The 115343-nt window shown below is 53.8% G+C and carries 100 protein-coding genes, 1 pseudogene and 1 riboswitch (1 of these 102 running past the window's edge); of the genes and pseudogenes, 64 read left to right on the top strand and 37 right to left on the bottom strand.

What is annotated here, in order from left to right; genetic code table 11:
- The 3 genes from R3196_RS03145 to R3196_RS03135 all read left to right on the top strand — a co-directional run.
- Positions 1-263: the 3' portion of an organic hydroperoxide resistance protein gene (locus R3196_RS03145; protein ID WP_318935192.1), read on the top strand. 160 nt of this gene lie to the left of the window's left edge; the window shows 263 of its 423 coding nt (coding positions 161-423); its start codon lies off the left edge, out of view; the stop codon is at positions 261-263.
- 67 nt (positions 264-330) lie between these two features.
- Positions 331-1584: an APC family permease gene (locus tag R3196_RS03140; RefSeq protein WP_318935191.1), complete on the top strand. Its 1254-nt coding sequence runs from the start codon at positions 331-333 to the stop codon at positions 1582-1584.
- 24 nt (positions 1585-1608) lie between these two features.
- Entirely contained in the window at positions 1609-4284 is a 2676-nt protein-coding gene (locus R3196_RS03135; RefSeq protein WP_318935190.1) for an EAL domain-containing protein, read from the top strand.
- Positions 4285-4307: 23 nt separating this feature from the next.
- Here the strand turns inward: R3196_RS03135 and R3196_RS03130 are convergent, their stop codons facing one another.
- Positions 4308-6470, bottom strand: coding sequence for a TonB-dependent receptor family protein (locus R3196_RS03130; RefSeq protein WP_318935189.1), 2163 nt, complete (start codon positions 6468-6470; stop codon positions 4308-4310).
- 100 nt (positions 6471-6570) lie between these two features.
- The gene (locus R3196_RS03125; RefSeq protein ID WP_318935188.1) at positions 6571-7860 is read right to left on the bottom strand and encodes an anti-phage deoxyguanosine triphosphatase; all 1290 of its coding nucleotides are present in this window, start codon (positions 7858-7860) and stop codon (positions 6571-6573) included.
- A gap of 149 nt (positions 7861-8009) precedes the next feature.
- On the opposite strand from R3196_RS03125, the gene R3196_RS03120 reads away from it, so the two are divergent.
- Entirely contained in the window at positions 8010-9257 is a 1248-nt protein-coding gene (locus tag R3196_RS03120) for a permease (RefSeq protein WP_318935187.1), read from the top strand.
- 9 nt (positions 9258-9266) lie between these two features.
- On the opposite strand, the gene R3196_RS03115 is transcribed toward R3196_RS03120, so the two are convergent.
- From R3196_RS03115 to R3196_RS03100, 4 genes are all read right to left on the bottom strand, one after another.
- Positions 9267-9911, bottom strand: a complete 645-nt coding sequence (locus R3196_RS03115) for a class I SAM-dependent methyltransferase (RefSeq protein WP_318935186.1) — start codon at positions 9909-9911, stop codon at positions 9267-9269.
- Positions 9908-10837 carry a sensor domain-containing diguanylate cyclase gene (locus R3196_RS03110; RefSeq protein ID WP_318935207.1) on the bottom strand — a complete coding sequence of 310 codons (930 nt, stop codon included), beginning with the start codon at positions 10835-10837 and terminating at the stop codon, positions 9908-9910. Before R3196_RS03110 ends, R3196_RS03115 begins: the two co-directional genes overlap by 4 nt.
- Positions 10838-10858: 21 nt before the next feature.
- Positions 10859-11344: a YajQ family cyclic di-GMP-binding protein gene (locus tag R3196_RS03105; RefSeq protein WP_318935185.1), complete on the bottom strand. Its 486-nt coding sequence runs from the start codon at positions 11342-11344 to the stop codon at positions 10859-10861.
- A gap of 110 nt (positions 11345-11454) precedes the next feature.
- Positions 11455-12834: an amidohydrolase family protein gene (locus R3196_RS03100; protein WP_318935184.1), complete on the bottom strand. Its 1380-nt coding sequence runs from the start codon at positions 12832-12834 to the stop codon at positions 11455-11457.
- A 61-nt stretch (positions 12835-12895) separates the two neighbouring features.
- Here R3196_RS03100 and R3196_RS03095 point away from each other — a divergent pair, with 61 nt between their 5' ends.
- Positions 12896-13900 carry a hypothetical protein gene (locus R3196_RS03095; protein ID WP_318935183.1) on the top strand — a complete coding sequence of 335 codons (1005 nt, stop codon included), beginning with the start codon at positions 12896-12898 and terminating at the stop codon, positions 13898-13900.
- Here the strand turns inward: R3196_RS03095 and R3196_RS03090 are convergent.
- The 4 genes from R3196_RS03090 to R3196_RS03075 all read right to left on the bottom strand — a co-directional run bounded on the left by R3196_RS03090 (position 13891) and on the right by R3196_RS03075 (position 19181).
- On the bottom strand, positions 13891-15645 hold the full coding sequence (locus R3196_RS03090; protein WP_318935182.1) for an EAL domain-containing protein: 1755 nt from the start codon (positions 15643-15645) through the stop codon (positions 13891-13893). The two genes, R3196_RS03095 and R3196_RS03090, sit on opposite strands and share 10 nt — an antisense overlap.
- Positions 15646-15787: 142 nt before the next feature.
- The gene (locus R3196_RS03085; RefSeq protein WP_318935181.1) at positions 15788-16894 is read right to left on the bottom strand and encodes an NADH:flavin oxidoreductase; all 1107 of its coding nucleotides are present in this window, start codon (positions 16892-16894) and stop codon (positions 15788-15790) included.
- Positions 16895-16907: 13 nt separating this feature from the next.
- Positions 16908-18569 carry a M48 family metallopeptidase gene (locus tag R3196_RS03080; protein ID WP_318935180.1) on the bottom strand — a complete coding sequence of 554 codons (1662 nt, stop codon included), beginning with the start codon at positions 18567-18569 and terminating at the stop codon, positions 16908-16910.
- 18 nt (positions 18570-18587) lie between these two features.
- On the bottom strand, positions 18588-19181 hold the full coding sequence (locus R3196_RS03075) for a LemA family protein (protein ID WP_318935179.1): 594 nt from the start codon (positions 19179-19181) through the stop codon (positions 18588-18590).
- 92 nt (positions 19182-19273) lie between these two features.
- On the opposite strand from R3196_RS03075, the gene gmk reads away from it, so the two are divergent.
- The 4 genes from gmk to R3196_RS03055 are packed head-to-tail and all read left to right on the top strand — an operon-like array spanning position 19274 to position 22762.
- Positions 19274-19918 (top strand): guanylate kinase, encoded by a 645-nt coding sequence (gene gmk / locus R3196_RS03070; RefSeq protein ID WP_318935178.1) that lies wholly within the window; start codon positions 19274-19276, stop codon positions 19916-19918.
- 60 nt (positions 19919-19978) lie between these two features.
- Positions 19979-20251, top strand: coding sequence for a DNA-directed RNA polymerase subunit omega (gene rpoZ, locus R3196_RS03065; RefSeq protein WP_318935177.1), 273 nt, complete (start codon positions 19979-19981; stop codon positions 20249-20251).
- Positions 20252-20256: 5 nt separating this feature from the next.
- The gene (gene spoT, locus R3196_RS03060) at positions 20257-22368 is read left to right on the top strand and encodes a bifunctional GTP diphosphokinase/guanosine-3',5'-bis pyrophosphate 3'-pyrophosphohydrolase (protein WP_318935176.1); all 2112 of its coding nucleotides are present in this window, start codon (positions 20257-20259) and stop codon (positions 22366-22368) included.
- Between the two features lies 1 nt (position 22369).
- Entirely contained in the window at positions 22370-22762 is a 393-nt protein-coding gene (locus R3196_RS03055; RefSeq protein ID WP_318935175.1) for a RidA family protein, read from the top strand.
- A 15-nt stretch (positions 22763-22777) separates the two neighbouring features.
- On the opposite strand, the gene R3196_RS03050 is transcribed toward R3196_RS03055, so the two are convergent.
- Positions 22778-24103: a Na+/H+ antiporter NhaC family protein gene (locus tag R3196_RS03050; protein ID WP_318935174.1), complete on the bottom strand. Its 1326-nt coding sequence runs from the start codon at positions 24101-24103 to the stop codon at positions 22778-22780.
- A 149-nt stretch (positions 24104-24252) separates the two neighbouring features.
- On the opposite strand from R3196_RS03050, the gene R3196_RS03045 reads away from it, so the two are divergent.
- Positions 24253-25776, top strand: coding sequence for a bifunctional GNAT family N-acetyltransferase/carbon-nitrogen hydrolase family protein (locus tag R3196_RS03045; RefSeq protein ID WP_318935173.1), 1524 nt, complete (start codon positions 24253-24255; stop codon positions 25774-25776).
- Between the two features lie 27 nt (positions 25777-25803).
- Positions 25804-27450, top strand: coding sequence for a fatty acid--CoA ligase (locus R3196_RS03040; protein ID WP_318935172.1), 1647 nt, complete (start codon positions 25804-25806; stop codon positions 27448-27450).
- Here R3196_RS03040 and R3196_RS03035 read toward each other — a convergent pair.
- The 3 genes from R3196_RS03035 to R3196_RS03025 are packed head-to-tail and all read right to left on the bottom strand — an operon-like array spanning position 27445 to position 29969.
- Complete coding sequence (locus R3196_RS03035; RefSeq protein ID WP_318935171.1) at positions 27445-28737, bottom strand: amidohydrolase; 1293 nt, start codon at positions 28735-28737, stop codon at positions 27445-27447. The genes R3196_RS03040 and R3196_RS03035 overlap by 6 nt on opposite strands.
- Before the next feature lie 30 nt (positions 28738-28767).
- On the bottom strand, positions 28768-29256 hold the full coding sequence (locus R3196_RS03030) for a nuclear transport factor 2 family protein (RefSeq protein ID WP_318935170.1): 489 nt from the start codon (positions 29254-29256) through the stop codon (positions 28768-28770).
- Positions 29257-29315: 59 nt separating this feature from the next.
- Entirely contained in the window at positions 29316-29969 is a 654-nt protein-coding gene (locus R3196_RS03025; protein ID WP_318935169.1) for a TIGR01621 family pseudouridine synthase, read from the bottom strand.
- A 47-nt stretch (positions 29970-30016) separates the two neighbouring features.
- Here R3196_RS03025 and trmH point away from each other — a divergent pair, with 47 nt between their 5' ends.
- Genes trmH through hemB form a run of 12 tightly spaced genes read left to right on the top strand, consistent with a single transcriptional unit; the run spans position 30017 to position 41279 of the window.
- Positions 30017-30700, top strand: a complete 684-nt coding sequence (gene trmH / locus R3196_RS03020; RefSeq protein WP_318935168.1) for a tRNA (guanosine(18)-2'-O)-methyltransferase TrmH — start codon at positions 30017-30019, stop codon at positions 30698-30700.
- Positions 30697-32778, top strand: coding sequence for an ATP-dependent DNA helicase RecG (gene recG / locus R3196_RS03015; protein WP_413242896.1), 2082 nt, complete (start codon positions 30697-30699; stop codon positions 32776-32778). The genes trmH and recG overlap by 4 nt, the downstream gene beginning before the upstream one ends.
- A 53-nt stretch (positions 32779-32831) precedes the next feature.
- Positions 32832-33587, top strand: coding sequence for a bifunctional demethylmenaquinone methyltransferase/2-methoxy-6-polyprenyl-1,4-benzoquinol methylase UbiE (gene ubiE / locus R3196_RS03010; protein ID WP_318935167.1), 756 nt, complete (start codon positions 32832-32834; stop codon positions 33585-33587).
- The gene (locus tag R3196_RS03005; RefSeq protein WP_318935166.1) at positions 33587-34195 is read left to right on the top strand and encodes an SCP2 domain-containing protein; all 609 of its coding nucleotides are present in this window, start codon (positions 33587-33589) and stop codon (positions 34193-34195) included. The genes ubiE and R3196_RS03005 overlap by 1 nt, the downstream gene beginning before the upstream one ends.
- Positions 34195-35844: a ubiquinone biosynthesis regulatory protein kinase UbiB gene (gene ubiB, locus R3196_RS03000; RefSeq protein WP_318935205.1), complete on the top strand. Its 1650-nt coding sequence runs from the start codon at positions 34195-34197 to the stop codon at positions 35842-35844. Before R3196_RS03005 ends, ubiB begins: the two co-directional genes overlap by 1 nt.
- Before the next feature lie 13 nt (positions 35845-35857).
- Complete coding sequence (tatA, locus tag R3196_RS02995) at positions 35858-36049, top strand: twin-arginine translocase TatA/TatE family subunit (RefSeq protein ID WP_318935165.1); 192 nt, start codon at positions 35858-35860, stop codon at positions 36047-36049.
- A gap of 5 nt (positions 36050-36054) precedes the next feature.
- Complete coding sequence (tatB, locus tag R3196_RS02990) at positions 36055-36375, top strand: Sec-independent protein translocase protein TatB (RefSeq protein WP_318935164.1); 321 nt, start codon at positions 36055-36057, stop codon at positions 36373-36375.
- Positions 36368-37111 (top strand): twin-arginine translocase subunit TatC, encoded by a 744-nt coding sequence (gene tatC, locus R3196_RS02985; protein WP_318935163.1) that lies wholly within the window; start codon positions 36368-36370, stop codon positions 37109-37111. Before tatB ends, tatC begins: the two co-directional genes overlap by 8 nt.
- Positions 37112-37133: 22 nt before the next feature.
- Positions 37134-37673 carry a hypothetical protein gene (locus R3196_RS02980; RefSeq protein ID WP_318935162.1) on the top strand — a complete coding sequence of 180 codons (540 nt, stop codon included), beginning with the start codon at positions 37134-37136 and terminating at the stop codon, positions 37671-37673.
- Positions 37674-37683: 10 nt separating this feature from the next.
- A complete protein-coding gene (locus tag R3196_RS02975) occupies positions 37684-38481 on the top strand; it encodes a TatD family hydrolase (RefSeq protein ID WP_318935161.1) in 798 nt (265 codons plus the stop codon).
- A complete protein-coding gene (locus tag R3196_RS02970; protein WP_318935204.1) occupies positions 38478-40274 on the top strand; it encodes a diguanylate cyclase in 1797 nt (598 codons plus the stop codon). The genes R3196_RS02975 and R3196_RS02970 overlap by 4 nt, the downstream gene beginning before the upstream one ends.
- Positions 40275-41279, top strand: coding sequence for a porphobilinogen synthase (hemB, locus tag R3196_RS02965; protein ID WP_318935160.1), 1005 nt, complete (start codon positions 40275-40277; stop codon positions 41277-41279). It begins immediately after the preceding gene.
- On the opposite strand, the gene R3196_RS02960 is transcribed toward hemB, so the two are convergent.
- Together R3196_RS02960 and rhlB are read right to left on the bottom strand one after the other, a co-directional pair.
- Positions 41276-42211, bottom strand: a complete 936-nt coding sequence (locus R3196_RS02960) for a Ppx/GppA family phosphatase (RefSeq protein ID WP_318935159.1) — start codon at positions 42209-42211, stop codon at positions 41276-41278. The genes hemB and R3196_RS02960 overlap by 4 nt on opposite strands.
- Before the next feature lie 6 nt (positions 42212-42217).
- Positions 42218-43507 carry an ATP-dependent RNA helicase RhlB gene (gene rhlB / locus R3196_RS02955; RefSeq protein ID WP_318935158.1) on the bottom strand — a complete coding sequence of 430 codons (1290 nt, stop codon included), beginning with the start codon at positions 43505-43507 and terminating at the stop codon, positions 42218-42220.
- An 88-nt stretch (positions 43508-43595) separates the two neighbouring features.
- On the opposite strand from rhlB, the gene trxA reads away from it, so the two are divergent.
- The 3 genes from trxA to R3196_RS02940 all read left to right on the top strand — a co-directional run bounded on the left by trxA (position 43596) and on the right by R3196_RS02940 (position 46846).
- The gene (trxA, locus tag R3196_RS02950) at positions 43596-43922 is read left to right on the top strand and encodes a thioredoxin TrxA (RefSeq protein ID WP_318935157.1); all 327 of its coding nucleotides are present in this window, start codon (positions 43596-43598) and stop codon (positions 43920-43922) included.
- Positions 43923-44153: 231 nt separating this feature from the next.
- Positions 44154-45419 carry a transcription termination factor Rho gene (gene rho, locus R3196_RS02945; RefSeq protein WP_318935156.1) on the top strand — a complete coding sequence of 422 codons (1266 nt, stop codon included), beginning with the start codon at positions 44154-44156 and terminating at the stop codon, positions 45417-45419.
- On the top strand, positions 45419-46846 hold the full coding sequence (locus tag R3196_RS02940) for a serine hydrolase (RefSeq protein WP_318935155.1): 1428 nt from the start codon (positions 45419-45421) through the stop codon (positions 46844-46846). The genes rho and R3196_RS02940 overlap by 1 nt, the downstream gene beginning before the upstream one ends.
- Before the next feature lie 7 nt (positions 46847-46853).
- On the opposite strand, the gene R3196_RS02935 is transcribed toward R3196_RS02940, so the two are convergent.
- Positions 46854-47846: an endonuclease/exonuclease/phosphatase family protein gene (locus tag R3196_RS02935; RefSeq protein WP_318935154.1), complete on the bottom strand. Its 993-nt coding sequence runs from the start codon at positions 47844-47846 to the stop codon at positions 46854-46856.
- 121 nt (positions 47847-47967) lie between these two features.
- On the opposite strand from R3196_RS02935, the gene ubiD reads away from it, so the two are divergent.
- The 7 genes and pseudogenes from ubiD to R3196_RS02900 form a co-directional block, all read left to right on the top strand.
- Positions 47968-49452: a 4-hydroxy-3-polyprenylbenzoate decarboxylase gene (gene ubiD, locus R3196_RS02930; protein ID WP_318935153.1), complete on the top strand. Its 1485-nt coding sequence runs from the start codon at positions 47968-47970 to the stop codon at positions 49450-49452.
- 22 nt (positions 49453-49474) lie between these two features.
- Positions 49475-50173 carry an NAD(P)H-flavin reductase gene (gene fre / locus R3196_RS02925; protein WP_318935152.1) on the top strand — a complete coding sequence of 233 codons (699 nt, stop codon included), beginning with the start codon at positions 49475-49477 and terminating at the stop codon, positions 50171-50173.
- Between the two features lie 61 nt (positions 50174-50234).
- Positions 50235-50345: riboswitch (TPP riboswitch) on the top strand.
- Positions 50346-50403: 58 nt separating this feature from the next.
- Positions 50404-52524, top strand: coding sequence for a TonB-dependent receptor (locus R3196_RS02920; RefSeq protein ID WP_318935151.1), 2121 nt, complete (start codon positions 50404-50406; stop codon positions 52522-52524).
- Between the two features lie 39 nt (positions 52525-52563).
- The gene (gene pnuC / locus R3196_RS02915; RefSeq protein WP_318935150.1) at positions 52564-53154 is read left to right on the top strand and encodes a nicotinamide riboside transporter PnuC; all 591 of its coding nucleotides are present in this window, start codon (positions 52564-52566) and stop codon (positions 53152-53154) included.
- 28 nt (positions 53155-53182) lie between these two features.
- Positions 53183-53965, top strand: a complete 783-nt coding sequence (locus tag R3196_RS02910; protein ID WP_318935149.1) for a choline/ethanolamine kinase family protein — start codon at positions 53183-53185, stop codon at positions 53963-53965.
- A 17-nt stretch (positions 53966-53982) separates the two neighbouring features.
- Positions 53983-55314 (top strand): MFS transporter permease, encoded by a 1332-nt coding sequence (locus R3196_RS02905; RefSeq protein WP_318935148.1) that lies wholly within the window; start codon positions 53983-53985, stop codon positions 55312-55314.
- Between the two features lie 53 nt (positions 55315-55367).
- Positions 55368-55904 (top strand): annotated as a pseudogene (locus tag R3196_RS02900) (cation transporter); the annotation flags it as partial.
- Between the two features lie 29 nt (positions 55905-55933).
- Here the strand turns inward: R3196_RS02900 and R3196_RS02895 are convergent.
- A complete protein-coding gene (locus R3196_RS02895; RefSeq protein ID WP_318935147.1) occupies positions 55934-56137 on the bottom strand; it encodes a hypothetical protein in 204 nt (67 codons plus the stop codon).
- A 212-nt stretch (positions 56138-56349) separates the two neighbouring features.
- Between R3196_RS02895 and R3196_RS02890 the strand changes: the two genes are divergently transcribed.
- Positions 56350-57669, top strand: coding sequence for an APC family permease (locus R3196_RS02890; RefSeq protein ID WP_318935146.1), 1320 nt, complete (start codon positions 56350-56352; stop codon positions 57667-57669).
- Between the two features lie 63 nt (positions 57670-57732).
- Here the strand turns inward: R3196_RS02890 and R3196_RS02885 are convergent, their stop codons facing one another.
- From R3196_RS02885 to R3196_RS02875, 3 genes are all read right to left on the bottom strand, one after another.
- Positions 57733-57930: a DUF3185 family protein gene (locus R3196_RS02885; RefSeq protein ID WP_318935145.1), complete on the bottom strand. Its 198-nt coding sequence runs from the start codon at positions 57928-57930 to the stop codon at positions 57733-57735.
- Positions 57931-57999: 69 nt separating this feature from the next.
- Positions 58000-58476 (bottom strand): Dps family protein, encoded by a 477-nt coding sequence (locus R3196_RS02880; protein ID WP_318935144.1) that lies wholly within the window; start codon positions 58474-58476, stop codon positions 58000-58002.
- 82 nt (positions 58477-58558) lie between these two features.
- On the bottom strand, positions 58559-59488 hold the full coding sequence (locus R3196_RS02875) for a rhodanese-related sulfurtransferase (protein ID WP_318935143.1): 930 nt from the start codon (positions 59486-59488) through the stop codon (positions 58559-58561).
- Between the two features lie 165 nt (positions 59489-59653).
- Here R3196_RS02875 and recC point away from each other — a divergent pair, with 165 nt between their 5' ends.
- The 5 genes from recC (at position 59654) to R3196_RS02850 (ending at position 71799) form a co-directional block, all read left to right on the top strand.
- Positions 59654-63121: an exodeoxyribonuclease V subunit gamma gene (recC, locus tag R3196_RS02870; RefSeq protein WP_318935142.1), complete on the top strand. Its 3468-nt coding sequence runs from the start codon at positions 59654-59656 to the stop codon at positions 63119-63121.
- 10 nt (positions 63122-63131) lie between these two features.
- On the top strand, positions 63132-66815 hold the full coding sequence (gene recB, locus R3196_RS02865; protein ID WP_318935141.1) for an exodeoxyribonuclease V subunit beta: 3684 nt from the start codon (positions 63132-63134) through the stop codon (positions 66813-66815).
- A complete protein-coding gene (recD, locus tag R3196_RS02860) occupies positions 66815-68761 on the top strand; it encodes an exodeoxyribonuclease V subunit alpha (RefSeq protein WP_318935140.1) in 1947 nt (648 codons plus the stop codon). The genes recB and recD overlap by 1 nt, the downstream gene beginning before the upstream one ends.
- Positions 68758-69174, top strand: a complete 417-nt coding sequence (gene arfB / locus R3196_RS02855; RefSeq protein WP_318935139.1) for an alternative ribosome rescue aminoacyl-tRNA hydrolase ArfB — start codon at positions 68758-68760, stop codon at positions 69172-69174. The genes recD and arfB overlap by 4 nt, the downstream gene beginning before the upstream one ends.
- A 102-nt stretch (positions 69175-69276) precedes the next feature.
- On the top strand, positions 69277-71799 hold the full coding sequence (locus R3196_RS02850; RefSeq protein WP_318935138.1) for an acylase: 2523 nt from the start codon (positions 69277-69279) through the stop codon (positions 71797-71799).
- A gap of 7 nt (positions 71800-71806) precedes the next feature.
- On the opposite strand, the gene R3196_RS02845 is transcribed toward R3196_RS02850, so the two are convergent.
- A complete protein-coding gene (locus tag R3196_RS02845) occupies positions 71807-72703 on the bottom strand; it encodes a MaoC/PaaZ C-terminal domain-containing protein (RefSeq protein ID WP_318935137.1) in 897 nt (298 codons plus the stop codon).
- Between the two features lie 149 nt (positions 72704-72852).
- On the opposite strand from R3196_RS02845, the gene R3196_RS02840 reads away from it, so the two are divergent.
- Entirely contained in the window at positions 72853-73791 is a 939-nt protein-coding gene (locus tag R3196_RS02840) for a DUF3667 domain-containing protein (RefSeq protein ID WP_318935136.1), read from the top strand.
- Positions 73792-73801: 10 nt separating this feature from the next.
- Here the strand turns inward: R3196_RS02840 and R3196_RS02835 are convergent, their stop codons facing one another.
- Together R3196_RS02835 and R3196_RS02830 are read right to left on the bottom strand one after the other, a co-directional pair.
- Positions 73802-74113: a hypothetical protein gene (locus R3196_RS02835; RefSeq protein WP_318935135.1), complete on the bottom strand. Its 312-nt coding sequence runs from the start codon at positions 74111-74113 to the stop codon at positions 73802-73804.
- A 25-nt stretch (positions 74114-74138) separates the two neighbouring features.
- Positions 74139-74597: a methylated-DNA--[protein]-cysteine S-methyltransferase gene (locus tag R3196_RS02830; protein ID WP_318935134.1), complete on the bottom strand. Its 459-nt coding sequence runs from the start codon at positions 74595-74597 to the stop codon at positions 74139-74141.
- A gap of 133 nt (positions 74598-74730) precedes the next feature.
- Between R3196_RS02830 and R3196_RS02825 the strand changes: the two genes are divergently transcribed.
- Positions 74731-75948: an Nramp family divalent metal transporter gene (locus R3196_RS02825; protein ID WP_318935133.1), complete on the top strand. Its 1218-nt coding sequence runs from the start codon at positions 74731-74733 to the stop codon at positions 75946-75948.
- On the opposite strand, the gene R3196_RS02820 is transcribed toward R3196_RS02825, so the two are convergent.
- From R3196_RS02820 to R3196_RS02810, 3 genes are all read right to left on the bottom strand, one after another.
- On the bottom strand, positions 75945-76910 hold the full coding sequence (locus R3196_RS02820; protein ID WP_318935132.1) for a hypothetical protein: 966 nt from the start codon (positions 76908-76910) through the stop codon (positions 75945-75947). The two genes, R3196_RS02825 and R3196_RS02820, sit on opposite strands and share 4 nt — an antisense overlap.
- A gap of 67 nt (positions 76911-76977) precedes the next feature.
- Complete coding sequence (locus R3196_RS02815) at positions 76978-78657, bottom strand: NAD-dependent malic enzyme (protein ID WP_318935131.1); 1680 nt, start codon at positions 78655-78657, stop codon at positions 76978-76980.
- 105 nt (positions 78658-78762) lie between these two features.
- Entirely contained in the window at positions 78763-79494 is a 732-nt protein-coding gene (locus R3196_RS02810) for a 2OG-Fe(II) oxygenase (protein ID WP_318935130.1), read from the bottom strand.
- A gap of 139 nt (positions 79495-79633) precedes the next feature.
- On the opposite strand from R3196_RS02810, the gene R3196_RS02805 reads away from it, so the two are divergent.
- On the top strand, positions 79634-81301 hold the full coding sequence (locus tag R3196_RS02805; protein WP_318935129.1) for a serine hydrolase domain-containing protein: 1668 nt from the start codon (positions 79634-79636) through the stop codon (positions 81299-81301).
- Between the two features lie 14 nt (positions 81302-81315).
- Here R3196_RS02805 and R3196_RS02800 read toward each other — a convergent pair whose 3' ends face one another.
- Both R3196_RS02800 and R3196_RS02795 read right to left on the bottom strand, forming a co-directional pair.
- Positions 81316-82167 carry a universal stress protein gene (locus tag R3196_RS02800; RefSeq protein WP_318935128.1) on the bottom strand — a complete coding sequence of 284 codons (852 nt, stop codon included), beginning with the start codon at positions 82165-82167 and terminating at the stop codon, positions 81316-81318.
- Positions 82168-82190: 23 nt separating this feature from the next.
- Entirely contained in the window at positions 82191-83681 is a 1491-nt protein-coding gene (locus R3196_RS02795; protein WP_318935127.1) for a SulP family inorganic anion transporter, read from the bottom strand.
- Positions 83682-83999: 318 nt separating this feature from the next.
- Here R3196_RS02795 and gdhA point away from each other — a divergent pair, with 318 nt between their 5' ends.
- The 3 genes from gdhA (at position 84000) to R3196_RS02780 (ending at position 87908) form a co-directional block, all read left to right on the top strand.
- Positions 84000-85352, top strand: a complete 1353-nt coding sequence (gene gdhA / locus R3196_RS02790; protein ID WP_318935126.1) for an NADP-specific glutamate dehydrogenase — start codon at positions 84000-84002, stop codon at positions 85350-85352.
- Positions 85353-85419: 67 nt separating this feature from the next.
- Positions 85420-85566: a hypothetical protein gene (locus tag R3196_RS02785; RefSeq protein WP_156959154.1), complete on the top strand. Its 147-nt coding sequence runs from the start codon at positions 85420-85422 to the stop codon at positions 85564-85566.
- Positions 85567-85730: 164 nt separating this feature from the next.
- On the top strand, positions 85731-87908 hold the full coding sequence (locus R3196_RS02780; protein WP_318935125.1) for a S46 family peptidase: 2178 nt from the start codon (positions 85731-85733) through the stop codon (positions 87906-87908).
- Positions 87909-87939: 31 nt separating this feature from the next.
- On the opposite strand, the gene R3196_RS02775 is transcribed toward R3196_RS02780, so the two are convergent.
- Complete coding sequence (locus R3196_RS02775; RefSeq protein ID WP_318935124.1) at positions 87940-88305, bottom strand: DUF6768 family protein; 366 nt, start codon at positions 88303-88305, stop codon at positions 87940-87942.
- A 239-nt stretch (positions 88306-88544) separates the two neighbouring features.
- Between R3196_RS02775 and R3196_RS02770 the strand changes: the two genes are divergently transcribed.
- From R3196_RS02770 to R3196_RS02760, 3 genes are all read left to right on the top strand, one after another.
- The gene (locus R3196_RS02770; protein WP_318935123.1) at positions 88545-89102 is read left to right on the top strand and encodes a GNAT family N-acetyltransferase; all 558 of its coding nucleotides are present in this window, start codon (positions 88545-88547) and stop codon (positions 89100-89102) included.
- Positions 89102-89776: a DNA-3-methyladenine glycosylase I gene (locus R3196_RS02765; protein WP_318935122.1), complete on the top strand. Its 675-nt coding sequence runs from the start codon at positions 89102-89104 to the stop codon at positions 89774-89776. The genes R3196_RS02770 and R3196_RS02765 overlap by 1 nt, the downstream gene beginning before the upstream one ends.
- 212 nt (positions 89777-89988) lie before the next feature.
- Positions 89989-92118, top strand: a complete 2130-nt coding sequence (locus tag R3196_RS02760) for a putative bifunctional diguanylate cyclase/phosphodiesterase (protein WP_318935121.1) — start codon at positions 89989-89991, stop codon at positions 92116-92118.
- Positions 92119-92125: 7 nt separating this feature from the next.
- Here the strand turns inward: R3196_RS02760 and gorA are convergent, their stop codons facing one another.
- Positions 92126-93481: a glutathione-disulfide reductase gene (gorA, locus tag R3196_RS02755; protein WP_318935120.1), complete on the bottom strand. Its 1356-nt coding sequence runs from the start codon at positions 93479-93481 to the stop codon at positions 92126-92128.
- 136 nt (positions 93482-93617) lie between these two features.
- On the opposite strand from gorA, the gene R3196_RS02750 reads away from it, so the two are divergent.
- Positions 93618-94340, top strand: coding sequence for a SprT family zinc-dependent metalloprotease (locus R3196_RS02750; protein WP_318935119.1), 723 nt, complete (start codon positions 93618-93620; stop codon positions 94338-94340).
- On the opposite strand, the gene R3196_RS02745 is transcribed toward R3196_RS02750, so the two are convergent.
- Positions 94337-96631 (bottom strand): S9 family peptidase, encoded by a 2295-nt coding sequence (locus R3196_RS02745; protein ID WP_318935118.1) that lies wholly within the window; start codon positions 96629-96631, stop codon positions 94337-94339. The genes R3196_RS02750 and R3196_RS02745 overlap by 4 nt on opposite strands.
- Before the next feature lie 119 nt (positions 96632-96750).
- On the opposite strand from R3196_RS02745, the gene prlC reads away from it, so the two are divergent.
- Complete coding sequence (gene prlC, locus R3196_RS02740; protein WP_318935117.1) at positions 96751-98820, top strand: oligopeptidase A; 2070 nt, start codon at positions 96751-96753, stop codon at positions 98818-98820.
- Here the strand turns inward: prlC and R3196_RS02735 are convergent.
- Together R3196_RS02735 and R3196_RS02730 are read right to left on the bottom strand one after the other, a co-directional pair.
- A complete protein-coding gene (locus R3196_RS02735) occupies positions 98801-99010 on the bottom strand; it encodes a DUF2970 domain-containing protein (RefSeq protein WP_318935116.1) in 210 nt (69 codons plus the stop codon). The genes prlC and R3196_RS02735 overlap by 20 nt on opposite strands.
- 5 nt (positions 99011-99015) lie before the next feature.
- The gene (locus R3196_RS02730; protein ID WP_318935115.1) at positions 99016-99309 is read right to left on the bottom strand and encodes a hypothetical protein; all 294 of its coding nucleotides are present in this window, start codon (positions 99307-99309) and stop codon (positions 99016-99018) included.
- Between the two features lie 164 nt (positions 99310-99473).
- Between R3196_RS02730 and rpe the strand changes: the two genes are divergently transcribed.
- The 9 genes from rpe to R3196_RS02685 all read left to right on the top strand — a co-directional run bounded on the left by rpe (position 99474) and on the right by R3196_RS02685 (position 108877).
- On the top strand, positions 99474-100160 hold the full coding sequence (gene rpe / locus R3196_RS02725; RefSeq protein ID WP_318935114.1) for a ribulose-phosphate 3-epimerase: 687 nt from the start codon (positions 99474-99476) through the stop codon (positions 100158-100160).
- A 16-nt stretch (positions 100161-100176) separates the two neighbouring features.
- Positions 100177-101184 (top strand): tryptophan--tRNA ligase, encoded by a 1008-nt coding sequence (trpS, locus tag R3196_RS02720; protein ID WP_318935113.1) that lies wholly within the window; start codon positions 100177-100179, stop codon positions 101182-101184.
- 28 nt (positions 101185-101212) lie between these two features.
- Entirely contained in the window at positions 101213-103075 is a 1863-nt protein-coding gene (locus tag R3196_RS02715; protein ID WP_318935112.1) for an acetyl-CoA hydrolase/transferase C-terminal domain-containing protein, read from the top strand.
- A 13-nt stretch (positions 103076-103088) separates the two neighbouring features.
- On the top strand, positions 103089-103679 hold the full coding sequence (locus tag R3196_RS02710) for an aminodeoxychorismate/anthranilate synthase component II (protein WP_318935111.1): 591 nt from the start codon (positions 103089-103091) through the stop codon (positions 103677-103679).
- A 169-nt stretch (positions 103680-103848) separates the two neighbouring features.
- Complete coding sequence (locus R3196_RS02705; protein ID WP_318935110.1) at positions 103849-105087, top strand: aspartate aminotransferase family protein; 1239 nt, start codon at positions 103849-103851, stop codon at positions 105085-105087.
- A 17-nt stretch (positions 105088-105104) separates the two neighbouring features.
- Positions 105105-106133 (top strand): arginine N-succinyltransferase, encoded by a 1029-nt coding sequence (gene astA / locus R3196_RS02700; RefSeq protein ID WP_318935109.1) that lies wholly within the window; start codon positions 105105-105107, stop codon positions 106131-106133.
- On the top strand, positions 106130-107599 hold the full coding sequence (gene astD, locus R3196_RS02695) for a succinylglutamate-semialdehyde dehydrogenase (protein ID WP_318935108.1): 1470 nt from the start codon (positions 106130-106132) through the stop codon (positions 107597-107599). Before astA ends, astD begins: the two co-directional genes overlap by 4 nt.
- Positions 107600-107613: 14 nt before the next feature.
- The gene (locus tag R3196_RS02690; protein ID WP_318935203.1) at positions 107614-108015 is read left to right on the top strand and encodes an OsmC family protein; all 402 of its coding nucleotides are present in this window, start codon (positions 107614-107616) and stop codon (positions 108013-108015) included.
- A gap of 10 nt (positions 108016-108025) precedes the next feature.
- The gene (locus R3196_RS02685) at positions 108026-108877 is read left to right on the top strand and encodes a 23S rRNA (adenine(2030)-N(6))-methyltransferase RlmJ (RefSeq protein ID WP_318935107.1); all 852 of its coding nucleotides are present in this window, start codon (positions 108026-108028) and stop codon (positions 108875-108877) included.
- 3 nt (positions 108878-108880) lie between these two features.
- Here the strand turns inward: R3196_RS02685 and R3196_RS02680 are convergent, their stop codons facing one another.
- Positions 108881-109768: a phosphoribulokinase gene (locus R3196_RS02680; RefSeq protein WP_318935106.1), complete on the bottom strand. Its 888-nt coding sequence runs from the start codon at positions 109766-109768 to the stop codon at positions 108881-108883.
- A gap of 68 nt (positions 109769-109836) precedes the next feature.
- Positions 109837-110070 (bottom strand): SlyX family protein, encoded by a 234-nt coding sequence (locus R3196_RS02675; RefSeq protein WP_318935105.1) that lies wholly within the window; start codon positions 110068-110070, stop codon positions 109837-109839.
- Between the two features lie 86 nt (positions 110071-110156).
- Between R3196_RS02675 and R3196_RS02670 the strand changes: the two genes are divergently transcribed.
- On the top strand, positions 110157-110930 hold the full coding sequence (locus tag R3196_RS02670) for an FKBP-type peptidyl-prolyl cis-trans isomerase (RefSeq protein ID WP_318935104.1): 774 nt from the start codon (positions 110157-110159) through the stop codon (positions 110928-110930).
- Positions 110931-111001: 71 nt separating this feature from the next.
- Here R3196_RS02670 and rsd read toward each other — a convergent pair whose 3' ends face one another.
- Positions 111002-111496 (bottom strand): sigma D regulator, encoded by a 495-nt coding sequence (gene rsd / locus R3196_RS02665; RefSeq protein ID WP_318935103.1) that lies wholly within the window; start codon positions 111494-111496, stop codon positions 111002-111004.
- An 86-nt stretch (positions 111497-111582) separates the two neighbouring features.
- On the opposite strand from rsd, the gene nudC reads away from it, so the two are divergent.
- The 4 genes from nudC to R3196_RS02645 all read left to right on the top strand — a co-directional run.
- Complete coding sequence (gene nudC, locus R3196_RS02660) at positions 111583-112413, top strand: NAD(+) diphosphatase (RefSeq protein ID WP_318935102.1); 831 nt, start codon at positions 111583-111585, stop codon at positions 112411-112413.
- Between the two features lie 39 nt (positions 112414-112452).
- Positions 112453-113517 carry a uroporphyrinogen decarboxylase gene (gene hemE / locus R3196_RS02655; protein ID WP_318935101.1) on the top strand — a complete coding sequence of 355 codons (1065 nt, stop codon included), beginning with the start codon at positions 112453-112455 and terminating at the stop codon, positions 113515-113517.
- Between the two features lie 124 nt (positions 113518-113641).
- Positions 113642-114697 (top strand): efflux RND transporter periplasmic adaptor subunit, encoded by a 1056-nt coding sequence (locus R3196_RS02650; RefSeq protein ID WP_318935100.1) that lies wholly within the window; start codon positions 113642-113644, stop codon positions 114695-114697.
- A gap of 2 nt (positions 114698-114699) precedes the next feature.
- The coding region (locus tag R3196_RS02645) for an efflux RND transporter permease subunit (RefSeq protein WP_318935099.1) at positions 114700-115343 on the top strand (644 nt) is incomplete at its 3' end.

The following is a 115343-nucleotide window of genomic DNA, read 5'->3' as shown; positions in this document are numbered from 1 at the left end:
CAGCATGCTTTCTGGGCGCGATGAAGCATGTGGCCAAGGAAGAAAAGATTAAGATCCCTGGTGACGCCCGCGTCCAGGCGAAAGTCGGTATTGGCAAGCAAGATCCCGGTTTCGCGATTACGGCGACCCTGGATATTTATGTGCCGGGCATGGACGATGAAACGGCAGATAAGCTAGTCGAAAAAGCCGATAAGGTATGCCCTTATGCTACCGCTATTCGGGGCAATGTGGATGTTAAACTGAATATCCATACTGACAGTTAGGCGAACTGTCATCATCATGACGCTGCGAGCTGATACACTAAACTGAACCACTGGTTTATGGGTATGTATGAGTCAGCATCAGACATTCGTTCGCAGCACCTCATTACCCGGCGCCATATTACTTGGCCTGGGTTCTATTATCGGAACCGGCGCTTTTGTCAGCGTCGGTTTTGGCGTTGAATTAGCCGGAAACTGGATTATCTGGGCTATCCTGATCGCCGCATTTGTTGCCACCTGCAACGGGCTTTCCAGCGCCCAGTTGGCCGCCATTCATCCGGTGAGCGGCGGGACCTACGAATACGGCTATGAATTTCTCACTCACGATTTAGGCTTCACTGCGGGCTGGCTCTTTATTTTAGCGAAAAGCGCCTCGGCAGCCACTGCTGCTTTGGCGGTCGGCTTTGCTATTACCGGCTGGTTTGGCGGGCCGGGCTGGCTGGCGCAGCTGATTGGCGGCATGGTGTTGCTGCTTCTGACCTTACTGGTACTTGGTGGTTTGCGTCGCTCCAATCAGGCCAATGCGGTGCTGGTAGGGCTGGCGATTCTGGGTTTACTGGTTTTTATTGGCTACAGCTTCAGCACTCCGGCGCCAGGCCAGCTGCAGATGCCCATCCCACAGGGAGAGCCTGGTGGGCTGTTCGCGGCAGCAGCGCTGTTGTTTGTGGCTTATACCGGCTATGGCCGCATCGCGACCATCGGTGAGGAAGTGCAAAATCCGCGGCAGATCATACCGCGCGCTATTGTCGTTACCATGCTAGTTGTGACATTGCTGTATCTGGCGATTGGCTGGGCGTTGCTGCAGTACCCGGGCTTTGCCGGCAGTGAGGATTTTGTGCTGGCGAACCTTGTCGACGCAGCCCATCAGGCGGGGCTGACCCGTTGGGTGGTCACCCTGGCTGCACTGATTGCTATGTGCGGCGTGATTCTTAACTTGCTGTTAGGGGTGTCGAGGGTGATACTGGCTATGGCCCGCCGCAATGATCTGCCCAGAGGGCTGGCTCTGCTAAATCCGGAACGCACTTCAGCTCCTGCTGCTGTATGGCTGACCTTTGCGGTGATGGCGGCACTGGTTGCGATAGGTGATCTGCGCCTGGCCTGGTCGTTCAGCGCCTTTACTGTATTGATTTATTACTCTATAACTAATAGTGCAGCACTGCGGGTTTTACCGGGCCAACGCTTTATCCCTCGCTGGATTTCCGTTACGGGCCTGCTCAGTTGCCTCGGATTGGCCTTTTTCTTGGATTTGACCGTAGTGATTACAGGAGTTGCACTCATTCTTTTAGGGCTAATTTGGCACAGGAACCGCTATCGCCCGCATTAAGCTGGGGCATATATGCCGACAGAAATGTTCGACCTAATAGTTACCGACATTATTTTTGTTGCTCTGCTCGTCGCTGTTATTTTTGTGGGTATAAGTTGGTTTCGCAGTCACCGCGCCCGCCGGCGGTTAGAGCGCCTGCTTGATGCTAAATACAAAGCCCTTAGCACTATTGTCACTGGCCGATCGATGGATGATCAGCTAACTGAAATCTGTGCCCTGATTGAATCCCAGATTAAAGGTTCCTTTTGTACTATCATGCGGGTCGATCGCGAGCGTTGCGTACTCGATGCGGTCGCCGTCAGGAGCCTGCCAAAATCCTTCCAGGACGCCCTCCAGGGCTTCCCACTCAGCAAATGTGCCGGCGCCTGTGGGCCTGCAGCGGTAACCGGAGCACCCGTGATTGTGCCGGACATGAGAGCCGATGAGCGGTTTGATGATTATCAGGCGCTGGCGGCAGAGCACCGGCTGCGAGCCTGCTGGTCGTTTCCCTTCTTTGCCGCGAATACTGGTGAAGTGATAGGTACCTTTGCCGTTTACTTTCGCCGGAAGCGTTCGCCGACCGGGAATGAGCGTTTGTTGATTGAGCGTAGTCGCGATTTAGTCTCGCTGATGGTGGAACAGAATGCAGCGCGTGCCCGCCGCAAGCGCAGCGAACAACATCACCGGTCACTATTTACCTACAATCCGGACCCTGTGTATACCCTCAGTTTGGACGGCCATTTTCTTAGTATGAACGCCGCTGGCGGCATGCTAATTGGCCTTGATGAGGCCAGCCTGATTGGGCAGCACTATGAAATGGTGGTGTCTGAAGACGACCGTGAACTGACCCGGAAGCATTTTGAGGCAGCGAAGGCAGGCAAGCCCCAGTCTTATGAAATTACTATTATTACCGCTAGTGATGAGCAACGCCGGATCGAAGTAACCAACACCCCAATTTATATTGATGGCAAGGTCACTGGTGTGCACGGTATAGTTAAAGATGTCACCCAGCAGCGTGAGAATGAAAAACAGCTGAAGTTACTGGAACGGAGCGTTGAGGCCAGTGTCAATGGCGTCCTGATATGCGATGCCAGTAAGCCTTATTTCCCGATTATTTATGCAAATCCGGCTTTTACCGATATTACGGGCTTTACCGAAGAAGAAGTGCTCGGTAAACCCTGCAATATGATCCAGGGTGAAGAAACCGATCCGGACACCGTAGCAGAAATTCGCGAGGCCCTGGACAACCGGCGTGAAATCCGCACCGTGATTCGTAACTACCGTAAGGACGGCACGCCGTTCTGGAACGAATTAAGAATTTCGCCGGTAAGCGGAAGCAGCAATGAGGTAACCCATTTTGTTGGATTGCAGACGGATATCAGTGAGCGCGTAGAGCGGGAGAACGCACTGGCGTATCATGCCACCCATGACGTATTGACCGGGTTGCCGAATCGCACGGCGCTTGAGCAAGGGCTTGAAAAGGCCATGGCCGCAACCGATAACGAATTGGACTATCAGGTTTATGTCCTCTTTATCGATTTAGATGGCTTTAAGCCAATCAATGACAGCCTCGGCCACGGCTTAGGTGATGAAATTCTGGTCGAGACCGCCAACCGGCTGCGTGCTGCTTTACCCAAAGCCGAATTGTTAACCCGCTTCGGTGGCGATGAATTTGTTGCGGTGGTAAGCCATCTGGATCATCGGGAGAAGGTGTTGGGCTTGGTCGATCAGCTGCTTGAGCAGTTTCATAAACCCTTCGTTGTTGAGGATTTTGAAGTATCCCTGTCCGCAACCATGGGCATTGCCGACAGTGGCTTGCCATTTCACCGGCCGATGGAGTTAATTCAGCGCGCTGACGTAGCCATGTATGAGGCCAAGCACCGTGGTGGCGGTTCTTGTCAGTGGTTTTCACATGCTATGGATGAAGGCATGCAACAGCAGGTTGAGATGCGCGCTTATTTGCATGAGGCCATCAGCCTGGAGCAATTTGAACTGTTTTACCAGCCGATTATTAATCAGTCGCAAGAAGTGGTTGCAGTTGAAGCGCTGATTCGCTGGAATCACCCCGAGCGGGGCTTTATTTCACCAGCCGAATTTATCCCGCTGGCTGAGCGAAGCGGTCAGATTATTGCGATCAGTGAGTGGGTTCTGCGCCAGGCCTGTCAGGACCGGGCGCGACTGAATGAGCTTGGCATACCTACCATTTCTGTCAATTTTTCGCCGATCCAGTTTTATCGTGAAGACTTCATCGAAAAAATTACTGCGGCGGTAGCGGCGTATTCAATTGAGCCGGGGCAAATCGTGGTTGAGATCACCGAAAACGTGTTGATGCGCGATAGCGATCAGGTTCAACAGCAGCTCAGGCAACTGCAGGCGATCGGCTTTAGCATCGCAATAGATGACTTTGGTACCGGCTTTGCCAGTTTGAGTTATCTGGGTAGCTTGCCGGTCGATATCCTGAAAATTGACCGCAGTTTTGTGCAGCATATCGACAGCAATAAGCGCAATGCAGCGATAGCCCGGGGGGTGCTGGCCATGGCTTCAGAGCTGGGTATAAAAACCGTGGCGGAAGGGGTAGAAACCGCCGCTGAGTATGAGTATTTGCTTGAACATGATTGCAAGCTGATGCAGGGGTTCAGGTTTTGCCGGCCTCAGCCTATAAATAAACTGGCCGAGTGGATGAAGACGCAAAAAAAAGTGGCCCGTAAAGAGCCACTTTAATATGTTGTCCAGGGAGGCAGACCTTAGAAGTTGTATTCCAGCCCAACGGATACCGTTTGCGGTTTATTCGGCCGCGCACCTTGTGGTGAGCGAGAGATAATCACTTGCTCATCAAACAGGTTGTCGACTTTCAGAAATACCGTGGCTGCCGGAGTCAGTGGGTAGCGACTGATGAAATCAACGGTAAACAGTGATTCGGTTTCATCGAACGCGTTGTTGCTGCGATTACAGCCCACACTGACACAGGTTTCGCTCATAAATTTAGCGACGATGTGGTTATCCCAGCCGCTGTTGTGCTTAAGTCCCAGCTGCAGGCTGAATACCTGCTCAGGAATATCCGCCAACTCATCGCCATCCATTACACCGGTTACGCTGTTATCCGCGCTGATTTCGGCGCTAGACCAGGTGTAATTCAGGTGTGCCGGCAGAACAAAATCACCAAAGCTCCAGGCATTACCTAACTGCAGCTCCATACCCTGTACCAGGGCCTCGCCAGTGACGAAGTTTCCTGAAGTCGCGCCATTACTACATGGGTTACCTACCGAACAGCTTTCAGCCTGGTTGTTGAAGTCGCTACGGAAACCAATGACTTCTGCGAACAGGGCACCGGCCTGGTATCGGGCACCCAGTTCATAATTGGTACTGGTTTCGGGCTCGTCAGCCGCCGTAGCGCCGCCACCAAGCGGAGCGAAGCCGCGGTGTACACCACCTAACACCTGCCAGTGATCATCAAGCGTGTACGTAAAAGACGCGCCGGGTAATACTTCTGAGGTGCTGTTACTGCGCTGGCTGCCTAATACCGAACGGTCAACGGTACTGTACTGCTTGCGATAGCTGTCAACGTTTTCATAGCGCACTGCCAGGTTCACTAAGAGATCAGCTGTCGCCTGCCAGGTATCAGTGACCCATAATGAAACCGCATCGGCTCCTTCCAGGCGGTTATTGCCACCGGTGGGCTGAATAACATTCTGGAATACCAGGCTACCGTTCACCTGGTCATAAATTTCCACCGGCTGAAAGCGATCCATCTCGTCGCTATGATCACGGGCGCCAACTTGCAGCTGATGATCGCCAAGATCCACGCCAAGGTTGAGTTCGATACCATAGGATTCATAAGCACGGTTATTGTGTTTGTAATCCAGGCCCTGCGCGTCCTGCTGACCGTGTAAAATGGCTAGGGCGTTGGCATCACCGTTGTTGGCGGCGTTGATCAGCGAGCCGAAGCTGCCTTTGAACCAGTCGCGTTTGAATTCGTTACGGTAACCGATAGCGGTCAGGGTCATGGTGTCGGTTAAATCGACGTCATAGGTCAGAGTGAAACTATTATGCTGGTTATCCATCTGATCAATTTCGGTCAGGCCATAGCGACGGTTCGGGTTCTGGGCGAAGTCGGCATCGGTCAGGCCAGCGTAGGTTTCATTGGAAACCTGCTCAGAATACTGAAACTTGGCCAACAGGCTCTGGCGCTGGCCGGTCCAGCTTAGTTTCACCATGTAGTCTTCAATTTCGAAGCCGGAGTCACGGCTACTGCGGTCGATATCTTTAAAGCCATCGGTGCTGCGCTGAACGGTATCAAACAGGAAACCGAAATCGCCGTGACGGCCGCCGTAAAAAGCGTGGATGTCCTGGGTATTATATTCCCCGAATTTGGTGGTGACCTGGCCGCTATTCTCTTGTGGGATTGGGGTGGTGATCATATTGATCACGCCGCCCGTGGTCTGTGGGCCATAACGCAGTAAAGGCGCTCCCTTCAAAACTTCGAGGGTATGCAGGCGATAGGCTTCAGGGAAATAGTAAGCTGCTGGGTTCGAGTAAGGAGCCGGCGCGATCATGACGCCGTCTTCAAGCAACGTCACTTTGCTGCTACGGCCGCCGGCGGCAGCGCGGATGCCGATATTCGGGCGCAGGCCAAAGCCTTCTTCTTCACGCACGTAAACACCGGGTACAGTTTTCAGCAACTGATTGATGTCGGTGCTGTTTTCGATGGTGATCTGTTCTTCGTCAATAACGGCGCTGGAGCCGGCGACGGTGCGGGCATCGGCTTTACTACCGATGATCTGGATGATTTCCAACTGGCCGGCTTCGGTAGTCCGGTCGCGGTCTGGCTGGTCAGAAGTATCCTGCGCAACGGCAGAAGCGCTTAACAATGCCAGTGAAATGGCACTGGCTATAACAGAGCGGTTCATAACTTTCCCCGAAATGATTAGTGGATTATTGTTTGCGGGGAAGATTATAAATGAGAACTATTCCCATTATCAATACCAAATACGAGTTATTCTCATTTAGTTAAACCACGAACAGATTCCGGTACATCCGCTCGGCATAGTCGTCGGTCATACCGGCGATGTAGTCACACAGAATACGGTCGGCACCTTGCTGGCCTTCCTGCTCATAAGCTGTCCGCCAGCGGGCCCGGGTGTTCTGCGGTAAGAGTCGCAGCGGTTCGGTATGGAATGCAGTAAACAGATCGCCCAGCATAGTCTGGCTGCGGTACCGCAGCTGCTGAATTTCCGGCTGGTTAATCACGTGTTCAAACACGACGGCTTTAAGGCTATCGAGCAGGCGACGTTCGCTCTGCGGCAGGCAGGCATTGTAACGCACCAGCGGCTCACTGGCGTCGGGTAGAACCTGTTCAAACCGTACTTTGGTAACAAAGATATTGACCAGTGCGCCGATAGCGTTTTTACGCAGGTGGTGTTCGGTACCAAATAACTGGTCACCGAGTTTTTGCATCAGTTCAGCCAGCTCCGGATTCAGCTGTTCAAGCACCTTATCGAGGTGATTATGCCACTGGGTTTCATTCAGGGTTCCGGTAACGACAGCATCCTCGAGGTCATGCACGCCGTAAGCGATGTCGTCGGCCAGCTCCATCAGTGAGGCGTCCAGCGATTTGTGTAGCGAGCGCTGCCAGGGGCTGACGTCGAGTGTTTCAACTTGCTGAAAGCGGGCACGGTCCTCGTCGCTGAGCGGTTCCAGTACCCAGTCGAGCAGGTCCGCGTCGCAGGCGAACAGGGCTTTGGCAGGCTTCCAGCGGCCCAGGCTGCCGGGGCGATCAAAGTCGTCCGGCGCCGGCAATGGCGGCATCAGCACCGGGTACTTCAACAGGCCCAGCAAACTGCGGCGGGTGAGATCCATACCGTGCTCGGGGTGATAGGCTTCGAGCTTACCGACAATGCGGAAGGTCTGGCCGTTACCCTCAAAACCACCGGATTTGAGCATCTTAAAATTCAGCGCGGTTTCACCACCATGACCGAAAGGCGGGTGACCGATGTCATGGGCCAGGCACAGGGTTTCCATCAAATTGAGATCAGGCAACAGGGGTTGCATTTGCTCATCGCACACATGTTGCAGTTGATTAATCAGCGACGAGCCGATCTGCGCGGCTTCCAGTGAATGGGTCAGGCGGGTGCGGTAGAAGTCGTTTTCGCCCACGTTCATGATCTGGGTTTTTGACTGTAACCGGCGAAAAGCGGCTGAATGGAGGACCCGGGCACGATCCCGTTGCCAGGGCGTACGGCGGTCGCCGGGGCGATTCAGGGGGATTTCTGAGCGGCGGGCTTGCCAGTGCGCATTCATGGGCAGACATCCTTGCTAGGTTTGTTGCCTATAGTACGGGACGCTGCGCCCTGCTGACAACCTCCAGTTATTTGTAAAATAAGCAGTTATCTACCAGACTTAGTTTTTAATATCAGCAAACAGAACAACTTAGTGAAAAAGGAGTGCCTGTGGAATCCGTTGATCCGACCTTCTGGCAACTTTATGGTGAGGCCGCCAAAACGGCTTTGGGGTTTTTCTGGAAGGCTGGCTGGGCTTTTATTCTGGGTTATGCCATATCGGCTATGATTCAGGTATTCGTTCCTAAGCACCGGCTGGTGCGGCATATGGGTGAAGCCTCGCTGCGCAGCACGGCGCTGTCTACCGCTTTTGGTACTATTTCGTCGAGCTGTTCTTTCGCTGCTCTGGCAGCTGCGCGGTCCCTGTTTGTGAAGGGCGCGCATTTTATTCTTATTGTGGCCTTCATGTTCGCCTCCACCAATCTGGTGATTGAGCTGGGTATTCTTATCCTGATCTTTCTGGGCTGGCAGTATCTGGTGGCGGAGATCATCGGTGGGCTGATACTGATCACGATCAGTGCTGTGCTGATTAAATTCACTTATCCCAAGGGGTGGATCAAAAAAGCGCGTAAGAAGGCTGAGGGTGATGTTCCTGAAGAAGAAGACTTCTCGCCCCTCGAGCGCATGCGCAGCGCCAAGGGTTGGCGCATGGTCGGCAATCAGTTTGTGATGGAATGGCAGATGGTCTGGAAAGAAATCCTGATCGGCTTTACGGTGGCTGGTTTTATGAAGGTATTTGTACCCGATGCGTTCTGGAAAGCGCTATTCCTGCAGGGGTATAAAGACACCCTGCCAGAACTGCTGATTGTACTGCAGAACGCCATCGTGGGCCCCTTTGTGGCGGCGCTGACCTTTATCGGCTCTATGGGCAATATCCCGTTAGCAACAGTATTAGCCGGCTCTGGCGTGACGTTCGCGGGAGTCATGGCCTTTATCTATTCAGACCTCATGGTGCCGCCTCTGGTGCGGGTAAATGCCAAGTATTATGGCTGGCGGGTGGCTCTCTACATTGCCGGTATCATGCTGCTATCTATTGTGTGTACCGCACTGATCCTACACTTTGGCTTCGCGGCTTTTGATTTGATTCCTGAGGCGACCAAAAGCGCAGTGATGAATGAGCAGTTTGCCATTGATTATACGTTTTTCTTCAACATTGCCTTCGTAGCGTTGGCAGCGTACATGGTGTATTTGCACTGGCGTCATAAGCAGCACAGCGGCCATGGACATGATCATGACCATGGCGGTGATGGTGCCGGCTTTTCGTTTCAGGATTGGGTGGTGCTGATCTTTATTCTTGGTCTGGGGGGCGGCATTATCGCTTTTGCTACAACCGGTGGCGTGCCGCCTGGCGCGCAGTAAGTAGTGAGCCTAGCTGGTAAAGATTACGACATCATCGCTGATATAGTCGATGCGCAACTGATATTGGCGGGCAAGCCAGTGCAACGTGTCGCGATGGAAAATACTGATATGGGTTGGGTCGTTTTTATAGGACCAGCCGCCGAACCGGGCCGGGTCTTGCCAGCGCTTGGTCATGATCAGTAGCCGGCCGCCAGGCTTAAGGCAGCCGAGCAATTGTTCGATGGTGCTGCGCGGATCACTCAGATGCTCGACCACTTCAGTGGCGGTGATAAAGTCATAGGTTTTGCTCAGTAACTCGGGGTGCCGGGCATAGTAGTAATCGTAGTCGGCGCAGGCAAAACCTTTATCCCTAAGCATACCCGACAATGCAGGACCGGGGCCGGATCCAAAGTCCAGGCCCTGAGCGCCCTTCGGTAAACACCCGATTAAGGGGTTCAGTGCCTTGCCCAGAAAGCGCCGATAGCCAGGGTCTTCGGGATTATTCTCATGTAAGTCGTAAATGGCTTTTTCGGCGCTTTCGTCCAGATGTTGTGGTTTTGGCACCCACACCAGCTGGCAATTGAGGCATTGCCAGAACTCGCGCCCGGCCAACGGCGCCCTGGGTTGCCGGTAGAATAGTTCCGACTCAGTGCCCAGGCATAGCGGGCAGCTCACCGGGCCGGGCCCGGTTCATATCCGCCTAAACGGACGCAGTTGCGGCCTGAGGTTTTGGCTTTGTACATGGCCTGGTCGGCGACTTTCAACAAGATGCTGCTGACGATGCTGTGAGTGGGAAAAACCGCAACACCAATACTGGCAGATACATTAAGGGCTAAGCCATTGATGGCAAACGGTCGGGCCAGCTCAGCACGGATCCGCTCAGCAATTTTGAGCGCCACGGTTTCAGCCTGTTCCGGCGAATCCAGATCATTCAGTAGCACGATGAATTCATCGCCTCCGGCCCGACAAGCAATGTCCCCCTGCCGTAACGCCGATTTCAACCGGTCGGATACATCGACCAGTAGCAGGTCACCGGTATCATGGCCATGTTGATCATTGACCGCCTTAAACTTATCCAAATCGATGAAAAGTACCGCCAGCGAGCGGTTTTTGCGCGTGGCGCGGACCAGGTTATGTTCCAGCATTTCGTTGAAATGGCCGCGATTAGGTAAGCCGGTCAACATATCCGTATGGGCCATCAGTGCGAGCGCATTGAGCTGCTTGCGGCCCTCTGTGACGTCGTGGAGATAGCCAGCGCGAATCTGAGTACCATCAGCCAGTATTTTGCCGCGCTCATAGGCTTCCAGCCAGACCAGACTGCCATCGGGTTTCTTTATACGGAACTGAAAATGACGGGGCTCTTCGTTGGCGGCGGCCTCATCACCCTCTCTGAGCAGCAGGTACACATCCTCCGGGTGAATGAACTCCAGCATCGCGCTGGCGTCTGCTGCAACCTCGGTGAGGGATATACCAAACCACTCAGCCATAATCGGGCTCATAAACGGAAAGCTCATGTGCCCGTCTGGCTTTTTCTTAAACTGATAAATAGCGCCGGGTATATCTTTGATTAATTGCTGCCAGTCCACGGTTACAGCTACCACGTTCAAAAATTTTGTTAATAATTAATCACGAAAGTTTTCAAACTGCAATGGCTGCTCAACATCGGCTTGCTTTAAAATGGCAATAGCTTGCTGCAGATCATCTCTTTTCTTGCCTGTAACACGAACTTTATCGCCCTGAATTGAAGCTTGCACTTTGAGTTTCTGATCTTTGAGAATTTTCACAATCTTCTTCGCCACTGGCTGTTCGATGCCCTGCTTGAAAGTAATCGGCAGGCTATGGAGTTTACCGCTGTGAATGGGCTCATCAGGCATATCAGCAGCGGCCAGGTCGATATTCCGCTTGGCACAGTGGTTGTTAAAGATATCCTGTAACTGGCGCACCTGAAACTCCGACTCTGAGGTCAGGGTCACAGTCAGATCTTTTAACTCAATGCGGGCTTCAACGTTGCGAAAGTCAAAGCGGGTGGTGACTTCACGGTTGGCATTATCGACGGCGTTTTTCAGCTCCACTTTATCGACTTCAGAAGCGATATCGAAACTAGGCATAGGAAGGCTCTCATCACAGTTGTATGGATAGCTGTAAATGCTATCCCACAACGACAGAGGCCGCAACTGTTGGCGGTTGCGGCCTTTGTTTCAGGATGGCGCAGATGCGCTTAGCGTTTTAAAGCGGCTTCGTTGACAATGCCGTCTTGCTTGTAGATCACGCCGTCTTTCATCACCATGTCGACATCGCGGGTCAGGTTCATGTATTTCAGTACGTCACCACGGATAGCAATAATATCCGCGACTTTGCCTTCGGTAACCGAACCATAGCGATCCTGCACGCCCATCATCACCGCCGGCCAGTAGGTGGCTGCGCGAATGGTTTCCATTGGCTCAAAGCCAAGGTCATCAACCCATACCGCCATTTCATGCCAGGTGCTCTGGCAATGGAACTTCATCGGGATGCCTGAATCTGTGCCAATCAACAACACCACGCCCGATTCTTTCAGCTGCTCGATTTTGCGCTTCAGGGTCGGTTTGCGCAGGGGGACGAGCTGCGAATAACTCAGATGGCCGGGCTCTTCGATGGACTGCTCGATGTCGGCGATGGTGTCAGCCTCAAGGCCACGATGCCAGCACTTGTCGTCCAGATGCTCGGGGTTTTTGATGGTTTCTTCATAGCTCCACAAGCCTTCGACCGTAGGGGTCCAGAACAGCAAGCCATGGAAGATGCCGGTAGCGGTACGTTCTTTGAGTGCAGTCATGACATCCTCAGGGTATTCCGGCGCGGTGGTCAGGCCGGTGTGCTCAAAGTTATCCACACCCATTTCGACGCCAAGACGGATTTCATCTGGCTTATGCGCATGGGCAACAACTTTCATGCCACGCTTGTGTGCCTGGTCGATGATGGTCTGAGCGATTTCCCGCGGCAGGTCGTCCTGATCAATCAGCTTAACAATTTCCATGCCGGCGTCGGCCAGCATATTGACCTTGGTTATGGCATCGTCGACTGTTGGTACGGCCCAGCGGTAGTGACTTTGCCAGTCATCCACTTCATATTGCAGAAAGGGCCCTGAGGCATATAGGTTGGGCCCTGGAATGGCGCCGGTTTCGAGCCGTTCTTTGATGATACGGGTATCTTCTAAAGGCGCGCCCAGGTCGCGGACGCTGGTAACGCCGGCAAGCAGCAATTGCACCAGGCTGGCGGGCATAATTTCATCCACAAAACGGTCCTGATAAGTACTCTGCCAGTGGACATAATCGGAATGGCCGGTCAGCTGAATGTGGGCGTGATTTTCCCACAAGCCGGGCAATACATCGTGGCCTTCAGTAGAGACCACCCGGTAGCCGGGGGGAACAGGAAGGGAGTCGCGTTGGCCGACCTTCTGAATGATGCCATCATCAATCAGGATGACGCTGTCGCGTACCGGCAGCGCGGCGGTGCCGTCGATTAGGCGGCCGCCGACCAGGGCAATCTTCTCAGCCTGGACAGTACCGCTGGCGGAGGCCAGCAGTGCGCCAGTTATCAGAGCCGTGAGCAGTTTGTTCATTATTATTCCCGTTTTTTTGTTTATCATGTAACCAACTTAACCGCAGCTAAGGGGTAATGCAATGCGAACTACCGCAGAATACAAGCCATTGGAAGGTCCGCAATTTGCGATTCTGGTGGTGGGTGTGGGGCAGGTTGGTAGCTGCTGGCTCACTAAGTTCGCGCCCACCTTGCCACCCTACGCCAGCGTACACAGCACCCACAACTCCAGCCACCCCCTCACCACGGCTGAGATAAAAAAATTAAAGAATAGGGGGCTGACACCACTTGTGTTGGATCTGACTGCTTCGGAAGCAGTGAGCCGTTGCTATCCGGATTGGCTCTGCGCTGGCGCTGACATTATCAGCGCCAACAAATACGCAGGTGCTGCAGATACAGCTTTTTACAAAGAGGTTCAGGATGCGCTGCAGCAATGTCAGCGGCAGTGGCTGTATGCGGCCACCGTTGGCGCCGGTGTTCCCATTCCTCAGGTGGTGCGTGAATGCCGTGAAGCTGGCGATCCGGTGGTTCGGGTTGAGGGCAACTTTTCGGGGTCACTGACCTGGATTTTTCAGCAGTACCGGGCCGGCGATAAACTCTCAGACTGGCTGCGAAAAGCCAGCGATGCAGGTATTACTGAGCCCGATCCGAACATCGACCTGGGCGGTATGGACGTGGCGAAGAAGCTGCTGATTGTGGCTCGCGAGGCTGGCTGGGATTTTGATCTGGCTGATGCGGATATTCAGAGTTTGGTGTCAGCCCCCCCTTCGATGGTGTCAGCCCCCTCCTCTTTGGATGAGGGGTTTGAGGCTTGGCGGGTGGGGCATTATCCGCAGGCGCGGCGGTTTTGTTATATCGGTCGGCTGGAGGCTGATGGTGAAGGGGGCGTAACAGCCAGGGCGGCGCTGGAGCCGGTGGCTGAGGATTCGGTCTATGCCGGATTAGCACCGGAGCGGGCATATTTCAGGGTCTGGACGGCGCAGTGCCCGGCGGGCACTATCACTGTTGAGGGCCCGGGCAGCGGGTTGGAGGCGACTGCCGGGGCCGTGCATAAAGACATACTAAAAGCGATGGCGCACTATTGCTGACGGGTGCTAATCCAGTTGTCAAAATCGTTAATCGGTAGTGGTCTGGCGAACCAGTACCCCTGTACTTCGTCGCAACTCAGGGATTGCAGTATTTTGTAAGCTTCCTCAGTTTCAACGCCTTCGGCGACCACGCGGTAGCCCAAATCGTGGGTCATGGAAATCATGGAGCGGACCAGAGTTTGGTTACGGTCTTTGTCTTCAAGGCCGTCAATAAAGGACCGATCGATCTTAACGATCTGGGCCGGGATATTCTGCAGGTAGGCCAGGCTGCTGTAGCCGGTACCGAAATCATCAATGGACAGTGTCAGGCCGCTGTCGGCAATACATTCAAGCTGACGGCGAGCTGCCCTGCTGTTGTTCATCAGGCTGCTTTCGGTTAGTTCGAGTTCAATCGCCGTCAATGGCAGTTGCTCTGCTTTAAGATAGCGCTGCAGGCGCTCGCAAAAGCCGTCTTCTTCAAGGTTGGCCGCGGCAATATTTACAGAAACAGTGAGCAGGTGGCCTTCGCGCTGCCACTTGCCTGCCTGACGGATCGCCTGCCGCAGTACCCAGTCAGTCAGCCCTCTGGCCAGCGGCGTCTTCTCAACCAAAGGCACAAATTCGGCCGGCGATATAGCGCCCAGGGTGCTGTGGTTCCAGCGCAATAGTGCTTCAGCGCCAAGGCACTTCCCGGACACCGCGTCCAGCCGCGGTTGATAGACCAGATGTAGTTGATCATCGGCCTCCAGCGCATCGGCGAAGTTAGCAATAAGGCCGAAACGCCGCTGATGATTCATATCGGTTTCTTTGTTGTACCAGCCCACCGCACACTCGTCCGTGCGCGCGTCGCGAGAGGCACTGTGTGCTATGCGCAAAATATTTCCTGGCTGGTTTACGCCCAGCTGAAAAGGAGCCACGCCAATCACCGGGCGCAGCATAAAGGGCGAGGCATTCTTAAGACGGATGTCCAGCAGAGCCTGGTGCAGCTGTTGTGCCTGCTCGAGCACTCGTTCAGCGGGACCAACTTCGATATAGGCAAACTGCCCGGGGCCGATATGGTAGATGCGTTTATTCTCGCCAAGCACCTCTTGCATGAGCTCGCTGCCGGCCAGTGACAGATCTTCCAGGTACGATGGCCCCATCACCCGTTGCAAGGTGCTGGCTTCGCTGAGATCGATTAATTCGGTGCTAAGGGCATAGTAGGTCTCATCGGGATAATCACGCGCCAGATCTTCCAGATCTTCAACAAACTGCAGGTAATTAGGCAGGCCGGTGCCGGAGTCGACGCGACCTACAGTGTGTTGCAATTCGATCTGCGACATCACCATCGTGGAAAGATCCTGTAGCGCGGCTAATTCTTTTTCGCTGACTTCACGGGGCTCGGTACCGAGCACACACATAGCCCCCAGCGAAAAACCATCGCGGGTCATCAGCGGGGCGCCGGCATAAAAGCGAATTCCGGACTCGGCTAACAGGCTGTTTTTGTAGGTATCAGAAGCCAGCAGATCGTTGACAACCAGCACATTGGCGGTATCGGCGACTTCGCCGCAGCAGGCTTTTTCGCGCGGAATCTCCCAGTGCTCAACGCCGACCCGAGATTTGAACCACTGGCGATCCTGATCCGTCAGTGAAACCGCGGCAATCGGCAGATCAAAGAGCTGACTGGCCATGCGGGTAATACGATCAAAGCTTTCACTTGACGGCGTATCAAGCAAATCCAGTTTCCGCAAGCGGGTGAGACGTGCTTGTTCATACTCAGTTGTCATTCGCTATCCTTCTGCTTACTTCCAGGCCACTAAAGTATAGTCAATCAGCAGCGCTGTGTATTTCGAGGATGCGAATATTAAGGTTATTCAAGAAAGAAACAATCGAAAAATACCGACCTCTTTAATAGGTTTTACCGATTAACTAAATCAACTGCTGTAGCGATGATTTGCTGAACGATTTAATCTCATCCTCACGACCTTCACGCACCTTAATGACCCAGTCCGGGTCCTGCAACACCGCACGGCCGACGGCGATAAGCTCAAATTCACTGTTGCCCATACGTCGGGTCAGTTCGTTGATACCGGATTTTTCCACTTCAGGCTGGTCTGAGGCGAAGGTGCCGGTGATAAAATCTTCGGTGAGGCCAACACTGCCAACAGATATAGTTGGTTTACCGGAAAGTTTCTGGGTCCAGCCGGCCAGATTGAGATCTGAACCGGTAAATTCCGGTTCCCAGAAGCGCCGGGTGGAGGCGTGAAAGATGTCGACGCCGGCGGCCACCAGTAAATCCAGAATTTGCCCAAGCTGTTGCGGTGTTTCGGCTAGCCGGGCATCAAAATCCTGCTGTTTCCACTGCGAGAAACGGAACACGATGGCAAAATCATCGCCAACGGCTTTGCGCACGGCTTCGACCACTTCTACGGCAAAGCGAGTGCGGTTTTCCAGCGAACCACCATATTCATCATCACGCAGGTTGCTGCCGGCCCAGAGGAACTGGTCAATCAGGTAGCCGTGGGCACCATGAATCTCGACGCCATCGAAACCGACCGCTTTTGCCAGCCGGGCCGATTCAGCAAAAGCGCTGATGACTTCGTCGATATCCGCCTTGGTCATGGCCACGCCGTTGTACTTCTGCGGGGCGAATATGCCCGACGGGCTATAGGCCGGCGCATCGCCTTCTTGTTTGGGGCGGCGCACCGCACCGACATGCCAGAGTTGCGGGATAATCTTGCCACCAGCCTGATGTACTGCATCGACGACTTGCTTCCAGCCAGCCATAGCCTGCTCACCATAGATATGCGGTACATTCGGGTAACCGCTGGCTCCGGCGTGACGGACTTCAGTTCCCTCGGTGATGATCAGACCTACCTCACCCCGGGCACGACGCTGATAGTAGGCGATGTTCTTTTCGTTAGGCATATTGCCGGGCGAAAAGCTGCGCGTCATTGGCGCCATTGCGATCCGGTTTTTCAGCTTCAGACTTTTGCATTCAAAGGGTTTAAACAGGGGGGCTAACTCGTCAGACATTATGTCTCCTTTATCAGGTAAGCATTTCATCAGGCAGAGGCACTTCAATACAGGCGCATAAAGTGGCCACGAGCTTTTGTTCAGTTTCAGAAATTATTTCGTCTTGCTGAACGGTCTTAAGCCATTGCGAAACCAAACGTGCTTTGGCTTTCGGCGACCAGTTGCGGCAGGTGGTCAGAGCCCGACTGAGTTTAGCGAGGTCTGGGGTCTCGCCATTTTCTGCCTGTTCCAGCGCGGTGATAGTGGTCTCGGCGGCTTCTTTATCGCCGAGCTTATTGCTGAAGTGATTACGCGGCAGCAGTTGGCGAGCCAGTAATTGGTAAAGGCACCACGGGAATAAGCGATGTTGGGCTCCCATGCTATCCAGCTCGCGGAATAACTGTGTGCGTTCGCTGTCGCTGGCCTGGCGCAGGGCGGGCACGGCGATCTCCACCAGGGCGAGGATCTGCGCAGCGCTGAGTTTGGTGCCTGCCCCCTGCTCGGTGGTGTCAGCCCCCTCCTCCATATGACTAAAAAGCAGGTCCTGGATTAGGCTTGGGGCTTGTTTGGGTGAGTGGGCTTGTTCGAGTAGCAGGGCTGGCAGGGCCAGCGCGGCGAGGCGCGAGAGGGCGTTGGGCTCTGGCTTGCTGGCGACTTGTTCTTCTTCGGTTTTGCTGAAGGCTTGGCGGGGTTCGGGGAATTTGCCATTCCAGCCGGGCTGAATGCGTTTGATGCGTTTTTCCAGGGGGGGATGAGTCGCCATCATGCCAAACCAGTGGGACAGCGCTTCGCCGAAGAACAGGTGGGCGGTCTGGTCGGCATTTTTATGCGCTACCTTGCTGCCCGAGTTGTCATCATTGTTACGGGCACCAATTTGTTTCAGCGCACCGGCCAGGCTGTCGGGGTGGCGGGTAAACTGCACAGCGGCGGCATCAGCAAGATATTCACGTTGGCGGCTGACGGCGGATTTGATCAGGTTGCCGAATAGGATGCCGATACTGCCGATAACAATCAGCGCTATGCCTAGCAATGGCAGGGCGTTATTGCGATTGCGGCTGCCGCGGCTGAAGTGGGCGGAGTAGAGCAGCATGCGACCCAGATGGGCGACCACCAGAATGCCGGCCAGTGCCGATATCAGCCGGATATTGAGCCGCATGTCGCCGTTCAGGATATGGCTGAATTCATGGGCTACCACGGCCTGCAGTTCTTCCCGGGAAAAGGTCTCGATAGAGCCTTTAGTGAGGCCAATGACAGCATCGCGGGTCTGATAGCCGGCGGCAAAGGCGTTGATGGCAGATTCATTGGGCAGGATATAAACATCAGGCACTGGCATATTGGCGGCGATAGCCATTTCTTCCACAACATTTTGCACCCGCCGCTCAACCGGGTCCTGAGTATCGGGCGAGAGTCGCACACCCCCCAGGCTTTCAGCCACCACATGGCCACCGGGCCGCAACTGCAGCCACTTCACGCCCATCACCAGTAAAATGCCGATGCCGACGAAGAAGGCTGTCCAGCTAAGCATGGATGGTTCGGCGGTAAAGTCGCCCTGCTGAGTAGAATCCACCACGCCAAAAGCAATGGCGACCACAGCAGTGACGAAGATGATGATCAGCGTGAAGGCGACGATGAACAGGCCAACCAGCAACCAGGTGTTGCGGCGTGCCTGTTGCTGGTGTTCAAAAAAGTTAACCATGCGCGGCAATTACCTGCATCAGAATTCCACTTTCGGAGCGGCCTGAATTTCAGCGCTGTCCTCAAATTCCAGCAAGGTTGCGTCATTGCCATGACCAAAGAAGCCGGCCACGGCGACCGGCGGGAACGACTGCCGATAGCTGTTATAGGTCATGACCGAATCGTTATAGGCCTGGCGTGAAAAGGCTACCCGGTTTTCGGTGCTAGTGAGCTCTTCCGACAGTTGCATCATGTTAGTGTTGGCTTTCAGATCCGGATAAGCCTCCATCACCACATTCAGCCGGCCCATGGCACCGGTCAACGCGCTCTCGGCGCCACTTAGTTGTTCCATTGCCTGGGTATTGGTTGGGTCTTTGGCCGCCTTTGGCAGGGCTTCGGCAGCCTGATTACGGGCTTGCACCACAGCTTCAAGGGTTTCGCTTTCGTGCTTTAGGTAAGCCTTGGCGGTATTGACCAGGTTTGGGATCAGATCGTGCCGGCGTTTAAGTTGCACTTCGATTTGCGCGAAGGCGTTCTGAAATTGGTTCTTTAACCGCACCAGCTTGTTGTAAATGCTGATCAGATAGACCAGCGCCAGTACCGCTATGATAATAATAATCCATCCGATAGACATGAACGGGATCTCCTCTGGTTAAGGTATCGCACCTGTTACATCAACATGCTATGATTCCGCCTTATTAGCAAGCCATATATATGTAAGATTTCATGACCAAACCCATTGCCACTGACGGAAACCTGTTTATTATCGCTGCGCCGAGTGGGGCCGGTAAATCCAGTTTAATCCGTGCCTTATTGGAACGCCATAGCGATGGCAGCATGCAGGTGTCGGTTTCATGCACCACCCGGGCGCCGCGTCCGGGTGAGCAAAATGGCGTGCACTATCACTTTCTCAGCGTTGACGCCTTTCAGAAAAAGATAGCAAATAATGAGTTCTATGAGTGGGCGCAGGTCTTTGATAACTATTATGGCACCTCGCGCACGGTAATCGAGCAGACGCTGGCGCAGGGCATCGACGTCTTTCTGGACATTGACTGGCAGGGTGCGCGGCAGGTTCGCGAAGCTTACCCGGCCTGTCAGTCGATTTTTATCGTGCCACCCAGTCTGGACGCGCTTGAACAGCGGTTGCGTAACCGCGGTCAGGATTCTGATGAGGTGATTCGTGGGCGTATGGCGAAAGCCCAGGCCGAAATGTCTCATTACCATGAATTTAATTATTTATTAGTCAACGATGATTTTGACAGTACCCTGCTGAATTTAGAGCATATTGTGCTGGCGCGACGGCACCGAATGGCATTGCAGCAGACCCGGCATGCCGCTACACTCAAAGATCTCTTGGCGAACGAGCGTTAAATCCGTATAATTCCTGTCCCGTTTTTGCACTCGCATGCACGTAATATAAGTGGAGTAAGTATGGCTCGCGTAACTGTAGAAGAAGCTGTTGACCGTATCGGCAACCGATTTGACCTGGTGCTGGTAGCATCTCGTCGTGCCCGCCAACTGGCAACTCAAGGTAAAGACGCCCTGGTGCCGTGGAAAAATGAAAAAGCCACCGTTATTGCTTTGCGTGAAATCGAAGAAGGTTTGGTTGACGCAAAACGTCTGGACGCGCAGGAGCGTACTGAGACTGCACAGCAGGATGCTGATGAACTGGCAGCGGTTGACGCTTTGCGTGGTATTGAGTAACCCGGGTGTATCTGTTTGAAGGCCTCAGGCAGCAATTAACTGAGTACCTTCCACCAGAACAGGTGGATAAAATCGCTGCGGCCTTTAAGCTGGCCGCGGACGCCCACAGCGCTCAAAAACGCCATAGCGGCGAACCTTATATTACCCATCCGGTCGCGGTAGCCGGCTTGCTGGCAGAGATGCGGCTTGATTACGAAACCATCATGGCAGCGCTGCTACATGATGTGATCGAAGATACCCGTTTTACCTATGAAGACTTAGCCGAGCAGTTTGGCGCTACTGTCGCCGAGCTGGTTGAAGGTGTATCTAAGCTGGACCGCCTGCAGTTTAATTCACAGGAAGAGCTGCAGACTGAAAACTACCGCAAGATGATCATGGCCATGGTGCATGACATCCGCGTCATTCTGATCAAACTCGCTGACCGTACCCATAATATGCGTACTATCAGTCACCTGCGGCCGGACAAACGCCGCCGCATTGCCCGCGAAACCCTTGAAATTTACGCCCCGCTGGCGCACCGCCTGGGTATCCACGATATCAAGAATGAGCTTGAGCTATTGGGCTTCCATGCGCTATACCCATGGCGTGCACGGTTGCTGGAATCCCAGGTGAAGAAGGCCCGCGGCAATCGCCGTGAGTTGCTCGAACGGGTGCAGAAGGAAATCGAAAAGCGCCTGGCTGATGCCGGTATTGAGGCCCGGGTAATGGGCCGTGAAAAGCATCTGTACAGCATTTATCAAAAGATGCTGCACAAAGAACTGCGCTTTGAGCAGGTGATGGACATTTACGCCTTCCGTGTCATCGTTGATGAAGTGGATACCTGTTACCGGGTGTTGGGCTCATTGCATAACCTGTACAAGCCGATTGAGACGCGCTTTAAAGATTACGTGGCTATTCCCAAGTCCAATGGCTATCAGTCACTGCATACCTCACTGAAAGGCCCGCACGGCATTCCGGTGGAGGTGCAGATCCGCACTGAAGAGATGAACCTGATGGCGGATCGCGGGGTTGCTGCGCACTGGTTATATAAAACTGAAGAAAGCAGCGGTACCACAGCGCAGGTACGTGCGCGTCGCTGGATGCAGAGCTTGCTCGAGCTGCAGCAAAGCACTGGTAATGCGTTTGAGTTTATTGAGAACGTCAAATCCGAACTCTTCCCGGAAGAGATATACGTGTTCACTCCGGAAGGCCGCATTATCGAGTTGCCTCAGGGCGCCACGCCGGTCGACTTTGCTTATGCGGTGCATACAGATATCGGCAATACCTGCATCGGAGCCCGGGTAAACCATCGGGTGTACTCCCTGAGCAAACCGCTGGAAACCGGTCAGACTGTTGAGATTAAGACCACGCCAGGCTCTCGGCCGAATATTGCCTGGCTGAATTTTGCCGTAACCGGCAAAGCGCGCGCCAAAATCCGGCAGTACCTGAAAGGGCAGGAAACCCGTGAAGCCGAGCAGTTGGGCGAGCGTCTGCTGCGCGCCGCGTTGGGGGCTGCCAGCTACGATGATATTCCGGAGCGCGAATTTAAGCGCGTGCTGAAAGAAACCAAGACCGAATCGGTGCCCTTACTACTACGGGAGATCGGACTCGGCAATATGATGTCGGTGGCGATTGCTAAACGCCTGCTGGGTGAGTTGCAACAGCTGAAAGATGACCAGATTGGCCCGGCCCATCGTAGCCTGGCGATTCGCGGTGCTGAAGGGTTGCTGGTTAGTTTCGCCAAGTGTTGCCGGCCGATTCCAGGCGACGACATCATTGCCCATGTGAGCCCGGGTAAAGGCCTGGTGATTCATCGCCGTGAATGCAAGAACGTCCGCGGCTTTGAAGATGAACCCGGGCGTTACTTTCCGGTGCAATGGGACAATAAACCTGAAGCTGAATTTATTACTGAAGTGCGGGTTGAAATTGTTAACCATCAGGGCGCGCTGGCGAAGCTAACTTCTGCCATCGCGACTACCGGCTGCAACATCCACGGCTTGAAAACCGAAGAGGTGGACGCCAATATTTACTATATTGATGTAGCCCTAACTGTTCACGATCGCAAACAGCTGGCTGACGTTATCCGGCATATCCGAAAAATGCCTGATGTGCAGCGGGTTGCGCGACTAAGGAAATAACATGTCAAAAGTCATTATCAGTACCGACAAAGCGCCTGCAGCTATCGGCACCTACTCCCAGGCAGTCAAAATTGGCACCACGGTTTATTTGTCCGGCCAGATCCCGCTGGTGCCGGACACCATGGCGTTCATCAGCGAGAACTTCCGTGATCAGGCGGTGCAGGTATTTAAAAACCTGAAAGCGGTTTGTGAAGCCGCCGGCGGTGAACTGCAGGATATGGTTAAAGTACAGATTTACCTGACTGACTTAAGCCAGTTCGCGGTGGTTAATGAAGTGATGGCGGATTTTTTCCGCGAGCCGTACCCGGCCCGCGCCGCTATCGAAGTCAAAGGCCTGCCCAAAGGCGCGCAGATTGAAATCGATGGTGTGATGGAGCTGCCCAGCACTGACTAGGCAGCTCGCCTGAAATCAGGCCGGCACCACTTCAGCCCGGCCCTCCAGCGGCCGGCGCCAGATAATCATGGCAACAGCCACTCCGGCCAGAATAAAACAGTAGCCCGTGTGGATACTGACCTCCAGCGGCGATAAACCGAAGCTCGCGCCCATCAGCAGGGCCTGGGCGCCGTAGGGTAGTGCACCCTGTACCACACAGGCAAAGATATCCAGCAAGCTGGCGCTCTGCCGTGGTGCCAGGTTACCTTCTTCAGCCAGCCGTTTGCTGACTTCACCGGAAAGAAGAATGGTGACTGTATTGTTGGCTACGGCGAAGTTTGTCAGGCCAGTCAGGCCAGCGACCCCAAACGCCGCCCGCTGTTGCGGATGCTTAAAGAGTTTACTGGTGACCTTACCGACGGTTTCAGACAGAAATTTCAGACCGCCCTGTTCACGAATCAAGGCCGACAGGCCGCCAATTAGCAGCGATAGCAGGAAAATTTCCTGCATACTGATAAAGCCGTCGTAGATGTCCTTACTGAAGGCAATCCATTCATAACCGATTGCCACCATGCCAAAAGCGGCTGCCAGAATAATTCCCAGCATTAATACCGCAAATACGTTCAGACCCATTACCGCCAGCACGATAATCAGAAAATACGGCAGGCTCAGCCACAGATTCGCTTCCGGGATGGTTGGTGGGACCGCGCCGGTATCGTAACTGAACAACCAAATCAGGGTAATCGCAGCAGCCGGCAGGGCGATCTTTAAGTTGGCTTTAAATTTGTCGGCCATGTTGCAGCCCTGGGTGCGGGTGGCGGCAATGGTGGTGTCGGAAATAATCGACAGGTTGTCACCGAACATCGCACCGCTCACTAACACACCGGCCAGCAGTGCCAGATCGATTTCGGCGGCCTGGCCCAACCCTAAGGCGACCGGAGCCAGGGCCGCCAGGGTGCCCATGGAGGTGCCCATGGCGGTAGAGACCACAGCTGCGATAATGAATAAGCCGGGCAGCAAAAACTGCGGGGGAATAATCTGCAGCCCCAGTGCCACCATGGCATCCACCCCGCCGGTCGCGGCGGCGACCGTCGAGAAAGCCCCCGCCAGCAGGTAAATCATACACATAGTGACAATATTGCGTTCACCAACCCCGGCAACAAAGGTATCTATGCGATCGTCGAAATGCTGCTTACTGAGCAGTACCGCCAGGATGATGGCCGGCAGAATAGCTACCGGACTGGCAAGTTGATAAAACGCATAGTCAACGCCGGTCAGCTGAAAATAAATTCCGGTGCCGAGGAACAACGCGAGAAATAGGCCAAGGGGTAACAGGGCCTTAGCGCTGGCAGACTGAGTCATAAAAATCCTTAAGCAGTTAGCGTTTTTGTTATTTGGACGTCCAGAAGTTTATACGGCCTAAACTCGGGCTGCAAGCAATTGCGGTTGCCAATTCTTCCTACATCGTCATACTTATAAGTTCGTTTTACACAGGAACCGATAGGAAGTCTATGACCCCCGATGATTTGCACCTACAGTTGCGTAACTTGCGCAATGACGATTATGAACAGTTAAAAGCACTCATGGATAAGGTCTACCCGGATATTGGCGGCGCCTGGGGTGAGCACACCATCCGCAAGCTCGTGAAAGAGTTTCCTGAAGGGCAGATTTGCCTGGAAGATGGTGGCCAGATCGTTGGTGTGGCGCTGACGGTAAAGGTCAAGTACGCCCGTTTCAGTAACCCGCACACCTATGAAGATCTGATGGATGCCCGTGAAAACATTCTTAACGACCGCAAGGGCGATGCCCTTTACGGCCTGGATGTACTGATTCATCCCGATTATCGTGGTTTCCGCCTGGGCCGGCGTCTGTATGACGCACGTAAAGAACTGTGCCGGCAGTTGAACCTGAAAGCGATTCTGGCGGGCGGGCGCATCGTCAACTATCACAAATACGCCGATGAATTATCGCCGGGCCAGTACATTGAGCAGGTGCACCGTCGCGAGATTTACGATCCCATTCTGACTTTCCAGCTGGCCAATGATTTCACCGTCAAGCGGCTGCTCGGTAAGTATATGCCTGAGGACAAACGTTCCGCCGGTTTTGCGACCCTGCTGGAGTGGGATAACTTTTTGTATGAACCTTCGGATAATATTCTCGGCAGCCGCATCCGGAACGTTCGGGTTGGCGCCCTACAGTGGCAGATGCGGGAAATTGATTCAGTCGAAGAAATGTTGCGCCAGGTTGAGTATTTCGTTGATGCAATTTCCAGTTACCAGAGTGACTTTGCGGTATTTCCGGAATTCTTCAACGCGCCGGTGATGGGGCTGACCGATCAAAGCCGCCAGAAAGATGCGATTCGGTTTCTGGCCGGTTATACCGAGCGTTTCAAGCGTGAAATGTCACAGATGGCGGTGAGCTATAACGTCAACATCATTACTGGCTCTATGCCGATTAATGAAGATGACACCATTTATAACGTGACTTACCTGTGCCGCCGTGACGGCACCATCGAAGAGCAACGTAAGCTGCATGTCACCCCGCACGAAAAACGTGACTGGGTTATTGAAGGCGGCGATAAGGTGCAGGTATTTGATACCGACGCCGGGCGGGTCGGCATCCTGATTTGTTACGACGTCGAATTCCCGGAGCTGGGCCGCATGATGGCGGCAGAAGGCCTGGAAATTCTGTTCGTACCGTTCTGGACCGACACCCGTAACGCCTACCTGCGAGTGCGGCATTGTGCGCAGGCGCGGGCGATTGAAAACGAATGCTACGTGGTGATTTGCGGTAGCGTTGGCAACCTGCCACAGGTAGAAAGTCTGGATGTGCAGTACGCCCAGTCGGCGGTGTTCTCGCCGTCTGACTTTGCCTTCCCGTACGATGCGGTGCTGGCTGAAACCACGCCCAATACCGAGCAGTTGATCTTCTCCGATCTGAATCTTGATGAATTACGTTATCTTCATCATGAAGGCTCAGTAACCAACCTGAAAGATCGTCGTACTGATTTATATGAGGTTATCCGTAAGCGCTAACCGCTAACATAAAGATGAGGATGTACCATGCCAGTAAAACTGCTCGCGCCTGCTGATGAGGCCTATAACTACCCGCTGCTGATCAAGCAGCTGTTGCTGTCCAGCCAGCGCTATGCCGGTGATAACGAAATTGTCGGCGGCAATAATGGCAAGCGCTACAGTTATGCCGAGTTTAATGAGCGCGTGCAGCGGCTGGCAAATGTACTGACCGAAGCCGGCGTGAAGCAGGGCGATACGGTCGCGGTGCTCGACTGGGACACCCCTCGTTACCTGGAGTGTTTCTTTGCGATTCCGATGATCGGTGCGGTGCTGCATACGGTTAATGTGCGGCTGGCGCCTGAGCAGATTGTTTACACCATGAACCATGCCGAAGATGATCTGGTGCTGGTTCATGATGATTTCCTGCCCCTGCTCGGCAAGGTTAAAGAGCAGCTGAGCACGGTGAAAGGTTATATCCAGCTATCGGATGCTGATGAGCCGCCGACAGCGCCACTGGACACCATCGGTGATTATGAAAGCCTGCTGGCCGGCGCCATGAAGGAGTTCGATTTTCCGGACTTTGACGAAAACGCTATTGCCACGACGTTCTACACCACCGGCACTACGGGTAATCCAAAGGGCGTGTTCTTTTCACACCGGCAACTGGTGCTCCACACCATGGCATTAGCGGCAACCACCAGCATGAATGACAACATGCAGCTGTTGCAGGCGAGCAGTGTCTATATGCCGATTACACCGATGTTCCATGTGCATGCGTGGGGTGTGCCCTATGTGGCCACTATGATGGGCTTAAAGCAGGTGTATCCGGGTCGCTACGAGCCGGCCACACTGCTGAAGCTGTATATGACTGAAAAAGTGACTTTCTCGCACTGTGTACCGACTATTCTGCAGATGATCTTAAGCAGCGAAAAAGCCAGCAGCATTGATTTTAGTGGCTGGCAAGTACTCATCGGTGGCAGCGCCCTGACGCAGGGGCTGGCACGGGCGGCGTTGGATCGGGGCATTCAGGTGTATACCGGTTATGGTATGTCGGAAACCTGCCCGCTGCTAAGCACTTCGTGGTTGCCGCTGGATGCTGCCGATCTTGATCTGGATGAACAGGTACAGGTGCGGACCAAGGCCGGTCGTCCGGTACCACTGGTGAATATGCGCATCATTGATAACAAAGGCCGCTTTGTGCCGCACAACGGTGAAGATATGGGCGAGGTGGTGGTGCGCACGCCTTGGCTGACCCAGAGCTACCTGAAAGAGCCGGAAAAAGGCAATGCGTTATGGGAAAACGGCTGGCTGCATACCGGTGACGTAGGCACCATCGACAGTTCCTATACCCTGGAGATTCGTGACCGCATTAAGGATGTCATCAAAACCGGCGGTGAATGGGTGTCGTCACTGGATATCGAAAACCTGATCAGTAAGCATCCGGATGTGGAACTGGCTGCTGTGGTTGGTTTACCGGATGATGAATGGGGCGAGCGGCCCCACGCGATGGTGACTGCGCGTGCCGGTGCTCAGGTTGACCGCGAGGTCATCGCTGAGCATCTGCAGCAGTATGTTGATGATGGCGCCATCGAGAAGTGGGCGATTCCCGACACGGTGACCGTAGTGGATGACCTTCCACGCACCAGTGTCGGCAAAATCGACAAGAAAGTGATACGCCAACAAATCAAATCATAGGCTGGCGTAATCCAGCACCCAGTTCACGTACAGCTCAGTCCCGGTTTTCAGGGCAGCTTCGTCAGCATAGAAATGCGGCGAGTGGTTGCTGGGCGCCGTGGCTGGATCCTGGCCTTCCGGGGTAATGCCCAGGAATACAAACAGGCCGGGCACTTCCAGCGCGTAAAACGAGAAGTCTTCAGCGCCGGTCACTAACGAATTCACTTTTACGTTTTCCTTGCCCGCAACCCGCTCCATGGTGGGTAACATGCTACGGGTAAGTTCCGGATCGTTGATGGTCACCGGATAGCCTTCGTCGATGTGTACGTGGGCGGTGGCGCCGCTACTGGCGGCGGTGGCTTCGGCAGTCAGCTTGAGCTTCTTAAAGATCTGCGCGCGGTTGTCCATATCGAAGTTGCGGATGGTGCCTTCCAGATAGACTTCGTCCGGAATGATGTTATTACGCACCCCACCTTCGACAATACCGAAGCTAATCACTGCTGGTGCCCGGGTAATATCAACCTGGCGCGCGACGATGGTTTGGGTGTTGTTAATGATCTGCCCGGCCGCGACAATCGGGTCGACGCCGCCCCAGGGACGCGAGCCATGGGTCTGACGGCCTGTCACGTTGATTTCAAAACGATCCGAAGAGGCCATCAGTGGCCCCTCACGGTAGCCAATTTCGCCGGTATTGCCGGCCGACCAGACGTGAATACCAAATACTGCATCGGGTTTATTTTCGGCAAATAGACCCTGCTCAAGCATCAGTTCCGCGCCGCCTTCTTCGCCTTCAGGGGCACCTTCTTCAGCGGGCTGGAAGATAAACATCACATTGCCCTGCAGCTGATCCTGCATGGCCACCAGTTTTTCCGCCGCGCCCATCAGCATAGCAACGTGCAGGTCATGGCCGCAGGCATGCATCACGCCTACTTCTTTGCCGCGATATTCACTAACGACAGTCGATTTAAACGGCACGTCGGTTTCTTCAGTTACGGGCAGGGCATCCATATCAGCGCGCAGCGCCACAGTCGGGCCCGGCTTAGCGCCCTTGAGCATAGCGACCACACCGGTATGGGCGATGCCGGTTTCGACCTCCAGCCCCAGGCTGCGCAGATGATCGGCAACCACTTGTGCGGTGCGGAACTCGCGGTTACTGAGTTCCGGGTGTTGATGAATATCGCGTCGCCACGCGATTACCTTCTGTTCGAGTTCTGGCGAGATCTGAACAATGTCTTGTTGTGCCGCCGCGCTGCCGGTAAAGCTGATGCCGGCAAGCAGTGCCAGCGATAAAGCAGAATGTTTGAACATGAGATAACCTCGTTGTGTCGTGTTTTGGTGTTATTCAGCCGCTTCGGCGGCTTCATTTGCGTCATTTGCTTTAGTGGCATTCCAGTTAATCGCCTGCCAGCGGCCGTCGCGTTTAACCAGCACGCCGGTATTCAGGTATTTCTGGGTAGGCGCGTCGGGAGCATGATCCGCTTCGGCAAGCAGGGTGAAATTCACGATCACGGCGTCAGCCAGGGGTTTTATTTCAATATCTGCCGCCCGATACCAGATGACATCTCCGCCTTCATCCGGTTGCTCCGCGTCGCGCATGCCGGCCATCAGCTGGTCTTTGCCAAAACGCAGCCCGCCCGAACTGGTATAGGTGAGTTCCTCTGCCCAGAAGTTTTCATGCGCTGTGGGGTCGTTAATACTGGCGCCAGCGAGAAAGAGCTCCAGGTCGGTAACAATGTCTGCTTTATCCTGTTCGGATATCGCCGCGCTGACCGGCGGCGCAAGCGTAACGAGCATAACGGCAAATGACAGGGCTAATACACGCAGCATGACGGGTGTCCTTATAGATAAAATTAGTAAGAACTCCAGATTAAACTGACGGCTCTGTGCTAGCAAGTCAGTTGTTCGGGGATCTGCAGATCGGCGGGTAACAGGCGGAAGTAGTCGTAATCCGGCAGTGGCGCGGTCACTGCGAAGTGCTGGCCCTGATAGTCGAACCGCAATTGCCAGGCATGAAGTTGCAGATGATCAGCCGGCGTTCCGCCATAGCGGGTATCGCCGCAAATGGGCGCGCCCAGACTTTTCAGCGCAACCCGTAACTGATGGGTGCGGCCGGTCAGCGGCCGCAGGATGTAATAGCGGATCCCGGGTTCCAGTGAGTAACTGATAAAACGGGTTTGCGCGGGGCTATTCTGACTGCGCAGCAGGCGCCAGTTGCCGCGCCGGACTTTATCCATATCGCCACTGATCAGCCCCTGTTTTTTGTTGGGTTTGCCGGCTGCAATAGCCAGGTAAAACTTGGTGATGCTACGCTCGGCAAAAAGTGCGCTGAGACTGGCCGCTGCAGCCGGGTTGCGGGCAATCAGCAGCGCCCCGGACGTAGGGGTGTCGAGCCGGTGCACCGGGTACAGGGTTTCGCCGGTTTGCGCGGCCAGCTGATGCACCACGCTGCGCTCATCATCGTTGGCATGCATAGGTGCGCCGGCAGGCTTATTCAGCACATAAAAGTCAGGGTGCTGAAACACTAGGGTTAACTCGCGCATACCGCTATACTGGCCCCGAACGTTTCGAAAATGTGTTGGAAATCATCATGTCACCTGAACGCTTTGCGCGAATTAATGAACTGCTGGATCAGCGCCAGCCGGATCTGACTCTTTGTCTTGAGAGTGTACACAAAAATCATAATTTGTCGGCGTTAATTCGTACTGCCGACGCGGTCGGCATCCCCGAAGTACACGCAGTCTGGTATGACCGCCGCGAACGTATCCGCAAAGGCACGGCGATGGGTAGCCAGAAATGGGTGCAGGTGCATCACTACGACAATCTGAAAGAGGCCGTTGACCGGCTAAAAAGCGAAGGCAAACAGGTGGTGGTGACCAACCTCTCCGCCCAGGCCGTCGATTTCCGCTCACTGGATTACACCAGGCCGACTGCCGTTATCATGGGGCAGGAACGCCATGGGGTAACTGACGAAGCCATCGCGCTGGCTGATCACGAAGTGGTTATTCCGATGGTGGGTATGGCTGAATCACTGAATGTTTCAGTAGCCGCTGCTATTGTGCTTTACGAGGCTCAGCGCCAGCGCGTGGAGGCCGGCATGTATCGCCAACCGCGGCTGGCGGCCAGCGAGCGCAACCGGGTGCTGTTTGAGGGCGGGCATCCGATTTTCGCGAGAATCTGTAAGCGCAAGAACCTGGCTTATCCAGACCTGGATGAGCAGGGACAGATCGTGGCGGATGACAGCTGGTGGCAAGCTGTAAAGGCGAGCCGCTGATGGCTGATGGCCTGCACCGCATCCCGCTAAGCGCCCTCAAGGGCGTCGGGCCAAAAATGCAGAGCCGGTTGGAAAAGCTCGGTCTGCTGAATGTGCAGGATATTCTGTTGCACCTGCCGCTGCGTTATGAAGACCGCTCGCGCATCTATCCGATCAGCGCGCTGCAGCCGGGCAGTACGGCGACCGTGGTCGCGGACGTCATCAAAGCTGAAGTTGTTTACGGCCGTCGGCGCATGATGCGCTGTCGGGTGCGTGACGACAGCGGCGTACTTAATCTGGTGTTTTTTCAATTCAGCGCGGCGCAGTTGCAGCAACTATCCCAGGGTACCCGGTTGCAGCTGTTCGGCGAAGTGCGCCGTGGCTTGCAGGGGCCGGACATGATTCACCCCGAGTACAAAATCATTACTGACGAGCAACCGGTGCTGGGCGATGACGCCTTGACGCCAGTTTATCCCACCACCGAAGGTGTGCAGCAAGCCACCTTGCGCAAGCTCAGTGAGCAGGCACTTACTTACCTGAACAGCAAGGCACTGCCTGAGTTGTTACCTGAGTCGCTGCGCCCCGAAGGGCTGTCGCTGGAGCAGGCGCTGCGAACGCTGCACCGCCCGCCGCTGGACGTCAGCCTGGAGCAATTACAGCACGGCACCCATCCGGCGCAGACCCGGCTGGCAACCGAAGAGCTGCTGGCGCATCAGATGAGCTTGCTGAAACTGCGCGCCCTTAAACAGTCCCACCAGGCCCGCAGCCTGATCCCGTCACCCCAATTGCAACAGCAGTTTTTGCAACAGTTACCCTTTGCTCCCACGGCCGCCCAGCGCCGGGTGGTGCACGAAATCCAGCAGGATCTGGCACACGAGGTGCCGATGATGCGGCTGGTGCAGGGCGATGTCGGTTCGGGTAAAACCCTGGTGGCGGCGTTAACCGCCCTTACAGCTATTGGTCAGGGCTATCAGGTTGCGCTGATGGCCCCCACCGAAATTCTCGCGGAACAGCACGCGCTGACGTTTCGGCAATGGCTGGAGCCGCTGGGTATCGCCGTGGGTTGGCTGGCTGGTAAGCAGAAAAGCAAAGAACGCCAGGCTAACCTGGCTGCCATCGCAGCAGGTGAGGTGCAATTAGTGGTGGGTACCCATGCTCTGTTTCAGGCGGAGGTTACCTATAAAAATCTGGTGTTAGTAATTATTGATGAGCAGCACCGTTTTGGCGTGCATCAGCGGCTGGAACTGCGCCAGAAAGGCGTCGATCAGGGCTATCAGCCGCATCAGCTGATCATGACCGCTACCCCGATACCACGCACCCTGGCGATGACCGCCTATGCCGATCTGGCCACCTCAGTGATCGATGAGCTGCCCCCCGGGCGCACCCCGGTTACCACTGTGGCAATTCCTGATACCCGCCGCGATCAAGTGATCCAAAGAGTGCAACAAGTCTGTACAGAACAAGGACGGCAAGCTTATTGGGTCTGCACCCTGATTGAAGAATCCGAAGCCTTGCAATGTCAGGCCGCCGAAGATACCGCCAGCCAGTTGCACGAGTTGTTACCCGGATTACGCATCGGGCTGGTGCACGGACGCCTGAAAAGTGCTGAAAAAGAAGCGGTAATGGCCGCCTTTAAAGCCCATGAGCTGGATCTGCTGGTGGCAACTACCGTTATTGAAGTGGGCGTGGATGTGCCGAATGCCAGCCTGATGATTATCGAAAACCCCGAGCGGCTGGGGCTGGCTCAGTTGCACCAGTTGCGTGGCCGGGTTGGCCGCGGCGCGGTAGCCAGCCACTGTGTCCTTTTGTATCACGCCCCGTTATCGAAAACAGCCACTCAGCGGCTCGGCGTGTTGCGCGACAGTAACGATGGCTTCGTCATTGCTCAACGCGACCTTGAACTACGCGGCCCGGGCGAGTTGCTGGGGCAAAAACAGACCGGCCTGACCGAAATGCGGGTAGCGGATTTGATGAAACATGCGCATTTGCTGGAGCCGGTTCAGGAACTGGCCCAGATCGTCTGGAATAACTACCCTCACACCGCCGATGCGCTGATTCAACGCTGGTTACCGCGCCGCGATCACTACGCCCAGGCGTGATTTCGTAGTACACTTATGCAAAGCACGTACAGAACCTAAACGAAGGCAGTGGTATGAAAGAATCAAATTCAGAAACCATAGATTTTGGTTACAAGAAAGTCGCAAAAGCCGAAAAGCAGGGCCTGGTCGCCAATGTATTTAACTCAGTGGCGCAAAAATACGATGTGATGAACGATGTGATGTCGTTTGGCATCCATCGGCTCTGGAAGCGTTATACCATTGACTGTAGCGGCGTCCGTACCGGCATGAAGGTACTGGATATTGCCGGCGGTACTGGTGATTTAACCGAACAATTCTCACGCCGCGTGGGCCCGACCGGTGAAGTGGTGCTGGCGGATATTAACAATGCCATGCTGGAAGTCGGACGCGATAAGCTCCGGAATCGCGGTATCGTGGGTAATGTGCGCTACGTTCAGGCTAACGCTGAAGAACTGCCTTTTGCTGACAACAGTTTTGATATCATCACTATTGCCTTTGGCCTGCGCAACGTTACCGATAAGCAAAAAGCCCTGGAATCCATGTTACGGGTGCTCAAGCCCGGCGGTCGCCTGCTGGTTCTGGAGTTCTCAAAACCGGTGTTACCCGCGTTGTCCGGCGCTTACGATTTCTATTCATTCAATGTGCTACCGCAAATGGGCCGGCTGGTAGCCGGTGATGCTGAGAGCTATCAGTATCTGGCCGAGTCTATCCGTATGCATCCGGATCAGGAAACCCTTAAAGGGATGATGGAAGCTGCTGGCTATGAGCAGGTGACTTTTACTAACCTGACCGGGGGCATAGTCGCCTTGCACCGGGGGTTTAAATTCTGATGTTATGGACGGTACTCCCTACCGGTGCCATGGAGGCACTGCTAAACCAGCTGCTCGGCCTTGACGCGGGCTCCCGTGCCCGACTGCAGAAGTTGCAGGGCAAACGGTTACGGGTAACGCTGGGCGAACTCGGCAAGCCCCTGACACTGACGGCGACGGATCAGCAGTTGCTTCTCAGCTGGATCGATCAGGAGCCGGTAGACTGTCATATCATCACACGCCTGGCGGTGCTGCCGGAGCTGCGGGACACCGCTAATATTACCCGCCTGATCAAAGCTGATGCGCTGGATATTGAAGGTGACCCTTTGTTGGCGCAGGGCTTTAGTAAGCTTATCGCTGACCTTGATATTGATTGGCCGGAGCAGCTGTCGCAGCGGATTGGTGATGTGCCGGCCCAGTTTGTCGTGCTGGCGTGGCAGCGCAGCCAGCGCTGGCTGCATCAGCGGCGCGCAGATCAGGAGCAGTGGGTACGCGATGTGCTGATTGAAGAACAGCGCCTCGCCCCCGGAAAGCAAGAATTTGCCGGCTTTAGTGAAGAGGTCCAGGCGCTGCGGGCGCGCATTGATCGTATTGAATTTGAACTTAAAGAACGGCAGCGAGGGCAATGATGCGGATTAAACGACTCTATACCATCGCGCGAACCTTCCTGCATTACGGGTTGGATAATGTGATTCCGGCTCGCTGGTTGCCCTGGTCGGTACGTTTGGCTCGTTACACCTTATTCTGGATGCCGAACCGGCATAAAGACAAAGATTCGGGCGTACGGCTGCGGCTGGCGCTTGAGTCGCTGGGGCCGGTGTGGGTCAAATTTGGCCAGATGTTGTCAACCCGCCGTGATTTGTTGCCGCCGGACATCGCCAATGAGCTGGCGCTGCTGCAGGACAAAGTAAAACCTTTCCCTGGTCCACAGGCGCAACAATTGATCGAAGATGCGCTGGGTATTACAGATATTCATGACGAGTTCGATAATTTCGAAGTGCAGCCGCTGGCCTCGGCTTCCATAGCGCAGGTTCACACGGCCACGCTCAAGCACGGCGACGACGCCGGTGAAGATGTCATCATCAAAGTTATCCGGCCGGATATTTTTAAAGTCATCAGCGCTGATTTGCGCCTGATGGAGACCCTGGCTGCGGTGCTGGCAAAACATCTGCCAGACGGCCGTCGCCTGAAGCCGCGTGAAGTGGTGCGGGAATACCGGAAAACGTTGCTAAATGAGCTGGACCTGGCTCGCGAGGCCGCGAATGCCATGCAACTGCGGCGTAATTTTGAAGATTCAGAACTGCTATATATTCCCAAGGTTTATGGTGATTACACCCGGGTTTCAGTGTTGGTTATGGAGCGTATTGATGCGATCCCGGTCAATGACGTGGAAACGCTGAATATTATGGGTGTGAACATGAAAATGCTGGCCGAGCGGGGAGTAGAGGTGTTTTTTACCCAGGTATTCCGTGACAGTTTCTTCCATGCGGATATGCATCCGGGCAATATTTTTGTGTCACGTCAACATCCTGAGAGTCCGCAATATATCGGCATCGATTTTGGTATCGTCGGCACGCTGAATCGTGAAGATAAGCGCTATCTGGCCGAGAACTTTCTGGCCTTTTTTAACCGGGATTACCGCAAAGTAGCTGAGCTACACGTGGACTCGGGATGGGTGCCAGCGCATATCAACGTGGAAGAATTTGAGTCGGCGATTCGCACCGTCTGTGAGCCAATATTTAATAAACCCCTGGCAGATATTTCCTTCGGTCATGTGCTGGTAAACTTATTCAATACCGCCCGCCAGTTTGAAATGGAAGTGCAGCCGCAACTGGTGCTGTTGCAAAAAACCTTGTTGTACGTTGAAGGCCTCGGGCGTACCCTTTACCCCCAGTTGGATTTGTGGCAAACCGCCAAGCCTTACCTTGAGCGCTGGATGAAAGAGCAGCTGGGCTGGCGTGCAGTGGTGCGGGCGATGAAAGAAAATGCGCCGTACTGGGCGGAGAAACTTCCCGAAATGCCAATTCTGCTGCATGATTACCTGAGTTCGCAGAAGCAGCAGCAGGACTTTCAGCGCCAGGCATTTGTGCAGTTTGAGGCCGATCAGCAGCGTCTGCAGCGCGGCATATGGTGGGGTTTTATAAGTGGCGCCTTGTTGATTAGCACCACCTTACTCTGGATTGATGAACAACCCTGGTGGTTGGTTGCTGGCAGCGGCGGCGCCACGCTGATAAGTGGCGCAGTGAGCTGGTATCGCAGTCGCCGGAAAACAGTTTAATGACGAGGTGTATATGGGTATTAGCATTTGGCAGTTATTGATCGTTCTGGCAATAGTCGTATTGCTGTTCGGCACCAAACGTTTGCGTTCGATCGGCAGTGATCTGGGATCGGCGATCAAAGGCTTTAAAAAGTCAGTCGGTGACGACGACAAAGAGAGTCCGGCAGTGAGCGATAAAAGCGACTCTGACCGCAAGGACAGCTAAGCGGTATGTTTGATATCGGCTTTTGGGAGCTGATGCTGATTGCCCTGCTGGGGTTACTGGTGTTGGGTCCGGAACGATTACCCGGGGCGCTGCGCGCAATGCAGCGGGGCATTGGCACCGTGCGCAGCTATACCAGTAAAGTTCAGGCTGAACTGAATCACGAATTACGCATTAAAGAGCTGCACGATCATCTGCAGCAGGCTGAGCGTCTGGACATGGATAAGTTGCCCCCCGAGCTGCAGCGGTCGGTCGCTGAGCTGAAAGCGGCGGCGTCTCAGGTGCAACGACCCTATCAGAAAAAAACTGAAGATAAACCTGATGAGTGATTCGCCATTGCTCGATCATCTGTTGGAATTGCGCAGCCGTTTGCTGCGTAGTCTGGTGGCGGTTTTGTTGGTATTTTCAGTACTGGCTTTTTTTGCCGATGAACTGTATCAGCTGATAGCAGCGCCCCTGCTGGCCAGTTTGCCGATTGGCAGCAGTATGATTGCAACCGATGTAGCGACACCGTTTTTCACGCCGTTCAAGCTGGCACTGGTGGTAGCTATCGCGCTGGCGATACCTTTTTTGCTCTGGCAGCTGTGGGCGTTTATCGCGCCGGGTTTGTATCGCAAGGAAAAGCGCCTGGTGGTCCCCCTGCTGGTATCCAGCACCTTACTATTTTACGGTGGCGTTGCTTTTGCGTATCTGGTGGTACTGCCCTTAGCCCTGAACTTTCTTGCTGGTGCCGCCCCTGAAGGCGTTACCGTAGCAACGGATATTGCCCGTTATCTGGATTTTGTACTGGCGATTTTTCTGGCCTTTGGGATTGCCTTTGAAACCCCGGTGGCTATTATCTTATTGTGCTGGAGTGGCGTTACCAGCGTACAGTCGTTGCGTAAAAAGCGTCCTTATGTCATTGTCGGTGCCTTCGTGGTCGGGATGATACTGACGCCTCCGGATGTCATCTCTCAGACATTGCTGGCGATTCCGATGTGGCTGTTGTTTGAACTTGGGCTGGTGATCGCTGGTCTATATCAGAGCTCGGAAAAAAAGCCGGAACACCAACCGGGAAAACAGTAATTTAAATTAGGAAAGATTAGTCATGCTAAAAACAGTATGGATCGGCAGTGTGATATGCAGTACTGCGGTCGCTGCGCTCTTTAGTCATCCGGTAGTGGCGCAGTCGGTGTCCGATGAGCAGCTCGCAACCTGTGCGCAAATTGAAAATCCGCTGCAGCGGCTGGTGTGTTTTGACGAGCTGGCAGCTAATGGCAAGTACCGGCAAGCAGAACAAGCTCAGGCAAATAATCGGGCCCGTGGCCAGGGGCGTGGTGCTGAGCGTAGCCAGGGCCGTGGTCAGAGCGAAAGTAACCGGGCTGATGACTTTGGCCGCGAACATCGCCAGGAGCGCCAGTCTGAGGATGAGGATAAGCGTTATATCGAGATTGTGAAAACCACAAAAGACCCTTACGGTCGTTGGATTTTTGAATTATCCAATGGCCAGCGCTGGCAGCAGACGGACAGTAAAACCTATCAGCTTCCTGATGGCGTTGACTACTATATTGAGCGCGGCGTACTGAATAGCTTCTATCTGGGCCGTTCAGATGTAAACAGCCGGATCAAGGTTAAACGTATCGACTGACAGGGGTGCTATGGCTTGGTTTGATTGTGGGGTAAATCTTACCAGTTCACGATTTGCCGGTGACGTGGAGCAGGTTATCGCGCGTGCTCAGGCAGCTGACGTGAACCGGCTACTGGTTATTGGTACTAACCTTGAGCAAAGCCGCGCTGCGGTGCAGCTGTGTGAGCAATTTCCCCGGCAATTGGTGGCAACGGTTGGCATTCATCCCCACGATGCCGCTGAAGTCCCCATAGATTATCTTAGCCAACTGGCCGAACTGGCGGGTCATCCGGCGGTGGTCGCTATTGGTGAATGTGGTCTGGATTTTAACCGTAACTTCTCACCGCCCGATGCGCAGCGCCGGGTTTTTCAGGCGCAGCTTGATTTAGCCGCCGAAGTGGGTAAACCGGTTTATCTGCACGAGCGCGATGCGCTGACCGATCAACTGGCGATACTTAAAAATTATCAGAACACCATCCCCAACATGCTGGCACACTGCTTTACCGGCGGACGTGAAGCGCTGGCTGCTTATCTGGATCTTGGCTGCTACATTGGCGTCACCGGCTGGGTCTGTGATGAGCGCCGTGGCCAGGAGCTGCGTACTGCGGTTCCGCTTATTCCGGCAGATCGCCTGGTGCTCGAAACCGATGCGCCTTTTCTTATTCCGCGCACACTGAAACCGCGCCCGGCTATGAACGAGCCCTGCTGGTTACCGGAAATAGCCGAAGTGGTTGCTAACTTACGGCAGCAGTCAATTAGTGATCTGGCTGCGGAAAGCTGGCAGGTGAGCCATAACTTGTTTGGCCGCCCGGTGAGGGGGCGCCCCTGAACCGCGTTGCCGCAACCGTACTGGCCTGCGGACTGCTGCTATGGTCAGCATTTGCTGTTGCGGCAAAGCTTGAGCCGACGGTTTATTATCAGCCTGATCCGACCCACCAGTTGCAACTGGCTGATCTGTTAGTGCAGGAGCAGTGGCAGAGTCTGCCGCCCGGCGCTGAAGTTTCCTTTGGTTATACGCCAGCCACATACTGGTTTAAAAGCTATCTTCCCGCTGCGGACGCCGATCGCATCCTCTATCTGGGTTATCCGCTACTTGACTCCGTTGATATCTTTTTTGTGCGCGACGAAGCGGTTATCCAGACCTATCATGTTGGTGATAAGCAGCCATTCGACGCGCGGCCTGTAGAGCATAAAAACTTTATTGTGCCGCTGCCGGATCAACAGGCGGTTGAGGTTTATCTGCGAGTGCGCACTGAGAGTTCTATGCGGTTCCCGTTGGAAGTATGGCAGCCGCTCGAGTTCATGCAGGACCAGCAATATCTGGTAGCCGCTACCGGCTTATACTTTGGCTTGTTGTACTGTATGGTCATTTATAATTTATTCAGCTTTGGTGTTACCCGCGATCCCACTTTTCTTAAATACTCCGCTTATATAGTCAGTATTGGCCTGTTGCTCGCCGGACTTGACGGTACCGGTTATCAGTATATCTGGTCGGACTGGCCCTGGTTGCAGGATCGTATTGTGACCATGATAGGCAGTCTGGTATTTCTGTTTGCCGGTTTGGTGGCCGCGCAGCTACTGCAAACCAGAGAGCGAAGCCCCGCACTGCACAAGGGACTGGTCAGTTTACAGTTCATCTATGGGGTGATTTTCATTCTTAGTACCATATTGTCCTACGCGACCTTAATTCCTTTTGTGCTGGGGCTGGCCGTATTTGGTTGCTGCTACCTGATGGTAACCGGTGTCGTACTGTGGCGACGTGGGCTGGGGTATGCGCGGATTTATACCATCGCGCTCGGCAGTTTATTATTCGCGGTTATCTGCAACGCGCTTGGTTATCTGGGCTTATTTGAGTCGGTGTTTGTGCAGCGCTACGCCATTATGATTGCCTCGGCGCTTGAAGTAATGCTGCTATCATTGGTGCTGGCCATTCGCTTTAACGAGGATCGGCGCGAACGGCTGCTGGCCGAACAGCAACTGACAACCGAACTTGAAGCTATGGTCGGCCAGCGCACCGCGGAACTTGAAGCGGTAATGATAAAGCTACGTAAAGCGAATAACGACCTTGAACAGAAGAGTAATGAGGATCGGCTGACTGGGCTGTACAACCGGGGATTTCTGGACGATGAACTGCCGCTGGAGATTCGTCGCGCCCAACGTAACAAGCACAGTCTGGCGCTGTTAATGCTGGATATTGACCATTTTAAGCCGATCAATGATGAGTTCGGACATCTGGCAGGCGATGAAATTCTTATCCAGCTGAGCGAGCTGCTGAAAGGCGTTTTTCAGCGCGGAGGGGATCGAATTTTTCGCTATGGCGGCGAAGAATTTGTTATCCTTATGCCGGCTATCGATGAAGTCGGTGCTCGCGAGATTGCTGAACGGCTTGTGGTGACCATCCGCGAGCATATTTTTACCACCGGGCACGGCGTGATGCGGCTCACTGTCAGTATTGGCATCGTCGCATACCATCCGACCGTCTATGACGTCAGCGAAAGTGAGCTGCTTGCAGTGGCCGATGATGCGCTTTACCGCGCCAAACATGCGGGTCGAGACACCGTTCGCACGGGTCATGTTAACCCCTCGAATTCAACTATTACTAAGCGTACTGAGAGCTTTTAAATGCAAACATCAGCACCATCATCGTTTCCGTTTCGTCGTCTGCGTCGCTTGCGCCGCCATGAATTCAGCCGGCGTCTGGTAGCCGAACATCAGCTGACCGCCGCGGATCTGATCTACCCCATGTTCGTACTGCCAGGTGAGCAGCAGCGCGAGCAGGTGCAATCGATGCCGGGTGTCGAGCGATTATCGGTTGATATGCTGGTCGAAGAGTGTCGCGAAATCGCTGCGCTAGGCATTCCAGCGGTAGCACTGTTTCCCGTTACCCCCGCCGCCGACAAGTCGCTGACGGCTGAGGCCGCCTGGGATGACGATGGGCTGGCGCAGCGGGCAGTGCGTGCCATCAAAGCAGCACTGCCCGAGCTGGGCGTAATCACCGATGTAGCACTGGATCCTTTTACTACCCACGGGCAGGACGGAATCATTGATGATTCCGGCTATGTGCAGAACGATGTGACTGTATCGGCACTGGTGCAACAGGCGCTGTCTCATGCCCGCGCGGGAGCCGACGTGGTTGCGCCATCGGACATGATGGACGGACGTATCGGTGCCATTCGCGAAGCGCTCGAAGAGCATGGCTTTCATCATGTCCAGATCATGGCCTATTCCGCCAAGTATGCTTCAGCGTTTTATGGCCCCTTCCGTGACGCCGTGGGTTCAGCATCGAACCTCAAGGGCGGTAATAAGAAAACCTATCAGATGGATCCGGCCAATAGTGACGAAGCGCTCCACGAAGTGGCGCTGGATATTGAAGAAGGCGCTGACATGGTAATGGTCAAGCCCGGCATGCCGTATCTGGATATTGTGCGACGGGTAAAGGATCAGTTTGCGGTGCCTACGTTTGCTTATCAGGTTAGCGGCGAATACGCCATGATGAAGGCAGCTATTGCCAATGGCTGGCTTAGTGAAGAGGTGATTATGGAATCGCTATTGAGCTTTAAACGTGCTGGTGCCGACGGCATTCTGAGCTATTTCGCCAAGCACGCGGCGCAACAGCTTAAAGCCTAGGAGTCGCTGGTCGCCGGTGCTGAGGCGCTGGTGACCAGGTTATGTAACAAGCCTTCCCGCAGTGCCCCCTGGGCGCGAATAATCTCCTCAATACCAAGCACCCTGACCAGGGCGACCAATATCGTGAGTCCGCCGATGAACATCGGCTGGCGTTCGCGGCGCACGCCGAGCTGTCCGAGGCGGCTGATTTTGCCCAGACGAATGCTGCGCTGTAAAACGTCTTCCAGCCAGTCGTCCCCGATAGCTGTTTTGTTTTCCCGCTGCAGAATGTCGTACAGCGCTCGGAAGGTGCCTGAGGCACCACAGGCGAGTTGCCAGGGATGTTGCAGGAAGTCGCTGACGTGGGGTTGCAGAAGTTCGCTAGCGGCCTGGATAGCGTCGTCACAGGCTGAAGCCGTTATTGTTTTATCGCTGAAAAAGCGGTTGTGCCAGACCACACAGCCCATATCCAGGCTACGCAAGTGGCTGGGCCGGGTGCCTGTACCGACAATAATTTCAGTGCTGGCGCCGCCAATGTCCAGTACCAGCATACGCCGGGCCGCGCTTGCCAGCGATAAAGTCGCGCCCTGATAAATCAGCGCGGCTTCGTCTTCACCGGAAATAATTTCGACCGGAAAGCCCAGGACCTGTTCAAAGGTTTTAATTACGTCGGCACGGTTAGTGGCAATCCGCAAGGTGGCCGTTGCCACACAGCGAACCCGCGCTTCCGGAATGCCGCGCAAGAGTTCGGCAAAGCTGGCCAGGCACGCCAGCCCGCGGTTAATCGCTTCATCACTGAGTTGATTATCGCGATTGAGGCCGTCAGCCAGGCGCACTTTCTGGCGTTGCCGGGAAAGCACCTGAGTGCCACCCGATCGATTGGGTTGGGCCAACAGTAAATGGAAACTGTTGGACCCGAGGTCAATTGCGGCCATGCGCGACGAGTGCGCCATGTGTTGTTACCTGGAGTTGCCCTGACGATTGCCACCACGACGTTGCTGACCACCGCCACCACCGCCTGCACCACCGCCACGGCGGCCACCACGAGTACGACGGCGCACGGGACGCGGTGTTTTAATATCAGTCAGCAGTGCTTCCGGCGCATATTTAGTCACCGGAATAGCATGGCCGATATATTCTTCGATAGCGGGGAGGTTATAAACGTACTCTTCGCAGGCCAGGTTAATGGCTTTACCGCTGGCGCCCGCTCGTCCGGTACGGCCTATCCGGTGCACATAATCCTCGAAGTCGTCCGGCAGGTCATAATTATAAACATGGCTCACTTCCGGAATGTGCAGACCGCGGGCAGCGACATCGGTTGCGACCAGAAAGTCCAGTTGCCCCTCAGTAAAGTCGTCCAATATCTTCAGACGCTTGCGCTGCGGTACATCACCGGTTAGCAGGCCAACACGGTGGCCATCGGCTTCCAGCCAGTTAAAGAGCTTTTCGCAAACATGTTTGGTATTGGCGAAAATAATAGCTTTATCGGGCCAGTCTTCTTCAATCAGGGTCAGCAGCAGCTTAATTTTGTCCTGCTTGGACGGATAAAAAAGCTCTTCACTGATTCGTTCTCCCGTTTTTTGCAGCGGCTCGACTTCCAGCTTAGTAGGTGAGTTCATGTGGTCGTAGGCCAGTTCCTGCACGCGCTGTGACAAGGTAGCGGAGAACAGCATGCTCTGGCGCTCTTTGGCTGGAGGCATTTTGCTGAGCATAAAGCGGATATCTTTAATAAAGCCGAGATCGAACATGCGATCGGCTTCATCAAGCACCACCACTTCAATTTTATCCAGCGGATAAATACCTTGCTTGTAGTAATCCATCAGGCGGCCGGTGGTGCCAATCAGAATATCTACGCCTTCTTCAAGTGACTGGCGTTGACTTTCGTAACCCTCGCCCCCATAAATAACACCAATGCGCATATCGCAGTGTTTTGCTAATAATTCAGCATCATTTGCGATCTGAATGGCAAGTTCTCGCGTAGGAGCCATAATAATAGCGCGTGGGTAACGTTTTTCACCCTCGCGTGGCTTATTCAGCAGAGTGGTGAAGGTGGCGACCAGAAAGGCGAGCGTTTTACCGGTGCCCGTCTGGGCCTGGCCAGCAACGTCTTTACCCGTCAGTGCGACAGGTAAGCTAAGCGCCTGTATTGGCGTACAGTATTCAAAACCGGCGTTTTCTAACGCGGTTAAAACCTGCGGATGCAGGTCGAGATCGGCGAACCGTGTCTCTGTCAGGTGTGTTTTACTCATGGCGTAAGCATATCAGTTTGCGCTAACATTCAAAAACAGAAATAATAGTGTTTTATTATTTCACGCGAATTCAGCAGCGGAGATTATCATGAGTGATAAAATTGTTCAGCTAAGTGATGATAGTTTTGAGGCAGATGTCCTTAATTCAGATAAACCTGTACTGGTCGATTTCTGGGCCGAGTGGTGCGGACCATGTAAAATGATCGCGCCAATACTGGACGATATCTCAAAAGAGTACGGTGATCGCATTACTGTTGGTAAACTGAACGTTGATCATAACAATCAGACGCCACCAAAATACGGCATCCGCGGCATTCCTACCTTGCTGTTATTTAAAAACGGCGAAGTAGCGGGTACTAAAGTGGGTGCATTGTCGAAAGCCCAACTGGCAGAGTTTATTGACCAGCACCTGTAAGCAGCGAAGCATAAGGTGACAGGCCGGAACTGTCGGGTTCCGGCTGCCCCTGTCTGGCGCAGATTTAAATAATCGATGAAAAACTGGACGTTTTAATTTTTAGGTGTTACTTTTCGTACATTGCTTTTCTTCAGGCTGCCAGCCATACGGTCGCCAGATAGTCAGACCCCAGACAAAACTTTAATCAAACCTTATTCCCATTGGCCAAATAAAAAAGTCATCAGCCCCCCTATGAACTTAACAGAATTAAAAAATAAACCTGTCAACGAGCTGGTTCAGCTTGCCGAAACCATGGGCCTCGACGCCATGGCGCGTACCCGTAAACAAGATATCATTTTCGCTATCCTTAAGGCGCACGCCAAAAGTGGCGAAGATATCTATGGCGACGGTGCCTTAGAAATTTTGCAAGACGGTTTTGGCTTTCTGCGGTCAGCCGATTCCTCCTACCTGGCCGGACCGGACGATATCTATGTATCGCCCAGCCAGATCCGCCGCTTCAATTTGCGGACCGGTGACACGGTTGCCGGCAAGATACGACCACCGAAAGAAGGTGAACGCTATTTTGCCCTGCTTAAAGTCCGCGAAGTTAACTACGACAAACCTGAAAACTCCCGTAATAAAATTCTGTTTGAGAACCTGACACCTTTACATGCCGAAGAGCGCATGGTGATGGAACGGGGTAACGGCAGTACTGAAGATATTACGGCCCGGGTTCTGGATTTGGCCTCGCCAATCGGTAAAGGTCAGCGTGGCCTGATCGTGGCGCCGCCAAAAGCCGGTAAAACTTTATTACTGCAGAACATTGCCCAGTCGATTGCCGCTAATTATCCTGAGTGTGTACTCATGGTGCTGCTGATCGATGAGCGTCCTGAAGAAGTAACCGAAATGCATCGCCTGGTGAAAGGCGAGGTGGTTGCCTCTACCTTTGATGAGCCGGCCAGCCGCCACGTGCAGGTTGCCGAAATGGTCATCGAAAAAGCCAAGCGCCTGGTTGAGCACAAAAAAGACGTGGTTATCCTCCTTGACTCGATTACCCGTCTGGCCCGTGCCTACAACACCGTGATTCCAAGCTCAGGAAAAGTACTGACCGGTGGTGTGGATGCCAATGCCCTGCACAAACCGAAACGCTTCTTCGGCGCGGCCCGTAATGTGGAAGAGGGCGGCAGCCTGACCATCATTGCTACAGCGCTGATCGATACCGGCTCAAAAATGGATGAAGTCATCTACGAAGAGTTTAAAGGTACCGGTAACATGGAGCTGCACCTGAATCGTAAGATTGCTGAAAAGCGCGTGTTCCCGGCGATTGATTTCAACCGCTCAGGTACCCGTCGTGAAGAATTGCTGACCACCCAGGAAGAACTGCAGAAAATGTGGATCCTGCGTAAAATTGTTCATCCAATGGGCGAAACCGAAGCGATGGAATTCCTTATCGATAAGCTGCAAATGACCAAGACCAACGAAGAGTTCTTTGAGTCAATGAAGCGACAGAAAGGCTAATGGTAATGCGGGCGCTGCGACTCAGTTTATTTGGCGTCGTGGCCGCCCTCAGTGTGCACGCTCCGCTAACCGCGAGTGCTGCCGAAACTGAAACAACGATTCAAGCCTATGCGGCCGGTTACAAAGCCGCGTTTACCTGCAGTGCCACCTTTAATGGCGGTAAGTCGATGGAGCTGATTAATGCTCATGAGCTGACCGGTATTTATCCGCTGGTGCAGGATCTGGTTACTCAACTCCCCGTTTTTATTGACCCTGAACTGCGTATGGTGCAGGTGGCTTATGATGATCTGCCACCGCGTACGGTAGTCTGGCGACCACAGTTGGGCTGCGTGCAGCTACCGGTTGGTGCTACTGCCGATGTCGCTGCTATGATGCCGCGGTTAGCCGACCCGCAACCCAAACCGGGTAAGGATAGCGGCGCTCCCTGGGTGCAACTGAACCCAATTAATAGCTCTACCGGCAATGATTTACTAGATACTGCTATTCGCGGTGCCTTTAGCGATCACTATGGCGCTGGCGCCCGCACCACCGCAGTGCTCATTGCCACGCCGGAGCAAATCATAGCCGAGCATTATCTGGATGGCTTTACGCCGGAAACCTCACAGCGCACCTGGTCCGTAGCCAAAAGTATTGGCGCCAGTGTGATCGGTGTGGCGGTGCAACAGGGTTTAGTCAAAGTAAATGAGCCGGCCGGCCTGGAAAATTGGTCCTATCCTGCCGACCCGCGCGGGCAGATTACTCTGGAGCACCTGTTGCACATGGCATCGGGGCTGGATAGTAATGTCGCCGGCAACCGTACCGATCGGGTTTATCTCGGTGGCGGGCTGGTCAGCGATACCGCCACCCAAACCGCGCTGGAAGTACCGCCCGGCACGCGCTGGAAGTACGCCAATAACGATACCCTGCTGGCTCTGCGCACGTTGCGTGAACGTTTCACCGATGTAAACGATTACCTGGCGTTTCCGTTTAAGCAGTTACTAAACAAAATTGGTATGCAGCATACCTTCCCCGAGACCGACTGGCAGGGTGACTTTATTTTGTCGTCACAAGTGTGGACGACGTCGCGAGATCTGGCCCGGCTGGGCATACTGCATCTGCAGAATGGCCGCTGGAATGATGAGCAAATCTTGCCGGAAAACTGGCTCAGCTATATCAGCACGCCAGCGCCGGCGCAGCCGCCCGCACAATCCTCAGCGGGCAGCCCAATCCCCGGTTATGGCGCGCAGTGGTGGTTGTTCAATGAACGCTTTCCGGAACTGCCTGACGATACTATCGCTGCCCGTGGTAATCGCGGCCAGTACCTCTTTATTATTCCTTCTGAAAACCTTGTGATTGTGCGCCGTGGTTATGATTTAGCTGGCGAGCCGCCGTTCCGGGAGCATGAATTTGCCCGCGATGTGCTGCGGGCGCTTAAGGCTGTTGAATAATTCCGGCTTAGTCGTCACTGCGTAATGCCAGTTCCACCAGCAACGGAAAGTGATCCGAGCCAAATCCCCGCAACCGTTTGATCTCCACCAGCATAAAATGCTCGCTGTGAAAGATGTGATCCAGCGGCCAGCGCAGCAGCGGAAAGCGGGCATGATAGGTGTTATAGATGCCGCGACCCAGGCGCGGATCCAGTAGTTTACTTTCCCGCAAAAACTGCCGGGTCGTATGCGACCAGGCGACGTCATTTAAATCGCCGGTAACGATGACAGGGCCGCTTTCTTCGGCGGTTTTATCCGCTACTTTTAACAGCTCAACATCCCGTTTTCTGGTTTTTTCCGGATCGATAATACTGGGTGGCGATGGATGCAGGCAGTGCATCCGCACCTGGCGACCACCAGGCATTTCAAGATCGAAATGCATGGAAGGAATGGTTTCGTGTACCAGAAACTCAATTTCTTCATTTTTAAACGGCCAGACAGAGTAAACCAACATGCCGTAGCTGTTGGTCTGCGGCTGGCGCAGGATGTGGGCGTAGTCATCTTCGATGTCAGTGAGCTGTTCCATCCACCATTTATCAGCTTCAACGACCACCACCACGTCCGGACGCTGTTGGTTAATCATGCGTACCAGGCCCACGGCGTTGCGATTGTACTGAAACACGTTGACCACCAGAATGCGCAGATGCTCGTCGACATGTTCGCCGCTATGGCCGCGCTTATAACGTGCTACTTCGCGTTTACCAAACACGGTATAGGGAAAAATCCACCAGAGTTGCCAGGCGCCACAGAACAACTGCACGCCAATCAGTGTCCAGGTATAAGGGCTGCCCGGGTCTAGCCAGAAGCCGCTGGCGATGAGAAGTGCCAGTGCCACAACTGCCTGCTGCAAGCGGGGGAAATCCCACAATCTCGCCCACCAGACTGCTTTGCGGGTTAGCGGTAGCAGCGTGGTGATCAGAAGCAGCAGGGTAAATCCGGTAATAATCCAGTTCGCTAACATAGACCTCGTGTCTCATTTTTTGGGGTATATATATAAGGCTAGCCTACTTAGCAGGCGCTGAAAACTTTTATAAAACTGCGTATACTGGGCGCATATCACAAGCCAACAACGAGTGCCTGGTGTGAAATATCAAGATTTGCGTGATTTTATCACTCAGCTGGAGCAGCGCGGTGAACTCAAGCGTATCCGGCAGGAAATTGATCCTTATCTGGAAATGACCGAAATCGCCGACCGGACTTTAAAGGCCGGCGGGCCTGCTTTGCTGTTTGAAAATGTGAAAGGCCATAGTATGCCGGTGCTGGCGAATCTGTTTGGCACACCGGATCGGGTTGCCCGTGGCATGGGGCAGGAGTCCGTTGAAGCGCTGCGTGATGTGGGTAAGTTGCTGGCCTTTCTGAAAGAGCCGGAGCCACCCAAAGGTTTCCGCGACGCGCTGAATTTATTGCCGGTTTATAAAAAAGTGCTGAGCATGTCGCCCAAAGTACTAAAAAAAGCGCCGTGCCAGCAAGTTGTGATGAGCGGCGATGATGTCGACCTGACCACGCTGCCAATTCAGCATTGCTGGCCTGGCGATGTGGCCCCGCTGATCACCTGGGGACTGACGGTAACCCGCGGGCCGAACAAAGAACGCCAGAACCTGGGCATTTACCGCCAGCAATTGCTGGGGCCGAATAAACTGATTATGCGCTGGTTGTCCCATCGTGGCGGCGCTCTGGATTTTCAGGACTGGCAACGCCAGCATCCGGGCGAAAATTTTCCGGTCGCCGTTGCGCTGGGGGCGGATCCCGCGACTATTCTTGGCGCCGTAACGCCGGTACCCGACAGCTTGTCGGAGTATGCTTTTGCGGGTTTACTGCGCGATGGTAAAACCGAGGTCACTAAATGCGTGAGCTCGGATCTGCAGGTGCCGGCCCATGCCGAGATCATCCTCGAAGGTTATATCGCGCCGGGCGAAACCGCGCCTGAGGGGCCTTATGGCGATCACACCGGTTACTATAATGAGGTGGATGAGTTCCCGGTGTTTACCGTGACCCATATCACCCACCGCAAAGAGCCGATTTATCACAGCACCTATACCGGTCGCCCACCGGATGAACCCGCCGTGCTCGGGGTGGCTCTGAATGAAGTCTTCGTGCCGTTATTGCAGAAGCAGTTTCCGGAAATTGTTGATTTTTACCTGCCGCCTGAAGGCTGCTCTTACCGGGTTGCGGTGGTGACCATGAAGAAGCAATATGCGGGCCACGCCAAACGGGTGATGATGGGCGTATGGTCCTTTTTGCGGCAGTTTATGTATACCAAGTTTGTGATCGTCTGTGACGATGATATTAACGCCCGTGACTGGCAGGATGTGATCTGGGCCATGACCACGCGCATGGACCCGGCGCGGGATACTGTGCTGGTTGAGAATACGCCGATAGATTACCTTGATTTTGCCTCACCGGTGTCGGGCCTTGGCTCAAAGATGGGTATGGATGCCACTAACAAGTGGCCGGGTGAAACCGACCGTGAGTGGGGCGTACCTATTGTTATGGATGAACAGGTGAAAGCGCGCATTGACGATATCTGGGATGAGCTGGATATCTTTTCTACCGCAATAACTAAATAAGCTGACAGGATACGCTTTATTTATGAAACAACTGCATTGCCAGGTCGCCTCCATTGAAGCCCTTACCCCCGCCGTATTCCGGGTGCTGCTGGAGCTGCCTGAAGCGATTCGCTTTGCCGGTGGCCAGTACCTGCAGGTGGTGATGGGTGAGCGCGATAAACGGCCGTTTTCAATCGCTTCCTGCCCGTCCAAAACCGATACCCTGGAGCTGCATATAGGCGCTGCCGACGATAACCCCTACGCGCGGGAAGTACTGCAAAAAATGCGCACTGATAAGGCGATAACTGTTGAAGTCCCCTTAGGTGACGCCTGGTACCGTGAAGATAGTGAGCGCCCGCTTATCCTGATCGCCGGCGGCACTGGTTTTTCCTATACCTGGTCGATTCTGCAGGACCACCTGCGCAAGGATGACAGCCGGCCGGTTACGCTGTACTGGGGCGGCCGTAAGGCTGATGACCTTTATTTTGATACGAAGCTGCAAGACCTCAGCGAACGTCACCCGCAGTTCTGTTACCGGCCGGTAATTGAAGAAGCGCAGGCCGGCTGGCATGGCGCCGTTGGGCTGGTTCATCATGCGGTACTGGCTGAGCAGGGCGCATTAACTGATGCCGATGTTTATGTGGCGGGCCGCTTTGAAATGGTGCGCTGCATCCGTGATGACTTTCAGTCGCGCGGGCTGCCGCCCGGGCAATTGTACGGCGACGCCCTGGCGTTCATCTGAGTATTTAACAACCTATTTAACAACCTATTTAACAAACAAGGGCGAGCTGTTATACTCGCCGCGCTTTACCAAGGGGTGCTGATCGCGCAAGCGACTAGCTGAGATGCTTCAAAGCAAACCCTTTGCACCTGATCCGGTTAATACTGGCGTAGGGATGGTAGCTATCATACTCCATTGCAAGACCTGCCCGACCGGATTATTTCTGACTGTAGACGTAGAGGAAATGATCCATGTTTGTTACCCGCAAAACCCTATTAAATTCGGCTATAGCTTTGTGCCTCGCACCTGCGGCACTGGCTGACGAAGTACTGCCGGAAGAACCGCTTGAGCGCATTACTATTCGTGGCGAATACCGCCAGATCCCGATAAACCAGGCCGCGACCAGTGTCAGCGTATTAGGCCGGGAAACGATCGAAGAGCGCGCTGCGGTGCATATTGAAGATGTACTGAATGCCATACCCAATGTGAATTTTTCGGGCGGCACGTCGCGCGCGCGCTTCATTCAGATTCGTGGTATCGGCGAACGCAGCCAGTTTGTTGACCCTATCAACCCTTCCGTAGGCCTGCTGATTGACGGTATTAACTATAGCGGCCTGGGTCAGGCGGCACAGCTGTTTGATATCAGCCAGGTTGAAGTCTACCGTGGGCCACAAAGTGGCCGTTTCGGCGCCGATGGCCTGGCGGGTATGATGGTGATGGAAACTACCCGTCCGGGTAAAGAACTCAGCGGCATCTGGGAACTGGGTGTTGGTAATTACGACGAGCTTAAAGGCGGCGTGGCCGTTGGTGGTTCACTGGGAGCCCTTGGGCAGGCCCGGGTCAGTATCTATCAGCATAGCGATGATGGTTTTACCAATAACATCTACCTGAACCGCGATGATACTCAGCAGCGCGATGAACTGACCGCGCGTTTTAATCTTTACAGCGATCTTGGCAACGACTGGCAGCTGCGCACCACTCTGCACGCGTTGAACCAGGATAATGGCTATGATGCCTTCTCGCTGGATAACAACCGTAACACGCTGTCGGATCAACCGGGTGAGGATGATCTAAGCAGCAATGCTGCCCGGTTTGCCCTGAGCTATACCGGCCTGCAGCACAGCGAGCTGCAGCTCAGCTACAGCACCCTGAGCGCCGACAGTACTTACAGCTACGATGAAGACTGGAGTTACGTGGGCATCGCCCCGGGCTGGGAGTATTCATCTTTTGACAGCTACGTTCGCGATCGTCGTGACCATACCCTCGAAGCGCGCTGGTTAAGCACCGCACCCATGGACTTTGCCGGTGTGCCAACTGACTGGGTGCTGGGCTTATATGGTTATCAGCGCGACGAAGATCTGCGCCGGGATTTCTTTAACTGGGATCTCTATACGCAGGCGACTTTTCTGAGTAGCTATGAAAGCGATCACACTGCGATTTATGGTGAATTAACTCAGCACCTGAGCAGCTCCTGGCAATTGGTGACCGGCCTTCGCGCTGAGCGTTATGAAAACGACTATGCCGACAGTAATGGTATTACTGCCCAGCCGGAAGATACCATGTGGGGCGGTCGTATTAGCCTGAGTTATATGCCTGATAACAACTCACTGTGGTACACCACGCTGGCCCGCGGTTATAAGCCAGGCGGGGTAAATGGGGCGGCGCTTGGCAAAGCGAAGGATCAGCAACTGAGCGAAATCGAAGACTTTTTACTGGCCCGCGCGACCTTTGCGCCGGAACTGCTGAGCAGCCTTGAAGTGGGTTACAAATTTAACAGTGACGATGACCGTCTGGTGTTGCGCAGTGCGCTGTTTTATCACAGCCGCGATGATGTGCAGCTGAAAAGCTGGATTAACCGTCAGCAAAGCTTTGTGGGCTATATTGAAAACGCCGCCAGCGGCGAAGCCATGGGCGCCGAGGTGGAACTCAGTTATCAGGTCAGCGAGCCGCTGCGCAGCTTTGTGAACCTGGGCTTGCTGAATACCGAAATTGAAGGCTTTGTGACTGAAGATGGTATGGATATGAGTGGTCGTGATCAGGCTCACGCACCAAATTATCAGGTCAATGCCGGCTTTGATTATCAACTGACAGAAACGCTGCAATTAACGGTGCAGGCGGATGCCAAAGACAGCTTCTACTACTCGAACTCGCATAATCAGGAGTCCGATAGCATGGTGTTGTTGCACGCGAACCTGGCCTGGCAACTGAATAACTGGCAGCTTAGCCTGTGGGCCCGTAACCTGACCGATGAGGAATACGGTATTCGTGGTTTCTACTTCGGCAACGATCCCCGTATCGGTTACGAGCCAGAACTGTTCGAGCAGTTTGGCGAGCCGCGTCGCTTCGGTGTTACCGCCAGCTTCCGGTTTTAAGCTGATGGGCAGGCAGCAGCAACGAATGGAGCTCCGCAGATGGATTGGCTGATTACGCAGTTAAGTTTAACTTCGCCGTGGGAAGCTGCTGCCATTGTCCTGGCAATTCTTTACTTGCTCCTGGCAGCGCATCAGTCCCAGTGGTGCTGGGGCGCTGCCATTATTAGCTGTAGCATTTATGCCACGCTGATGTTTTCAGTGCAGCTCTATATGGAATTCCTGCTGCAGCTGGCCTATATCGCTTTGGCGGTATACGGCTGGTGGCAGTGGCAATATGGCGCCGGTACGGAACCCGCCGTAGAGCGTCCGGAATATAGCTGGCGCTGGCATATCAGCTGGATCATCGTGCTGTCAGGCGTTGCTGCCCTAATTGCGGTTTTACTTGAGCGTTACACCGACGCCGATGCCGTATGGCTGGACAGTTTTACTACTGTGTTTAGCCTGTTTGCCACCTGGCTGCTGACGCGAAAATTATTTTCGAATTGGCTATACTGGCTGGTAATCGATAGTATTTACGTTTACCTTTATGCCAGTAAAGGTTTCGTGGCCACGGGCGGACTTTTCGCGGTCTACGTAGTGCTGGTATTCTACGCAATGTGGCAATGGCAGCGAGGGAAGACGGCAACCTGAGACGACGACATAGGAAAGCAACAGAGACATGCAACAGCAGTGGCTAAGCGAGTTACCTGTCCACGGTGTCATCAGCACCGAACCCCTGCTACGCGGTGTCGCGAATGATGTCTATAAAATAACCACCACCGGGCACAGCTACGTACTCAAGCATTTTCGTTTTGACCATCCTTATGGGCTCGACCGGGCACAGGAAGTTGCGGTGCAGCAACAACTGGCAGCTGAACAACTGGCCCCGGAAGTCCTCTATTTCGACCCGGTCCAGGGGTTGATGCTGCAGCCTTTTCTGGACGGGCCTGATTTAGCCCATAGCCCGGAACCTATTAGCGATAAAATTCATGTGCTGGCCGATGTAAGCGCTCGTATTCATCGCGCCCAGGTTGAGGTGCCACCCTGGTCGCTGCACAGCCGATTGCAGCGTTACTGTGACCATCTGCGAAACTTTGAGCCAGAGCGCGGGCGGCAGTTCACCAAACGCTTGCAGGGCTATCATAAGCTCATTGACAGCTTTGGTGCTCACCCGGTCTTCTGCCATAACGATCTGGCCTTTCACCATGTCTTTAAAAATGGTGCTCCTCTGGTTATCGACTGGGAGTACTCGGGGCTGGGCGAGCGTTACTTTGACTTAGCCAGCGCTATTCAGGTGAATCAGTTCGACGAGACGCAGCAGCGCGCCTTCATCAACGCCTATGAAGGAATCGCGGGGTTTCAGGTAAACAGTAATCTGATAGCCGACTGGTTGGAACTGGTTAAGGTGGTTAGCCAGTTATGGTACGAACTACACCATCACTTACAACAAAAACACATTTAACCGGGTAAACTTATACCATGGCTAAAGACAAACCGCTTACCGACCGGATGTATGGTTTTCTGGCCGAAGATGAAGACGCCAGAGTCTGTAAAGATATTCCTGAAGCAGCCTGCAACGACCAGCCCCGGGCCTTTATGGCGCATATTTTTGCGCTCACCCTGACGAAACTTGGTGATTCGCTGGTGAGTGCCCGCCTGGTGCTCCCCTGGATGCTGTCAACGCTGGGCGCGCCGGCGGTGTTTATCAGCGCGCTGGTGCCCCTGAGAGAATCCCTGGCTTTACTACCTCAGTTGTTTATCGCTCAGCGGCTGCGCGAGCGGCCCGTCCGCAAATGGTTCTGGGTGGCCGGTAGCTTCGGCCAGGCATTGGCGTTGGTGGGGATGTTGTTGGCAGTCATTTATCTACGTGCGACGGCCCTGGGCTGGGCGGTTGTCACCTTACTGGCACTGTTTAGCCTGGCGCGGGGCGTTTGCTCGGTCACCATCAAAGATGTTGAAGGCAAGACCATCTCGAAAAGCCGCCGCGGCCGGTTGTCCGGCATCGCCGCTGCGGCAGCAGGTCTGCTATCAGTGCTTACCGCGCTGGTAATTATTTTCTCGCCAGCGTTGTTCGATGAGCAACTGAGTAACGGCAGTACCACTCTGTTCGTAGCGCTGCTGGCTTTTGCCATTATGCTATGGACCAGCGCTGCGCTGATCTATGCGCAGGTGCCAGAGGTTGCCGGTGCCACCGAAGGCGGCGGCAATGCCATTGTCGAAGCGCTGAAATCGGTCCGCCTGTTATGGACCGATAAACAGTTCGGGCAGTTTGTTTTGACCCGCTCACTGTTGGTGTCCTCGGCGTTCTCGATCCCCTATATCGTGGTAATGATTCAGCGCAGCGGCGAAAGTTCACTGACCAATCTGGGCGGCATGATGTTGGCAAGCGGGCTAGCGGGACTGATGGCCGGACGGTTCTGGGGCAAGTGGTCCGATAGCGCCAGTCACCATGTTATGGCTGCCGCCGCTTTACTGGCGGTACTGGTTATGGCCGTGGCACTGGGGCTGTTTGTATACGCTGATAACTGGCTGCTACTGCAACCGGTGGCGGCCTTACTGATATTTACCGCTGCGGTAGCCCACCACGGTGCCCGTGTTGGCCGTAAGACCTATCTGGTGGATATGGCCACTCAGGAAACCCGTGCCCAGTTTACTGCTGTATCTAATACGGTCATTGGCCTGGTGCTGTTGCTGGGTATTCTGCTGGGCCTGGTCGACACCTATTTTGGGGTAGCGGCGGTGATGTTGCTGCTTATCGGCTTGGGCCTGACAGCAGCGGCGCGTGCGATGCGCCTGCCGGCGGTGGAGTAATGTCAAAATCCTGTGATTGTGGCGAATCGCCGGCAACAGTTTCTGAACGTCATGAGGCCAGTACTCTGCGTTGGCTGCTGGCTATCAATGCGGTGATGTTCGTGGCTGAAATGGCCGCTGGTATTTGGGCTGAATCGACCGGGCTTATCGGTGATTCGCTGGATATGTTCGCTGATGCCGCTGTCTACGGTCTGGCACTCTATGCGGTGCGCTTTGGCGTCAAGATGCAGTTGTGTGCGGCAAGGGTGGCGGGAGTATTGCAGTTGATTCTGGCGCTGGGCGTGCTGGCCGAGGTGGTGCGGCGCTTTGTGTTCGGCAGTGACCCGCAATCGGCCATGATGATGGGCGTCGCTTTTATCGCGCTGATAGCAAATGTCAGTTGCCTGCTACTTATCTTCAAGTACCGCAAGGGCGGCGCCCATATGAAGGCCAGCTGGATCTTCTCGGCCAACGACGTGATCATCAACCTCGGCGTGATAGGCGCCGGCGCGCTGGTCGCCTGGACGGGCTCTCCTTATCCGGACCTGGTTATCGGTATTATCGTGAGTCTTATTGTGCTCAATGGTGCCCGGCGCATTTTGTCCCTTTAAGGATAAAATGGCCGGACGGAAAGCGGACTTTATTGCTTTGTTGGTGCTCTCCACGGCGAAAACGCGATGAAATAAAGCAAAATAATATTTGCGATCGGTACTAACGCCAGTAAACCCAATGGCCCGGGATAGCCAATTCGTTGACAAATCCGCCAGAATGGCACAACGAGGAGGATTCCAAAAAGTAACATTCCTAAGAATCCCATTCCGCCGAACATCGTATGACCGTCCATAATTCGTCTCCTTTTGCAGCTTCCATTATCTTGCAGACTCTCAGTCTAGTCCCGATTGTGTTTGTTTTCCATTTGCTCCTGAAATGCCTTCTTAAGTTAAAAGCTTTCTTATAAAGCTAATAATGTGCACTAAGCTGCTACCTTTTAATAAGTAACCAGAGGCAATTTTTATGTATTTGCTAGCAGATCGCTAAAGCATGGGGGGAGAATCAATGGCAGAGCACTCTGATAGCCACGGCAATGACTATCGCAAAAACAGCTTAAGTGTATGGGGCGCTGTATCGTTGGGGACGGGCGTGATGATTGGTGCCGGGATATTTGCATTGACCGGGCAGGTCGCCGACTTAGCGAAAGACTGGTTCGTTATGGCATTCATGGCCGGCGGCGTTATTGCCGGGTTTAGCGCGTACTCATATGTGAAGCTGACGCAAGCGTACCCATCTGCTGGTGGTATCGCTATGTTTCTTAGTAAAGCTTACGGCAAAGGAAGCTTAACAGCGATATTTGCGCTGCTGATGTACTTCTCGATGGTCATCAACGAAAGCCTGGTTGCCCGTACTTTTGCCTCTTATACCAGCCACGTCATTAATTACGAAGCACAGTGGCTAATCCCATCTCTTGCTGTCGGATTGATTGCTTTCGCTTTTTTTATAAACATCCTGAACAACGAATTCATTCAAACGTTTTCGTTTGTTATGGCGGTTATAAAAGCATTAGGGCTAATTACTCTGGCCATCGGCGGGCTCTGGGCTTCCGGCATCGACTTCGAAACTATTTCAGTTGTCCCGCGCGATGCAGGTGCTGGCGGTGTGTTAGCAGGAGTCGCCTTAAGCATATTAGCTTATAAAGGGTTCACGACCATCACGAATAGCGGTGATGAAATAAAAGAGCCCAAAAAGAATGTTGCGCGAGCCATTGTTATCTCGCTACTTATCTGTGGTGGCGCCTATCTGTTGGTAACACTAGCCGTTGGGTCGAGCTTGTCGATCAATGACATTGTTCAGGCTAAAGATTATGCGCTCGCTGAAGCTGCCAGGCCGGTCTACGGAAAGTTAGGGCTTTGGATAACAGTTGGGTTTGCCATCATTGCTACGGTTTCAGGAGTCATCGCCAGTGCCTTCGCCGTTTCGAGAATGCTTGCCATGTTAACTAAGATGGAACTGGTTCCGCATAGCCACTTCGGTATGCCAGGAAGCATTCAAAAACACACACTGGTTTATACTGTGGTAATGGCAATGCTATTGGCGGCCTTTTTCGACCTGGGCCGCATTGCGTCGCTGGGCGCGATATTTTATATCATTATGGATATAGCCATTCACTGGGGCGTATTCCGCTATTTACGTAAAGACGTAAGTGCGAATCCGGTCATACTGTTGACAGCAATTGTTCTTGATATTGTGGTGCTCACTGCGTTTATCCATATAAAATGGGAAAGCGACCCACTCATTATCTGGACAGCTCTGATCGGCATATTTTTGATATCGGTTGGCGAGGTTATCTTTTTAAAATATAAGCAAAAAGCTGACACATAGACAAAAAAATCGCTGCGTGCTACTGATAGGTTATCAGCAACACACAGCGATTTCGCTATATGCTTATTTACCGCGGATGAGCCCGTAAAGTCCGATGATCACGGCCACGGCACCACCAATCAGGTACCACATGGCGTTATCCGTCGGCTCACCAGTCAGTTCCTGACTCATTTCAGATAAAGGTGCGTTGTAGGCCTCATATCCGAAATAAAGCAGAATAATACCAACCACCAGCAATGCAAGTCCTAATACTTTATTCATAGTTCGCTTCCTTTTCTTTTCAGAGGGTTAAGGTACTACTACGAATCAGCATAGCAGGTAATGTTGATTTTAGTTACCTAAATATGAGGTCAGCATCCAGGCGGTTTTTTCCTGTTCTTTAATATAATCGCTCATCAGTGCGGAGGTCCCTTCATCGTCAGCATCACCCGCCAGCGCCAGAATTTCGCGTTGCAGGCGGATGGTGGTCTGATAGCTGTTCAGAATCTCGCGCACACAAGACGGGCCGTCATGAACGTCTTTCACTTCCTGAATGTCGCTGTTGCTGATATAGGTTGAATAAGCGTGCTGGGGGCGCTGACCCAGGGTCAGAATACGCTCGGCAATTTCGTCAATTTTAGTCAGCAGGTCGTTATAGGTTTCTTCAAACTTATTATGCAGTTCAAAAAATTGCTGGCCTTTAATATTCCAGTGAAAACCGCGCACGTTCATGTAAAAGATCTGATAGTTAGACAGCAGCAGGTTGAGGCGCTCCGCCAGCTGTTCAGTGTCTTTTTGCTTTAATCCGATTACGTTTAACTGTTGCATAGAAACTCCTTATCATCGCGTTTAAGTTTTTCAGAATGACGATGCCAGCAGTATAACGCGCCGCCCTATAAAGAAAAACCGATTAAACTCGATTGCTTAAATCGATTTTCCCGTCCCGAATATGCTCTTCACCCCGCTGCTTCGCAAGTTGGATCTGCTTTTCACGTTCGGCAAAGCGCTCTTTCTGTTCTGATGTGGTCTTATCATGACAGTGCGGGCAACTGACGCCTTTGACATAAAATTCAGAGGCTTTTTCTTCTTCAGTTATAGGCATGCGGCAGGCGTAGCACTGGTCGTAGCTACCCTGCACCAGGCCATGACCGACGGTAACGCGCTGGTCAAATACGAAACAGTCGCCGTTCCAGGTGCTATTCTCCGCGGGCATCTCTTCGAGGTATTTGAGGATACCACCCTTGAGATGGTAAACCTCTTCGAAGCCTTGCTGCTTCAGGTAGGCAGTAGATTTTTCGCAGCGAATACCACCGGTACAGAACATGGCGACTTTCTTGTGTTTGGCCGGGTCCAGATGATCCTGCACGTACTGGGGAAAGTCGCGGAAGCTATCGGTTTTTGGATTGACCGCGCCTTCGAACGTGCCAACGGCGTATTCATAATCGTTACGGGTATCGATGAGCAGCACTTCCGGGTCGCGAATCAAATCGTTCCAGTCCTGCGCATCAACATAGGTGCCGACGATATTTTTTGGATCGACCCAGTCGACGCCCATCGTGACGATCTCTTTTTTAAGCTTCACTTTGGTGCGATAAAAAGCCTGGGTTTCGCTGGGGGATTCTTTGTGCTCGATGTCGGCAAACTCAGCACGGGAGCGAATAAAGCGAAGCACGTTGTCGATTCCTTCGCGGGTGCCGCAAATGGTGCCGTTAATACCTTCGCGTGCGAGCAGCAAGGTACCTTTTACCTGGTTCTGAACCAGCGCTTCATACAGCGGCTGACGGTAAGCTTCAAAATCGTTTAACTCCACAAACTTGTAGAGTGCGGCGCAAATATACATCAATGATCTTCCTTCTTTTGGCGGTTCGGATCGCAAATCCGAGGTCAAAAATTGCACACGTATTTTACCACAAGCGAAATCTTAACTGAATGGATTTGTACGCGGTGCTAGTGTGGCGGAGGCTATTTGGGTAGGATGATCAATACGGTCTGCAGGGGATAGCAAATGAGCGAGTTAACACCAGGATTTATTGTTGCGCACAGTCACAGGTTAGAGGAACTGACGGATCTGGTAGTGCAGCTGACCAGTAACTATCCCCTGGCGCCGCTGGCCACGGAAACCATGTTGGTGCAGTCCAATGGTATTGCCCAATGGCTCAAGATCCACCTGGCTGAAGAAGCGGGTATCGCGGCGCTGCTGCAGGTGACCTTGCCGGCCCGTTTTCAGTGGCAGGCCTACCGGTCGGTGCTGGGCCAGCAGCTACCCAAAACTTCCCCCTTCGACAAAGACCGTCTGACCTGGCGCATTTTGCGGATCCTCCCGGCTCATTTGCAGGAGCCTGAATTTAAAGCGCTACGTGACTATGTTGCCGATGATGACGATCAGCGCAAACTCTACCAGCTTAGCGAGCGGCTGGCCGACTTGTACGATCAGTATCAGATGTACCGCGCCGACTGGCTGGCTGACTGGGCCGCCGGTGGTCAGTTGCAGGCCGGTGAAGATAATCACTGGCAGCCAAAGTTATGGCGTTACCTACTGGCCGACGTGGGTGAGCAGAGCTGGAATAACCGGGCTGAACTGCACCGACAGTTTATTCAGGCTGCATCGCACCTTACGCCAGCAACGCGTCCGGCCGGTATTCCGCCACGCATCGTGGTATTCGGGATCTCCAGCCTGCCGCAGCAGCTGCTGGAATTACTGGATGCTCTAAAAGGCTGCTGCCAGATTGTGCTCTGCGTGCATAATCCCTGTAAATACCACTGGGCGGATATTGTTGATGGCCGCGAGTTATTGCGGCAAATGGATATTCAGGCGCAACGGCATCGGTTTAAGTCGGGTATGTCGACAGCGAGTCCGGATGAACAGCTGCATGCGCAGGCTCAGCCGTTGCTGGCGGCCTGGGGTAAGCAGGGCCGCGATTACATCCGGCTGCTGGATCGCTTCGATGAAACCCGGCTGAAGGCCGCGCAGTTTAACGAACTCAACTTTGAGTTATTCGATCAGCAACCCACGGCAACTCTGCTGCAGCAATTGCAGGACGATATTCTGGAATTGCGGCCACTGGAGGAAACCCGCCAGCGCTGGCCACGACACCAGCAATCGGATCAATCGGTGGCGGTGCACTGCGCCCATAGCCCCCAGCGCGAGGTGGAGGTTTTGCATGATCAGCTGCTGGCAGCCTTTGCTGCTGATGCCAGCTTAAAGCCGCGGGATATCATGGTCATGGTTCCCGACATCGACGCCTATGCGCCCCATATCGACGCCGTGTTTGGCCGCCTCGGCCGCGATGATGAGCGTTATATTCCTTATACCATCGCAGATCAGGGCCAGCGTCATCGCAATCCGCTGCTGATTGCGCTGGAGCAGGTATTGACCATCCGGCAAAGCCGGCTGGCGATGAGTGATGTACTGGATTTACTGCAGGTGCCTGCGCTGCAGCGGCGGTTCGGGCTAAGCAGTTATGATGTCGATCAGTTGCGGGACTGGATTCACGGCGCTGGCGTGCGCTGGGGTTTGCATGCCCAGCACCGGGAATTACTGGGATTACCCGGTGGTGAAGGCGTCAATAGCTGGCAGTTTGGTTTGCGGCGCATGTTGCTGGGCTACGCAGTCGGCGAGCCCGAAGCGATGGCGACAGAAGCGGACTCTGACTGGCTTGGCGATGAACCTTATAGCGAAGTGGCGGGGCTGGAGGCGGCCGCAGCGGGGGGGCTGGTCGAGTTGATCGATACCCTCGACGAACACTTCCACGAACTCGCAACGGACCGCACGCCCGCCCAATGGGCCGATTACCTTACCATGCTACTGGATTCGCTGTTTGAGGCTGAATCGGATGCTGATGTGGTGCTGCTCAGCCGACTGCAGCAACAGCTTGAGCAATGGCTGGCAGCCAGCACCGAAGCTGGCTTCGACAATACCCTGCCGCTGACCCTGGTGATTGAAAGCTGGCTAAGCCGGCTGGATGAACAGAACCTGCAGCAGCGGTTTCTGGCGGGCAGCGTCAACTTTGCCACCCTGATGCCAATGCGGGCGATTCCGTTTCGCTATGTTTGCCTGCTGGGCATGAACGATGGTGAGTATCCGCGGGCCCAGAAACCGCTGGATTTTGATCTGATGGCGCGCGATTACCGGCCCGGGGATCGATCCCGCCGTGAGGACGACCGCTATTTATTTCTGGAAGCGCTGCTGTCGGCCAGAGACTATTTCTATATCAGCTGGCATGGCCGCAGTATCCGGGATAACAGTGAGCGGCCTCCCTCGGTACTGGTCAGCCAGTTGCTGGAGCACCTGCGTTATGGCTGGCAAGCCACAGAACTAGTTACCGAACACCGGCTGCAGCCTTTTAGCCCGGCTTATTTTGAGTCTGCTCAGCCAGGTGCCGGTCAGCTCTTTACTTATGCCCAGGAATGGCGCGCTGCTCACCTGCCTGCGCCGGCGGTGGCGGGTACAGATGGCGGGGAGCTAACCGACTGGGTGCCCGACAGCCCGTTAAGCGCGAAACAACTGGCTGATTTTCTTAAAGAGCCGGCACGGCTGCTGATGAATCAGCGGCTGGGGGTGTATTTCTCGACAGATGATTTCAGTAGTCTGGATGAAGAAACCTTTGTACCCGATGGCTTGCTAAGTTGGCAGTTGCAACAACCACTATTTGAACAGCTAGCTGAATTGCTGCAGCAGCAGGAAACTGCCAACTGGCAGCCCGCTATGCATAAAGAGCTAAGCCGGTTGCAGGGGCAGGGGCTGATCCCGTCGGGTGCCGGCGGAGCGGTGATACGGGGTGAGTTTGAGGCGACCCTGAGCGAACTGGCGCAGGGGCTGAGCGCTTGTTTGTCGGACTATCCGCTGACGATCGACGCTGTCGCGTTAATCGTTGCTGGTACTGGTGAGGCCGAAGCGCTTAGCGTGAGCGGGGTCATTAGCGGGCTGCGTGCAAATGCTGCTGGTGGCTGGCTGCAACTGGCTGTTACTGCCAGTAAGCTGACTGAAGCTAATGGCACGCCGCGCCTCAAACACGCGCTGCATCACTGGGTAAACCATCTGCTACTGAATACCCAAAACCCCACCCATACCCTGGTGCTGGGTCAGGTCGGGAAAATTAGTTTTCTGCCGATGACGGAGCCCGAGGCGCACGACTATTTGCAAGGGCTTCTAGACTGGGTCATTAAAGGATATCGCCAGCCCTTAGCTGTTGAGTTTGGCACCATCTATGCAGGGTGGTGCAGCAGTTATGGTAAAAAGCTTGCTGAAATCATCGATGATCCTGAGCCGAAATTTAGTGCCGAAGCTGCGGCAGAGTTTTACAGCGAAGGTAGCGCGCACAAGGCGGCGCAGGTACAGCGGACACCCTATGTCGGGCGTTTCTACCCCGATTATGACGCGCTGACGAAAACCGACCAACTGTTCACATTTGCCGAACAGCTCTATTTACCTATGGTGCGTGCCGCCGTGATCGGAGCCGCTCATGCAGACTGAGGAGCCACGAATGACGACCGGCAAAACGTTGCAGCCTTTGCGGTTTCCGCTGCATAACAGCCGCCTGATTGAAGCCAGCGCGGGCACCGGTAAAACCTATACCATCGCGGCGCTGTATCTGCGGCTGGTGCTGAACCATGGTAACCAGGACGAGCGTTTCGGCGATTTTCTTACACCCGAGCAAATTCTGGTGGTTACTTTTACCGATGCTGCAACCGAAGAACTGCGCGATCGGATCCGCGCACGCCTGAGTGAAGCAGCGGCTTACTTTCGCCAGCAGACCGACCAGGCTGATGGCTTTCTGCAGGGGCTGCGTGCTGAGTATGCGGACGCCGAAGCCTGGCCCGCCTTGGCGCGCAAGCTGGAGCTGGCCGCCCAGTCGATGGATGAGGCGGCAGTACATACGATCCATGGCTGGTGCAACCGGATGCTTCGGGAGCACGCTTTTGCCAGCGGCAGTCTGTTCAGCCAGCAGCTTAATACCGATACCAAACAGCACTGGCTCACCGCCGCCCGTGACTACTGGCGCACTTTTATAGCTCCGCTGACTGCGCAGCAAGTTGATGCTTACCGGCTATTGACCAGTGAATTCAATAGCCCGGAGGCCATTTATGCCGGCGTACGTAATTTGCTGAATGACGTGCCGACGGCTGACCTGGCACCGCCAGCGCAACTGCTAAGTGAAGTACAGCAAGCAGAGCAGCAATTACGGGAGGAATTTCACAGTAAGCCGTGGCAGAGCTGGCTTGCTGATGCGCGGGTTTTTCTCGATGAGGTTATCGCCAGCAAACAGGCCCATGGCAATAAACTGCGCCGCGACCGGGTAAGCAACTGGCTACAGTCACTGGACGAATGGGCAGCGGCATTAGCGCTCGGAGAATCGGCGGCGCTGACGCCTTCGCTAACTGAGTCAGCCTGGCAACGGCTTACCCCTGACGGCTTGCGCGATGCGCTCCACATTCCTTTACCCGAGCATCCGCTGTGGCAAACCCTGGAGGAGCTTCACCATAGCTCACGCGCGCTACCGACGATTCGCACGCCCTTGCTTCATCATGCCGCGCAATGGCTGCAGCGACGCTTCAGCGCCTTGCAGCAACAACGCGCCGAAATGGGCTTTGACGACATGTTGAGCCGTTTGCGAGACGCGTTGCGGGGTAAGCATGGTCGTTCGCTGGCGGCCACTATCCGGGCGCAGTTCCCGGTGGCCATGATCGATGAGTTTCAGGATACCGATCCTACTCAGTATGAGATTTTTGATCGGGTTTACCAGCTTAAGGAGCCGCTACCGCAAACCGGCATTTTTCTGATTGGTGATCCCAAACAGGCAATCTACTCGTTTCGGAACGCGGATATTTACACCTATTTGCAGGCCCGGCGGGCCACCGCCGGCCGCCATTACACCCTGGCGGTGAACTTTCGCTCCACCGATGCCATGGTGGCAGCGGCCAACCAGCTCTTTGAACGCGCCCGGGAATACCCGCGCGGCGCATTTTTGTTTGGTACTACCGAAGACAATCCGGTGCCCTTTACAGCGGTAAAAGCCAATGGACTGAGCCGGCACTTCGTGATCGGGGATCAACCTGGCCCGGCTCTGCGACTGGACGTATTGCAGGCTTCGGACAAAGAAAAAAAACCGGTGCTGCAGGCTGCGCTGGCAGCACAAACCGCAGAGCAGATAGTTACTCTACTGAACGACCCGAGCAGTGGTTTTAAGCATGACGACGGCAGCTTTGCCCGTATTCAGCCCGGTGATATCGCGATACTGGTAAACAGCGCTAAAGAAGCTGCGGTAATCCGCAGCGCGCTACGTGAGCGGGCGGTACAGAGCGTGTACCTGTCTGACCGTGACTCGGTCTTTGCCGGTGCTATGGCCAGCGATCTGCTGCGTATTCTGCAGGCTTGTGCGGCGCCCCGGGATCCCGGCCTGCTCAGAGCTGCACTGGCCAGTTCGTTGCTGGCGCTGTCGCTGGCCGCGCTCGATTTACTTAATACCGACGAACTTGAATGGGACCGCCGCGCCGACCAGTTTCTGGACTACCACGAATTGTGGCAGCAGCGCGGGGTGCTGGCGATGCTGCAGCGCATATTGCATGACTTTTCGGTACCGGCGCGACTGTTGCGCGAAGACGGTGGGGAGCGACAGCTGACCGATATTCTGCACCTGGCTGAGTTACTGCAGCAGCAATCGGCGTTGGTCGAGGGCCGAACTGGTTTGCTGCGCTATTTAGCCGAGCATATTCAGTTGGCGAGTGATGAGGGCAACCGCACTGATGCAGCTGAGCAGCAGGTACGGCTGGAAAGCGACTCGCAACTGGTGCAGGTGATTACTATTCATAAATCGAAGGGCCTGCAGTATCCACTAGTCTTTTTGCCGTTTATCAGCAACTGCCCCGCCAGGCATCGTCGGGTGAGTTATCCCGCCAAGTACCATAATGCCGCGGATGAGCTTTGTCTGGCCTACGATAAAGATGATGTCGAAGGCAGTCAGCAGGCCGATCTGGAACGGCTGGCCGAAGATGTTCGTAAGCTTTACGTGGCGGTGACCCGGGCGCAATTTGCGACATTCATTGGTTTAGCACCGTTTCAGGAATTCAAAGACACGGCTTTGTGTTACCTGGCCAGCGGTGAATTCGGCAGCAAAGTCGAGTTTGGCGAACTGGTCGCCCAACTGAGCGACTTACCGCAACAGAAATTCGAAATTGATAGTCCGTTAACCCGTTATCAGGCCGACCGCGCGGACGGTGGAACGCTGGTCAGCTGTAGCATGCCGGCCGGACACCGGATGGAACGTTGGTGGGTGGCAAGCTACAGCGCCTTAAAGTACGGCGAACAAATAACCGCTGACGACGCCGATGCGCTGAATTCGCTGGAAGCCCGGCATGAACAGACCAGCGAAGTCGCGGCAACGCCCGAGCGCGAGCCCGACCCCGCCAGCCTGCATGGCTTTCCGAAAGGGGCCCAACCCGGGACCTTTTTACACAATTTACTTGAAGACGCCGCCAACGCCGGCTTTGCTGTACTTGCTGCGGACGGCGATAAACTGGCTCAGCTGGTCAACGAGCGCACCCGGCTGGAGCCCTGGCACAGCCACCAGCAAATGTTGCGGGACTGGCTGCACGACTACCTCCAGACCCCTTTCAAAGCAAGCCCTGAAGGGGGGGCTGACACCACTTTTACGCTGGCCGGGTTGAGCAGTTATCAGCCCGAGCCGGAGTTTTGGTTCGCCACCCATCAGGTTCGTGCTCAGCAGCTTGACCAACTGGTGCGCGAACATATACTGCCAGGCCAGGCGCGTCCGCAGGTGTTGCCGAGCCAGTTGAACGGTATGCTCAAAGGCTTTATCGATCTGGTATTTGAGCATGAGGGGCGCTACTACGTAGCCGATTATAAATCGAATTATCTGGGCCCGGATGCCAGCAGCTACGCCCGCACTGCGATGCGCGATAAGATCCTCGGTAGTCGTTACGATATGCAGTACGTTATCTACACCCTGGCGCTGCATAAACTGTTGAAAGCCCGGATGGGCAATGCGTACGACTACGATCACCATATTGGCGGTGCGGTTTACCTGTTTATGCGTGGCTATCAGGCCGATACCGCAGGCGCTTTTTTTGATCGGCCCCCGCGCGAATTAATCGAGCGCCTTGAGCAACTGTTCGCTGGCTCCCGGGCTGTTGCAGAGGGAGTAAACTGATGGACCTGATGCGGGAACTTGAACGTTGGCACCAACATGGCTGGCTGCGCGCGCTTGATTTAAATTTTGCCCGGTATTTGCAGCAAAAAGCCCCGGGCGATGCACCTTTGGTCTGGCTGTTGGGCGCGCTGGCGAGTCATCAGCTTGGCCGCGGCCACCCGTGCCTGGATATTCAGCTATTGGCGAACGATGCAGATAACTATTTACTCATACCACCGGAGCAAGCGAACAGCGCCAGCCGGTCAGAATGTGTCAGCCCTGTTAAATTGCTGCAAGCCGCGGGCCTTGATGCGGCACCGGAGCTATTGCATGAGGCGCTGGCTGGAGCCGCCGGCGGTACCAATTCGCCGCTGGTGCTAGTCGCCGACCAACGCCTCTATCTGCGCCGGTTCTGGCGATATGAAGATGCGATACGCCGGGATCTGCAGCAGCGTATGGACAGGCTGCCTGAAGTTGATCTGAGCCAGCTGGCAACGGTTCTGGATCAGTTGTTTGGTGCGCCGGGCGAAGGCGTAAGCTGGCAACGGATAGCCTGTGCCATGGCCGTGCGTAGCGGTTTCAGCATTATCACCGGCGGGCCGGGTACCGGCAAAACCTACACCGTTGTGCGGCTGCTGGCTACCCTGCAGCGGATGCATCAAGGGCAGGGTGCACTGACAATCCATCTGGCGGCGCCAACCGGCAAAGCGGCCGCGCGTATGACCGAGTCGATCCGCAAAGAACTAACCACCATGCCTGATATCGATGATATCCGTGAGCTGCTAAGCCCGGCTGCGGTAACCCTGCATCGCTTGCTGGGCACCCAGCGGCATGGTCGCAGCTTCCGCCACAATGCCCGGAACCCGCTGGTGACTGACGTGGTGATCGTCGATGAAGCATCCATGGTTGATATCGAGATGATGGCGGCACTGGTGGCGGCGCTACCCACCCACGCCCGCCTCATTCTATTAGGTGATAAAGATCAGCTCGCTTCGGTCGGCGCTGGCGCCATTTTGGGGCAGCTGTGCACCGGCGCCGAGCAGGGCAACTATGCCCCGGCGGTGGCGCAGTGGCTGGAGCAAGCCAGTCGGCAAACGCTGCCGGAGGCGATGTTGGCTGAAAAGCCGCCGCAGTCAGGCGCTGATCATTACAACCAGCATACTGTCATGCTACGCACCAGCCGCCGCTTTGATGATAGCCGTGGTATTGGCAAGCTGGCCGCTGAAGTGAATCATCAGCGCACCCAGTGGCTACGCAGCTGGCTGGCCGATAGCGCTGGCCTGGCAGCAACCGATGCACGATTCGCGAATATTGCGTTCCTGCAGATAGCGCAGCCCGGTATCAACGCCATGAAGAAATTAGTCAGGGAGGGCCTCACCCCCTTTCTGGACAGTCTCAAAAAGCGTCCGGCGGGTGAGGCTACGGATACCGAATTTGATAACTGGGCCGGCGCAGTACTTGAGCAGTATGCTGCCTTCCAGATCCTGACTGCGGTGAACGAAGGTGACTGGGGAATGCGTGCGCTTAACGAGCGGGTGATGCAGTGGCTGGATCGGGATACCACCGCAGTAGAGCCCTGGTATGCAGGCCGGCCGGTGATGGTCACTCATAATGACTATAATCTGAACCTGAGGAACGGCGATATCGGCATTGCGTTGCAGCGCCGTCCCGGCGACCCCCTGCGGGTAGTCTTTAAAACCGCTGATAATCGGGTCCGCTGGTTACTGCCCAGCCGGCTGACCCAGGTTGAAACCGTCTACGCGATGACGGTGCATAAATCGCAGGGCTCAGAGTTTATTCACACGGTAGTGGTGTTGCCCGAGCGCGAGACGCCGGTACTGACTAAGGAGCTGCTGTACACGGGCATAACCCGGGCCCGGGAGCACTTTACCCTGGTGGCAGCCAGCCCGCGGGTGGTGCTTGAAACGGTGACCAAACGAGTCGAACGACGAGGAGGACTGGTATGAGCCAGATTCAGATCTCGCAGCGGGTAAGTATTCCCGAGAGCGAAATCGAGTGGCAGTTTATCCGCTCAAGCGGCGCGGGCGGTCAAAACGTCAATAAGGTAGCCACTGCCGCGCAGCTCATTTTCGATATTAACGCCTCGTCGCTGCCTGACTACTATAAGCAACGACTGCTGCAAAAAAGTGATCACAGAATTACGCAAAGTGGCAAGATCATTATTAAAAGCCAGGAAACCCGCAGTCAGCTGAACAACCGTGAAACGGCGCTGGCGCAGTTTATTGAGCTGATTGCCAGCGTTAATGTGCAGCGTAAGAAGCGCATCCCCACCAGGCCAACCAAGGCCAGTAAAAAACGCCGCATTGAAGGGAAGAAAAAGCGCGGCGACGTAAAAGCCTTGCGAAAAAAGCTGATCTGATCATCGCTTGCACGTCCGACCACATAGCGCCATACTGATTGACGACAAGAACCGTTAACAACAAAACACGAATAATCAACAAAATAATAAAAAGGTACCCTTATGGCTAAAGCACAGGTATTCAATCGCAGGTTGCTGGCAACTCTGTTGGCAACCGGAGCCTTGATGACGCTCGCCAGTTGCGGCAGCAGCAGCGATGAGCAGGTGGTTGTTGCGCCGCCGCCGCCTACCGGGCTTATTGCTTTCGCCCCCGATGGTAATCTGGATGCGTCAATTAAGTGGACCAGTTATGGCGTCCCTTACATTACCGCCGATAACCTCGAGAGCCTGGGATATGGCGTTGGTTACGCGTTCGCGCAAGACAATATCTGTATCATCGCTGATCAGGTGATTAAGTTTAACTCGCAGCGGGCCAAATATTTTGGCCCTGACCGGGTGCCTGGCTCCGGCGATTCCGACAATATTCTCAATGACTTTGGCTATCTGACCCTGGGTATCCGCGAGAACGCTGAGGTGGGCTTTGAGCAGATCAGCGAACATTCTCAGGCGCTGGTAACCGGCTACGCAGCGGGATATAACCGTTATCTTGAGGACACCGGGGTGGCAAATATCGACCCGGCTTGTGCTAACCAACCCTGGGTGCAGCCCATTACTCCAATTGATATTATGACCTACGCTCAGGGCGTTGCCCTGTTGCCCGGCGCGGCTAACTTTACCGGGCCGCTATTTTTGGCGATACCGCCGGATGAAACGGCCGCTGTTACCAATAAAGAAACCGGGCAAGCTTTTAGTACTAAGGATCTGGAGTTGGCCCATAACCATATTCCTGATACCAACCCCACTGAAGCGGGCTCGAATGGCTGGGCCATTGGCTCTGATTTGTCTGCCACGGGCCAGGGCATGCTGATTGCTAATCCGCACTTCCCGTATACCGGCAATCAACGGTTCTGGCAGTTTGGTATTGAGGTTCCGGGTGAAATGAAAGTTGTCGGCGGCTCACTTTCCGGCATGCCGGGCATCATCAATATTGGCTTTAATGAAAATGTTGCCTGGACCCATACCTTCTCTACCGCTGCGCGCTTTACTGTACATCGTCTGACCCTGGATACGGCCGATAGCGATCGCACCACGTATATGCTGGATGGTGAGCCTGTTGCTATGACCAGAAAGCAGCATGAAATTGAAGTCGCAAGTGGGCCTTCGTCCTCGATTTTGCTGCAACGTAGCAGTTACCACAGTGAGTTTGGTCCGATTATTGTGATTCCTAACGCCCTGCCTTGGGGTACTGATGCAACGGGACAGGAAGTCGCCTACGCATTGTATGACGCGAACCTGCCCAACTATGACATCCTTGAGCATTGGCTGGGTATGAACCTGGCCTCCAATATTGCCGAGTATAAGCAGACTTTTGTGGATTACACCGGCACCATCTTTAACAACGCTATGGCGGTGGACAAAGATGGCAACGCGTTTTTCACCGATGGTTCTTCGGTGCCGGACATTGACTCCGCAGCCATTGCTGACTGGGCCGCCGACCCTTTGTATCAGGCTTTGACGAAACAGGTGGGTCTGTTTATTTTCCCCGGCGACGAAAGTCGCTTTATACCTCAGGGTAAAGTGCCGTACGAGCGCGCACCAAAGCTGGAGCGTAGTGATTTTGTGCAGAATTCCAATGATAGTTTCTGGCTGACCAACCCGGCTGAGCCGATTACTGGTGTTTCACCGCTATGGGGGCCGGTTGGTAACCAGCAGTCACTGCGTTCACGCATGGGACAGAAGATGCTGGCGGAAGGCGGTTCAGTTGATGGTCGCTTTACTCGCGACGATTTAGTCGATCGCCTGATTGGTAACCGGAACTTCCTTGGTGAAGAAGTGCTGACTGACCTGCTCGCTGCTTGTCAGGCGCGGGGTGAGACGCCCGTTACGACGGCTAATGGAGACGTGAACATCAAACCGGGTTGTGATGCCCTCGCAGCGTGGAACGGGACCATGAACCTTAACAGTGTCGGCGCCATGATGTTCCGTGAGTTTGCGACCGAGTTCAACCGCAATCGTCAATGGCAGGTACCGTTCGATCCCACTCAGCCAGTAACCACACCGAATACGCTGGATGCGAATGATATCGTGCTGCAGCAGTTCGCCGTGGCGCAGGAGCGCATTACCAATAACGGCTTCAACGTGGCGGCGACGCTCGGCGAGGTTCAGTTCGTTGAGAAGAGCCTGGCGGACGGTTCACCATCAGGCATGAAACTGCCGTGGGGAGGGTCCAATAATATCGAAGGCGGCTTTAACGTATTCCGCAGCAATATGGGTAATGACGGAACCTTATTGCCACGTCATACCTATCCACAGCTATCGGGATCCGAGCTGAGTGCCGTCGGTGGTGGCTATCACATTACCTACGGTTCAAGCTGGATGTTTGCAATGGAGTTTACTGATGCAGGTCCGGTAGCCGATGGTTTGCTGACGTATTCTCAGTCATCGAATACGGAGTCTGACCATTTTAACGATCAGACACTTTTGTATTCCAGTGCGCCGCAGTTGCGTCAGTTGTATTTCACCAATGCAGATATTGATGCCAATACGGTGACTGAGCTGGAATTAACCGGAACCCGGCCGGAATAAAGCCGGGTTAATCTTCGTCGTGGAGCTCGAAGCTACCTTCCAGACGTTGCAGGTAGTCTTCAGCCCCACAAATCTGGTAGTTGCCGGCCAGCTCACCCTGAGTGGGCTGTTGCCATAAGGTGATTTTTGCCGGCAATGCTACCGGGCGCTTGAAAGCGACGTCGATTTTTCTGATCGCCTTATCTGCTTGCCGCTCAATTTCTGCATGCGCTCTTGCCGCCATATACATACCGTGGATGATCGGCTGTTCAAAGCCGAACCAGCGTGACAGCAATGGATGCAGGTGGATTGGATTGAAATCACCGGATAAGCGGGCATACTGCCGGCTGGTACTCGCGTCGAGTGACCAACTGGCGACTGACCGCCAGCTTTCACCGGGCGGTGTGGTCGATTTTTTATCACGTGTTTTTGGGGTGCGTGCCGCTTGTTTCGGGCGTACCTGATACTCGCTGACGCAGCTCGCCACATGGCTGTTACCTTGCCAGAATTCCACCACAAAAACGGGACGCAGCCGCCGTGCGGAAACGGCCGGGCCCCGCTCGGGCAACTGGATACTGGCCTGCATAACAAAGTCAGTATCGGGTACAATCGGAGCGTGCTGTTCCAGACTATTGCTGACGTGGACCAAGCCAGGGGCTGGCCAGGGAAAACGTTCATCGAGCATTTGTGCCAGGTGCGCACGCTGCGCCAGACAATACATCAGAGTAAGCGGTACTGTGCTGACAAAACCGTCAAACGCCTGATGATAACGTTTTAACTGATCGCGGGTGAATGCCGGCGCCCGGTATGTACCTTTCAGCTCACTCGCTGCCGCCGTTTGCTGATCGTTGCGCGCAACAGTAAACAGAGAACGAAAAAACATTCCCGGAAGATTTGGTAAATGGCTGGGTGTTTCAATCTGCATATCAGCTATCCTCGCGTACACTGATGCCAATATAACATATTTTTGACTTTGACAGGCAATTCTGGCTAGCATCAATTTCATTAGGTAGTATACACGGACTTACCTAAGGTCAGGACAAACCTCTGTTCACCGTTATGGACATTGAACCAATGAACACCCCATCTGCACTTGAGCAATGTCGTAATTGCGATACCCCGCTGCAGGGCGAATACTGCCATCAGTGTGGTCAGCAAAATCAACAGTATCTGCGCAGCATTTTTGCGGTGGTCGGTAACTTATTTGGTGAAATAGGGCACTGGGACTCGCGCTTTTACCGCACCCTTAGCGGTTTGATGCTGCGTCCCGGGTTCTTAACAAAAGAATTTGTAAACGGGCGGCATGCTTCGTATGTTCCGCCTTTACGGCTCTATTTTTTTATTTCACTGATTGCGTTTCTGACGCTGTCGTTAACCATTGATTATGAGGCGATGACGGCCCCCGGTAATGAGGTGTTCCCTACCGCCGGCACAGAGCAGCCTGCCACGCCATCAACGTCTGAAGCCCGGCAGCCGCCCCCACCCGTGTCATTAGACTTTGGCGATGCCAGAATTTCGCTGCCGTTTCTGGGTGAGGCAGAACAGGAAAAGCTCAACGAAAAACTACGTCATTTGTCGCAAAATCCAAAGATACTGGTGCGGAAGCTGGTGTCGCTGGCACCGCAAATTATTCTGTTGATGATGCCTTTCTGGGCGTTATATCTAAAGATTATTTATATTTTTAAACGCCACTATTACCTGGAACATCTGACCGCAGCCCTGCATACCCATGCGTTTCTGCTGCTGTCGCTGACCATTCTGACGGCTATGTCACAGATGGCAGACTGGCTGACCGCCAGAACCGGGATGGCGGTTTTTGATCAGATATCCGATTGGATGGAAACGATTCTCTTAATGTGGATGGCAACTTATATGCTGTTCACCCAAAAGATTTTTTATAATCAGGGCTGGGGCAGAACCTTAATTAAGTTTGCGCTTTCAGCCATAGGCTATCTGGCACTTTTAAGCCTGGCTTTTGTCGCCATGGTAATTATTGGGGTGATGACTGCCTGATCGCCGCCGGTTAGTTGTTGTCGTCATCCTTGGTATCATCTTTTTTCTTTTTTTCCTTATTCTCTTTGGCTTTTTCTTTGAGACGCTCGCGCTGAGCCTTACGTTCAGCTTTAGCTGCTTCTTGCTCCGCTTTTATTCTGGCGCGGGCAGCGGCAATTTCCTCGCGGCGGCGTTCGGCTGCTGATTTGGCGTCCTCGCTCTGCTCTTTCGCCTGTTCCGCAGTGTCTTGCCCTTTACGGGCTTTATCATCCTGTGCCAGCGCTGTACCGACAGCGCCCAGACTCATCGTAATGATTAAGAGTATTTTGAATAATGCGCTCATGCTAAGTCTCCCTTGCTTTGGTGGTTTACTGTTGCCAGCTGCCTTCGTGTTGTAACAGCCAGAGCTTCTTATCGAGCCCGCCGGCATATCCCGTAAGGCTGCCGTTGCTACCGATAACACGGTGACAGGGGACGATGATTCCTAACGGGTTACGGCTGTTCGCCATGCCGACCGCACGCACGCCTTTAGGGTTTTGCAGCGCTTGCGCGATATCTGCGTAGCTGGCGAGTTTGCCGTAGCCAATCGTTTTCAGTTGTTGCCAGACCTTCTGTTGAAAGGCCGTGCCCTTGGGCCGCAGCGGTAAATCAAACTGCTGTAGCTGGCCGGCAAAGTAGGCTTTAAGTTGCTCCACGGCACGTTGCACCAGCGGACATGAGCCTGAGTCATTGCCTGCCGACCGGTTAAAATGGACCTGACAGATCGCTTCACCATCACTGACGACAGTGATAGGGCCTAAGGGGGAGTCCAGACTAGCCTGATACATACTGAGCCTCGCAATCTGAATGCGCAATGTATTTCTATTATGAACTATAAGCCGGGAAAGCGCATCGACAGCATCACCAAAGCACCATATAGTTGGGGCACGTCAGCCAGTTAAAGAAATAATAAGGTGGATTATGTCCCAGCAGAACCGCTATAGCATCGGGCCGGCAGCCCTGGTAGCAGCAGCTTTTATCGGCCCCGGCACTGTGGTCACCGCGTCGCTTGCGGGCGCACATTTTGGTTATGTCTTGTTATGGGCTCTGGTGTTTTCAGTGCTGGCCACTATGGTGCTGCAGGAAATGGCTGCACGGCTGGGAGTCGTTACACAGCAAGGGCTGGGTGAAAATATCCGGGCGGCGATTACCCATCCGGTATTGCGCTGGCTGGCCGTGGCTTTGGTGCTGGCGGCTATCGTAATTGGCAATAGCGTGTATCAGGGTGGCAACCTGACCGGTGCCAGCCTGGGTCTCAATGACCTGATCGGCTCCAGCCAAATAAGGGGGCTGACACCACTTGCGCTTGGCATCATCGCGGGCATTATTTTATGGATCGGCAGTTACCGCCTGATTGAGCGCGTGCTCATTGGCCTGGTGGTGCTGATGAGCATTGCCTTTGTTGTCACTTTTATGCTGACGCGGCCCGACTGGGGGCCGCTGTTAACTGGCTTGCTGATCCCATCACTGCCGGTTGGTAGTGTGCTGACGGTGGTCGCCCTGATCGGCACCACAGTGGTTCCCTATAACTTGTTTTTACATGCATCCAGCGCAGCGCAACGCTGGCAGTCGGCTGATCAATTGCCTGCGGCGCGGCGCGATTTGCTGATTGCCATCCCCATTGGCGGCCTGATTTCAGTGGCCATTGTCGCTACTGCCGCCTCGGCATTTTTCGGGCGCGCGGTTAGTCTGCAAGGCGCTGCTGATTTAGGCCAGTCGCTGCAGCCATTGTTCGGTGACGCGGCGACATGGTTTATGGCCACGGGACTATTTGCTGCGGGTATTTCATCAGCGCTGACCGCGCCGCTGGCTTCGGCCTACGCGCTTAGTGGTGTGCTTGGCTACCCACGCGATTTAACCAGTTGGCCGTTCCGGTTGACCTGGCTGGCCATTTTAATCATCGGCATCAGCATTGCTTCATTAGGTATCAGACCAGTCAGTGTGATTTGGTTTGCGCAGGTCGCTAATGGTCTGCTGTTACCTGTTATTGCGCTATTTTTGCTCTGGGTATGCAATCAGCCCCGGCTGGGTAGCTTCCGGAATTCAGCCGGCCAGAATTTGCTTGGCGGAACAGTTTGTCTTATCGCGGTGGGTTTAGGCATGCGAAGCTTAGCCAGCGCCTTTGGCTGGCTGGGTTAATTACCGAATAGCATTTCAAATTCAAGGCCGAGGATCCAGCGGGGTGTGCGGGTGTCGCTGATGGTTTCGCGCGGCCAGTGCATCCCGACCCAGCCCTCAAGATATAGCCATTCGCGCATAAAACGGCTGCGGTGGAGCGCCCGCACGCCATAGTCCAGCATCGGGACCTCTTCGCGCGTCTCGCCGTACCACCAGACTTCGCCACCGACTGCTCGTTCCGGGTGATACATTAGATAGAGCTTATTGGAAGCATGCCAGCGCACCCCTTCGGTACGTTCGGCAAAAGTGCCACGGATCCAGAATTTATTGAACCAGCGCTGACTGAACATTCTCTCGTGTTCAATAGTCTGAGCGATACCAAAACCATCACTATCGCGCCAGAACCCCACTGATTGAACCCTGATTTCACTGGCATCGCTTAAGATAGTTTCGAAGCGGTAACGTGCGCGAACATAAGTGTCGAGGTCCAGCCCGCCGCGAAAACCGGCGCCAAAAGACAGGCTTTGGTCGGCCTCCACGTAGGGATCAAAACCCAGACCGACCATCCATTCTTCATCGGCCTGACTCCGACGAATAACAGTCGGCCGGTCAAGTTGTGAGTCGTTAATGAAATCGTCAAAGTCGCCACGACCGATGATGGCGGAAAGGCGCTTTTGTGCATGGGGGAAAACCAGGTTAGCGCGGAAGCTGGAATCAATCTCAAAGCCGTCGTGCTCGTCCCATACCGGGCTTAGGGACAGGCTGCCATAACTGCCCGGATAATCGGCGGGGTCGACCTCTTCAGCAAACAGAGAGTCAATCCACAGCGCACTGCGATCGACTGTATTCGTTAGCCCCTGGCGAAATCTATCAATAACTGCAGTACCCTGCTGAGCGGTTTCCTTTTGCTGCGCCTGTGCCTGTGCCGGGACAAACGCACTGTAGAGCAGTATCAAGCTTAGCGGTAACACGCGATAATACATTAAGCCTCCTCCCGGTCTATACTATCGACGATACAAGGAAACCCATTAACTAACCAGCTAATATTTGTTAAATACTGACCCGTTTATAGCGCCGGTATTCAGGGCTCCAGAAGTTCTTATCAATGCGGCTCTGCAGTGTTTCATCACTGATTTCTAAGGCGAGCCCCTGCTGCTGAGCAACTTTAGCAACAGCAAAAGCAATATCCTTACTTAGCTTGGCAATCGCGGTAATTGGTGGTAGTAAGTGTTCACTTTCGCCACGACCTCTGGGCGATGCATCGGCCAGGGCGGTACTTGCCGCAATCATCATTTCATCACTAATCCGGCTGGCTTTGGCAGAAATAACGCCAAGCCCGATACCCGGGAAAATATAACTGTTATTGCATTGCGCGATAGGGTAGCACTTGCCGTTGTACGTTATCGGCTCAAATGGGCTTCCGGTAGCCAGAATTGCATCACCTTCAGTCCACTCAATCACATGAGCCGGGTGGGCTTCGACCTGGCGCGAGGGATTGGAAAGCGGAAAGATAATGGGCTGGGCAGTATACTGATGCATCGCGCGGATAACTTGCTCAGTAAATAGCCCCGGCTGGCCCGATACGCCGATGAGCACGCCGGGCTTGGCGCAATGCATCACATCGACCAGCGACGGATAGTCGCCGCTGTGTTGCCAGTCAGCAATGCGTTCGCGCGGTTGCACTAAGGCTTGTTGAAAATCATAAAGATCAGGATGTCCTTCAACTAACAGCCCGAGTCGATCGACCATAAAAATTCGGCTGCGGGCCTCCTCATCGGTGAGCCCTTCATTGACCATCTGCTGAATAACTTGTTCGGCAATACCACAGCCGGCGGATCCCGCCCCTACAAATGCGACTTTCTGGTCACTGAGGCGAGTGTTTTTGCTTTTACAGGCTGACAGCAAGGTACCGACGGTAACTGCTGCGGTGCCCTGAATGTCGTCGTTAAAACAGAGAAAGTCATCGCGGTATTTGCGCAGAATCGGCATTGCATTGGGTTGTGCGAAGTCTTCAAACTGAATCATCGCGTCGGGCCAGCGCCGTTTAACCGCATGCATAAACTGATCAACGAAGGCGTTGTATTCTTCCTGGCCGATACGCTCGTGGCGTGCTCCCATATACATGGGGTCCTCCAGTAACTTTTTATTATTGGTGCCGACATCCAGGCATACGGGCAGGGTATAAGCCGGGCTGATGCCGCCACAGGCCGTATACAAGCTCAGCTTGCCGATCGGGATACCCATGCCGCCAATGCCCTGATCACCCAGGCCGAGGATACGTTCACCATCGGTGACCACAATGACTTTTACTTTGCGCTTGGTGGCATTATGGAGAATGTCGTCGAGATGATCGCGTTCTTCGTAGGACAAAAACAGGCCGCGTGCACTGCGGTAGATATCCGAGAACTGTTCACAGGCATCGCCCACGGTTGGGGTATAGATGATCGGCATCATCTCTTCAAGATTATTCTGCAGCAGCCGATAGAACAGCGTTTCGTTATTATCCTGAATAGCGCGCAGGTAAATATGCTTGTTAATCGCGGTATCAAAGCTGGAGTACTGGCGGTAGCAGCGTTCAAGCTGCTCTTCCACAGTTTCGTAACGCGGGGGCAACAGCCCGGTCAGATTAAATTCAGCACGCTCTTCGTGACTGAAGGCGCTGCCTTTATTTAACAACGGGGTTTCCAGCAGATTCGGGCCTGCATAAGGAATATACAACGGATCCTTCATGAATCACTCTCCATACGCTACAAACTAATGCCTTCTATTATTGCAAAAAAATCGACATCGCACATGGAAAAGCCGGCGTCAGTCGCTGCTGCTGAGCTTATTTTTTCAAGTAAACAGCTGATTGCCGGGGTTCATCAGGATCCAGCTGGTCAGAATATACTTGTCATTTGATTCGGGCACGGTACCGCGATGGGTATGGGTAAAATAGCCCGGAGCAATCACCATCCGGCCTTGTTTGGGCTTAATGCTGCGCTGCTGATAATAAAAATCGGTGCTGCCGCCTTTATCAACGTCGTTGAGGTAAAACATGAACAGCAAAGTGCGGTGCAGGGCTTCGACGCCCTGTTTCTCAGGATAGACTTCACAATGCCAGTAATTGTAGTTGCCCTGGCCCTGTTTATAGCGCTGCGCCTGAATCGGCCCCAGGCGGTAAAGCAACTGCATATAGGCTTCCTCGTTGCCGGCCGCGACCTCATCAAAATTTTCATGGGTCAGGTTAACAGGCTGACCGGTTTGCGGATGGCGTATTTGCAAGGCTACCGGAGCAATCAGCGCAAACCGGTACTTTTTAAAATAAGCGACGGCATGTTCGCGGGTGGCGTTACGGATCACTTCAAGATAGGGTTCATAGTCTTTGTGCTGATTTAAATATAAATCCTCACTGACCTTTTTAGTTGGGTCAACACCACTGCCGGTTCGCCCGGGATTTTTATGCGGGCTTTGATCAAATACTTCAATAAAGCGCTGACAGAACTCAGGCGTCAGGGCATCGTCATAAATTTCAATAAAATCGGCGCTCACAAGCTCGTCCTGGCTGGTTGGTAAGTTTTTATCCATTGTCCGCTCATAGTAACTTCATTCAATAATTAGTTACAATTCATTGACTAAATAACATAGCTGTTTCTTATAGATGTTCTATTCTGAGAACTTGCCCGGGCCTTTTGCGAAAGGGTTACTATACAAGAGAGACTAAGTTATGAAACTACAGCGTCTGATCATTGCCACCATCGTACCGGTGATGCTTTATGGATTTTCGCTACCAGCGGCGGCGCTCGCGGAGGCCGACCAGAAATCGCTAGACGCGCTGGTGCAGTCGGTATATCAACCTGATTTGCCCGGGGCGACGGTTGTGGTCGCTAAAGGCGGTGAGCTTGTGTATTCCGGTGCCAGAGGGATGGCCGATCTTGAGATGGGGGTGCCCTTAGCGCCCGAGCATATTTTCCGGCTGGCCTCGGTCACCAAACAATATACCGCTGCGGCTATCTTAACCCTGGTCGATGAAGGCAAGCTAAAACTCGATGATCCTGTCTCCCGCTGGTGGCCCGATAGCGCTTACGGCGATGTGACGGTGCATCAGCTGTTAAACCATACGTCCGGAATTGCCAGTTACACCAGTATTCCGGGTTACATGACCGATGAGCGTATTCGTCGGGATCTTTCGACGGACGAGCTAATCGCCACCTTCAGTGCTTTACCGGTGGATTTTGCTCCAGGCGCTGAATGGCGCTATAACAACTCCGGCTATGTACTGTTAGGCGCTATCATTGAAGACCTGACTGGTAAGCCCTGGCATCAGTACATTGCTGAAAAGCTGTTAGTGCCGCGCGGTATCACGAACACCGATTATTACCCGGATCAGCAGGTGGTCCGGGGCCGCGTGCATGGCTATCATCCCTCTGCTGAGGGGCCGATTAATGCGCCCTGGCTTAGCATGAGCCAACCTCATGCGGCCGGTGCACTTTCTGGAACGGCGCTGGATGTCAGTCAGTGGCAATATGCGCTGCATACCGGCAAGGTGCTGCCAGACGCTCTTTATGAGCGGATGATTGCGCCCAGCGAGGTTTCGGGGCCTTATGGGTACGGTCTGCAAAATGGTTCGGTACGGGGTTTGCCGGTGATTGAGCACGGTGGCGGCATTCATGGCTTTGCAACCTATGCATTGTGGATGCCGGATCACGAAATTTCGGTGGTGGTACTGACCAATTACGTCGGGCATTCCGTCAGACCGGGTGTGGTTGCGCACCGACTGGCTGCAATTGCTGCCGGCAAACCGTATCCGGTGGAGCAGCCGCGTATAGAGTTATCCGCGGAGCAGTTGCAGGCGATAGCAGGCACTTATCGCATCGATGAAAACACTATCCGGACCCTCAAAATCAAAGAGGGTCAGTTAATCAGCCAGCGCCAGGGTGGCGCAGAGTCCATCGTTTATCCGGTTACACCAGATCGCTTTGTAATGGCTGATTCGGTCGTTTATTTTGATGTTGTCCGGGCCGAACAGGGGCTGGTAACCGGTGTGAATTTTTATCAGCAGGGCAGTAACGAGGCTGAGTTCGCTGAGAAGATAAGCGATGAGATCGTTGAACCAAAAACCATCGAACTGAATGCAGATCAACGAGCCCGATTAGTTGGCGATTACCAGCTACAGCCGGGCTTTATCATTAGCGTTCGCGATACCGAAGAAGGGATGACGGCCCAGGCCACAGGTCAGGGAGCATTCACGGTAGTGGCGGAGTCTGCGGCCATTCTGTTCAACGACCAATATGGAATCAAAATGGTATTTGATCTGCCGGCCGATGGCGCCGCCACGGCTTTAACGCTGCACCAGGGCGGCCAGCAACTGCCAGCGCCCCGGGTCGAAGAGTAACCTGAGTGAAAGCCCTATCGCAAAATGAGCATAGGGCTTTTACTGGCCTGTAACATACTGGTGGTGGTGCTACCGACCAGGAACTGACGAATGCGTGAGTGTCCGTAGGCCCCCATCACCATAATATCGATGCCGTGCTCAGCCTGATAGGTATGTAAAGTGGGTTCCACCTCACCAGCGCGCAGCGCGATATGTACTTGGTGACCATTTTCAGCCAGCTGGTGCTCGGCCCACTTCAGTTTTTCCCGGTTGTCACTGGTGTCAGCATCGATCATCACCACATGCACTGGCAGGCCCTTAAATAGCGGGCTTTTGGCCAGCATTTCGACCCCTTTACGCGTGGTCGCACTGCCATCGAAGGCGAGCATCGCACTGCCCGGCGCCTTGAATTCAGTCGGGGTGAGCAGAATCGGGCGATGCAGAGTGCGAATCACCGTTTCCAGCTGACTACCGATATGCTGTGGTTTGTCGCTGGTATCTTCGCCATGCAGGCCAAGCACCACCAGGCGGATTTCGTCTTCCATATCATCCAGCGTCTCGGAAAGATCCCCGTGCCGCTGACGCAGGTTAATATTGACCACACCATCCTCACGGGCTCTGGTTTCGGCGGCTTCGAGCATGACATGACCCTCTTTGAGCGCCACTTTAGCGCGCTGGGCATCCAGCTCGGCAAGTTCTTCGAGCAAATGCTCACGGCTGCCCAGACCGATATTGCCGGTGACATCTGGCGCCACCGGGTACCGGTTCAGATTCAGTACGTGCAGTAAAACTAAAGGCGCGTCGAGCTGCAGTGCAGCCCAGGCTGAGTAATCACATACGCCGGTTGCGGCCGCAGAACCATCGATACATCCAACTACGTTTGTCATTGTCTTGTCTCCTCAGTGTTCGCTTAGTGGCCGCCCATAATGTCTTGTCCGGCATCAGGTTTATCGTGTACGCCAAAACGATCCACAATGGTCGCGCTGGCTTCATTCAGACCGCGCACTTCAACTTCTGCGCCTTCGCGGCGGAATTTAATCACGACTTTGTCCAGTGCCGCCACTGCGGTAATATCCCAGAAGTGCGCGCGGGTCAGATCTATGACAACCCGATCAAGCGCTTCTTTGAAATCAAAAGCACCGACAAACTTATCCGATGAACTGAAAAACACCTGCCCGACAACCTGGTAGGTCCGTTCCAGACCGTCTTTATCAATAGACGACTGTACCTGCATAAAGTGGCCGATTTTATTGGCAAAGAATACCGCTGCCAGCAATACACCAACGCCAACCCCGAGGGCCAGGTTGTGGGTTGCGACCACCACCGCCACGGTCGTGATCATAACGATGTTGGTCGACAGCGGATGCTTTTTAATATTGCGGATAGAGTCCCAGCTGAAAGTCCCGATAGAAACCATGATCATCACTGCCACTAATGCGGCCATTGGGATCTGCACCAGCCAGGCATCAAGAAGCAGGATGAGCACCATCAGGAAGATGCCGGCGACTAAAGTGGAGAGCCGGGTCCGACCGCCGGATTTCACATTAATAATTGATTGGCCGATCATGGCGCAGCCAGCCATACCACCTAATAGACCTGCGCCTATATTGGCCACGCCCTGGCCTTTACACTCACGGTTTTTATCGCTGCTGGTGTCGGTCAGATCGTCCACTATGGTGGCCGTCATCAGTGATTCCAGCAGGCCGACCGCAGCCAAAGCGACCGAGTAGGGCAGAATAATCATCAGGGTTTCCAGGTTAAGGGGGACATCCGGCCATAAGAATATCGGCAGGGTATCCGGTAGCTCACCCATATCACCAACGGTGCGGATATCCAGATTCAAAAATATCGCTACAATAGTCAGCACCACAATGCATACCAGCGGTGAGGGTAAGCTCTTGCCAATTACCGGAACATACGGGAACAGATAAATAATACCCAGGCCCGCTGCGGTCATGGCGTAAACATGCCAGGTCACGTTTGTCAGCTCAGGTAGCTGCGCCATAAAAATGAGAATGGCCAGTGCGTTGACGAAGCCCGTGACCACTGAACGTGACACGAAGCGCATCAGCGAGCCCATCCTCAGGAAGCCGGCGCCAATCTGTAGTAGGCCCGTCAGCAAAGTGGCCGCCAGCAAATATTCGAGGCCATGCTCCTTGACCAGCGTGACCATCAGTAGCGCCATGGCGCCAGTGGCGGCGCTGATCATTCCGGGCCGTCCTCCCGTAAAGGCAATGACAACAGCAATACAGAACGACGCATAGAGTCCCACTTTAGGGTCAACGCCAGCGATAATAGAAAATGCGATTGCCTCGGGAATCAGCGCGAGAGCAACCACAATACCAGCCAGCACATCACCACGGATGTTAGAAAACCAGTTTTGTTGAATGGTCTTGAGCATGAGTTGGATTCACTTTTTTATAAAAACAGAATAAAACAGATACAGGAAAGCCTGAGTCGCGATTGACTCAGTCAGCAATAAAAGGAACGGAACGCTAGGGTGGCGTGATCTGCATGCTGTGTGGTATCTCTTCAGGGTTATGATGAACGTTATCGTCTTTGCGAATGCGGGCGAATAGTACCCTAACCAGGGCGTTCACGCAAACCAGGAGCCGCCACTAAGCCTTGTCAGAACAGGAATTATTGACTACATACAATAGGTTAGTAATGCTGTAAAACAACGCTAATCATCAACCAAATTTAATCGGGTGCAAATTATATGTCCTATATCCATGAGACCATCGAGAAGCTCAAGAAAACCAGTCCGGCGCAGAGCGAATTTTACCAGGCGGTCGAAGAAGTGCTGGATTCGCTGGCGCCACTGCTTGAGAGTCATCCGAAGTATCAGGAGCATTCGATTATTGAGCGGCTGGTGGAACCTGAGCGGCAAATTATGTTCCGGGTTCCCTGGGTGGACGACAGTGGCAAAGTCCAGGTCAATAAGGGCTATCGAATTGAATTTAACTCGGCTCTTGGGCCCTACAAAGGTGGCTTGCGGTTTCACCCGAGCGTAAACGGCAGCATCATCAAGTTTCTCGGCTTCGAACAGATTTTTAAGAACGCCCTGACCGGACTGCCGATCGGCGGTGGCAAGGGTGGCGCTAACTTTGATCCTAAAGGCAAATCAAACGGCGAAATCATGCGTTTCTGCCAGTCGTTTATCAACGAACTCTACCGGCATATTGGTCCGACTACGGACGTCCCCGCTGGCGATATTGGCGTCGGCGCTCGGGAAATTGGCTATATGTTTGGTCAGTACAAACGGCTGGCGAACAGTTTTGACGGTGTACTAACCGGTAAAAGCACGCTCTGGGGTGGCTCGCTGGTGCGCAAACAAGCGACCGGCTATGGCGCCGCCTATTTCGCCCGCTGCATGCTTGAGGCGCGCAGTGAAAGCCTCAAGGGAATGACTTGTCTGGTTTCGGGTTCAGGTAATGTGGCGATCTACGCGATTGAAAAGCTGCTGGCGCTTGGGGCAAAACCCGTAACCTGTTCAGACTCCGGCGGCACTATTTATCATAAAGACGGTATCAATCTGCATACCTTAAAGGAGATTAAGGAAGTGCGCTCGGGCCGCCTGACCGAATATCTGGATTGCCACCCCGAGGCTGAGTATACGGCCCGCGAAGATTATCCGGAAGATGGTCATAAGGTTTGGCGTTATGAAGGCCAGGCTGCCTTCCCTTGTGCAACGCAGAATGAGCTAACGGCCAGCGATGCGGAGATATTATTGCAGAACGGCTGTATTGCCGTCGCCGAAGGCGCCAATATGCCGTCCACCGAAGGCGCTATCGATAAATTTATTGATGCGAAAATAGCGTATGGCCCGGGCAAAGCTGCGAACGCGGGGGGGGTGGCGACCAGCCAGCTTGAGATGGCCCAGAATGCCGGCATGGTGCGCTGGAGTTTTGCCGAGGTGGACGAAAAGCTGCAAGACATCATGCGCAATATCTTCCGCGATGCGAAAAATACCGCGGAAGAATTTGGCTTCCCCCATAATCTGGCGCTGGGTGCCAATATTGCGGGTTTTCGTCGGGTAGCGGATGCGATGATAGATCAGGGGGTGGTCTGATTCCATCTAGCGGAGCGCCGATCTTTTTACTAGGCTTACAGTGTGTGAATAGCTAAAGGAGGTACTTATGGCACATCCAAATGATCCATTGCCAAGGCCCGACACTAAGAAAAAGCGGGAAGAATTAGCTAAGGCCAAAGACGAAGAAGCGCGTCGCGCTGAAGAACGGGAAAAAGAAAAAGAGCATGACCGCGGCGATCGCGCGAACCGCTGATTTGCCGCCGGGTGCGCAAAAAAGAGCCGCATGTATGCGGCTCTTTTTATTTCTGTCGCAGTTATTTACATTTCCCTGATTGACAAAAGATCCACTTCTGCCAATGATGCTCCCCAGCTTTTGTTCCGCGCACCTTTTCGCGCCTTACCTTATTAAGAGCATTTATGAAAAAATCACTGTTACTTCTGGCGTTATTCCCGGCTCTGGCCAGCACCTACGCGGCCGCCGATGAAGGCATGTGGATGCCGCAGCAACTGCCAGCCATCGCTGCCGAACTGAAAGCCGCGGGTTTAGAGCTGGATCCAAATGACCTGACTGAGCTGACTGAATTCCCGATGGGCGCGGTGGTAAGCCTGGGCGGTTGCTCAGCTTCGTTTGTATCGCCACAGGGCCTGGTGGCAACTAACCATCACTGCGTATATAACAGCATTGCCTACAACTCCACGCCGGAAAACGACTTGCTGGCCAATGGCTTTCTGGCCACGACTATGGCCACGGAAGTGCCTGCTGCGCCGGGTAGCCGCATTTATGTTACTAAAGCGGTTGATAATGTCACCGCTAAAATCATCGATGAAAAAACCGATGCCTTAAGTGGCAAAGCCCGGGTTGATGCGATCGAAAACAACCAGAAGGCATTAGTTGCTGAGTGTGAACAAGACGAAGGCCACCGCTGCAGCGTTGCTGCCTATTACGGCAGCCTGGAATATTACCTGATCAAACAGCTGGAAATTAAAGATGTGCGTCTGGTTCATGCCCCGGCTGAAGGCGTCGGCAAGTTTGGCGGTGACACTGATAACTGGATGTGGCCGCGTCATACCGGCGATTACTCGTTCTATCGCGCTTATGTGAGCCCGGAAGGAAAGTCGGCCGACTTCGCGAAGGACAACGTTCCCTATACACCAGACTTCCATCTGACCCTGGCCAGCGATCCGCTGGAAGAGGGCGATTTTGTTATGGCGCTGGGCTATCCGGGCCGTACCAACCGCCACCGCCTGCCATCAGAAGTCAGCAATACCTTTGAGTGGAGTTACCCCAACACGGTCAGTCATTATACCGATACGCTGGCCGTTATCGCCGGCGCGACCAAAGGGAATAAAGACGCGCAGTTGAAGTATGCCAGCCGCGTTGCAGGCCTCAATAACTATCTGAAGAACCGCCAGGGTATGCTCGACAGCTATGCACAAAGCGATCTGCTAGAGCGTAAAAAAGCTGAACACGCCGCGCTGAAAGCCTGGGCAACAAGCACTGAAGCGAATCGCGATGCCTATGCTGCCGATCTGGAAGCGATTGAAGCACTGCTGCAGCAGCAACAGGCACAGGCCCGTGCGGATTATCTGCTGGATAATGCACGGCCACGCCTGCTGGCTGCCGCCCGGGCTATTTATCGTTTAGCTCAGGAACAGACGAAGCCCGATGCTGAGCGTAAAGCCGGCTATCAGGAACGTGATCTGCCGCGCTTTAAAGCCTACGTAACCGGCCTTGATCGCACCCTTGATGTCGCTGTCGAGAAGGCGCTGGATTTACATAATCTGAGTGAATATAGGGCGCAGCCAAAAGCTCAGCGTGACGCCAGTTTTGATCAGGCCATGGGGCTGACTGATGGCATGACCCGGGTTGAACTCATCGCGCTGATCGACAGCTGGTATGACAGCACCAGCCTGACGGATCTGGCGACCCGCACAGCGTTACTGGGAAGTACGCCGGGCGAATTCGCTGACAGTAAGGATGCTTTCCTGCGCGCTGCGGTGGCGCTGTATCCGGAAGATCGGGCAGCGGAAGCTGCAGAAGAAGAGCTGGCCGGTAAAATTCAGCAGGCCTATGCCAGCTACATGCGGGCAAAAATCGCGTTCATGCAGTCCAAAGGTCAGGCGGTTTATCCGGATGCCAACAGCACCCTGCGGGTAACTTACGGTAATGTAACCGGCCGTGATCATGGTACTTATGACGGCACCGCCTGGACCCCGTTTACTACGCTTCGGGGCATTAGCCAGAAAGCGACTGGCGAAGGCGAGTTCAATGCGCCGCAGGCCCAGCTTGATGCCATCGCTGCGAAAAATTACGGCCCTTATGGCGTGGCTTCGCTGGACTCCGTACCAGTGAACTTCCTGGCGACCCTGGATATTACCGGCGGCAACTCCGGCTCTGCGGTACTAAACGGCAAGGGTGAATTAGTCGGTCTGGCTTTTGACGGAACCCTCGATTCAATTATTTCCGACTGGGACTTCAATCTCAACAATACCCGCTCGATTCAGGTCGATTCGCGCTTTATGTTATGGCAGATGCAAATGGTTGACGGTGCCCATCACCTGCTTGAAGAAATGGGCGTAAAGCAAGCCAACTAAGCTTTTGCTTCTGAGTGGCAGCGGAGCTCGCTTATGAGCTCCGCTGCTGACTTAGCAACCGCAACTCCATTCGCTTCAGTTCAAGTAGCAGAGATTTACGATTCGACTCCGTCCAAATCCAGAGTTTCGTCGTCACCTGCATAATCAGCGCTGTCAGAAAAAGCACGCCCCAGAGCACGCGTTCATCTGCTGCTGTTGTCAGGAAATGATAGCCGGTGTAGATCATGGCGGCGGTTAGCAGGATAGCCAGAAGATAACCGATCACCATCACCCACCGCATACCCAGCCTGAAGCCTGCGGCAAGGTGTGCAAATAATCCCCGGTTTTCTGCCATCATGCGATCGCGCTCATGCGCTTGCTCAGACAAATCCTGTTTAATTTTATCGTCGATACTCATAACCTCATTCTCCTCACTATAAGACCTCTGTTATCGTTGGCGCGCTCTGTATCGCGGCGCTTCACCGATAAGATGAGTCATTTTAGCGAAAGCTTCGCACAATAATACAGAAATGCCTACGGATGCTGTCCGGCGGCGGGTAACGACATTTTCTTTGTGGTCGATGACCGGCAGATGCTTCCTGAATAACGTTAAGCAGTTATAATACCGCTGAATTATTGACGAGATGATAAAGGTTTATGCCGGTAAATATCCCCAATTCCGCACGACTGTGTTTTCGCCTGATGGACGACAATGACGGCGATATCATGTATGAACTGGATCAGAACCCTGAAGTTATGCGCTATATAACGCCCGGTCGGGTGCCCAGCCGTAAAGACATCAGCGCCGTCTTTATTCCGCGCATGCAAAAATATCGTAATCCGGAAAAAGGCTGGGGCCTGTGGCAGGTCAATACGATTGCTGATAATGCTTTTATCGGTTTTATTCTGGTGCGGCCTATGTTCTTCTTCTCTGATGAGCGCGACGACACGAATATTGAATTGGGCTGGCGCTTTAAACAACATACCTGGGGGCAGGGCTATGCGAGTGAAGCGGCGTGCCATGTGGCGGGTTTTCTGGCTGCCGGTGACCAGTCGATAACGCGTTTTTCAGCGGTGGCGCACCCGGAAAATAATGGGTCTATTAATATTATGAAAAAGCTTGGCATGTACTTCGTACGCCAGTTTCAGCATAAGGATCCACTCGGTGAGTTTGATGTGGTTCATTATGAACAGCAAGTAAAGGAGCATTCCTGATGAAGTTTGCTTACTTTTATGAGCGTGCGGTGGCCCGCAGCGGCGGCGAAGATGCGCTACAAAAACGCTTACCTGTGGTTGCTACGAAAGCCGAACTGGAAGCGCGCGATGATAGCTTTTACTTATCAGAGATAACCCGCTGCGTATTCAGGGCGGGATTTGTGTGGCGCATTATCGATCATAAATGGCCGGGCTTTGAAGCAGCCTTCAGCGGTTTTGTGCCGGTTTACTGGCAGCAGGTGCCACCGGAGCGGCTGGATTCTCTAAGCGGTGATGAGCGCATTGTGCGTAATATGCAAAAAATCGACACGGTACCGTTAAACGCCCGCATGATCGTTGAGGCCAGTGAAGAATATGGCAGCTTCGGCCGCTTTCTGAGCCAGTGGCCATCGAGCGACCAGGCTGGCCTGCTGTTATGGCTCAAAACCAACGGCGCACGGCTTGGCGGTGTGACCGCTCAATATTTTCTGCGACGCGTTGGCTATGATGGCTTTATTCTGTCTGCTGATGTGGTAACCGCCCTCGAAAACCATAATCTCATGGATGCTTCCGCCACCAGCAAGAAAGGCCTGTTGCAAGCCCAGAAGGCTTTTAATCAGTGGTATACAGAAACGGGTTTACCCTACAGCCACCTCTCGCGAATCCTGTCCTGCACCCTCGATGCGAACGCCTAATATCAGGCGGTGCTGATTTTTCTATAAGTGTATCTTTAATGTAACTTGATCCTTGCCTTTAGGTAGTGCGTAACAATGTAAACAAGGATTGCCTGAGGAGCTCATGATGCTTGATTCGATGACAGGTTTCTGGAAATTCAGAGGCTGGAATTGTGGGCGTTTTCTTTTTACCGGCCTATTGTTTCACTTCATGTTTTCGCCAACTTTCGTCCATGCAAAGCCCGCAACTATTCCAGCAATTTCCCCCCCCTGAAGCGAATATCATCTTTGCCGGAGACTCCGCTTATCCACCGTTCGAATGGTCGGGAGATAATGGTCCTGAGGGCTTTAATGTGGACCTTGCCGGGGCGATCAGTGTACAAGGGGGAACTTCTGTACGCTACCTGCTCGGCGAATGGCGGGACACCATTGAGGCGCTGGAGAGTGGCGACGTCGACGTAGCCGCAATGTTTGTTTCGCCGGCGCGCGAGAAGCTTTTTCATTTCACAACACCGTTTTATGTTGTCAATCATGCTGTCTATGCATCCGAATCGCACCCTCAGGTAAATGGGGCCTATAACTTTTCTGGTCAGCGCGTAGCGGTGGAAGAGCGGTCTGTGGCCCACGAAAAACTGCTCGCTGAAGATCTTGCGGTCGATATTGTACTTACCGCTAGTACCCAGGCGGCGCTTGAAGCGGTCCTCTCGGGACAAGCGGACAGCGTTATTACGACTGAGCCGACAGCAGAATATCTGATCGACAATCTGGAGCTACCCCTTAACCGAGTGAGCCCGCCGTTCTGGCCAAGTAGCTATGCGTTTGCGGTGAAACATGGCCGGGATGATTTGCATTTGTGGCTACAGAATGCGTTGAACGCGGCGATCGCTTCGAACGGTTACCAGGATATTTATGAAAACTGGAAGTCGGAGATACGGCCTGACGGTAATTCGTTGATTCATATTCCTTTTTATGTTGGCTATACGGCCATTACTGCAATCTTGTTCATGGTGACATTTTTTCTCTGGTCGTGGACGTTGCGCCGCAAAGTCATTAACAAGACGTCAGATCTCCAAGCTGCCCTGGTTCGCGTAAGTCAATCAGAGAGCCATGCCCGCTATATGGCCGACTACGAAACGGAAACTGACCTGGCCAGGCCTCACTATTTTAACCAGTTGGTAAATGAAAAGTTGAAGCAATGCCCGGTGAATAGCGAACTTATGATTTTCAGGCTAATTCGCCTGAATGAAGTCAGCGGAACTTTAGGTCAGAGTTACTCCAAAGAACTAATAGAGACAATTACCGCCCGACTAAAAGCAAGGATAACCGGACCCTGCTGTTATTTTGGGCGGGGGACCTTTGCCCTATTTTCCAGTCGCACAGAAGTAAGAAGGTTTTTGGAGGCCCTATCAAACGAGCAAACAAAGCAAATGCCTTACATCCGGTATGTCGCAGGGTCTGCTCGTTTTTCTAAACATGGCCGGAGCAGCGAGGAGCTGCTTGCTAATGCTGATTCAGCGCTGTTAACAGCATTCTTCAATAATAAGGAATGGGTTGTTTATGATCACTCTATGGATCCGAGCCCTAAGGATCAGGAAATAATTACAGCGTTGAGAACCTGTTCGCTCGAAGGCATGTATGCCGTTTATCAACCGCAAATAGATATTGTAACCGGCCAGCTGACAGGTGCCGAAGCCTTAGTCCGCTGGCAACATCCCACTTTAGGTGCTCTTTCACCCTGCGATTTTATCCCGCTGGTGGAAACGCTGGGCTACATTTCGCAGGTTACCGAAAAAATGATCGATGCAGCTGTCGACTTAGCTGTGCGGCTGCGAGAGGAAGGCCGTCCAATGGTGATCAGTGTCAATGTATCAGTCCATGATCTGGCCGATCCAGCCTTTTTCGCTAAAGTAAAAAATGCGATTCAGCGTTGTCAGGGCGCGTTCTGCGATCTCAAGCTTGAACTGACTGAAACCAGTTTCTCCAGCGAAATTGGTACTATCAGTGAAACCTTAACACGGTTAAAGTGCCTCGGTGTCGGAATCTCGATTGACGACTTCGGTACGGGTTACTCGTCTTTGACGTATCTCAGTATGTTCCCGGTGCAGGAGCTGAAAATTGATCAAACGTTTGTTTTTAACCTGGAGGCGAATACAAAGAATTGCGACATTATCCGCTCAACCTTGATGCTAGCTGAACACCTGAAAATCAAAACGGTGGCGGAGGGGGTTGAGGACAAGGAAACATTAAGCAAGCTCCGGGAACTGAAATGCGGTTGCGCACAGGGGTATTTCATTTCCAAACCCCTTCCCGAAGCTGAATTTCTCAAATTTATTAAGGAATACTCAGCCCCGGGGCAAGCCTGACGCAAGACTATCGCAGCGTAACAAACTCCTCAGCGCTGGTCGGATGCAAGGCAACGGTCGCGTCAAAGTCGGCTTTGGTGGCGCCCATTTTCATCGCGACGGCGAATCCCTGCAGGATTTCATCCATGCCTTCGCCCAGGCCGTGGATGCCAATTACTTTCTCATCGGGACCGTAACAAACCAACTTGAAGGTGCTCATGGCCCGGTGCGGGGTAATGGCGTTATACATGGCCGCGAACTGTGATTTATACACTTTGACGTCATCTTTGCCATGCACAGCAATCGCCTCGGCTTCAGTCAGGCCAACGGTGCCAATCGGCGGATGGCTGAATACGATGGTCGGGATCTGGCTGTAGTCCATATGGGCATCACATAAGGCCGGATTAAAGAGACGTTCAGCCAGCAGACGACCGGCTTTGATAGCGACTGGTGTCAGCTGGGCTTCACCGGTGATATCGCCAACCGCATAGATGCCTTTGACATTGGTGTTCTGGTAATCATCGGTACGAATGTAGCCCATTGCATCGACTTCAACGCCCGCGGCTTGAGCATTGATTTTGTCAGTCGCAGGTTTGCGGCCAATGGCCCAGATCACACAATCGACGTCAGTAATCGACCGGCCATCCTTCGAGCAGACAGTTAACTTGCCGTCGTCGTCCTTTTCAATACGGTCAGTAATAAATCCTTTGGCCAGATTCATTCCATCTTTTTCCATGCGCTCAAGTAAGGCATCGGTAATGTCCACGTCAAAGTGGCGTAACGGACGATCGCCGCGCACCAGCAAGTGGGTTTCTGAGCCCAATGCGTTCAGCACGCCGGCGATTTCCAGTGCGATGTAGCCGGCGCCGATAACGACAGCTTTTTCGGGTTGGCTTTTCAGTGCAAAGAAACCGTCTGAATCAATCCCGTATTCCGCGCCAGGGAGATCGGGCATGATCGGCCGCCCGCCAACGGCTATCGTGATGTGGTCAGCGGTAATCTTCTCGCCGTCCACTTCGACGGTATGCTCGTCGACGAAACGGGCAAAGCCGTCAATTAATTCAACGCCATTATTTTCAAAGCCACGCTTGTAGCCACCATGAATACGTTCAATATAGGCTTCGCGGCTGCGCACCAGGCGGCCCCAGTCAAAACCTTTCTGGTCAAGGTCAAAGCCATAGGCTTTGCTGTACTTAATGGCTTCCGCGACATGGGCACCATACCACATGACTTTTTTAGGAACGCAGCCGACATTAACGCAGGTACCACCGACCGCTTTTGCTTCGATTACTGCGGCTTTGGCACCGCGGATTGCTGCGCGATTAGCTGAGGCAATGCCGCCGCTGCCTGCGCCAATAGACAAATAATCGAAATGTCGGGCCATGCTTTGTACTCCTGTTGCGTGGTAAAGTAGCAAAAATATGAGTAACTATGATCGCGCAAAACTGCCGAGGGTGCAACGCGGACTCGGCAAGGGAAGGCTTAATTAAACCGATGACCACTATCTGTGAAACCAATTTATGACGCTGACTTATCAGGTAAAGCGCAGCCGGCGCCGTCGCTCGCTGGCGATTAAAGTGGCGCGTGGCGAAGTGATGGTGCAGGCGCCATGGCGTATGCCTGAAGCGCAGATCCGCGAGTTCGTTGAATTGAAGCGCGACTGGATTAGCCGGCACCTTGAGCGGCAGCAGCACCAATTGCAGGCGTTACCCGAGCGTAACTGGCAATCTGGTGAGCAGATTCGCTGGCTGGGCACGCCCCTGACACTGGTTATTCATGAATCGACCCGGAAAGGCTGCAAGCGGCTGGGTAATGAACTCCATGTGACCATAACGGCGCGCAGTAATCCCGCTACCGAGCCGCAAGCAACAATAGTGCGCTGGTATAAAGATTGCGCACAGCTATGGCTGAATGAGTTTTTCGCTGTCTGGCCGAGGGCAAACGAACTTAATCCCGTGGCCTGGAGCGTCGGCAGCTTCACCGGGAAGTGGGGCCACTGCACCCGCAACGCGGAACTGAAATTCAGCTGGAAGCTTTGGCTGGCGCCGGAGTGGGTGGTACGCGACGTGGTGATTCATGAACTGTGTCATCTGCGTGAGTTCAACCATAGCCGCAGATTTTGGGCACTGGTAGAGCAGCATTCACCGGATTATCAGCGCGCTGAAGCCTGGCTGCGGCAGCACGGCATGACCGTGCTGAACCCGCAGTTTCTAGACTATGTTGAAACCGGCCAAGGGGCTTAACGCCCGCCTGCCGGTAAGTGACGCTGCAGGAACTCAGCCATCATGGTGCGTAAGTGCTGGCTGGTGCCGGCGCCTTCAGTAATGCTGTGGCTGCGGTTGGGGTAAGCGAAAAACTGGAACTGCTTGCCCTCTTCAATGAGTTCGTTAACCAGCCGTTCAGTCCCCTGAAAATGCACATTGTCATCGCCGGTGCCGTGGGCCAGCAGCAGGTCACCCTGCAGGTTAGCCGCATGGGTAATAGCCGATGTTTCCACGTACGACTCGGCGGCTTCAGGCAACAACCCGGAATAGCGCTCCTGATAAATAGTGTCATACAGCGTCAGATCAGGCACCGGCGCGATGGCCATGCCGACATGGTAGCTCTCAGGATAGCGGAACAGCGCATTCAGCGTCTGGGTACCACCACCGCTATGCCCCCAGATGCCGACGCGGTCACCATCAATGAAATCCCAGCGCTCGAGCATGGCTTGTAGCGCGTCATACTGGTCGCGAACCGTGACCACGCCCAGCTGCTGATAAATTGACCGTCGCCATTCAAAGCCGCGCGGGGTATTCGTACCGCGGTTATCAACCGATGCCACTAAATAGCCTTGTTGCGCCAGGTAGGTGTGGTACAGGAAGCGCTCGCCACCCCATTTATTGGCAACCGTCTGGCCCCATGGCTCGCCGTACACGTAAAATAGCACCGGATAACGCTTGGAGGGATCAAAGTTCGGCGGCTTCATCAGAAAGCCATCCAGCTCCAGCCCATCCCGTGCGGTAACCTGGAAGAACTCAAAATCCGCTTGGGCAACCTGATTAAAGGCTTGTTGTGCCGTGTTATTGTCTTCAATCATGCGCAGCGATCGGTGATCAGGCAAGGTGACCATATCGGTCTGTGGCATCTGCTCGACACTCGAATAGGTATGCACCGCATAGTCGGCATCCGCCGAGAGCTGATAACTGTGCGTGCCGGGCTGATCCGGAGTCAGGCGCTCGAGCTTGCCGCTGCCGTCCAAGCTGGCGCGGAACAGATACCGCTCAAGGGGCGACTCCGGGGAGGCAATAAAATAGACCCAGCCGTTTTGTTCATTAATTTGTAAAACCTGGACGACGTCCCAGTTGCCGCGGGTAATAGCCGTCATGCGGCCGGTATCGCGTTGCACCCGGTACAGATGGCGCCAGCCACTGCGTTCGCTAAGCCAGGTAAACGACTCACCGTCGTTAATGAATTTTACGTCATCGACATAGTCCGCCCAGCTATCGGTGGTTTCACGTACCAGTTCTTTTACCTTGCCGGTATCAGCCGAGGTAATAAAGGCGCGATTAATGGCCTGCGACCGGGTTAATTGCTGGACAAGTAGCTGTTCACTGTTACCAGCCCACTGCATCCGCACCAGATAATGCTGGCGCGGGTCGCCGGGGATCTGCATCCAGGTGGTATCACCACCGGTGGCCGGAATCACACCGATGCGCATAGCGGCGTTGGTTTCGCCCACCTTGGGATAGGGAAAGGTTTTCAGCGTCGGATAAAGTTCATCGGTGTTGTTGATCATGGTGAATATCGGCGTGCCGGAGGTGTCCAGCTGCCAGTAGGCAATGGTGCTGCCGTCCGGGCTCCAGCGAAAACCGTCACGCAGGAAAAATTCTTCTTCATTTACCCAGTCGAAGGTGCCGTTGACTATTGTGGAGGTGCCATCATGGGTCAGAATGGTGATTGCTGAGCTGGCCAGATCTTCCACATAGATATTGTTATTCATAACGTACGCTACCCGCTCACCCTGTGGGTCAAACTTGGCGAACTGCAAAGTTGATGGCGCCGCATCGCCGCCCAGTTGCTGCAATTGACGGGAGTTCAGATCAAATACCCAGTAGTCGCCAAGGGTATGGGTACGCCATGAGCGTTTGGTGTTGGTAAAAATCAGCAGCTTACTGCCATCGTCTGACCAGCTGTAATCGGCCACCGACAAGGGCTCGCTGGCTCCGGCCGGCTGTAATTCGGCGGCTGTAACCAGCACCGTGCGTTGCTGGTTTTCGGGGTGGTAGCGTACCAGGTTCTGCCCGGCACCATTTTCAGCTTGCTCCAGATCGGTATAACCGCTGCCATCGGGCAACCAGCGGGTCGAGCCGACAGATTTCGCGCGATACGCAGAGCTTTTATAGAGCGCATCAAGGGTAAGTAAGTTGCCCTGAGTGCCGGAAGCCGGTTCTCTTTCGGTCGATTCATTATTGTCAGAAATTGTGCTACAACCGGCGATAGCTAACAGCATCCAGACGCTGACAAGCGCTTTTAAGCCGAATCTGTGGTGCATGATGAATCCTCTATTATGATGGTAGCTAACGCGTGTTTACCTTGAAAAAGCCGCTACAGGTCCGCACATAGTTAGAATAGTTATTTAATTATCACAGGCATTATTCAAGAGGACGTTCCATGAGTCAAAACCCTTTGCTCACTGATTACCATTTACCGCCCTTCGATGCGATCAAGCCTGAGCATATTGTGCCGGCCATTGAGCAGCGTATCGCTGACTGTAAAGATACCATCGCTGAGGTACTGGCGCAGGGTGACTATACCTGGGACGGTCTGGTGGCACCACTGGAAGACGTGGACGATAAACTTGAGCGTAGCTGGTCGCCGGTTTCGCATTTAAATGCTGTCATGAGCTCGGCTGAACTGCGCAGCGCCCACGACAACTGCCTGCCATTGCTATCTGAGTACGGTACTTTTGTCGGTCAGCATGAAGGTCTTTATAAAGCATTTAAAGCCTTGCATGAGCGGGATGATTTCGCGGAACTCAGCGAAGCCCAGCAAAAAGTAATTGCCGATACGCTGCGCGACTTCAAACTATCCGGTGTTGCACTGCCGGCCGACAAGAAACAGCGCTACGCGGAGATCATGACGCGTAAATCTGAGTTGTCATCCACGTTCAGCAATAATCTGCTGGACGCCACCGATGATTTTCACTATCTGGTCGTTGATAAAGAGCAACTTCAGGGCCTACCGGAAAGCGCGATTGCTGCTGCCGAAGAGGCCGCTAAAGAGCACGACCAGGAAGGCTGGCGACTGGGGCTGGATATTCCCAGCTACTTGCCGGTAATGACCTATGCCGATAGCAGTGAGTTGCGCCGTACCATGTATATCGCCTTTACCACCCGGGCTTCGGATCAGGGACCTCAGGCCGGCAAGTACGACAATAGCAAGATTATGAAAGAAACCCTGGAACTGCGAGATGAACTTGCCCAGCTACTGGGCTTTCCGAACTACGCTGAATTATCGCTGGAAACCAAAATGGCGGAATCGCCGGAACAAGTCGAAAGTTTCTTGCTGGATCTCGCCGAACGTTCATTGCCACAGGCACGGATTGACTACCAGGAAGTAGTGGGCTTTGCCCGCAGTGAATATGGCGTTGACAGCATTGAAGCCTGGGATCTTGCCTACTACAGCGAAAAGCTGAAGCAGAAGAAATATGCGATTTCTGATGAGCAACTGCGGCCCTATTTTCCGGAGCAGCAGGTGGTACAAGGCCTGTTTGAAGTTGTTGGGCTGTTATTCGGCCTGCAAATTGAAGAGCAGCCCGATGTTAAAGGCTGGCATCCGAATGCCCGCTATTTTGAGATCCGTGATAGCAATGATGATGTGCGCGGCAGCTTCTGGCTGGATCTGTATGCCCGGGCTGGCAAGCGCGGTGGTGCCTGGATGGCGGAAAGCTCAGTACGTCGAATTAAAGCCACCAAGGAACTGCAACTGCCGGTTGCTTACCTGACCTGTAACTTCAATAAGCCGGTGGGAGGTAAGCCCGCGCTTTTCACCCATGATGAAGTGCTGACACTCTTCCACGAATTTGGCCATGGCCTGCACCACATGTTGTCAAAGGTTGATGTCGCTGGTGTCTCCGGTATTAATGGCGTCGCCTGGGATGCGGTGGAGTTACCCTCACAGTTTCTGGAAAACTGGTGCTGGGAGCCCCATGCGCTGGCATTGATCTCTGGTCATTATGAAACCGGTGAACCGCTGCCCAGTGATTTGCTGGATAACATGCTGGCGGCGCGTAATTTCCAGTCAGCGATGCAAATGGTTCGCCAGTTGGAGTTCAGCTTATTTGATCTGCGCATTCATCGTGACTTTGATGCCAGTAAAGATAACCAGATCCAGGCTATTCTGGACCAGGTGCGTGATCAGGTCGCTGTGCGCAAGCCGCCGGAGTACAATCGTTTTCAACACAGCTTCGGGCATATCTTCGCTGGTGGCTATGCCGCCGGTTATTACAGCTACAAATGGGCTGAAGTCTTATCGGCCGATGCCTTTGAGCGCTTTGAGGAAGAGGGGATTTTTAACCGGGAAACCGGGCAGGACTTTCTGCGGGCGATTCTGGAACGTGGTGGATCACGGGATGCGATGGACTTATTCCGCGAATTCCGCGGGCGTGAGCCGCAAGTGGACGCATTACTGCGTCACTCCGGGATTGTTGACCCGATCAAGCCTATGGCAGCACCCAGTTAACAACCAGAATCAGACTGAGCACAAAGAGTGCGATAAAGACAATGCCAATAGCGATGTAGGTAGCGGGACTACCGCTACCGAAGTCGCGTTGGCGATTGCGTTCCGTCTGAACCCCAAATAAGGCTGCGATAATGCTCAGGGCGACCTGAAACAGGCCGGGTTTATTTTGCTTTTGCCGGGAAGAGGTCATTGGGTTTAGCGTAGCTTATTACCGGAATAGTCTCGCTGAGCGCTGTCGCCAAAGAGTAATTCGAATAAATCGAGATAGTGGAACTGAGTAGAACGGCTACCTGTAAACCAGGAACTCCAGGTCACTTCTTCGCTGGCTGTTTTGCACACCAGTCGGGCCTGATCAGTCTCAGCGCGTTCTAAGAGTTGGTCGCACTGCTGGGTCAGATTGGCCGCTTCGACCTGAGGCGCAGGATTACTCATTGTGCTAAGCAGCACAATTCCGCAAATTACCGCAACTGAACCGAACCGGTACGTCATGGATATTTCCTGAGTAAGACCTAAGTTAAACCTGCGTAAAGACAAGTACTCATAATTTAACAGGAAAAGAGCGCATCTGCCAAGTTTCCTGACGCTTTTTTTGACTGTTAAGTGAACGCCTGTCTGGTACACTATTGCCAATTTCAGACAGGCTAGAGGTTTTCATGGCGGATTATCTGATTGCTCCTTCCATTTTGTCGGCTAATTTCGCGCGTCTTGGCGCCGAAGTTGATGCGGTGCTGGAAGCTGGTGCCGATGTGGTGCACTTTGATGTGATGGACAACCATTTTGTCCCGAATCTGACTATAGGCCCAATGGTGTGTAAAGCGTTGCGCGACCATGGTGTGACGGCTCCGATCGATGTCCATCTGATGGTGCAACCCGTTGAGCGAATGATTGATACCTTTGCGGACGCTGGCGCATCGATTATCAGCATTCATCCGGAAGCCACCGTGCATCTTGATCGCTCGCTGCAGCAAATCAGGGATGCCGGCTGTAAAGCCGGACTGGTATTTAACCCGGCCACACCGCTGCATCATCTGGACTACCTGCTGGACAAAGTGGACGTAATTCTGCTGATGTCGGTAAACCCGGGTTTTGGTGGGCAGAAGTTTATTCCCGCAACTTTGGATAAACTGCGCCAGGCTCGCAAAATTATCGATGACAGCGGTTTTGATATCCGTCTTGAAATTGATGGTGGCGTGAAAACTGACAATATCGCAGCAATCGCTGAGGCCGGCGCAGACATGTTCGTCGCTGGTTCAGCTATTTTTAATGAACCCGATTATGCGAAGGTGATCTCGGCGATGCGCCGCGAGCTGGCTTCGGTAGCAAACACGAATAAGCAGTAACAGGAAACCACGAATCATGAGCGGTAAACCCATTGTATTGAGCGGCTGTCAGCCATCCGGACAACTGTCTATCGGTAATTATATTGGCGCCCTGCGCCAGTGGGTGGCGATGCAGGATACCCATGACTGCCGGTTTATGTTGGTGGACTTGCATGCCATTACCGTACGTCAGGATCCAGCCAGACTGCGTGAAGCAACCCTTGATGGGTTGGCGCTCTATATGGCCTGTGGCCTGGATCCGCAGCGCAGTATTATTTTTGTGCAGTCGCACGTAGCCGAACACGCACAGCTGGCATGGATATTAAACTGCTATACCCAGATGGGTGAACTGAACCGGATGACCCAGTTCAAAGATAAATCGCTGCAGCACGCCGGCAATATCAACGCCGGTTTGTATACCTATCCCGCCCTGATGGCGGCGGACATTCTGCTGTACCAGGCCAATCAGGTACCGGTGGGCAATGACCAGAAACAGCACCTGGAACTGGCCCGCGATGTGGCCACCCGCTTTAACAATCTGTACGGGAATGTGTTCACCATACCGGATCCTTTTATTCCGGAAGTGGGCGCGCGGGTCATGAGCTTGCAGGATCCGACTAAAAAAATGTCCAAGTCAGATGAAAATGAGAATAACTTTATTGGTTTACTGGAAGACCCCAAGCGTATCACCAAGAAGCTTAAGCGGGCGGTGACAGACTCTGATGAGCTGGCGCGGGTCTATTTCAATCCGGAGGAAAAACCCGGGGTATCGAATTTGCTGTCGATTCTCTCAGCGGCCACCGGCAAATCTATTACTGAACTGGTTCCGCAATACGAAGATAAGCTTTATGGCCATTTGAAAACCGATACCGCAGAAGCGGTGGTGGCTATGCTGGAACCGATTCAGCAGCGTTATCAGGAATACCGCAATAATATGGATTACCTGAACCAGGTAATGAAATCCGGAGCCGATCAGGCCAGTGCCCATGCGGCGCAAACCTTAGCGAAGGTCTATGATGTAATAGGATTCGTTCCACGTCCCTAAACTCATCTATTGCAGGCAGGTAGTGTAAATGACAGCTTCAGCGCCGAATAGCTATCAGTATCCGGATCAGGTCGCTGACGCGATTATCCGGCAGGTCGGCAAAACTGTTGTGCTGGGGCTGCCGCTGGGGCTGGGCAAGGCTAATCACATCGCCAATGCCCTGCTTAAGCGAGCGCTGCAAGATACCAGTATTGAGCTCAAAATTGTCACCGCGCTGAGTCTGGCAGCGCCGCGCCCGGATAGTGAACTGACCCGGCGCTTTCTGGAGCCAGCTCGTGAGCGCCTGTTCGGTAACTATCCTGACCTTGATTATATTCAGCTTATCCGCGAACAGCGTTTACCGGCCAATATTCAGGTCAGCGAGTTCTTTTTTATGGCCGGTCAATGGACGACCAATCCAGTCGCTCAACAAAGCTATATCCCCGTCAACTATAGTCATGCCCTTGGTCTGTTGCGCGATCAGGGTGTAAATGTGGTGGCACAATTGCTGGCGCGCGAGGGTGATGATTTTAGCCTTAGTTGTAATCCGGACATCACCGTTGACCTGCTGAAGTTACGCAAGCAAGGCAAGCTTAATTTCGTCCTGGCCGGCCAGTTCAATAGTGAGTTGCCTTTTATGGCTGGGGAGGCGTTGATTGGTGCAAATGAAGTCGATGTTCTGCTTGATAGCGACGACACCGACTTTGAACTCTTTTCAATTCCCAAGCGTCCGGTCAGTTTTCAGGACCAGGCGATTGGTCTGCACGCAGCGCGACTAGTCCGGGATGGCGGCAGCCTGCAGATTGGTATTGGTTCTATTGGTGATGCGATTGCCCACAGCCTGATTTTACGACACCAACAAAACCGCGACTTCCGCCGGTTACTGGCGGAGCTGACTGCCGGCCAGCCAACCGCGCCTGATGTAGAAGACACACCATTTGCGGTCGGCTTGTACGGCGTCAGCGAGATGTTTGTCGATGGCTTTTTGCATCTTGCCGAACACGGTATCCTTAAACGGGAGGTCGACGGAGCCATTTTGCACGGCGGCTTCTTTGCTGATTGCCGCGACTTCTACCGGCGCTTGCGTGAAATGAGTAGTGCTGAACGTGGCCGTTTTGCGATGAAGCCAGTTAGCTTCACCAACCACCTGTATGGCCAGGAACATGACAAACGCGAGGCTCGCCAGAAGGCTTCGTTTATCAATAATGCCATGATGGCTACCCTGCGCGGTGCCATTGTCTCTGATGCTCTGGCGGACGGGCGGGTGATCAGTGGGGTCGGGGGCCAGCATGATTTTGTTGATCAGGCATTTGCGCTTGACGATGCCCGCTCCATTATCACGGTTAACGCGACTCGCACTGACCAAGGTCATGAGCGCTCGAATATTGTCTGGAACTACGGCCATCAAACCATTCCCTGGCATTTGCGGGATATTGTAATTACCGAATACGGCGTTGCCAGGCTGCGCGGCACCACTGAAGCTGAAGCCATTAAGGCCATGCTGAACATCAGTGATTCGCGCTTTCAGGGTGAATTGCTGGAGCAGGCACAGCAGGCGGGAAAACTTGAGAAGTCATGGGAAATTCCGAAAGCCTGGCGCAATAATACGCCTGAACGCCTGAACACACAGCTCTATCGGGCCAGGCAGGAGGGTATGTTGCCCAAGTTCCCGCTGGGAACCGATTTCACCGAGACAGAACAACGACTGCTGGAGCCGCTGGCGTTGTTGAAAAACCGTAGCCACTCGAAATGGAAACTGACCAAAATGCTGATGTCCGGCTTGTTAGCTGGAACGCCACAGCAGCAAGAGCAGACGTGTCTGGAGCGTATGCAGTTAGCGAATCCGAACGGGCTTAAAGAGCGCCTGTATCAGAAGCTGCTGCTGGCAGCACTGGCTGAAACCCGTTTATGACAGGTGTTTTAGCATGTTGTTGATGATCGATAACTACGATTCGTTTACCCATAACGTGGTGCGCTATTTTCGTGAACTTGGCGCGCAAATTCAGGTGGTGCGCAACGATGAAGTCACCCTCGACGCGATTAATAAACTGCCTCTGACCGGACTGGTAATCTCACCGGGCCCCTGCACACCCGACGACGCCGGTATTTCTCTGGAGCTGATTCGGACTGTTGCCGGAAAGCTGCCGCTACTAGGGGTTTGCCTGGGACATCAGGCGATTGGGCAGGTATTCGGTGCCAAAGTCGTGCGGGCAGCGCGTGTTATGCACGGTAAAACATCCGTATTACGGCACGATAATCAGGGGCTGTTCCATGGCTTGCCGGAAACGTTTACTGTGGCCCGCTATCATTCGCTGCTGCTGGATCCAGACAGCATGCCGGCAGATCTTATTGTTGATGCCTGGGTAGACGACCTGAATGGCAAGCGGGAAATTATGGCGATCCGCCATGCCACTTTGCCAATCTGGGGCGTGCAATACCATCCGGAAGCGGTGCAGACTGAGCAGGGCCATGCCGTACTGCAAAATTTCCTCAGAATAACCCGGGCTGAGCAGTAGTTATTCGCCTTCCCCGGGCTAATCCGCATACTTATGCAAAGCCTTTGCAAACTTAGCTAAATCATTGTCAGCCCTCTGTTTTTCTTAGTGCCCGCGCAGACAGCGATGCTTTTTTCTGCGATAATACGCGCATCAGAATAGTTGTAATAAAAGCGAACAAGGGGAATTTATGTCAACGCCTAAGTCAGCAGCTAACTCAGCACAACAAGCAGTCACTCGCGCCATGTTCGATGAGGTCATGGTGCCTAATTACAACCCTGCCAAGATGATTCCGGTGCGCGGTGAAGGGTCCCGGGTGTGGGATCAGGCCGATACCGAGTATGTCGATTTTGCCGGTGGTATTGCGGTGAACTGTCTTGGTCATTGTCACCCGGCGATGGTCAGCGCGCTAACCGAACAGGGCAATAAGCTCTGGCATTTGAGTAACGTATTTACCAATGAGCCAGCTATTCGCCTGGCTAAAAAACTGGCTGACGCCACTTTCGCTGATCAGGTCTACTTCGCCAACTCCGGCGCTGAAGCTAACGAAGCGGCGCTAAAACTAGCGCGGCGCTGGGCGCTGGATAATCACGGTGAGCAGAAGCAACAGATTATTGCATTTACTAAAGGCTTTCATGGCCGTACCTTCTTCACTGTAACCGTGGGCGGCCAGCCCGCTTATTCAGAAGGCTTCGGACCGAAACCCGGCGCTGTTGAGCATGTGGCTTATAACGATCTTGAAGCACTTGAAAAGCTGATGTCTGAGAAAACCTGTGCGGTGATGATGGAGCCTCTGCAAGGCGAGGGCGGTATTATTAGCCCCGATCAGGAATTTGTGCAGGGCGTCCGCGATCTCTGTGATAAGCACCATGCATTGCTGATTTTTGATGAAGTGCAGACGGGCTTTGGCCGAACTGGCAGCCTCTACGCATATCAGCAACTGGGCGTGACGCCAGACATTCTGACTTCCGCCAAGGCGCTTGGAGGTGGTTTCCCAATCGGCGCTATGCTCACTACTGCAACTATCGCCTCGCATCTGAAGCCAGGCACCCATGGCAGCACTTATGGCGGTAACCCGCTGGCCTGTGCGGTGGCTGAAGCGGTATTTGATGTGGTCAATACTGATGAAGTGTTAAGTGGCGTAAAACAGCGCGAATCCATGTTCAAGAAACTGCTACAAGATATCAATGACCGCCATAACGTATTTAAAGATATTCGCGGGCAAGGGCTATTGCTTGGTGCAGAACTAAACGATACCTGGGCCGGTAAGGCCCGTGACTTTCTGAATGCCGGTGCTGATGAAGGCGTTATGGTATTAATCGCAGGTCCGAACGTGGTGCGCTTCGCGCCGTCGCTGATCATTCGTGAGCAGGACATTATCGAAGGTCTGGCTCGTTTTGGGCGTGCGGTAGCAAAACTGGCGGGTTAACCCGGCGGAGATAATTTATGTTAGTTATTCGTCCTATTACGCCTCAGGATTATCAGGCGCTGTATGCCTGTGCGGTGGAGTCCGGACATGGCTTTACCTCGCTGCCGGTTGACGAAGATCTGCTGCAGCGACGGATTGCCCGGGCACAGGAAGCCTTTGCCCGTGAGCAGGTCTCTGAGCCGGGTGAAGAAGGCTATCTGTTTGTAATGGAAGACACCGACACGGGCGAGATTGTTGGCTGCAGTGGCATTGAAGCAACCGTTGGCCGCTCTGATGCCTTTTATCATTACCGCCTGGGTAAAGAAATTCATCATTCGAAACAGCTGGGCGTATACAACGCGCTGGAAACCCTGACCCTCTGTAATGATTACACCGGCGTCAGCGAGCTCTGTACGTTGTTTCTGCGAGAGCCGTTCCGTAAAAACATGAATGGCCGGGTATTATCCCGTTTCCGTATGCTATTTATGGCGGAATTCAAAGAGCGGTTTAGCCAGTACGCGATTGCCGAAATGCGCGGCGTTTCTGATGAGGATGGTAAATCACCATTCTGGCGCTGGCTGCAAAAGCATTTTTTCTCAATGGACTTCACTGAAGCCGACTATCTGACCGGTATTGGGGAGAAAACCTTTATTGCCGAACTGATGCCTCGCCAGCCTATTTACGTGAAGTTATTGGATCCGGAAGCCCAATCGGTAGTTGGTAAAGTCCACAAGAGCACCCGGCCAGCGTTAGGTATGCTTGAGAACGAAGGCTTCCGTTTCCGTGGCTACATCGATATTTTTGATGCCGGGCCGACAGTTGAAGTCGAAGTCAGCAATATTAAAAGCGTCCGCGAGAGTAAGCGCTTACCGGTGAGCATTGGAAATGTCACCGAAGGGCCTGTTTATATTGTTTGTAATACCCGGGTCGCAGACTTCAGGGCGCTGCAAACACGAGTAAAAATAACCTCAGAAGCCGTCACGATTGACGCTGACAGCGCCACGGCGCTGCGGGTGCAACCTGGCGATCAGGTGCGCATTGTCCCACTGACAGGAGAAAATTCATGACAGCAAAGAATTTATTTATTAACGGGATCTGGACCGAAGGCGAAGGGGATCAGTTCAGTTCAGTCGATCCGGCGCGTAATGAAACCATCTGGAGCGGCAAGACAGCAATTGATACCCAGGTTGAGCAAGCGGTTATCGCTGCCCGTGGCGCATTTGTTAGCTGGGCCGACAAAGACTTTGATGAGCGCCTGGCAATTTGTAAAAAGTATGCCGAATTGCTGGAAGAAAATAAAAAAGAGCTGGGTCTGCTGATTGCCCGGGAGACCGGCAAGCCGTTGTGGGAAAGTCTGACCGAAGTTGGCGCCATGATTGGTAAGGTGGCCATTTCTGAGCGTGCTTATCATGAGCGTACCGGCACAGTCGAAAATCCGATGCCGTCGGGCAAAGCCTTCGTTCGGCACAAACCCCATGGTGTGGTGGCTGTGTTTGGCCCGTATAACTTCCCCGGGCATTTGCCGAACGGCCATATTGTGCCATCGTTGCTGGCTGGTAATACGGTTATCTTCAAACCCAGTGAAATGACTCCTTATGTCGCTGAATTTTGCGTCAAGTTATGGGAAAAAGCTGGTTTGCCAGCAGGTGTACTGAATCTGGTGCAAGGGCTAGTCGATACCGGTAAGTCCTTATCCGCCCACCCGCAAATTGATGGCTTGTTCTTTACCGGCTCATCAGGTACCGGACATATTCTGCATAAGCAGTTTGCCGGCCGGCCCGACAAAATTCTGGCACTGGAAATGGGTGGCAATAACCCGCTACTGGTTAAGGACGTGGCTGATGTGGATGCCGCGGTCCATGACATCGTGCAATCGGCATTTATCAGTTCAGGCCAGCGCTGTACTTGCGCCCGCCGCTTGTTCCTGGAACAAAGTGACAACGGTGATGCTATCCTGGAGCGGCTGCTGGAAGTGGCAGAGAACATCCAGGTCGGCGACTACGAAGCGGATCCGCAGCCCTTCATGGGCGCCATGATTTCTGCCAAAGCCGCGAGCGACATGGTGAGTGTACAGCATGAACTCAGCGATGCCGGCGCCACCGTGCTACTGCGTATGGTGCAGAAGGATCACAATCTGGGTTTTGTATCACCGGGCATTCTGGACGTGACTAATGTGGATGAAATGCCGGATGTGGAGCATTTTGGGCCGCTGCTCAAAGTCTATCGCTACACAGATTTTGATGAGGCCATCAACGAGGCCAACAACACTGAATTTGGTCTTTCTGCCGGCATTTTATGTGACGATGAAGACACCTACAGATACTTCTTCAAACGGATACGGGCCGGCATCGTTAACTGGAATAAGCCGATTACCGGTGCCAGCAGTGCCGCACCGTTCGGTGGTATAGGAGCCAGCGGCAACCATCGCCCGAGCGCTTATTACGCAGCCGACTACTGCGCCTATCCGGTGGCCTCAGTAGAAGCGGACAAAGTTGCTTTACCTGAGAACCTGGCGCCAGGACTCAAAATATGACTAAACCCGCTACTATGACTGCCCGCGTCGACTGGACGCAGGGTCTGCAATTTACTGCCACCAGCGGTTCTGGTCATCAGGTGCTTACTGATGGCGATAAAGAGACGGCGGCCAGCCCGATGGAGCTGGTGTTGGTTGCCGCTGGCGGCTGTTCATCAGTGGATGTGGTGATGATCCTTGAGAAAGCGCGGCAGGGTGTGACCGCGTGTCGCTGTGAAGTCAAAGGGACGCGCGCTGATGGAGTGCCGGCAGTATTCACTGACATTCACCTGCACTTTGTAGTGACTGGCAACAACATCGCTGAGGCTCATGTCGAGCGCGCGGTCCGGCTATCAGCTGAGAAGTACTGCTCGGTGGCGAAGATGCTGGATACAACTGTGGTGATGACCCACAGCTACAGCATCGAGCCTGCCTGAGTCAGCGCCGATGAATTATCGCCATAGCTATCATGCCGGTAACTTTGCGGATGTACTGAAGCATTCGCTGCAAATGATTTGCCTTGATTACCTGCGTCAGAAAGACAAAGCGTTCTGGGTGCTGGATACCCACGCCGGTATTGGTATGTATGACCTGCAGGGCGAACAGGCGAGTAAAACTGCCGAGTGGAAGCAGGGGATAGCGCGACTGTTGGCGGCTGACAAGCCGCCTGCGGCGCTGCAGGCCTATCTGGATAATGTCCGCAGCCTGAATCCGGACGGCGCGCTACGCTGGTATCCGGGCTCCCCCTGGTTAAGTACACAACAATTGCGTGCGCAGGACGCAATGGTACTGTGCGAGTTACACCCCGACGATGCCCGCTTGCTGGCTCAAAACGTCCGGCAGGACTTCCGCTGCGCTGGTTCGGTAAAAGTCATGACCGAGACCGACGGCTATGGCGCGCTAAAAGCCCTGTTGCCCCCGCCGGCAAAACGCGGACTGGTACTGATTGATCCGCCTTTTGAGCAACGCGATGAGTTTATTCAGGTTAGCACGGCGCTGGGGCAGGGACTGCAACGCTGGGCTAACGGCACTTACGCGGTCTGGTATCCGATTAAAGATCCACTAAATGTCGGCGTGTTTCATAAACACGCAACCCGGCTGGCTGGTGCTGACAAAGTGCTGGCGGTAGATTTAATGATCCGGGCGCCCCATGACCGCACCAAACTGAACGGTTGCGGGATGTTTTTTATCAACCCGCCCTATGGCCTGCTGCAGCAGTTGACAGAGGTCATGGAATTTCTGACCCCATTACTCGCCCAGGGTGAGGGGGCTGAGTGGCGCGCGACCTGGCCAGCTTAACGGTTAAACTAGTCCAGCTGCCCCGCTCCGGCGTTTTTTCTCGATAATTTCCTCAATCAGCGGCGCCAGAATCAGCTCCATAGCAAATACCATTTTGCCGCCGGGTACCACTAAGGTGTTCATGCGCGACATAAAAGCCCCGTCGATCATTTGCAGGTAATAGGGGAAGTCGACATTCTTAATGCCGCGGAAGCGAATAACCACAAAACTCTCATCGAGTGACGGGATGTCTTTGGCGCTGAACGGGTTCGAGGTATCCACCGTGGGTACCCGCTGAAAGTTTATATGGGTGCGCGAGAATTGAGGCACAATATGGTGAATGTAGTCTTCCATACTGCGCACGATGCTCTGCGTAACAGCCTCGCGCGAATGGCCTCGCTCGGAGGTGTCGCGCAGTAACTTTTGGATCCACTCGAGGTTAACGATAGGCACCATGCCGATCAGCAAATCCACATACCGGGCTACGTCATAGTCTTTGCCACTGACACCGCCATGCAGACCTTCATAGAAAAGTACGTCAGTATTTTCCGGCAGCGGTTCCCAGGGTGTGAAAGTACCTGGCATCTGGTTATAGGGTACGGCATCGTCAAAACTATGCAGATAGCGACGGGTCTGACCCTTGCCACTTTCACTGTATTCACGAAATAAAGCTTCGAGCCGCTCAAAGTCGTTGGCTTCGGGGCCAAAATAGCTGATATGGCGGCCCTGATCCTGAGCTTTACGGATAGCCAGGTCCATTTCTGGTCTGGAATAGCGGTGAAAGCTGTCACCTTCTGCAAAAGCAGCGTTGATGTCCTGGGTTCGGAAAATATGCCGCAGGGCCTGGCTGGTGGTGGTGGTTCCGGCGCCCGACGAGCCCGTCACTGCAATTATAGGGTGGTATACCGACATGAGCCCTCCGCAAAGTTGAATGAATGTTATACGGGCTCAGGTGCGACGGGTCAAGTCAGCTGCGGCTGTTAATAATGCGGCGGGCGTTCATCATCGGGATTCGTGCTTGCGGTCGAACTATGCTCCTGCACTTGCTGAAAGCGTTCGCCAAGCACAGTAACCTTACGTTGAAGTTCGTGCAGCAGGTCAGACTGCCTGGTCAGCAGCTGATTCAATGTTTCTATCGTATCTTCCTGGAATGCCAACTGGCTTTCAAGATCAGCAATACGACGGCTAAGTTCGTTATCTTCGGCGGCAGCCATAGGCAAATGCCCCTGTTTATGTGTAGTATAGGAATTGCGATGAATTACACCTTGTTCTGATAGAAAATTCAATCCTGGAGATAGGCATGAAGCAATTTAAACTACCACTGGCTATGACGGTAATCGCGTTGGCTGTAGTGGGTTGTACTAAACAACAAGAACCTTACCCTGTCAGTGAGCAGGCCCCGACTGAAGAGCGTGGCAAAATGGCTTACGCACTGGGCGCCTCGGTTGGCACCTTTGTCGATTCGAACCTGACCAGTCAGGAAGAAGTCGGTTATGAACTCGACCGCAGCCTGGTTATTGCCGGTTTCGTTGACTCCCTGAAAGCTGAGTCCAAAATCAGCCAGGAAGAAGCGGATGAGCTGTTAGCGCAAATGCAGCAGGAATTTATGGAGCTGCGTCAGAGCGAACTGGGTTCTAAGGCCATGGAAGAAGGTGAAGCCTATCTTGCTGAGAACGCTAAAAAAGAAGGCGTGACGGTAACTGAATCGGGTCTGCAGTACGAAGTCATCAGTGCTGGCCCGGAAGGCGCGCCTACTCCGGAAGCGACCGATATCGTTGAAGTTCATTATGAAGGCAAGTTGATCAACGGCGAAGTTTTCGATAGCTCGTTTGAGCGTGGCGAACCGGCAGTATTCCCTCTGAACCGCGTTATCGCAGGCTGGACTGAAGGCGTGCAACTGATGCCGGTTGGTTCTAAGTACCGGTTTGTGATTCCGGCTGATCTGGCTTACGGCGATCGTGAAGTTGGTGGTGGCGCTATTCCGCCTAACTCTACGCTGATTTTTGAAGTAGAGCTGCTGGATATTAAAGAGCCTGCAGAAGAAGCTGCACCAGCGGACGAAAGCGGACAATAACGCAGGGCAAGTCGCGTTATCCGGACATAAAAAAGCCAGTCATCAGACTGGCTTTTTTTTTGCTGGGTCTTTTATTCCGCTGCCGGGGATGGAGCCGTCAGCAACTGGTGTTGCTCCAGTGTCTGCATGAGTTCGTCTTCAAACTCCATGCGCAATTCAAGGGCTTCACCGAGCTGAGACAGTGCCGCATCAAAGCCGGGTAACGGGGCTTTCGGTGCTAAGTCACCAAAGCTATCGTTAAAATCCAGAGCGACTTCTGTGGTTTCAGCAATTAGCCTGAACAAGCGGCTCGTTAGCTCATGGGTCGCCTTGGGCAACTCCGATGCGCTGCTAATCAGCCGGTCATAAACTTCAAAGTGCCCGGCGGAAACGTAATCGACCAGTAATCCGCAAAAATCGCGTAGCTCACTGGTGCTGGGCAGAACATTGTGATCACTTTCGTATGGCGGTAAACCTGCCAGTTTAAAGTAATCAATTAACAGCAACTGCCGGGCCTGCAGCCAGTTATCTATGACCTGATGAGCTCCACTCCATCGCTCGGTTGCTTGTTCATGACGACTTAACATGATCTTCCCCTTAGCCTAATAATAGCCCCCATAATCCGATGATGCTAAGCTGACGTCAACTCTTTTGTATGTGGTTAAAATAGCTTATGACTAAACCTAATCAACGGCCTGGGCCCGATGAACCCGCATGGTGGTTTATTGTCGCGGGCGGCGAGCTGATTCTGCGTCGTGACGAGCCTTTACCGCCCCACGGTATGGCAGCGCAGATGCCGATGCCGGACTTGTCGGAATATAAGATTGTGTTTCTCGGGGAGCTAAGGGAACGCAGTTGCTATCTGGTGCTGGCGGACTATGGTGACACGCAGTTTGCAGAGCTGGGTGAGTTCGGTAATGTCCGTGAATTACTCACGGTTGGTGACGAAGACATGTTCGCAATCGCTGCCCGTGCGAAGCAAATCAGTGAGTTTTTATCGACTCATCGGTTCTGTGGGCGCTGCGGTGTGCGTATGCATGAAGTGGACTGGGAACTGGCGATGCACTGCCACAGTTGTCAGCACCGCTGCTACCCACGCATATCACCCTGTATTATTGTTGCTATCCGCAATGGGCGGAAGGTTTTGCTGGCGCGCGGCAAGCGCCACCCTGAAGGATTATTTTCGGTGCTGGCTGGCTTTGTTGAAGCCGGTGAAGCTATCGAGCACACCCTTGCGCGTGAGGTTATGGAAGAGGCTGGCATAAAAATCAAGAATCCCCGTTTCGTTGGTACCCAAGCCTGGCCATTTCCCCACTCGCTGATGATCGGCTTTACCGCGGAGTGGGAATCGGGTGAATTACGCCTGGATCCCTTTGAGCTTGAAGAAGGTGACTGGTTTGATATTGATAAGTTACCGCGGGTGCCATTGGCGGGAACCATTGCCCGCAAACTGATTGATCAGCTAAAAACTGAAATTGAGCAGGAAACCAAAAGCAGAGGCTGATAAAATGCCGCGCACTTAAGGTAACGGATTCGTATGGCCATGACTGAATTAAAAAATGATATCTATCTTCGTGCTTTGCTACGACAGCCTACAGCGCGCACTCCGATCTGGATGATGCGTCAGGCGGGCCGTTATTTGCCGGAGTACCGGGAACTGCGTGCGCAAGCCGGTGACTTCATGAGCCTGTGTAAGAATCCGGAATTGGCCTGCGAAGTGACCTTACAGCCACTACGTCGGTTTTCTCTGGATGCAGCGATTCTGTTCTCCGACATTCTGACTATTCCTGATGCAATGGGTTTAGGGCTCTATTTTGAGACTGGCGAAGGGCCTAAGTTTAAGCATCCGGTGCGCGATTTAAAGGCGATAGAACAATTAGGCGTGCCTGACCCGGAACAGGAACTAGGCTATGTGATGGATGCGGTACGCACCATCCGCCGCGAACTCAAAGGCGAAGTGCCTCTTATTGGTTTCTCCGGTAGCCCCTGGACCCTGGCAACTTATATGGTTGAAGGTGGCAGCACCAAAAACTTCAGTCAGGTTAAAAAGCTGATGTTTGCTGAACCTCAGGCTATGCATTTGCTGCTGGATAAGCTGGCGGATTCCGTGGTCCTTTATCTGAACGCGCAGATCGCCGCTGGCGCCCAGGCCGTCATGGTGTTCGATACCTGGGGCGGCGTGCTGAGCCCGCGGGATTATCGTGAGTTTTCACTGCGCTATATGGAGAAGATCGTTAAAGGGCTGACACGCCAGGCCGAGGGCCGCCAGGTGCCAGTCACGCTCTTTACCAAAAATGGTGGCGCCTGGCTGGCTGATATGGCCGCCACCGGTGCCGATGCGCTTGGCGTCGACTGGACTACAGATATGGGCGATGCCCGCGCGGCGGTAGCCGATAAAGTGGCGCTGCAAGGTAATATGGACCCCAGCATGTTATATGCATCCCCTAACCGGATTGAAGAAGAAGTGGGCCGTATTCTGGCTAGTTATGGCAAAGGTAACGGCCATGTATTTAACCTTGGCCACGGTATTCACCCTGAGGTGGATCCTGAACATGCTGCTGCCTTTATCAATGCGGTTCATAAGTTAAGCCCCGCCTATCACAAATAATCATCGTTGATTTGCGGCTAACCCCCTGTATTGAGCGGTAAGCGGAACTTCCGCTCGATACAGCTGCGTTACAATAGACCACAACTGATAGCGTCTATTATTCTGCGCGGTACCTGGGGTGTTTATGGCAATTCGGAAGTTAATTAATCCACTCACATTGTTTGTCGCAATTTTTGCACTTGCCGGCGCTTACTTCTGGTTCATTCATGAACCTCAGCAACAGCAGCAACAGCAACAGGCAGCGGTACCCGTGCGTATTCAGGTTGCGAAAATGGCCGAATACCGGGACGTTATCGAAGCTTTGGGTACGGCCCAGGCCAACGAGTCTATTGTGGTGACCGCTCAGGCGCAGGAAGTGGTCGTGGCTGTGCACTTTGATGACGGCGATATGGCCGAAGCGGGTGACTTGCTGGTTGAGCTGGATGCCCGGGAGGAACGCGCCCGGGTGCAGGAGCTGAAATTCCGTCTGGCTGAAGCACAGCGGCAGTATCAGCGGCTACTGGACCTGTCCCGCCAGAATGCTGCATCGCAGCAACAGCTTGAACTGCAGGATGTCATAGTCAAAGAAACCACCGCGGAACTGGCAGTGGCAGAAGTGCGGCTGGCCCAGAAACAAATCATTGCCCCTTTTGATGGTCGCCTTGGTATTCGTCATGTCAGCGTTGGTTCACTGGTATCGCCGGGCCAGCAGATCACTACCCTTGACGACGTAGCCCCGATCAAGCTTGATTTCAGTGTGCCTGAGTTGTATTTCGCCAGTCTGCAGACCGGACAAAAAATAACGGCCCGCAGCGCGGCTTATCCCGGCGAAGAATTCACTGGCGTTATCCGTAGTATTGACTCGCGTGTTGACCCGCTTACCCGGTCGATTCTGGTACGAGCCAATATCCCGAACGAAGATGGTAAATTACGACCCGGCATGCTGCTACGCGTGAATTTATTGCGCAGCGTAGATACCACCATGATCTTGCCGGAAAAAGCCATAGTGCCGATGCAGGACCGCCACTACGTCTATGTGGTGGGCAGCGATAACATTGCCCGGCAGACTGAGGTCGTTGTGGGTCGTCGTAAACCGGGTATTGTCGAGATTGTCAGTGGTATCAAGCCGGGTACCCGGGTGGTAACTGAGGGCATGGTGCGTCTGCGTGACGGCGTTGCTGTTAACGTCCGGGAGGGCTAACCATGCTGTTGTCTGACGTTTCGGTCAAACGCCCGGTTTTTGCCTCGGTCGTAAATATTCTGCTGATTGTTTTTGGTATTGTCTGCTTTAGCATGTTGCCTCTGCGCGAGTACCCGGATATTGATCCACCGGTTGTCTCTATTGATACCAATTATCGCGGCGCCTCCGCTGAGATTGTTGAAACGCAGGTGACCCAGCTTATTGAAGATCGCATCAGCGGTATTGAGGGTATCAAGAACATTAACTCGAGCAGCCGCAATGGCCGTTCGCGAATCAGCATCGAGTTTACCCTGGACCGCGATATCGACGCCGCCGCCAATGACGTGCGCGATCGGGTTTCACGGGTATTGGACAATTTGCCCGAGCAGGTTGACCCACCGGAAGTCTCAAAAGCGAATTCCGACGAAAGCACTGTGGTCTGGTATAACCTGCGCAGTGAAACCATGAGTATTCTGGAACTGACTGACTACGCCGATCGCTATATCGTCGACCGGTTGTCTGTGGTTGATGGGGTTGCCCGGGTTAACCTCGGCGGTGAACGCCGTTATGCGATGCGCATCTGGCTTGACCGCGAGGCTATGGCAGCCCGCAATATAACAGTGGCGGATATTGAGAATCGGCTGCGCTCAGAAAACGTGGAATTGCC

Source organism: Pseudidiomarina sp., assembly GCF_033722695.1.
Taxonomy (GTDB): domain Bacteria; phylum Pseudomonadota; class Gammaproteobacteria; order Enterobacterales; family Alteromonadaceae; genus Pseudidiomarina.
The sequence above is the reverse complement of the archived record's forward strand: the minus strand, read 5'-3'. Positions and strand labels throughout refer to the sequence as shown.

Bases quoted from the DNA above. Each gene is read 5' to 3' on its own strand.
- R3196_RS03040 (WP_318935172.1), top strand. From the start codon at position 25,804: ATGCCAGTAAAACTGCTCGCGCCTGCTGATGAGGCCTATAACTACCCG.
- hemE (WP_318935101.1), top strand. From the start codon at position 112,453: ATGACTGAATTAAAAAATGATATCTATCTTCGTGCTTTGCTACGACAG.
- R3196_RS02830 (WP_318935134.1), bottom strand. From the start codon at position 74,597: ATGTATCAGGCTAGTCTGGACTCCCCCTTAGGCCCTATCACTGTCGTC.
- R3196_RS03035 (WP_318935171.1), bottom strand. From the start codon at position 28,737: ATGTTCAAACATTCTGCTTTATCGCTGGCACTGCTTGCCGGCATCAGC.
- R3196_RS03055 (WP_318935175.1), top strand. From the start codon at position 22,370: ATGTCAAAAGTCATTATCAGTACCGACAAAGCGCCTGCAGCTATCGGC.
- R3196_RS02675 (WP_318935105.1), bottom strand. From the start codon at position 110,070: ATGGCTGCCGCCGAAGATAACGAACTTAGCCGTCGTATTGCTGATCTT.
- R3196_RS03090 (WP_318935182.1), bottom strand. From the start codon at position 15,645: ATGACAACTGAGTATGAACAAGCACGTCTCACCCGCTTGCGGAAACTG.
- trpS (WP_318935113.1), top strand. From the start codon at position 100,177: ATGAGCGGTAAACCCATTGTATTGAGCGGCTGTCAGCCATCCGGACAA.
- R3196_RS02875 (WP_318935143.1), bottom strand. From the start codon at position 59,488: ATGTATATTTGCGCCGCACTCTACAAGTTTGTGGAGTTAAACGATTTT.
- gmk (WP_318935178.1), top strand. From the start codon at position 19,274: ATGACCAAACCCATTGCCACTGACGGAAACCTGTTTATTATCGCTGCG.
- trmH (WP_318935168.1), top strand. From the start codon at position 30,017: ATGTCACCTGAACGCTTTGCGCGAATTAATGAACTGCTGGATCAGCGC.
- rpe (WP_318935114.1), top strand. From the start codon at position 99,474: ATGGCGGATTATCTGATTGCTCCTTCCATTTTGTCGGCTAATTTCGCG.
- rho (WP_318935156.1), top strand. From the start codon at position 44,154: ATGAACTTAACAGAATTAAAAAATAAACCTGTCAACGAGCTGGTTCAG.
- R3196_RS02670 (WP_318935104.1), top strand. From the start codon at position 110,157: ATGAAGCAATTTAAACTACCACTGGCTATGACGGTAATCGCGTTGGCT.
- R3196_RS02890 (WP_318935146.1), top strand. From the start codon at position 56,350: ATGGCAGAGCACTCTGATAGCCACGGCAATGACTATCGCAAAAACAGC.
- tatA (WP_318935165.1), top strand. From the start codon at position 35,858: ATGGGTATTAGCATTTGGCAGTTATTGATCGTTCTGGCAATAGTCGTA.
- R3196_RS03140 (WP_318935191.1), top strand. From the start codon at position 331: ATGAGTCAGCATCAGACATTCGTTCGCAGCACCTCATTACCCGGCGCC.
- recD (WP_318935140.1), top strand. From the start codon at position 66,815: ATGGACCTGATGCGGGAACTTGAACGTTGGCACCAACATGGCTGGCTG.
- recB (WP_318935141.1), top strand. From the start codon at position 63,132: ATGACGACCGGCAAAACGTTGCAGCCTTTGCGGTTTCCGCTGCATAAC.
- R3196_RS02710 (WP_318935111.1), top strand. From the start codon at position 103,089: ATGTTGTTGATGATCGATAACTACGATTCGTTTACCCATAACGTGGTG.
- R3196_RS02880 (WP_318935144.1), bottom strand. From the start codon at position 58,476: ATGCAACAGTTAAACGTAATCGGATTAAAGCAAAAAGACACTGAACAG.
- R3196_RS02715 (WP_318935112.1), top strand. From the start codon at position 101,213: ATGACAGCTTCAGCGCCGAATAGCTATCAGTATCCGGATCAGGTCGCT.
- R3196_RS03075 (WP_318935179.1), bottom strand. From the start codon at position 19,181: ATGTCTATCGGATGGATTATTATTATCATAGCGGTACTGGCGCTGGTC.
- R3196_RS02705 (WP_318935110.1), top strand. From the start codon at position 103,849: ATGTCAACGCCTAAGTCAGCAGCTAACTCAGCACAACAAGCAGTCACT.
- R3196_RS02760 (WP_318935121.1), top strand. From the start codon at position 89,989: ATGCAAAGCCCGCAACTATTCCAGCAATTTCCCCCCCCTGAAGCGAAT.
- R3196_RS03030 (WP_318935170.1), bottom strand. From the start codon at position 29,256: ATGCTGCGTGTATTAGCCCTGTCATTTGCCGTTATGCTCGTTACGCTT.
- rpoZ (WP_318935177.1), top strand. From the start codon at position 19,979: ATGGCTCGCGTAACTGTAGAAGAAGCTGTTGACCGTATCGGCAACCGA.
- R3196_RS02805 (WP_318935129.1), top strand. From the start codon at position 79,634: ATGAAACTACAGCGTCTGATCATTGCCACCATCGTACCGGTGATGCTT.
- R3196_RS02815 (WP_318935131.1), bottom strand. From the start codon at position 78,657: ATGAAGGATCCGTTGTATATTCCTTATGCAGGCCCGAATCTGCTGGAA.
- R3196_RS03095 (WP_318935183.1), top strand. From the start codon at position 12,896: ATGCGAACTACCGCAGAATACAAGCCATTGGAAGGTCCGCAATTTGCG.
- R3196_RS02825 (WP_318935133.1), top strand. From the start codon at position 74,731: ATGTCCCAGCAGAACCGCTATAGCATCGGGCCGGCAGCCCTGGTAGCA.
- hemB (WP_318935160.1), top strand. From the start codon at position 40,275: ATGCAAACATCAGCACCATCATCGTTTCCGTTTCGTCGTCTGCGTCGC.
- R3196_RS02905 (WP_318935148.1), top strand. From the start codon at position 53,983: ATGGCTAAAGACAAACCGCTTACCGACCGGATGTATGGTTTTCTGGCC.
- R3196_RS02980 (WP_318935162.1), top strand. From the start codon at position 37,134: ATGCTAAAAACAGTATGGATCGGCAGTGTGATATGCAGTACTGCGGTC.
- R3196_RS02690 (WP_318935203.1), top strand. From the start codon at position 107,614: ATGACTGCCCGCGTCGACTGGACGCAGGGTCTGCAATTTACTGCCACC.
- R3196_RS03050 (WP_318935174.1), bottom strand. From the start codon at position 24,103: ATGACTCAGTCTGCCAGCGCTAAGGCCCTGTTACCCCTTGGCCTATTT.
- R3196_RS03005 (WP_318935166.1), top strand. From the start codon at position 33,587: ATGTTATGGACGGTACTCCCTACCGGTGCCATGGAGGCACTGCTAAAC.
- R3196_RS03130 (WP_318935189.1), bottom strand. From the start codon at position 6,470: ATGAACCGCTCTGTTATAGCCAGTGCCATTTCACTGGCATTGTTAAGC.
- trxA (WP_318935157.1), top strand. From the start codon at position 43,596: ATGAGTGATAAAATTGTTCAGCTAAGTGATGATAGTTTTGAGGCAGAT.
- R3196_RS02975 (WP_318935161.1), top strand. From the start codon at position 37,684: ATGGCTTGGTTTGATTGTGGGGTAAATCTTACCAGTTCACGATTTGCC.
- R3196_RS02885 (WP_318935145.1), bottom strand. From the start codon at position 57,930: ATGAATAAAGTATTAGGACTTGCATTGCTGGTGGTTGGTATTATTCTG.
- R3196_RS02780 (WP_318935125.1), top strand. From the start codon at position 85,731: ATGAAAAAATCACTGTTACTTCTGGCGTTATTCCCGGCTCTGGCCAGC.
- R3196_RS02680 (WP_318935106.1), bottom strand. From the start codon at position 109,768: ATGTCGGTATACCACCCTATAATTGCAGTGACGGGCTCGTCGGGCGCC.
- R3196_RS02935 (WP_318935154.1), bottom strand. From the start codon at position 47,846: ATGTTAGCGAACTGGATTATTACCGGATTTACCCTGCTGCTTCTGATC.
- R3196_RS03045 (WP_318935173.1), top strand. From the start codon at position 24,253: ATGACCCCCGATGATTTGCACCTACAGTTGCGTAACTTGCGCAATGAC.
- R3196_RS02835 (WP_318935135.1), bottom strand. From the start codon at position 74,113: ATGAGCGCATTATTCAAAATACTCTTAATCATTACGATGAGTCTGGGC.
- R3196_RS03105 (WP_318935185.1), bottom strand. From the start codon at position 11,344: ATGCCTAGTTTCGATATCGCTTCTGAAGTCGATAAAGTGGAGCTGAAA.
- gdhA (WP_318935126.1), top strand. From the start codon at position 84,000: ATGTCCTATATCCATGAGACCATCGAGAAGCTCAAGAAAACCAGTCCG.
- R3196_RS02800 (WP_318935128.1), bottom strand. From the start codon at position 82,167: ATGACAAACGTAGTTGGATGTATCGATGGTTCTGCGGCCGCAACCGGC.
- R3196_RS02765 (WP_318935122.1), top strand. From the start codon at position 89,102: ATGAAGTTTGCTTACTTTTATGAGCGTGCGGTGGCCCGCAGCGGCGGC.
- tatB (WP_318935164.1), top strand. From the start codon at position 36,055: ATGTTTGATATCGGCTTTTGGGAGCTGATGCTGATTGCCCTGCTGGGG.
- R3196_RS02850 (WP_318935138.1), top strand. From the start codon at position 69,277: ATGGCTAAAGCACAGGTATTCAATCGCAGGTTGCTGGCAACTCTGTTG.
- R3196_RS02750 (WP_318935119.1), top strand. From the start codon at position 93,618: ATGACGCTGACTTATCAGGTAAAGCGCAGCCGGCGCCGTCGCTCGCTG.
- tatC (WP_318935163.1), top strand. From the start codon at position 36,368: ATGAGTGATTCGCCATTGCTCGATCATCTGTTGGAATTGCGCAGCCGT.
- R3196_RS02745 (WP_318935118.1), bottom strand. From the start codon at position 96,631: ATGCACCACAGATTCGGCTTAAAAGCGCTTGTCAGCGTCTGGATGCTG.
- R3196_RS02730 (WP_318935115.1), bottom strand. From the start codon at position 99,309: ATGACGTACCGGTTCGGTTCAGTTGCGGTAATTTGCGGAATTGTGCTG.
- R3196_RS02820 (WP_318935132.1), bottom strand. From the start codon at position 76,910: ATGTATTATCGCGTGTTACCGCTAAGCTTGATACTGCTCTACAGTGCG.
- fre (WP_318935152.1), top strand. From the start codon at position 49,475: ATGAAACAACTGCATTGCCAGGTCGCCTCCATTGAAGCCCTTACCCCC.
- R3196_RS02960 (WP_318935159.1), bottom strand. From the start codon at position 42,211: ATGGCGCACTCGTCGCGCATGGCCGCAATTGACCTCGGGTCCAACAGT.
- R3196_RS02685 (WP_318935107.1), top strand. From the start codon at position 108,026: ATGAATTATCGCCATAGCTATCATGCCGGTAACTTTGCGGATGTACTG.
- astA (WP_318935109.1), top strand. From the start codon at position 105,105: ATGTTAGTTATTCGTCCTATTACGCCTCAGGATTATCAGGCGCTGTAT.
- recC (WP_318935142.1), top strand. From the start codon at position 59,654: ATGAGCGAGTTAACACCAGGATTTATTGTTGCGCACAGTCACAGGTTA.
- gorA (WP_318935120.1), bottom strand. From the start codon at position 93,481: ATGGCCCGACATTTCGATTATTTGTCTATTGGCGCAGGCAGCGGCGGC.
- R3196_RS02810 (WP_318935130.1), bottom strand. From the start codon at position 79,494: ATGGATAAAAACTTACCAACCAGCCAGGACGAGCTTGTGAGCGCCGAT.
- R3196_RS03125 (WP_318935188.1), bottom strand. From the start codon at position 7,860: ATGAATGCGCACTGGCAAGCCCGCCGCTCAGAAATCCCCCTGAATCGC.
- R3196_RS02845 (WP_318935137.1), bottom strand. From the start codon at position 72,703: ATGCAGATTGAAACACCCAGCCATTTACCAAATCTTCCGGGAATGTTT.
- R3196_RS02920 (WP_318935151.1), top strand. From the start codon at position 50,404: ATGTTTGTTACCCGCAAAACCCTATTAAATTCGGCTATAGCTTTGTGC.
- R3196_RS02910 (WP_318935149.1), top strand. From the start codon at position 53,183: ATGCAACAGCAGTGGCTAAGCGAGTTACCTGTCCACGGTGTCATCAGC.
- R3196_RS03100 (WP_318935184.1), bottom strand. From the start codon at position 12,834: ATGAACAAACTGCTCACGGCTCTGATAACTGGCGCACTGCTGGCCTCC.
- nudC (WP_318935102.1), top strand. From the start codon at position 111,583: ATGACTAAACCTAATCAACGGCCTGGGCCCGATGAACCCGCATGGTGG.
- rhlB (WP_318935158.1), bottom strand. From the start codon at position 43,507: ATGAGTAAAACACACCTGACAGAGACACGGTTCGCCGATCTCGACCTG.
- R3196_RS03025 (WP_318935169.1), bottom strand. From the start codon at position 29,969: ATGCGCGAGTTAACCCTAGTGTTTCAGCACCCTGACTTTTATGTGCTG.
- R3196_RS02735 (WP_318935116.1), bottom strand. From the start codon at position 99,010: ATGACCTCTTCCCGGCAAAAGCAAAATAAACCCGGCCTGTTTCAGGTC.
- ubiB (WP_318935205.1), top strand. From the start codon at position 34,195: ATGCGGATTAAACGACTCTATACCATCGCGCGAACCTTCCTGCATTAC.
- R3196_RS02770 (WP_318935123.1), top strand. From the start codon at position 88,545: ATGCCGGTAAATATCCCCAATTCCGCACGACTGTGTTTTCGCCTGATG.
- R3196_RS02795 (WP_318935127.1), bottom strand. From the start codon at position 83,681: ATGCTCAAGACCATTCAACAAAACTGGTTTTCTAACATCCGTGGTGAT.
- pnuC (WP_318935150.1), top strand. From the start codon at position 52,564: ATGGATTGGCTGATTACGCAGTTAAGTTTAACTTCGCCGTGGGAAGCT.
- rsd (WP_318935103.1), bottom strand. From the start codon at position 111,496: ATGTTAAGTCGTCATGAACAAGCAACCGAGCGATGGAGTGGAGCTCAT.
- astD (WP_318935108.1), top strand. From the start codon at position 106,130: ATGACAGCAAAGAATTTATTTATTAACGGGATCTGGACCGAAGGCGAA.
- R3196_RS02895 (WP_318935147.1), bottom strand. From the start codon at position 56,137: ATGGACGGTCATACGATGTTCGGCGGAATGGGATTCTTAGGAATGTTA.
- prlC (WP_318935117.1), top strand. From the start codon at position 96,751: ATGAGTCAAAACCCTTTGCTCACTGATTACCATTTACCGCCCTTCGAT.
- arfB (WP_318935139.1), top strand. From the start codon at position 68,758: ATGAGCCAGATTCAGATCTCGCAGCGGGTAAGTATTCCCGAGAGCGAA.
- ubiE (WP_318935167.1), top strand. From the start codon at position 32,832: ATGAAAGAATCAAATTCAGAAACCATAGATTTTGGTTACAAGAAAGTC.
- R3196_RS03135 (WP_318935190.1), top strand. From the start codon at position 1,609: ATGTTCGACCTAATAGTTACCGACATTATTTTTGTTGCTCTGCTCGTC.
- R3196_RS02940 (WP_318935155.1), top strand. From the start codon at position 45,419: ATGGTAATGCGGGCGCTGCGACTCAGTTTATTTGGCGTCGTGGCCGCC.
- R3196_RS03085 (WP_318935181.1), bottom strand. From the start codon at position 16,894: ATGTCTGACGAGTTAGCCCCCCTGTTTAAACCCTTTGAATGCAAAAGT.
- R3196_RS02785 (WP_156959154.1), top strand. From the start codon at position 85,420: ATGGCACATCCAAATGATCCATTGCCAAGGCCCGACACTAAGAAAAAG.
- R3196_RS02840 (WP_318935136.1), top strand. From the start codon at position 72,853: ATGAACACCCCATCTGCACTTGAGCAATGTCGTAATTGCGATACCCCG.
- R3196_RS02775 (WP_318935124.1), bottom strand. From the start codon at position 88,305: ATGAGTATCGACGATAAAATTAAACAGGATTTGTCTGAGCAAGCGCAT.
- R3196_RS02650 (WP_318935100.1), top strand. From the start codon at position 113,642: ATGGCAATTCGGAAGTTAATTAATCCACTCACATTGTTTGTCGCAATT.
- R3196_RS03080 (WP_318935180.1), bottom strand. From the start codon at position 18,569: ATGGTTAACTTTTTTGAACACCAGCAACAGGCACGCCGCAACACCTGG.